The sequence below is a fragment of the Micromonospora luteifusca genome (genome assembly GCF_016907275.1).
In the GTDB taxonomy this organism is placed as follows: domain Bacteria; phylum Actinomycetota; class Actinomycetes; order Mycobacteriales; family Micromonosporaceae; genus Micromonospora; species Micromonospora luteifusca.
In genome coordinates, this window is record NZ_JAFBBP010000001.1 from 5,257,336 (window position 1) to 5,372,678 (window position 115,343).

Here is a 115,343-nt window from a genome sequence, read left to right on the forward strand (position 1 = left end):
GAGCACCGTGCCAGCACAGAGTTCCGCGCTGGCAGCGAGCGCCGTGCCAGCACCGAGTTCCGTGTCGTCGCCGTTCGCGCCCGAGGCGCTGTTGGCGTCCTGCCAGGCCACCTCGCCAGAGGGTGCCGTCCACCCGGCCCAGACGGTCGGTGCGGGGGCCGCCGAGGCGTCCTCCCCGGCAGGGTCGGTCGACTCGCAACCGGCGCCGCCCGGAGGCCTGGGCACCATCGCGACCGGCGTGCTGCCGGTGCGCGCGGCCGGGGCCAACCGGCTGCCTCTCGTCGACGGCCCGCACGGCTGGGCTCCCCGCGGCCCACCCGGGCGCTGAGTCACCGGGACCAACGTCCCGTCGCCGCACCCTGTCGACCTACCCGCTCCGCACCCCGCCGATCCGTGGCCCGCCGTGGCCATCTGGCCGGCTGGGCTTCCCATCGCTTTGCTCTCTCCCCGAGGTGCCGACCATGGAGACCGTCGTCTTCTACCAGTTCGTGACCGAGGTGCCGCAGGCCGCTGCCATCTGGTCGACCCTGTTCCTGCTGGCACTGGGCGTGCTCGCCGCGCTGGTCGCCCGCCCCGAGCGGGACCGGCCCACGGACGATCCGCTCCCGGCCGCGCCGACCGCCCGCGAGTTGGCCGCGGCCGAGGCCGTCGACCTGCGCCGGTACGCCGAGGAGGTAGCCGTCGCCGCGGCCGGGGCGGCCAGGACGGCACGGCGGCGCCGTGAGGCCTGGCTCACCGCCCAGGAGCAGCTGGAACGGGCCTGGGCGGGGTACGACGAGGCGGACACCGCCGCCCGCCGCTTCGCGGGTTCTGCGGCGCTGCCCACCCCGCACACACCCCGGACCCCCGCCGAGTACGCATCCCGGGAGCGCTACCTGCACCGCGCGGCGACGGCGGCGTACTGGCGGGGCGACCTGACCATGGCGCAGCTCGGTGACGTGTTCGGGCACCGACACGGGTGGGATCCCCGACGGCACCCGGTCGAGCAGGAGGCGCTGCTCAGCCGGACGATCCGGGACGCGAGACTGGCCGACTACCAGGCCGCCGCCACCGAGGAGCGGGTCGCCTGGCGGGACGCGGAACTGGCCGCCGAGTCGGCGCGCACCCTCGCCGAGGAGGCGTACGCGGCAGCGGCCCGGTTGCGGCCGAGCCCGGCACCCGCCCGAGGGGCGGCGAGCGGGGCGACTCGTCCCGCCCTCGTGGCACGTTGGCGGCCGGCTCGCGCGGGTTGAGTCCGATCCGTTACGTGAGCCCCGTCACGCCATTCGAAAATCGGACGTCCGGCACGATCGGCTCGATCTGTCCCGTAAATGTGGCCGCGTTGTCGACGCCCTGTCCGGTTGTCGCCCACAGGCGTCGCCGTAACGGGTTGTCCCATCGAGTCACATCATCGGCAATACGCGCAGAAATTGCCGCAGCGAATCGGGTTTACGCAGGTGAACCTTGCTTGGCGCGGTGCGGACAAGGCCAGTAGTGTCGTCCCGTCCGGTGCGGTAATCGATCGCAAGAGGCGACGCCGCGCCGACCCGCTCAATCGTGATCAACGAACCGGGGACCCATCAGTAAGTCCGGGGTGAATCCGCGAGCCACGGCCCGCGGTAGGGCGATCTTCCCGCCCGAATCCGTCAGCTAACCCGGTAGGCGGTGTCGGAAGGAGTTCCCAACTCGTGCAGCACCTTTCCACCCCTCGGTTGTTCCCTCGCCTCCACGGCGCAGCGGTGCCCCCGCTCATTCGTCCAGTGACGGTGAGCTGACCCCCCGGGTCATCGCCTTTCCCGCCCGGCCACGCCGGGCGTTCCCCTGAGCGGTTCACCATCCGCGGACCACGGTCCGTGCGCTGACGCCTGCCCGGATACCGGTCCGGCCGCGGTGTGCCGCTCTCCCCCCCGATCCGTGGAGGACCCGTGAAGCACACCATGCAGCGTCAACTCCGACGCTTCGCCACCCAGCGCCCGTACCAGATCGCCGCCGCCTCCGCCGCGGCCCTCGTGATCGCCACCACCACCGGCGCTCTGCTCACCACCACCGACGACGCTCCGGCCAGCCAGCGCACCGCGACCACGGTCGCCGAGATGCGCAGCGACACCGTCGCCTCCCTCGGCGAGGCACCCGATGCTTCCCCCTCGGCCAGCGCTGCCCCGGCCACCAGCGCCGCGTCTCCCGCCGCCAAGGCCAGCACCAACCCGGACCTGACCCGTAAGCCGGAGCCGCCGAAGCCGCCGGCGACCAAGGTGCTCGACTACGAGTACGAGGCGCAGAACACGTACTACAACTGCGGCCCGGCGGCCACCCGCAACGCGCTCAGCGCCACCGGCATCGACCGCACCCAGGAGGAACTCGGTGCCGAGCTGGGCACCACCGAGATGGGCACCAACTCGGCCGAGGACACCACCCGGGTGCTCAACGCCGAGGTGAAGGGCTCCCCGTACCGGACCCGGATGTTCGCCGGCGCACCCAGCCCGGCGCAGATGGACCGACTCCAGGCCGACGTCGTCAAGGCCATCACCGACGGGCGGGGCGTGGTGGCCAACGTGGTCGGCGACGCCACCGACACCGACGGTGGGTGGCACTCCTACGGCGGCGGGCACTACATCGCCGTCGTGGGTTACAAGGACAACGGCCGGACCGTGCGGATCGCCGACTCGGCGAACCCGGCCGACCCGTCGTACTGGATCACCACGATCGACCTGGCCAACTGGATCACCAGCCGGGGCTACTCCGCCTGACCCAGGCACGCTGACCGCCGCGGGCGCCGTCCCTCACGAGGGGCCGGCGCCCGCGGTGTCTTTCCGAAGCGGTCCGGGGTACGCCGCCATCGACGACTCTCGTCCGGGGCGGTGAACCGTGGCAGACTGCGGCCGTGGTGGATGAATCGGTTGGTCGGGCCGGCCGTCGGCCCGTCCTGCTGCTGCTGCACGGGATGGGGGCGACCGGGGACGTCTGGTTGCCCTGGGCGCCGCTGCTGGAGCAGCACTGGCCCGGGCGGTGGCTGGCACCGGACCTCGCCGGCCACGGCTGGGCGGCGCCGCTGCCGTCGTACTCCTTCGAGGGTTTCGCCCGGCAGATCGCGCAGGGTCTGGCCTCCGACGACCGCGTCGTCGTGCTCGGGCACTCGCTCGGTGGGGTCGTCGGCCTGGCGCTGGCCGCCCGTGCCGCCGGAATACCGGTGGACGCGGTGGTCGGGCTGGGCATCAAGGCGCTCTGGTCACCCGCCGAGCTGGAACGCGCCGCCGACCTGGCCGCGCGTCCGGTGAGCTGGTTCGCCAGCCGTACCGAGGCGGCCCGCCGTTACCTGCGCGTCGCCGGACTGGCCGGTCTGCTCCCGCCGGACCACCCGGTGGTGGACGCCGGGCTGCGTCAGGTCGACGGCCGGTGGCGTCTCGCCATGGATCCGAACGCCTTCGCCGTCGGCGAGCCCAACCTGGCCGCACTACTGGCGGCGATCGACGTGCCGGTGGTGCTGGCGCGCGGTGAACACGACCCGATGGTCACCGACGCTCAGCTCAAGGAGTACGACGTACCGGTCGCCACTCTGCCCGGTCTCGGGCACAACGCGCACGTGGAGGACCCGGCGGCCGTGCTGGCGCTGCTCGACCCGTACCGCTGAGCGGCTATGCCTGTGCGGACGCGGTCAGTTCCTTCGCGGGCATCAGCTCCCGGCGGGCGGCGGTCAGGAAGGCCTCGGCGTACGACTCGGCGGGGAAGTCACCCAGGTAACGCCGGCGGGTCGCCCAGCGCTCCGCGGCCAGCGGGTCGGTGTCCAGCAGCGCGGTCAGCACCTCGTCCACGTTGGACACGTCCCGACGCAGCACGTAACCCGACGCGGCCAGCGGGAAACGCTCGGCGAACTGGTCGCCCTCGTCGCCCATGTCGGTGACCGCGTACGGCTTGCTGGAGTAGAGGTAGTCCGAGATCACCCCGGACACGTCGGAGATCAGCGCGTCCGACCGGTTCACGCACTCGGTCAGGCTCAGCGCCCGGGCGGCCGCGCCGACCACGTGCTGGCGTCCGCTGCGGGCCCGGTCGGCCACGAGCAGCTCGGTCAGCCGGCTGAGCTGGCGGGCCGATGCCGGGTTCTGCGCCGTGTACGGGTGTGCCCGCAGGATCACGGTCGCGCCGCGCGCCAGCAGCCGATGCAGCAGTTCCTCCGCCACCGGCAGCGAGCAGTAGTCGGCGTCGGCGTGGTGCCCGGTCCAGGTCGGGGTGTAGAGCACCGTCGGTTGTCCCAAGCCCCGCGCCGGCTCCGGGCGTACCGCGATCGACTCGACCTGCGGCCGGCCCACCACCACGAACTTCTCTGCCGGGATCTGCACCCCGGCGCGGGCGTACCGGTCGATCGCCGCCGGTCCGGCCACGAAGATCCGGTCGAAGATGCCGGACACCGGGTTGGCGCTCGGCGCCTTGTCGCTGTCGCCGTGGTGCAACTGGACGTGGGTGAGCTGGGTGAAGCGGATGCAGTGGCTGTTCTTCGCCCCGTGGTTGACGTAGAACGCCGCCCGCAGGCTCGGCACCAGTACCTCGTCCATGGCCCGCAGGGTGGGGCAGTAGACCACCGGCGCGTCGGTGGCCGCGGCGATCGGGGCCAGGAACTCCGGCTCGCGCAGCACGACCAGGAACGGCCGGCCGATCCGTTCCAGGTACGGCAGCCACATGGTGACCTGGTATTCCGAGCCGGGCGGCGCGGAGAAGTAGAGCAGGAACTCCGGCTGGTGCCGGCGCAGCGCCCGGGCGACCGGCCCGCCACCGGCTCCTGGCCGGAACCGCCGCCGGGCCAGGTCCAGGGCGACCACACCGGTGCCCGCGCCGACCAATAGGCTGGCGGCCAGCGCCACGCCGGCCGGCAGGGTGAGTGCAGCGGCGATCGCCAGGGCGGCGAGCAGCCCGAGCAGGGCGGTGCCGAGCCGGTCGGCGATCAGCGGCGTCCAGGCGCGCACCGGCAGGTTGGCGGCCCGGATCTCCAGGTTGCCGGCGGTGCGCAGCGGCCCCACCAGCAGCACCAGCCCCAGCAGGACCAGTGCGGTGGCGACAAGCGTGAGGTTGAGCCCGTCGTCCAGCCGCCGGGAGTAACCGACCAGGATCGCGGCGGCGATCAGCGTCGTCTCCGCGACGAGGTCGGCGTTGGGCCGGATCCGTTGCTCGGCGGCGGAGGCGGCCAGCGCGGCGACGGCCAGCGCCAGCCCCCAACCGGTGGCGCCGGTGAGCGCCAGCACGACGAAGGCCAGCACGGCCAATCCGGTGCTGAGGCACCGGGCAGCCAGCTTTCGGACCAGATCGCCGCGCATGTCGCTCCGTTCGTGGTTCCGCAGCCGTCAGCGTCAGTTCGCGGACGCCGCGCTGGCCGGCGCCTCGACCTGACTCGACCCGGACTGGGTCGGCACGCTCGGCGCGGGCCCGTCGCCGGGCGCCCGGCGTACGTCGATCACCTGGCCGGTCAGGTCGGAGATCAGCACGTCCAGTGACGACTGGGCGACTGCCTCCGCGGCGAGCAGGGTGTGCTCCGGCTCCTCGCCGAACGCCCGCGTCCGCATGGGCGTGGCGGTCCGTTCCGGGTTGATGCAGTTGACGCGGACGCCGACGTCGGCCCACTCGTCGGCGAGCGCCTGGGTGAGGTTGACCAGGGCCGCCTTGGTGGCCGAGTAGAGCGCGTAGCGGGCCCGGCCCCGGGTGTAGGAGCTGGACGTGTAGAGCAGCAGTTGACCCTTGGTCTGCTGCAGGTACGGAAGGGCCTGGCGGGCGATGGTCACCGGGCCGACGAAGTTGACCTGGAGCAGCCGGTCCATGGTCTCCTCGTCCATCTCGGCGAGGGCGCCCTTCTCCAGGATGCCGGCGGTGACCACCACGTGGTCGATCCGACCGGTGGCCTCGAAGGCGGTCGTCAACGCGGCCCCGACGTCCTTGGCCCGCTCCACGTGGGTGCCGGTGCTGGAACGGCTGAACGGGAAGACCTGGGCGCCGTAGCGCCGGGCCAGCTCGGTCAACTCGTGGCCGATGCCGTAGCTGCCGCCGAACACCACGATGGTGCGGCCGGTCAGCTCCTCGCTGTAGCTGCGGTGGTCGGTCAGCCGGGGCGCCTGCGCCGCGGCGAGCTGGAAGAGCTTGTCCGCCAGGTGTACGTCGACCGGGTGGGTGACCTTGATGTTCTCGTCCGAACCGTCGATCACCTTGATCGGGGTGCCGGGCAGGTAGCGCAGCACCACGCCGCAGTCGTCGGTGGCGGCGAAGTCCGGGTCGTCCTCGGCGATCCGGTACGCCTCGCGGATCGTGGGGGAGCGGAACGCCTGCGGGGTCTGCCCGCGGCGCAGCCGGGACCGCACCGGGATGTCGGTGATGCAGTCGTTGTCGTCCACCTGGATGATCGTGTCCGCGGACGGAATGGCCACGTCCACGGCGTCGTAGGTCCAGAGCGCGTTGACGCACTCCCGCACGATCCTGCCGCTGAGCAGCGGGCGCACCGCGTCGTGGAAGAGGATGTTGCAGTCCGCCGGGCCGACCGCGTCCAGTGCGATCCGGGTGGTGGCGTTGCGGGTGTCACCGCCCTCGATCACCTTGGTGACCTTGCGCAGACCCGCCTTTTCGACGATCTGCCGGGCGTCGTCGACGTGGCCGGCCGCCATCAGCACGATGATCTCGTCGATCTCCGGGGCGGCCTCGAAGACCGCCAGGGTGTGCTCGATGATCGGCTTGCCGGCGATCTTCAGCAGTTGCTTCGGGATGCCGAGGCCCAACCGGGTCCCGGTGCCTCCGGCCAGAACCACCGCCACCGTCCGTGAGGGCCGCCACGGCACCGAGGTCTCCGCTGTGGCGTCCGGGCCAGTGGTCTGGTCCTGCGTCATTGCCGGATCCTCACTCTCAGCGATGCGTTAACGGAAGGTTCCGCCCGAGCGGCGACGGAATGAACCTTAACGCGCGGACCGCGCCGCCCCAACGCGGGCGACGCGGCCCGTGGTGCCGTGTCGATGCCGGGTGTTCGCCGGCGCCCTACTTGCTGTTCGCGTACGCCTCGTATGCCTGGATGACCTCGTCGGTGGGCCCGTCCATCCGCAGGACGCCCGATTCCAACCAGATCGTTCGTTCGCAGGTGTCCCGTACGGAGGAGAGCTGGTGGCTGACGAGGAACACCGTGCCCGCGCCCTCCCGCAGCTCCCGAACCCGCTGCTCGCTGCGCTTGCGGAAGCCCTTGTCGCCGGTGGCGAGCGCCTCGTCGATGAGCAGCACGTCGTGCTTCTTGGCGGCGGCGATGGAGAACCGCAGCCGGGCCGCCATGCCGGAGGAGTACGTCCGCATCGGCAGGCTGGCGAAGTCGCCCCGCTCGTTGATCCCGGAGAACTCGATGATCCCCGCGGCCTGCTTGGCCACGTCGTCGGGGTGCATGCCCATGGCCAGGCAACCGAGGGTGACGTTGCGCTCGCCGGAGAGGTCGTTGAGCAGGGCGGCGTTCACGCCCAGCAGCGACGGTTGCCCCTGGGTGTGGATCGCGCCCCGGTTGACCGGCAGCAGGCCGGCGATGGCCCGCAGGATGGTGGACTTGCCGGAGCCGTTGCTGCCGATCAGGCCGATGGCCTCGCCCCGGTACGCGGTGAAGGAGACGCCCTTGACCGCGTGCACCTCCCGGACGTTCGGTGCGTTGGTGCGCTTGACCAGGCGGCGCAGCGCGGCGACCGGCGTGGTGCCGCCGGTAGCCCCCTGGTGCACCCGGTAGATGATGTGCGCGTCGTCGACCACCACGGTCGGGATGCGCTCCTGGGTCGAGGTCATTGTCGCGGTGGCCTCGGGGGAGGCCTCGATGTGCTCAACCACGGCCGTACTCCTGTTCGCCGCGCCAGAAGTAGATGAAACCGCCGATTCCGGCGACCAACGCCCACCCGCCGCCGACCAGCCACAGCTGGGTCAGTGACTCGTTGAGCAACGGTGCTTCCTCCATCAGCGTGTACCGCGCGAGCTCGATGTAGACCAGCAACGGGTTGTACTGCACGAGCGTCGTCGCCCAGCCGGGCAGCCGATCGAAGAGGCTGACGCTGTAGAGGACGCCGGAGCCGTACATCCAGGTGCGCAGGACGAACGGCATGACCTGTTTGAGGTCGCTCGCCTTGGAGCCCAGTCGGGCCACCAGCAGCACCACGCCCGCGTTGAACACTGCCTGCAGGATCAGCGCCGGCACCAGCAGCAGCCATTCCGGCGTGATCGGCTCGCCGGTGACCAGGACGATGCCGAGCAGCACCACCATCGAGGCCAGCAGTTGTTGGAACTGGGTCAACGTCGTGGACAGCGGCAGGCTGGCCCGGGGGAAGTGCAGTGCCCGGATCAACCCGAGGTTGCTGCTGATCGACTGGGTGCCGGCCAGGACCGCGCTCTGGGTGAAGTTGAAGATGAACAGCCCGGTGGTCAGGTAGGCGATGAAGTTGGGGATCTCCTTCTGCGCCAGCACCACCCCGAAGATCAGGTAGTAGACCGCCGCGTTGGTCAGCGGGGTCAGCACCTGCCAGAGCTGGCCCAGCTTGGCATTGCTGTAGGAGGCGACCAGCTTGGCGTTGGCGTACGCGGCGATGAAGTGCCGGTAGGCCCACAATTGGCGGCTGTACTCGACGAGGGAGGGTCGCTCACCGGCGACCCGTAGCCCGTGCCGAGCGGCCAGCTGCGCCTGGGTCAGGCCCGTGTCAGGGTCGACCAGCGCGGTGGTGGCCATGGAAATGGCGCTCCGATCTTTCGTGCAGACGGGTGGCTCGCGACGATGGAATCCTAGTGGGAGATGTGCGCGGGGCGCCGCCTCGTCGCTGCGAGGACAGTAGTCCGAAACACGTCGGGACGCAACCGTATCGTCGTTGCGCTACCCTGGGCACTGTGAGCTGCGAGAAGAGTCCCTGGTGACGACTGAGAAGAGGCGTGCCCCGGCCGGTGCGGCGGTGCTCCGTGGCGAGATCACCACGGCCATCCGACGTGCGCTGATGCAGGAACTCGCCGCGGTCGGCTACGGCCGGCTCTCCATCGAGGCAGTGGCTCGCCGCGCCGGCGTCAGCAAGACGGCAATCTACCGACGGTGGAACTCCAAGCTCGACCTGGTGCTGGAGATCGTCGCCGCGGCGGCGCACGGCAAGCTGCCGGCACTGGACACCGGCACCCTGCGCGGCGACCTCGCGCTGCTGTTCCAGGCGGTGGCGCACGCGCTGCGCCATCCGCTGGCGTCGCAGATCATCCCGGACCTGCTGGCCGAGGCGGCCCGCAACCCCACCATCGACGCGACCCTGCGTCAGGTGCTGCACGCCCGCCAACAGGAGATCGGCGGTCGCCTGGTCACCCGCGCCGTGCAGCGCGGTGAGCTGCCCGGCGACACCGACCTGGACGCGGCGATCGACCTCATCGTGGGCCCGCTCTACTGGCGGCTCGCCATCGCCCGCCTCCCGCTCACCGACAGCTACCTCGAAAGCCTGGTCGAATCCGTGGCTGCCGGACTCGGCGCGGACAGCGCCCTGCCCCGCCCTCGGGTCGCCCCGATCTCCGGTTGACCAGGCATCCGACACCCCGCCGCCCGCAGCAGCGGTCCCACTGTCCAATTCCGCTAGGCTGCCCCCTTGACACCCGGCTGTCATCGATCAGACATCCGCTTTCCGCCCCTCAACCCGCCGCCGGACGACAAGGACGCCCCGTGACGCAAGTCGAAGACGCTGCTGTGGCTCCAGCGCCAGCTGACCAGAGGAACGCCCCGAGCGCGGGTGCTCGACCTGGCGGCACCAGCCGGCCCGGACGGGGTCGCGGTCTGATCGGGCGGGTCAACGCCGCGGTGGCGGCGGCGCCCGTCGTGGTCACCGACGCGGCGGTGGTGAGCTTCGCCATCTGGACGCTGCTCTACCACCTCAACCTCGGCCTCGACCTGCGCCCGTCCGTCGTCTTCCTCATCTGGGTCGTCCTGCAGCCGGTCGCCGCGTACGTGGCCTGGAGGCTGCGCCGTCGCGACCCCGTGGCGCGGCGTGCCGACGACGAGGCCGCGGCCGCGCCGACCGAGGCGCCCGTCGACCGCGCGTCGCTGCTGCGTCGTTACGCCCTGCCGGTGGGCGCCGCGGTCGGCGCGGCGCTGTTCGCCGCCCTCGGCAACGGGGCGCTGAGCTGGTGGCTGGCGGCCGGGCTCGGCCTGGTCTCGGTCGTCTCCGCCTGGCTTACCCTGGCCCGCCGCGGCGGCGCGGCCGACACGGTCGCCGCGCCGGCCGTCCAGGCGACCACGCCGGTGCAGGGGTACGTGGTCCTCGTCCTCTCCCTGGCCGCCGCCTACTTCGCCACACTGATCAGCCGGGTGTCGCTCGACGACGTCTTCTACGTCGGCAAGTCCGTCTGGGTCGCCGAGCGTGACAACATCCCGTTCCGGGACTTCCTGTTCACCGAGGGTGTCCTGCCGGGCGGTTCGGCGAACCCGCCGCTGCCCTCCTTCGAGGTGTTCGTCGGGGCGCTGGCCCGCGCCCTGCACGTGCACACGGCGTCGGTGTTGTGGTACCTCCTGCTGCCGGTCCTGGCCGTCTTCACGATCTTCGCGCTGTGGCGGCTCGTGTTGCGGTGGGCTCCGCGGCGCCCGCTGGTCGTGTTCGTCGTCGCGCTGGCCTACATCCTGCTCGTGGCGTACTACGCCGACGCGCTGAACACCTACCACCTGCCCCGGCTGACCCAGGGCAAGAGCGTCTTCGTCCACGCACTCATCCCACTCGCCTGGGTGTACCTCACCGACTACCTGGAGCACCGCTCCCGGCGTGCCCTGATCCTGCTCACGCTGCTCTCCGTGGCGGGTGTCGGCTACACCACCACCGCGGTCATCCTGCTGCCCCTGCTCGGCGCCGCGGTCGGCGTGGTGCTGCTCGCCACCCGGCGACCGCGGCAGGCCGTCCTGTGCTTCGCGGCCGCCTCGGTCTACCCGTTGCTGTCGGGTGCGCTCGTCCAGGTCCTGCGCGGTGGGGTGGAGGAGGCCGCCGCGACGTACTCACCGCTGCTGCCGCTGCGGACCATCTACGAGCTCACGCTCTGGCTCGGTATCCTCGGTGTCATCGGTGGGCTCGCCGTCTGGTGGTCGCCTCTCCTGCTCCGTCGCGGGGCGCCGCAGCAACTCGCCGCCGGCGCCGCGCTGGCGATCACGGTCCTGATGGTCCCCGGCCTGTTGAAGTTCGGCGGTGACCTCAGCGGTCTGACGGCGGTGCTCTGGCGGGTGCCGTGGATCCTGCCCGTGCCGGCGCTCGTCGGTGTTCTCGCGGTCATCCGCCTGCCCGGGCTGGCCCGGACGAGCCGGGTCCTCGCCTTCGCCCTCCCGGTGGTCCTGGTGTTCGCCTTCTACACCCAGGGCGAGCCGATGTGGAAGGGCGACGCGGTCCAGACGGAGCCGACCTGGCGGATGCCGGACAACCGCAAGGCCGCCTCCTTCTGGATCAAGAAGCTGGACCGCCCCGCCGGCCTGGTGCTCGCCCCGTCGTCGGTCATGCGGGCGCTGCCGCAGGTCACCTCGGAGGTCCGGGTGGTGCTGCCTCGCGACCTGTATCTCGTCGACTACGGCTCGGAGACGCCGTTCGCGCAGGACCGGCTGCTGCTCGCGAAGTTCGCCGACGGAGAATTCGTCTCCATCCCCGAGGTCGCCGCGGCCATGGGCAGGGTGGGCGTGGGCATGGTGTGTGCGTGGAAGGGCAACACGGCCGTCGCCGATGCCGCCCCCATCCTGGGACTGGAAGCCTTCGCATCGAGGAAGGCACCTGGCGCCATGGTCTGCTATCGCGCCGTCGCACCCGGCTCGACAACCGGGGGATCCTGAGGCCAGTCGCAGCGGCGAGTTTTTGACCGGTTTGCGGCACGGATACCCGCTCGGTACCTTCGCGCATACTCACGTTAGGGTCGCAGTCATGTCCGTCAGCCTCCGGGTGGCGTGACGTGACGAGCGCCCACCAGGCGCTTCAGTCTCGGCTCCTGGTGTGCGCGAAGACCGAGCCCGGCCCGATACGGAAATCGTAGGGAGCGAACTCGTTTGTTCGGCACGTTCTCAGGTCGCATCGGAGTGGCCGCCAGCGCCGCCCTGCTGGTGCTGGCCTACCTGGTCATGCTCGTCGCAGGTGCCTTCGGCTGGGTCGGCCTGTTCGCCGTCGCCGGGCTGGCAGCCATCCTCGGCGAGTTCGCCGCCGCCCGCTGGTCACCGCCGTCGCAAGTGCTGTTGGACAAGGTGGGCCTGCACTGGTCGTACCGGCAGTTGACCCGCGACCTCGCGGCCGTGTTGCTGGTCGTCGCGGAGGTGCGGCTCAGCGGCGGCGAACTGACCCTGCTGTTGGTGCTGCCAGCCGCGGTGTGGGTCGTGTCGGTCTTCGCCGGGGCGCTCTCCATCATGATCGAGCGTCGTAACCCGCTGTCCGCCATGGTGCGCAACATCGAGCTGGGCCCGCTGAACGCCGCACCCCAGCCGCCAGCCTGGGCGGCGGCGGTCGCCGGTGACCGGATGCCCCTGCTCAATCTGCTGCTGGTGCCGGCCGCCGTGGCCGCCGCGGTGCAGCATCACCCGACCCCGTTCTTCGTCGCCGCCGCGGTGGCGGTCGCGGCGACCGTTGTGGTGGGCGCCATCCTCGCGCTGACCTGGCTGCGCGGCCGGGGCACGGGCGAGGGCCCTCTGCTGCCCGCCGTCCAACGTTGGTTGGACAGCTACCAGCCCGAGGTGGCGCTCTACTTCGCCGGCCCGGCCAAGGACGTCTACCAGGCCAACATGTGGCTCGCCCCGACCGAGGCGCTCCAGCAGCGCGCGGTGGTGCTGCTGCGGAGCCGGGACGCGTTCCTGGAACTGGCCGACACCCGGTTGCCGGTGATCTGCGTACCGACCGGGGTCGACTTCATGAACCTCGAGCTCGGCAGCATCCGGGCGGCGCTCTACTCGGCGAACGTCGGCGCGAACATCCACATGCTCCGCGAGCCGAGCACCAAGCACGTCTTCGTGGGGCACGGCGACAGCGACAAGCAGGCCAGCGTCAACCCTTACAGCAAGGTGTACGACGAGGTCTGGGTCGCCGGGCTGGCCGGCCGGGAGCGTTACGCCCGGGCCGGTGTGGGGGTGCTCGACCAGGACATCGTCGAGATCGGTCGGCCGCAGCTCGCCGGGGTGCACACCTTCGGCGCCGAGTCGGTGGACCGGCCCTTCACCGTGCTCTACGCCCCCACCTGGGAGGGCTGGCTCGACGACGACCCGTACCACACCTCCCTGGTGCTGATGGGTGAGCGGATCGTCAAGGGAATGCTCGCCGCGAACCCCCGGCTGCGCCTGATCTACAAGCCCCACCCGCTCACCGGGTCGCGGTCCAGGGCGGCCAGGGCGGCACACGACCGGATCGTCGCGGCCATCCGCGCCGCCGGCGGCAACCCGAACGCGTCCTCCCTGGACGGCACCGCGCACCTGGTGGTCACCGGCCGTACGCCGGCGTTGTTCGACTGCTTCAACCAGACCGACCTGCTGATCAGCGACGTGTCCAGTGTGGTCTCGGACTTCGTGCAGAGCCAGCGCCCGTACGTGGTGGCCAACCCGGCCGGCCTGTCCGAGGACGACTTCCGCCGTGAGTACCCGACGGCTCGGGCGGCGTACCTGCTCTCCAAGGACTGCGGCGAGCTGGAGAAGATCGTGGCGGTGACCCGGGCCGGCGACGACCCGATGACCGAGGCCCGCCGGGAGTTGAAGACCTACCTGCTCGGTCCCGCCGACGCGAACCCGATGGACCGGTTCCAGGAGGAGATCGACCGGCTCTGCCGCCGCTGAGCAGCCCGCGTACGGCGCTGCGCCCCCCGGCGCACGGATGGTGCTGCGCGCCCGGCCCGACACCTCTCGGGTCGGGCGCGAACGTGTCAGCCCAGCAGGGCGGCCACCGCGTCGGCGGCCGGGGTGTCCGCCGGCAACGCCTGCGCCGCCACCACCGCCGTGACCGGCAGCGGGCCGTACACGTGCGGGAAGAGTTGCCCGCCACGCGACGGCTCCCAGCGCAGCGCGTCGCCCAGCCGCTCCTCCTCCACGCTGAGCAGGGTCAACCCGGTCGCCCCGGCGAAGTGCCGGCGGGCGGTCTCCACCACCTGGTCGGCACCGGAGAGGTGGATGAAACCGGACTCGTGGTCCACGGGTGCGCCGGCGAAAGCGCCGGCGGCGAGGGCAGCGTCCCATTCGGCGCTCGACAGCAGTTTGTAGATCACAGCGGCAGCCTACGGGGGTGCCGTCGGCGCGCTCGCCCGGTTTTCGCCGGTACCGCCGCGCTCGTCGCCCCGCGCCGGGCATGCTCAGGTCAAGGGCCGCGGAGGGATGGGCGATGCAGAGCTACGACGACGACTGGACCGACAGCCAACGTGCGCTGTACGACGAGTGCTACCGGGCTGGCGGCGAGTGGGCCGAAGACCCGGACACGCCGTCCGATGACGTACAGCACGTGATCAACCTGGCCGAGGCAGACGATGACGCCTTCCAGGACGCGGAGATCGACTACCCGCCCCTGGTCGACGCGGTCACCCAGGCCAGTGGGGTCAATGTCACGAGTGTGCCGGCCAGCCACGAGGACCCGGGTTTCCGCGGCTTCACCGACGGCGTCCGGGACGCCACCGCCGACGACACCTTCGGCCTGTAACCGGCCCGTCCCGGTAAGGGGACTCCCGCTTCACGCACGCTTCTGCCACCATTCGCAGAACGGCGCTGCGACGGACGGGGGCACGGGTGCGGATCCTGCTGGTGGAGGACGACCGCCGGGTGGCCGCTGCGCTCTCTTCCGCCCTGACCCGCCGTGGGTACGAGGTCGAGCACGCGGCCACCGTCGCCGCCGCACTCTGCGCTGCCCCGTGCGACCTGGTGCTGCTCGACCTGACCCTGCCTGACGGCGACGGCACCGATCTGTGCCGGGAACTGCGGCGGCGTAGCAGCCACCTCGGCATCATCGCGGTGACCGCGCGGGGCGAGGAACGCGATCGGGTGTTGGGCCTGCGCCTCGGCGCGGACGACTACGTCGTCAAGCCGTTCTCGATGGTGGAGTTGCAGGCCCGGATCGAGGCGGTACTGCGCCGGGCCACGAACGCCGCACCGGAGCGACACCTCATCGAGGCCGGGTCGGTGCACATCGACGTGCCCGCCCGGACGGTGACCGTGGACGGCCGCGCTGTCACGTTGACCCGCAAGGAGTTCGACGTGCTGCTCTCGCTGGCCCGCCAGCCCGGGGTGGCGGTGCCCCGCGACCGCATCCTGCTCGACGCCTGGGGCACCACCTGGGCCGACCGGCACACGGTCGAGGTGCACGTCGGGTCGCTGCGCGGCAAGCTCGGCGACGCCCGCCTGGTGGAGACCGTCCGCGGCGTCGGCTACCGGCTGCGTCATGCGTGAGGGGCTGACATGCGTCGGCGCCTGGTGATCAGCTACCTGCTGCTGATGGTGCTCGTCCTCATCGCGTTGGAGACACCGCTGGCGGCCACCATGGCCAGCCGCGAAACCGAACAGGTCCGTGCGGACCGGCTCGCCGACGCCACCCGGTTCGCCTCGCTGGCCGGGCCGGCGCTACGCGACGGTGGGCCGGGCCCGATCGAGTCGGAGCTGACCAGCTACGACAATCTCTACGGGATCGGCGCCGCGATCGTCGACCGGGATCGGAGCACCCCGGTCGCGTCGCCGCGGTGGCAGCCAGGCCCGGTGACCGCATCGGTTCTGGACATCGCGTTGTCCGGGCAGCAGACCAGCGCCCCCGAGTCGATCTGGCCGTGGACGAACGGCCCGGTGGTCGTGGCGGTGCCGATCAGCGACGGTGGTGAGGTGCTCGGCGCGGTGGTGATCGTGACCCCTTCCGACCCGATCCGCCGGGTGGTCACCGCGTGGTGGCTGCTGCTCGCCCTCGCCGGTCTGCTCGCCGTGCTCGCCTGCGTGCTCACCGCGTTCGGGCTGGCCGGTTGGGTGTTGCGCCCGGTCACCGAGCTGGACGCGGTCACCCACGAGATCGCCGAGGGCGACCGGGGCGCCCGGGTGCAACACAGCCTGGGCCCGCCGGAGTTACGTCGCCTCGCGGCCAGCTTCAACCACATGGCGGACGTGGTCTCCGACGTGATGGACCGGCAGCGCGCCTTCGTCGCGCATGCCAGCCACCAGCTGCGTAATCCGCTCACCGCGCTACGGCTGCGGGTGGAGGAGTTGGGCCCCAGCCTCACCGACCCGGACGGCCGATCCGAGCACCAGTTGGCGTTGGAGGAGACCGACCGGCTCGCGTTGGTGCTCGACGCGCTGCTCACGCTCGCCCGGGCCGAACGGGAGGAGAACGAGCGGGTCACCGTGGACGCCACCGCGGTGGCCGCGTCCCGGGTGGCCGCGTGGGCGCCGCTGGCCCGGCACCGTTCGGTCGCGCTGCGGCTGGCCACGACCGACGCCCCGGCGTACGCACAGACTGTGCCGACCGCCGTCGACCAGGCGCTGGACGCGTTGATCGACAACGCGGTGAAGTTCAGTGGGGCCGGTGGGGCGGTCACGGTGACCGTGGCCCGCCGCGACAACGGGGTGACCCTGGAAGTGCGCGACTCCGGCCCGGGCATGACCGAGAGTCAGCTCGGCCAGGCGACCGAACGGTTCTGGCGGGCGCCGGACGCGCAGAACGTCGACGGCGCGGGGCTCGGCCTGACCATCGCCGCCGTGCTGGTGGACGCGTCCGACGGGCGGCTCACCATGCGCCCGGGGGAGTCGCGCGGACTGATCGCCGCCCTGTGGTTTCCCGCGCCGGAGCTCGACCCCTCGGTGGAGCCCGTGGACGACGAACTGCCGGCCGATCTACTGCCCACGTCGGCGCGTTAACGCCCGGCCGTCAGGGTTTTGCCGCGCGGTACCAGGCGGCGGCCCCGGGGTGCAGCGACAGCGGCGTGGTCGCGATCGCCGAGCGAGGGCTCATCCGCCCCGCCGCGGGATGTGCGACGGCCAGCTCGGCTCGGCGCTCCATCAGCAGCCGGGTCACCTCCCGGACCAACTGCTCCGGCAGGTTGGCCCGGACGATCAGGTAGTTCGGGTCGGCCACCGTGGTCACCGCGTCCACCCCGTACACCGAGCGCGGGATGTCCCGGGAGACGTAGACCTGGCCGTAGCGGGAGCGCAGCGGCTCGGTCCATTCGCTGAGGTCCACGATCCGGGTGGCGCTGCGCCAGGCCAACTCCGTGATGCCCCGCACCGGCAGGCCACCGGAGAAGAAGAACGCGTCGATCCGCCCGGAACGCAGCGCGGCCACCGAGTCGTCCAGCCCGAGCCGCTCACGACGCACCCCGTCGCCGCCGAGGTTGGCGACCTCCAGCAGCCGGCTCGCGGTGATCTCGGTGCCCGATCCGGGGGCGCCGATGGAGACCCGCCGGCCCCGCAGGTCGGCGACCGTCCGGATCGGACCGCCGCCCGTGGTGACCAGGTGCAGCTGATCGTCGTACACCCGGGCGATAGCCTCCACCGACGAACTTTCCGCCGTGGTGGTGGGCAGCACGTCGGCCTGGGTGAAGCCCAGCTCTGCCCCACCGGACTCGATCAGTCGGACGTTCTCCGCGGAGGCGGCGGTGATCACCACGCTGGCCCTGACGTCGGGCAGTTCCCGGTTGAGGATGGCCGCCAGGGACTGTCCGAACGCGTAGTAGACGGCGGTGGGGCTGCCGGTGGCGATCCGGATCGACGTCGGCTCGGTCGGGGCGTCCCGGCAGCCGGCGGTGCTCAGGGTCGCGGTCAGCAGCACCGCCAACAGGACTGCCGTCGCCGGGCGGTGGCGGCCCGGTCGGCTGGACGAGGTACGACTCACGCGGTGCACTGTGCGCTGTCCGACCGGCGCGCGCAAGCTCCTTGGCGGTGGGGTGCCGGGTGCGTGCGGCTTGAGCACCGATCAGCAGGCGGGGCGGGGTGCCGGCGGCACGGCCTCGCCCCACGCCGGCCCCGGCGCTGCCCCGCGCGCCGGCTCCAGCGCCGCGCTGCTCAGGATCCGCGCCCGGTCCGGGCCAGCGGCCACGCTGACCAGGAAGCATCCGGTGCCCGGGCGGAGCCGGGCCGGCACGTCGAGCACGGCAGCGCTGCGGATCAGCACCGCGGCCAGTTCCCGGTCGGTGAACCGCACGCCGAGGATGTGCCGGCGGACGTGCCGTCCGGCGGCCAGCAACGCCGAACGCCAGGCCGCCGCCGCGAGGCGGGACACCGACAGTCGGCGCGCTGGCGAGGCACCGGGAAGCGGCCCGCCGAGCAGCTCGCGCCGCCCCTGCCACCAGCCCGCTTCCAAGATCCGGGCGTACGCGTCCTGGTGCTCCTGGGGCACCCAGAGGCGGTGCAGCTCGTAGCGACGGCGCAGGCCGCCGACGGCCACCTCGTGCGTGACCGGGATGTCCAGCCGGTCGAGCAGCTGCCGCATCCGCTGCGCGGCGTCCTCCCGGTTGAACTCCACCGGTGCGTAGGCCGTGAGTGCCGCGCTCGGCCGGGCGGCGGTCGGCGGCCGTGTGCAGCGCCGCAGGCAGGCGGCCTCGAACGCGTCGCCCAGCGTCAGCCAGTCCAGTGGGGGTGGCGGCGCCGGGGTGCGGGGTCGGTCGAGTAGGGCGGTTTGGCGGACCAACATGGGCTCCTCTGTCGGAGTCGGGGTTCCCCTACCGTGGCCCCTGCCTCGCCGTTACGGAACTGGTCCGGCCCAGCCTTGAGCAAATCTTGCGGCTGCCCCGCCGCTACAGGTCGGTGACCACCAGGTCCACCTGCCGTGCCCGCCCGGGCGCGGTGGCCTGTTCCTCGACGGTGTGCTTCAACTCCCGCAGCGTGCCGACCAGCTCCGCGGCGGTGCGCGGTCGGGCGCCGGCGACGAGCAGGTCACGGACCAGCCGCCCCTTGGTCGCCTTGTTGAAGTGGCTGACCACCGAGCGGACCGGTACGCCGTCGACCTCCCGCTCGTGCAGCACTCGCACGGTGACGGTCCGCTCGGCCAGCTCGCCGCGCGGCGTCCAGGTGGCCGCGTACGCGCCGGAGCGCAGGTCCAGCACCAGGCCCCGGCCGGCAGCGGCGTCCAACACCGGAGCCAGCTCCTTGCGCCAGTACGCCGACAACGCCCCGACGCCCGGCAGGCGAGCGCCGATCGGGCAGCGGTACGGAGGAATCCGGTCGGCCAGTCGGACCGCGCCCCACAGCCCGGAGCTGATCAGGATCGACCGGCGGGCCGTCCGTTGCGCCGCGGCGGGCAACGACGCGAACTCCAGCGCCTCGTAGAGCACGCCGGTGTAGAGCCGCTCGGCGGGCGCGGTGGCGGCCTCCCGCAGGCGGGCGTTGCGGCGCAGCTCGCCCCGCTGACCCTCGCTGAGGCCGAGCGCCGCCCGTGCCGCCGCCTCGTCCGGTCCGGCGCTCAGCACCGTCAGGGCGTCCAGCACCCGCTCCCGGGCCGGGTTCAGCTCGGGCAGCGACAGCCGGTCCGGGGACCAGCGCCGCCCGGTGCCGGCGTCGGCCTTGCCCTCCGAGGGTGGCAGCAGGATGAGCATCAGGTCTCCTCGACGGGCGGAACGCGGCCCGGCCAGCGTACGACCCGCCGTCACCGCCAGGGCCGCACCGGGGTGTCGGGGTGGTACACGCGATAGCCGCCCACCTCCCGCACGGGTGCGGCGTCGGCCCGGTCGGCGAGCAGCCTGCGTAGCCGCCGATCCATCGGGGAGCCGACCTCCACGACGTAGCCCGGTCGCTGGGCGCTCCCGACCTGCCGCCAGTACGGGCGGTAGCGGTTCTGCCCGGGGGACAGATCACCGTCGAGCACCCCGCAGACCACCGTCTCGTCCGTGTTGAAGATCAACCGGTTGCAGGTCCAGTAGTCCCCGTACACCTCGTGGGGACCGTCGGCGCGCAGCGCGGCGGCCAACTCCCGGACCTGGCGTTCCTCGGTCCGCGACGCCGCGGTGCCGGTGGCCGCGAAGAGCACGGTGATCACCAGCGTGGTCGCGGTCAGTGTGGCCAGCACGGCGGTGGACAGCACACCGGTGAGCCGGCCGACCGCGCCGACCGTGCCCCGCCAACAGGCCACCGCCGCCACCCAGAGCGGCCAGAGCACCGCCGGCAGCGACAGTTGCAGCACCGACAGGTACCGGGCGTTGTCCAGTGGGCTGGTCGCGGCGAGCGGGCTGCGGACGTACGACAGCAGGGTCAACGCGGCACCGGCGACCAGCGCGAGCTGCACCACCGGCCCGACCCGCTCCCCGCGTGGTGCCCCGGCCGCGCGACGGTACGCGAGCACCGCGAGTGCCGCGCCGGCCACCAGCAGCACCGGGTACAGCACGCCTGACCACTGTTGCCAGCGTCCGCAGCCGTCCACCGGGCAGAGCCCGTGCGCCAGCGGCACCCCCTCCAGCAGGCCGCCGCGGATCCGGTCGGACCAGGGCGGCTGCGGCCCGGCCTTGGTGCTGACCTGCCGGAACACCGACAGTGAGTCCTCGCCGGGCCCGGCCCGCAGGTTGTCCACGATCATCGGGGCCACGCCGACGACCACTCCCGCCACCAGCAGCAGGCCGGACCAGCCGAGCAGTTCCCGCCGTACCGCCCAGACCAGGGCCAGCCCGGCCACCGCGAGGTACGGCAGGATCAGCCAGTCCGACCAGACGGCCACCCCGACGAGCAGGCCGAACAGGGCGACCGCGAGCCTTCGGCGGCGAATCGTGCCGGCGGCCAGCCCCACGGTGACCAGCAGCATCAGCAGCACCGCCGGCTTCACCTCCGGCCGGCCTCCGACCACGGTGATCTGGTCGCGCACCACCCGCTCTCCTCCGAGCGCGAGCAGACCCACCACGAAGGCGGCGAACCACGGGGTGCAGAGCCGGCGGGTCAGCCGATAGATGAGATAGAGGAAGACCGCGTACAGCGCGAGCATCGGCAGCCGCAGCACCGGCCAGCTCGGCCCAGCCACCGCCACCAGCGGAGCAGCCAGGTACGACTCCAACATGCCCATGTAATGCTGGCCGTAGAGGAAGATTGGGCGTTCCCGGCCCTGCCCGATGTGCAGCGCGGCGAGACCGAAGGTCGCCTCGTCGCTGTTCGACACCGGCACCGTGAAAAGCGTCAGGACCAGCCGGTAGACGACACCGGCGAGCCCGAACAGCAGCGCGACGAGCGCCGGCCGGTCGAGTCGCGGACGCCATCGCCCACGGTGCTGCTCTGGATGCGACACGACCAACGCCCCCGTCGTCGTCCCGACCGGAGTGTTTCACGTTCGGCCGGGCCGCCGAGGCGGATCGGCGCAGCCGGGCCGGCTCGCGTGGCCGTGGCTGTCGACGTGTGGCAGGGTTGGCGCGTGCCACCCACTCCCGCCGGCCAACTGGCCGTTCCGAACCTGCATCGGGCTGCACGGATCGAGGACGCCGTCCACCAGCTCGTTCAGCGCCGGCTGCGGCGCACCGGCTGGCGGGTCAACATCGTCGCGTACACGGGCTACGGCGCGCCGGGGTGGGTGCGCGTGATGTGCCGGGTGCTGCTGGGCCGTCCGGACACCCGCCAGCGGGGCCGGCTGGACAAGGTCCGCGGCTGGCGCAGCTTCACGACGCTGCCCAACAAGCACGTCACGGTGACCATCGAGGCCGGCGGGGTGCGGCACGAGACGCAGGCCGACCGCAGCGGCTTCGTCGACACGCTGGTCGAGGCTGACCTGCCACCGGGCTGGGGCACGGTCCGCCTCAGCGTCCCGGACGCCGATCCGGTCGACGCGCCGGTGCGCATCCTCGACCCCGAGGTCAAGTTCGGCATCATCTCCGACATCGACGACACGGTGATGGTGACCGCGCTGCCCCGGCCGCTGCTCGCCGCATGGAACACGTTCGTGCTCGACGAGCACGCCCGAGCCGCCGTGCCCGGCATGGCGGTGCTCTACGAGCGGCTGGTCACCGCGCACCCCGGCGCTCCGGTCTTCTACCTCTCCACCGGCGCGTGGAACGTGGCGCCCACCCTGACCCGCTTCCTGTCGCGGCACCTCTACCCGGCCGGGCCGCTGCTGCTCACCGACTGGGGCCCGACCGCCGACCGCTGGTTCCGCAGCGGGATGGAACACAAACGGTCCACGCTGGCTCGGCTGTCCCGGGAGTTCCCCGAGGTGCGCTGGTTGCTGGTCGGCGACGACGGCCAGCACGACCAGGAGATCTACCGGGAGTTCGCCGCCGCCCACCCGGAGAACGTCGCCGGAGTGGCGATCCGCCGGCTCTCCCCGACCCAGTCGGTGCTGGCCGGCACCCTGCCCGCCCCGGCGGGCCGCCCGTCGTCGGGGCCGGTGGGGCAGAAGTGGCTCTCCGCGCCGGACGGCGCCGGCCTGTGGCAACTGCTGCGCGACGCCGGCCTGGTCTGACCGGGCGCTGCCGGAGGGTTGCGGGGGAGCGTTACGTTTCCATCCGCCCCGCCTGAGCGGGAGGCGGGAAGCGAGGGTTGATGGTGCGCGTCACGGTGAACGACGAGGAGGCGGACCAGACCGCGCGCCTGCAGGGCGAGCAGATCGTCGCGTACGAGCGGCGTGGGCCCTTCTGGGGACGCTTGGCGCAGTTCGCGGTAGTGGTTGCCCTCGCTGCGGGGCTCGTCGCCTCGACGCTGGTGCTGGACACCGTGAAAAGCTTCTACCCGGGCGTGGGAGTGTTCAAGTCCACCCCTGCCCAACACCCGGCGGAGGCAACAGTCCACGAATGCCGCCGGGTCGGTCCGGTGAGCGGCGATGGGTTCGGCTACTGGTGGCACTGCGCGGTGACGGTGCAGACTCGCGACGGTCGCGAGGTGCGGACCGTGGTCCGACACTCGACCGTCACCCCCGACGACCGGGGCAGGCCGGTCGAGTTCCGCGAGGTCTGCTTCGGCAAGGGCAACACCGATTGCCGGTACGGTCGCCCGGCGTGGCGAATCTGGGCCTTCGCTCTGGCACTGCTGGGCATCCTGCGGACCGGCCTGGTGCTCGGGCTGCTCATGGGCGTCGGGGTTTATCTGCTGAGAACGGTGGTGGGTGTCCCGAGGTACTTCGCCTGGGTCAACCGCCGACGTCACTGATCTGGAGCGTCGGCCGTTCAGCCCTGGCGGAGCCAGACGGCGCCCAGCGGAGGCACCTGGAGGGCCGCGGAGGCCACCATCCCGTGCCAGGGCACGTCCTCGGCGCGTACCTCGCCCAGGTTGCCCACCCCGGACCCGCCGTAGTGGTGGGCGTCGGTGTTGAGCACCTCGGTCCAGGTGCCGCCGGCCGGCAGGCCGATCCGGTAGTCGTGCAGCGGCTGGGCGGAGAAGTTCGCCACGCAGACCAGCGTCGAGCCGTCCGGGGCGATCCGGACGAACGACACGGTGTTGTTGGCGACGTCGTCGCCGGCGATCCACCGGAACCCGGCCGGCTCGGTGTCCTGTGCCCAGAGCGCCGGGGTGTCCCGGTAGACCCGGTTGAGGTCACCGACGAGCCGTTGCACGCCGGCGCGGGCCGGGTCGTGCAGCAGGTACCAGTCGAGGCCGCGTTCCTCGCTCCACTCCCGGTCGTCGGCCAACTCGGAGCCCATGAAGAGCAGCTGCTTGCCCGGGTGCGCCCACATGTACGCCAGCAGCGCCCGTACGTTCGCCAGCCGTTGCCAGGTGTCGCCGGGCATCTTGCCGGCCAGGGAGCCCTTGCCGTGCACCACCTCGTCGTGGCTGATCGGCAGCACGTAGTTCTCGCTCCAGGCGTACGCCAGGGAGAAGGTGAGCTGGTGGTGGTGGTGCTGGCGGTAGATCGGGTCCTTCGAGGTGTAGAGCAGGGTGTCGTGCATCCAGCCCATGTTCCATTTGAACCCGAAGCCCAGCCCGCCCTCGGCGGTGGAGCGGGTGACCCCCGGCCAGGCGGTGGACTCCTCGGCGATCATGACGACGCCGGCGTGGTGCTTGTAGACGGTCGCGTTCACCTCCTGCATGAGCGCGATGGCTTCCAGGTTCTCCCGGCCGCCGTACTTGTTGGGTGCCCACTGGCCGTGCTCGCGGGAGTAGTCCAGGTAGAGCATCGAGGCGACGGCGTCCACCCGCAGCCCGTCGACGTGGAACTGGTCGCACCAGTAGAGCGCATTGGCGACCAGGAAGTTACGCACCTCGTTGCGGCCGAAGTCGAAGACGTACGTGCCCCAGTCGGGGTGCTCGCCCCGGCGCGGGTCGGGGTGCTCGTAGAGCGGGGTGCCGTCGAAGCGGCCCAGCGCCCACTCGTCCTTGGGGAAGTGCGCGGGCACCCAGTCCAGGATCACGCCGACGCCCGCGGCGTGCAGCTGGTCGACGAGGTAGCGGAAGTCGTCCGGGTTGCCGAACCGGGACGTCGGCGCGAAGTAGCCGGTGACCTGATAACCCCAGGAACCGCCGAACGGGTGCTCCATCACGGGGAGGAACTCCACGTGCGTGAAGCCCAACTCCGTGACGTACGCGGTGAGCTGCTCGGCCAGCTCGCGGTAGCCCAGGCCGGGCCGCCACGAGCCGAGGTGCACCTCGTAGACGCTCATCGGCTCCTGGTGCGGCTGCCGCTCGGCTCGCCGGGCCAGCCAGTCCGCGTCGTTCCACCGGTACGTCGAGTGGTGCACCACCGAGGCGGTGGCCGGCGGCACCTCCGCGTACGTGGCGAGGGGGTCGGCCTTGTCCCGCCACTGCCCGTCGGCGCCGAGCACCCGGTACTTGTAGCGGGCCCCGACCCGGGCGTTGGGGACGAACAGTTCCCATACTCCGGTGGAGCCGAGCGACCGCATCGGCCAGCCGTCGTCGGGCGCCCAGCCGGTGAAGTCGCCGATCACCCGGACTCCGCGAGCGTTGGGTGCCCAGACGCTGAACGCGACGCCCTCGTCGAAGACGCGCGCCCCCAGCGCCTCCCACAGCCGCTCGTGGCGGCCCTCGCGGATCAGGTGCAGGTCCAGCTCACCGAGGGTCGGCGGGTAGCGGTACGGGTCGTCGTGCGCGGTGCCGTCGACCTCCACCCGGTAGTCGAGCACGGTGCCCTCGACCTGGGTTTCGAAGACGCCGATGTCGTGCACCCGCTTCATCGGGTGCCGCTCGTCGCCAACGAGCAGCACCACGTCTCCGGCGCCTCTGCGCATCGTGCGGATCGTCGTCGACGTGTCGGTGGGGTGCGCGCCGAGCAGCGCGTGCGGGTCGTGCGTCGCGCCGGTGATCAGCTGGTCCATCGGTCGTCCTTCGGGGCGGCGTCGGTCGGTGCGGAGGCGGACGAGCGGGCGGCACCCGAGCGGGCAGCGGACAACCGGGACGCCACCGTGACCGGGGTCGTCGGCGCGGTACCGCCGGAGAGGTCGTCCGGCACCTCGGCGACGGTGAGGTCCGCCGGCTCGGCGCCCGCCGGCTGCGGCGCGGTCGGCGGGGTCGGGCGGCGCACCGTCAGCACGTGCGCCGGTTGCAGGTACGGGTCGAGCCGCACCGCGTTGCGCTGACCCCAGTCGTAGCTGGTGCCGGTGAGTTCGTCGTGCACGGTGAACCGCTCGTGCCAGTCGAAGCCGAGCGCCGGCATGTCGAGGGTGGTGTTACCCCACTGCACGACGCGCGGGTCGAACGAGCAGATCACGATGACGGTGTTGCCGGTGTCCGGGTCGTGCTTGGACCAGCAGAGCAGCGCCGGGTTGTCGATCTCGTGGAAGCGCAGGTTGCGGAGCTGGTGCAGGGCCGGGTTGTCGCGGCGTACCCGGTTGAGGGTGGCCAGGAACGGAGCCAGCGAGCGGCCCTGCGCCTCGGCGCCGGCCCAGTCGCGGGGGCGCAGCTCGTACTTCTCGTTGTCCAGGTATTCCTCCGCCCCCGGCCGGGCCACGTGCTCGAACAGCTCGAAACCCGCGTACAGGCCCCAGGACGGGGAGAGCAGCGCGGCCAGCACCGCCCGAATCTTGAACATGGGCGGGCCGCCGTGCTGCAACGACTCGTGCAGGATGTCCGGGGTGTTCGGCCAGAAGTTCGGCCGCATGTAGTCGGCCGACGCGATCAGCTCCTCGCAGTACTCCCGCATCTCGGCGGCCGTCGTGCGCCAGGTGAAATAGGTGTACGACTGCGTGAAGCCGATCTTGCCGAGGCCGTGCATGATGGCCGGCCGGGTGAACGCCTCGGCCAGGAACAGCACGTCCGGGTCGACCTTCTTCACCTCGGCGATCAGCCAGTGCCAGAAGTCGAACGGCTTGGTGTGCGGGTTGTCCACGCGGAAGATCCGGATGCCCTCGCCGACCCAGTGCAGCACCACCCGCAGCACCTCGGCCCGGATGCCCTCCGGGTCGTTGTCGAAGTTGACCGGGTAGATGTCCTGGTACTTCTTCGGGGGGTTCTCCGCGTACGCGATGCTGCCGTCGGCCCGGGTGGTGAACCACTCCGGGTGCTCGGTCACCCAGGGGTGGTCCGGCGCACACTGCAACGCCAGATCCATCGCCACCTCCAGCCCCTGCGCCGCCGCCGCGGCGATGAAGGCCCGGAAGTCTGCCGGCGTACCCAGATCGGGGTGGATGGTGTCGTGGCCGCCCTCGGCGGCGCCGATCGCCCACGGCGAGCCCACGTCGTCCGGTCCGGCGGTGAGCGCGTTGTTGCGGCCCTTGCGGTTGACCCGGCCGATCGGGTGGATCGGCGGCAGGTAGAGCACGTCGAAGCCCATCGCGGCCACGCCGGGCAGCCGCTCGGTGGCGGTCGCGAAGGTGCCGGACCGACCGCCCACCGCTCCTTCGGAGCGGGGGAAGAACTCGTACCAGGCCGAGTAGAGGGCCCGCTTGCGGTCCACCCAGATCGAGTACGTGTCACCGACGGTGACCAACTCCCGCACCGGGTGCTCCCAGAGCAGGTCGGCCAGGGCCAGCGCCGGGTCGACTCGCTGCGGCAACGGCAGGTCGGTCTCGACAAGCGCGGTGAGCGCGTCGGCGACCCGGGGCCGGTCGGCGGTCGGGACGAGGTCCCGGGCGGCGGCGAGCACCCGCGCGCCCTCGGCCAGGTCGTTGGCCAGGTCCTCCGGGCCCTGCCCGGCGGCGATCTTCTTCGTCACCGCGTTCTGCCAGGTCAGGTACGGGTCCTGGAACGCCTCGACGGCGAAGGCCCAGGAGCCGACGTCGTCCGGCCGGATGGTGGCGTGCCACCGGTCCTGGCCGGGCTCGCCGGGGCGCATCCGGGTGAACGGCCTGGTGACGCCGTCCGGACCCATCCAGACCACGTTGCAGCCGAGCGCGTCGTGCCCCTCCCGGTAGGCGCGCGCCGACACCGGAATCGGCTCGTCGACCACCGCCTTGGCCGGGTATCGCCCGCACGAGACGACGGGGGAGACGTCTTCGATCGGGAACCGTCCAGTCACCCCGCCAACCTACTGCGCGAGATCCGTTCGCGCGCGGCCAAGCACCCCGGTCCCCCTCGCCCTCCGGGGCCGCGAGTCACGATCCGCGCCGGCTCCGGTCACCGCAGGGGTGGACGGGATCCGCACGGCCCTGGTCCGCTACCACCTGCCGGGCTCGACCCGGCGCGCCGAACCTCGAAGAGTTGCGGGCACGGCTGGACCGCGCCGAGCAGAGCTGATCGGCGCTCCCGGTACCCGGCTGCCGCCCGAGCACCACCGCCGAAATCAGTCTGCACGACGCCTACGCCGGCGACCGGCGGCGCGAAGGCTGGTCACCGTCGTGTGGCGGGCCGCCGATGCTCCCGCCGGCCCGGCCCATTTCGCCGCCACCCTCCCCGTCGCCTGACGGACGTCGCTGTCGCCTGCCGGACGTCGGCGTCGCTGTCGCCTGCCGGACGTCGGCGTCGCTGTCGCCTGATGGACGTCGGCGTCGCCCGATGGGGTTGCGTGACGTCCTGTAGAGCTGCCCCACGCGTGGGGCAGCGCGGCAGTTACCCTCGCCCGGGCGTGCGCCCCGTGAGCGGGGCAGCTCTACAGCGTGGCAGTTACCCTCGCCCGGGCGTGCGCCCCGTGAGCGGGGCAGCTCTACAGCGTGGCAGTTACCCTCGCCCGGGCGTGCGCCCCGTGATCGGGGCAGCTCTACAGCGTGGCAGTTACCCCCGCCCGGGCGTGCGCCCCATGAGCGGGGCAGCTCTACAGCGCGGCAGTTACCCTCGCCCGGGGCGTGCGCCCCATGAGCGGGGCAGCTCTACAGCACCGCGGTTACCCTCGCCCGGACGTGCGCCCCATCAGCGGGGCAGCTCTACAGCGCCGCACCGGGTACCGGGCGTCCGACTGCCGCGTGCTGCTGCCGCGTGCTGTTGCCGAGGTCGCCTGCTGTGTCACCGAGCTTGGCCGGGGGCGTCGTCCGGGGTGGTGGGTGGGTAGCCTCCCGTCCATGGTCGAACGGGTGAGAGTTGCGGTCGTCGGTGTCGGTAACAACACGTCGGCACTGGTGCAGGGAATCGCTCTCCACCGCCAGACCGGGAGCCTGGTGGGCATCCGCAGGCCGGTGATCGACGGCCTCGGAGTGGGTGACATCGACTTCGTTGCGGCGTTCGCCACGTCCGACGAAAAGATCGGCAGGGACCTCACCGAGGCGATCTTCCTGGCGCCCAACAACTTCCCCAGGCTCGACTGCGAACTCCCCAGGGCGAAGGTCCCCGTAACCAAGGGGCTTGTCGATGCGACTGAGGTCGACCGTGTGGCAGCGGCGCTGGCCGAGGCGGAGGTGCTGCTCTACTCGGCGCCGAGTGGCCGGCCGGGGACCGCCCGGGCGTACGCGGAAGCCGCCCACCGAGCAGGTGTCGCATTCATCAACACCACTGCGGACCCGGTAGCCCGTGACCCACAACTGCTGGGCAGGTTCGAAGTGGCCGGGCTGCCGCTGCTCGGCGACGACCTGGCGAGCCAGTTCGGCACCTCGGTGCTTCACGACACGCTGCTGCGGTTGCTGGCAGAGCGGGGCCTCACTCTGGTCAGCTCCTATCAGGTCAATCTGGGCGGCACCGAAGACTTCCGCAACCTGGTCGAGAACCCGAATTCCAAGCACCAGTCCAAGCTCAACGCCCTGTCGGCGGCTGACAAGGTTCAGTTGGCTCCGCTCGGTTACCTGTCGCAGCTCAAGTCGCAAAAGGTGGCGTACCTCAATCTTGAAGCGCAGGGTTGGGGCGAAACAGCGGTGAGCCTCGACGTGAAACTGAAGGTGCATGACCCGAGTGGCGCCGCGGGGGTCAACATCGACCTCATTCGGATGGCGGCCAGCGCGCTACGAAAAGGGCACGGCGGAAGTCTTGCCGAGGCGGCGTCGATGCTCAAATCTCCACCTGGAACGGCGATCTGAGATCGGCGGCAACCGGCACGTCACGCCGACTGCAGGCTAGGCCCACTGGGGGCCAGGCCGACTGAGGGCTAGGCGGTGAGCAGGCGCCGGATCCGCTCGTACTCGGCGGCCATCTCCGGGGTTGCGAGGACGTCGTCGAGGTCGGCCGAGACCTGGAAGTCGACCTCCTCGATTGAGCGGATGGCCAGTTCGTAGAGCTCCCCGCGCCCGTTCTCCTCCAGGTAGGTGGTCCAGTGTTCGAGCGCGGTGATGACCGTCAGGAGCCCCTGGTCCAGGTCACCGTCGGCGAGGATGCCCTCGTCGATCCGCACCAGCTGAACGCGCAGCTCCGTCGCGTCGGCCGTCCGGACGTTCTCGCGGGCGCTGGCCAGCGCCGCCCACCCGTCCTCGTCCAGCTCGTCGTCCGCGACGGTGGCGAGCAGTTCGCCCCGGACCAGCCGGGTGACCGTTTCGAGGCCGAAGACGCGCAGTTGGTCCTCGCCAGCCGCGACGACCAACTGGAGGATCTCCGCTTCGAGTTCGTCGTACCGCATGTCGCCCGTCTCCCTCAGGCCGCGCCGACCGAGCGGTAGACGTCGAGCGTCTGCCGGGCGATGGCATCCCAGGAGAAGTGCTCCACGGCGCGCTGCCGACCAGCCAGGCCGAACCGCGCGGTACGCGCCGGGTCGGCCAGCAGCGTGTTCACCGCAGCCGCCAGGTCGGCGACGAACTTCTCCGGGGCCAGCGGTCGGCCGGACCCGTCGGTGGCCTGCTCGATGGGGACCAGCAGACCTGTCGCACCATCGGCCACCACCTCGGGGATGCCGCCGGTCGCGGTCGCCACCACGGCCGTCTCGCAGGCCATCGCCTCCAGATTGACGATGCCCATCGGCTCGTACACCGACGGGCAGACGAAGACGGTGGCGTGGGTGAGCACCTGGATCACTTCGGGCTTGGGCAGCATCTCCGCCACCCACACCACGCCCGAACGGTTGGCCCGCAGCTCGGCAACCAACTCCTCCACCTCGGCGGCGATGTCCGCGGTGTCCGGGGCGCCGGCGAGCAGCACGAGCTGGGTGTCCGCCGGCAACTCCCGGGCGGCCCGCAGCAGGTAGGGCAGGCCCTTCTGCCGGGTGATCCTTCCCACGTACACGACGCTCGGTCGGGACGCGTCGATGCCGAGCCGATCCAGCACGTCGGTGCCGCCGTCCGGGGCGTACTGAATGGTGTCGATCCCGTTGTAGACCACCCGGACCCGGGACGGGTCGATCTGCGGGTAGGCGGTGAGAACGTCGTTGCGCATCCCCCCGCTGACCGCGATCACCGCGTCGGCTGCCTCCATCGCGGTGCGCTCGATCCAGGAGGAGAGCGCGTAGCCGCCGCCGAGCTGCTCGGCCTTCCACGGCCGCAGCGGCTCCAGGCTGTGCGCGGTCACCACGTGCGGCACCCCGTGCAGCAGCTTCGCGGTGTGGCCGGCGAGGTTCGCGTACCAAGTGTGGCTGTGCACCACGTCGGTGCCCGCCGCGCCGGCGGCAATCTCCAGATCCACGCCCATCGTGCGCAGCGCGGCGTTCGCGCCGGTCAGGCCGGGTGATTCGGCGTACGCGGTGACGCCCGGCTCGGTGCGCGGCAGCCCGAAGCAGTGCACGCGCACGTCGGTGTGGCGGCGCAACTCCCTCGCCAGGTACTCGACGTGCACCCCGGCACCGCCGTAGACCTCCGGTGGGTACTCACGAGTGAGAAGGTCGACGCGCAGGGGGGTGGGTTCCGTCATGACCTCGCACCCTAGTGCAGAAGAGTCCCCGTACGAGTGGTGAAGTCGGACGCGGGTGGATAGCGTCGTGGCATGGCTGCCAAGGTGCTCGCGATTGTCCTGGCGGGTGGTGAGGGCAAGCGCCTGATGCCACTCACCACGGATCGGGCCAAGCCGGCCGTCCCGTTCGGCGGGATGTACCGCATGGTCGATTTCGTCCTCTCCAACCTGGCCAACGCCGGCTTTCTGAAGATCGTCGTGTTGACCCAGTACAAGTCCCACTCGCTCGACCGGCACATCACCAAGACCTGGCGGATGTCCACGCTGCTCGGCAACTACGTCACCCCGGTCCCCGCCCAGCAGCGTCGCGGTCCCTGGTGGTTCGCCGGCTCCGCCGACGCCATCTACCAGAGCTTCAACCTGATCAACGACGAGCAGCCTGACTATGTGATCGTCTTCGGCGCCGACCACATCTACCGGATGGACCCACGGCAGATGGTGGACGACCACATCGCCTCCGGCGCCGGGGTGACCGTCGCCGGCATCCGCCAGCCGCTGTCCATGGCCGACCAGTTCGGCGTCATCGAGGTCGGTGAGGACGGCAAGCGCATTCGCGCGTTCCGCGAGAAGCCGACCGACGCCGTCGGCCTGCCGGACGCACCGGACGAGATCTACGCGTCGATGGGTAACTACGTCTTCACCACGCGTGCACTCTGCGAGGCCGTGGAGCGCGACGCGGAAGACAAGACCAGCAAGCACGACATGGGCGGCAGCATCATCCCGATGTTCGTCGAGCGGGGCGAGGCCAACGTCTACGACTTCCGCGACAACGAGGTTCCGGGCAGCGACGACCGGGACCGCGGCTACTGGCGCGACGTGGGGACGCTCGACTCGTTCTACGACGCGCACATGGATCTGATCAACGTGCACCCCGTGTTCAACCTCTACAACTTCGACTGGCCGATCTACACCGAGCAGCCTCCGTGGCCGCCCGCCAAGTTCGTGCACCAGTGGGGCGAGCGGGTCGGCCGGGCGGTCGGCTCGATGGTCTCCCCGGGGTCGGTGATCTCCGGGTCGCTGGTGGAAAACTCGATCATCTCGCCGAAGGTGCGGGTGCACTCCTGGGCGCACGTCGAGGGCTCGGTGCTGATGGAGGGTGTGGAGATCGGCCGGCACGCGGTCATCCGGCGGGCCATCCTGGACAAGAACGTGTTCGTCCCGGAGGGCGCCGAGATCGGCGTTGACCTGGAGAAGGACCGGCAGCGCTACACCGTCTCCGACAATGGCATCGTGGTGATCGGCAAGGGCCAGAAGGTCGAGCCGTGACCGCCGCGCACTTTCCGAGGAGGTTCCCGCAGTGACCCATCCCCGTGCCGGCCAGCCCGCCGAGCCCGCCGACCTGGTCGACGTGCCGCGTCTGGTGACCGCCTACTACGCCGAGCATCCGGACCCAGCGGACCCGGCGCAGCAGGTCTCCTTCGGCACCTCCGGTCACCGCGGTTCCAGCCTGCGCAACGCGTTCAACTCCGACCACATCCTGGCGGTCACCCAGGCCCTCTGCGACTACCGGCGGGAGCAGGGGCTGGACGGCCCGCTCTTTCTCGCTCGGGACACCCACGCGCTGTCCGCGCCGGCTGCGGTGGACGCGCTGGAGGTGCTCGCCGCCAACGGTGTCAGGGTGTTGGTGGACAGCCGCGACGGTTACACCCCGACTCCGGCGCTGTCGCACGCGATCCTCACGCACAACCGGGGGCGTACCAGCGGGCTCGCCGACGGCATCGTCATCACCCCGTCGCACAACCCGCCCGACGACGGCGGTTTCAAGTACAACCCCACCAACGGCGGGCCTGCCGACACCGACGTGACCCGGTGGATCCAGGACCGGGCCAACGCCATCCTCGCCGCCGGGCTCAAGGAGGTCCGCCGGATCACCTACGCGCGGGCTCGGGCTGCCGACACCACCGGGGAGTACGACTTCCTCGCCCGCTATGTCGACGACCTGCCGGCCGCGATCGACATCGACGCGATCCGCGCTGCCGGGATCCGGATCGGCGCGGACCCGCTGGGCGGGGCGAGCGTGGCGTACTGGGGTGAGATCGCCGAGCGGCACCGACTGGACCTGACCGTGGTCAACCCGACGGTCGACCCGACCTGGCGGTTCATGACCCTGGACGGCGACGGCAAGATCCGGATGGACTGCTCCTCGCCCAACGCGATGGCGTCACTGATCGCCGCTCGCGCCGACTACCAGATCTCCACCGGCAACGACGCGGACGCCGACCGGCACGGCATCGTCACCCCGGACGCCGGCCTGATGAACCCCAACCATTACCTGGCGGTGGCGATCGGTCACCTGTTCCGCACCCGTACCGAATGGGGTCCGTCCGCTGCGGTGGGAAAGACCCTGGTCTCCTCGTCGATGATCGACCGGGTCGCCGCGGACCTGGGCCGGCCGCTGTTGGAGGTGCCGGTCGGGTTCAAGTGGTTCGTACCCGGTCTGCTGGACGGCGCCGTCGGCTTCGGTGGCGAGGAGAGCGCGGGGGCGTCGTTCCTGCGTCGCGACGGTTCCACCTGGACCACCGACAAGGACGGCCTGCTGCTCTGCCTGCTCGCCGCCGAGATTCTGGCCACCACCGGGCGCAGCCCGAGCGAGCACTGGGCCGAGTTGGCCGAGAGGTTCGGCGCGCCCGCGTACGCCCGGATCGATGCCCCGGCCACCCGGGAGCAGAAGGCCGTGCTCGCCAAGCTTTCCCCGGAGCAGGTCACCGCCACCGAACTCGCCGGTGAGCCGATCACCGCGACGTTGACCACCGCGCCCGGCAACGGCGCACCGATCGGCGGCCTGAAGGTCAGCACCGAGTCTGGCTGGTTCGCCGCGAGGCCCTCCGGCACCGAGGACGTCTACAAGATCTACGCCGAGTCCTTCCAAGGCCCCGACCACCTCAAGAAGATCCAAGAAGAAGCCAAAAACCTGGTAGACCAAGCCCTAACAAACCCCTAACCACCCCCCCAACCCCCCAACCCCCCACCCCACCCCCGGGGACCCCGCGTTGATCATGAGGTTATTGCCACGACACGCCGCGGCGGATGGCAATAACCTCATGATCAACGCGGCCGGGAAGAGCCGGGGGCGCGGTGGGTGGGGTGGGGTGGGGTGGGCAGGGTGGGGGGGTTAGCAGGGTGGGGGTAGTTCGTGTTGGGCTCGGCGTAGGAGTTCTTTGGGGAGCAGTTCGCTGAGCTGGTCGGGTAGGAACGGCAGGTCGAGCAGGCTCATCTTCAACTGGTTGCGTTCCTGGTAACGCAGTGGGTCCAGGCGGACCACCAGGCCGGCGTTGCGGCGGTAGCTGATGTCCACGGCCCCCTCGGTCGCCGCGTCGCGGAACACCAGACCGTCCATCTCCACCACGACCGCCGACGACTCGGGCTGCAGCTCCAGCCGGATCTTCTCGTCCGCGGAGAGCACCACCGACCGGGAGATGCCGGCCATCGGCGCCGACGGAGTGATCACCACGGAGTCCGCCGCTGGGGAGATCAGTGGGCCCCCGGCGGCGTAGCTGTACGCCGTCGAGCCGATCGGGGTGCTGACCACCACTGCGTCGCAGCGGTAGTAGCCGTACTGCTGGCCGTCGATGGCGAGGGTGAGGTTGACGAAGCCGGAGCCGGGCTGGCGGACCAGCGCGATGTCGTTGAACGCCACGACGTCGTCACCGCAGACGTCACATTCGAGGCAGGCGTGCGACTCGATGGTGAAGTCCTTCGACAGCAACCGGCTCAACGCCTCGGGCAGCTCCGGCGGCTCGATCTCGACGAGAAAACCCAGACGACCCAGGTGTACGCCAAGGACCGGCTTCGGGTCCAGGACGGCGGAGCGCAGCGCACCCAGCATGGTGCCGTCGCCGCCGATGCTGATCAACGCGTCGGCGCGGATGGCGACCTGTTTCGCCGGCACCGATTCGACGCAGGACGGCACGCGGTGTCGGTCCTCTTCACGCACGATCAACGTCTTGTGGTGGCGCTTCGCCCACCGTTCGATGATCCCGACCACCTCGGTGACATCCCGGGTGGGGTGCAGCACCAGACCCAGCCCCGACACCCGTACAGCTCACCACATTGGCGTCGGACGCGTCTGGCGTACGGGGCAGGCCGCCGGCCGAGGGCGGCCTGACCTGCCGGTTCCGGAGGGTCTTGCCGCCCTGTGCGCCGGACTGCTAGCTTGCCCCTCGCCGACCGTTAGCGTGCACGGCACATCGGGGGCCGGCGCGGGGCCGGGGCCCTCTTTCGCCGAGGAGATCCTGTGAAAACGCCCCCCGGGGTCGCACCCTCACGCCTGTACGTGCTCGATGGCTTGCGACTGGTCGCGGCCCTGCTCGTCGTGGGCTTCCATCTCACGGTCTTCGGTGAGGCCTGGGGAGGGCCGGACGGCGCGGCCTTGCCGACGCTCAGCATCTACACCCAGTTCGGGTGGCTCGGGGTCTACCTGTTCTTCCTGATCAGCGGTTTCGTGATCTGTATGAGCGCGGAGGGGCGCGGCCTGGGGCAGTTCGCGGCCGCCCGGATCATCCGGCTTTATCCCGCGTACTGGTTCGGGGTGCTCGCCACCACCGCGGTGCTCGCCCTGTGGCCGGTGGTCCGTGAGCCGAAGCGCCCGGGCGACGTGCTGACCAACCTCACCATGTTCAACGACCTCATGGGAGTGGGCGCGGTCGACTCCGTCTACTGGACCCTCGCCCACGAGTTGCGCTTCTACCTCCTCTTCGGTCTCTTCGTGCTGGTCCGCGGGTACACCCCGCGGCGGGTGCTGCTCTTCGCCGCGGGGTGGCTGATCGCCAGCCTGTTCGCGTACCACTCGATCCCGATGCTCACCGACCTCCTGGTGCCCCGCAGCGCGGCCTGCTTCGTCGGCGGCATGGCTCTGTTCCTGATCTACCGCCACGGCTCTGACATCTACCTCTGGGGACTGGTGGGCGCGTCCTGGCTCGTCGCGCTCCAGATGATCGGCACCGTCGACCCGTACGCCCCGTCCCGGACCGTGCTGTCGTCGACGCAGATCAGCATGGTCGAGGCGGCGATTGTCACGTTCTTCTACCTGCTCATGGCCGTAGTGGCCACCCGTCGTATCACGGTCAGCTGGCGCTGGCTGACCACCGCCGGAGCGCTGACCTACCCGCTCTACCTGCTGCACGAGTACATCGGCTGGGTGATGATCCACTACATGCACCCGGCGCTCCCGGCCTGGCTGACCGGGCTCACCGTGGTGGTGATCCTCCTGGTCGCCTCGTGGCTTGTGAACCGGTTCGTCGAGAAGCCGGTCTCCGGCTGGTTGAAGCGCCGCTTCGTCGCGGCCCGGAACTCGGCGTACCTGCGTAAGTCGCCGAGTGACAGGCCGTCCAGCCCGCATCTGGCTCCGTCCGCCCCGGCAAAGGCTCCGGCACCGCCACCGGCAGCTCCGGCACCGGCACCAGCACCAGCCACTCCGGCACCGGCACCTGCCACTCCGGCACCGGCACCTGCCACTCCGGCTCCGGCACCAGCAGCTCCGGCTCCGGCACCAGCTCTGGCATCGGCGATGGCGGCCCCCGGCCCGACGCCCGCGATGCGGACGCCGTCGTCGATCGATGGTCCGACCATGATCCTGCCCCAGGTCACCGCCAACTCCACCGACTGATCCGGGCAGGTACCCCGGACCCGCGGCCCGGGGTACCTGCCGCGCGGACGCTAGGGCCGGACCCGACCACCAACCCCGAGGTGGGTCAGCGAGCGGGCGACCAGGTCATCGCGGGCCGCCGGAGGCAGGCCCTCCAGCCCGAAGCCCAGGTACACCGTGTCGCCGGTGACCACCACCGAGCCCTCCTCGAACGCCTGCTGGCTGCGCGACCAGTCGTTGGCGTTGCCACCGGACCCGGCCGGTGGCCCGGCCACCGTCCAGCCGCCCAGGTCGGCCGACCCGAACGAGGTCTCCGCCACGGTCGAACCGTCGACCAGCACCCGGGCGTCGTCCAGGAAGACGCCGAGACCCTGCGTGGACCAGTCCGAGGCGTACGTGATCGAGACCTCGACCTGCTTGCCGGCGTAGCTGGACAGGTCGACCGCGAACTCCTTCCAGCCGTTCGACGTCCCGGTCGCGGCGTTCCAACTGCCGGTGCTTCCGGTGGGGGAGCAGCCCGCACCCTGGTAGTGGGTGAGGAACGGGTGCAGCTCGTCCCAACCGCTGGTGCAGCTCTCGCCGGTGACCGTGCTGGTCTTGCCGTTGGTGTCCGGCAAGGTCGTCCAGTTGTCGCTGCCCACCTCGTGCGCCTCGACGAAGAGGAAGTCCCAGTTCTGCTCGATCTCGTACGAGGTGAAGAAGCGCAGCTCACCACTGCTCGCCCCGGTGAGGTCCACCGTGCGGGTCAGCCGCTTGTACGACTCGTCGGCCTGCCCGCTGTGCAGGTACCACTCACCCGTACGCGGATCGAACGGCGCGCCGCCCGGCCGCGTCCAGCCCACCGGAGCGGAGCTGGCGAACTGTGGGAACTCGTCCGGTGGCAGGAAGCTCGACGTGGTCAGGAACGACGCGGTGTGCGTCTGGTTCTCCGCCGACCCGGGCGCGTTGAGTTGCCCGCTGAAGCCGGTGAACGGGGCGGCGGTCCCGGCGACCGGGTACGACTCCCCCTCCGGGGCGGTTCCGCCGTCGCTGACGTAGGTGTGCGCGCCCAGCCAGTACTGCTGGAAGTCGTTCAACAACGGCAGGCAGCTCAGGGCCTCGGCGTCGGTGCACTCCGGCGGCGCGTCCGGGTTGTAGACGTACGACCCGTTGGCGCCCTGCGCGTACAGCGCGTACTGGCCGCTGACCAGCAGCTTGCCACCCTCGTTCAGGTAGTCCCGCACGGCCAGCTCGGTGTCCAGCGCCGCCCTGGCCGTGGTGCCGGGCACCTGGCCGGGGGAGCGCAGGATCACGTCGTCACCGGTTTCCCAGACCACCGCCTTGTAGTGCGACAGCACGCCGAGCGGGTGTGGCGCCTTGCGGCCCATCGCGTCGAAGTCGTACACGTCGCTGCTGCGCCCGGCGGCGCTCAGCGACGCGGCGACCTCGTCGGCGTACTTCGCGGTGGTGCCGGTCTGCGCCGGGCTGAGGCCGGTGACGTCCTCCATCGCGAGGACCAGCACGTCACCGCCGATGTCGTTGTGCACCCGGTAGGTGAAGTGTTCACTGGCGACCACCCCGGCACGCGGTTTGTTGCCGGTGAACCAGACCTCGACCCGGTCACCCGGCTTCGTGCCGGTGACCGTGCCGCGCAGTTCGGCGTAGTAGTCGTCGTGCGTGTCGCCGTACCGCTCGCCGCCGCGCCACTCGCGGACCGCGACGGTCTTCGGGCGCCCGCCGTTGACCAGGTAGTGCATCCGTACGTTCTTCAGCGAACGACGGGTGATCGAGGCGACCTGCTGGGTGCGCCCGTACGAGGTGTCGAACGTGTCCACCTCGAAATCCGGGGTGCTCCGACCGACGACCGACACCGGTTCGTCCGGGTCCGCCGCCGACTTCGCCACGGCCAGCGCGAACGGCAGGTTCTTGCTCACCTCGCCGGCGATGAGGGCCTCGTCGTCGGGGAAGATGAAGCCGCTGACGCAGTCCTCCGGGCGCCACTCGTCGTCCGGGTCGACCGCCGAGGCTGCTTCGCAGGTGGACATTTCCGGGGTGAAGCCCAACGTGCCGTACTTGACGGTGGCGTGGCTGTCGGTGTCGCCGTTGGTGGTGTACAGCTCGGCGGAGATGTCCGGGTCGTAGCCGGGCACCGCGGGGTGCGCGTCGTCACCGGCCATCGCCTCGTAGATGACGTCGTCCGGGGTGGGGGTGCTCACCTGCCAGCCGACGCCGTAGAGCAGCAACTCGGCCGCCGAGTGGTAGTTGACGAAGAACTCGAAGCCGACCCGCTTGAAGAGCCGGTCCAGGGCGACGGTCTCCGGCTCCGAGTTGGGGCCGGGGCCACGGTAGGTCTCGCTGTTCGGTTCGGGTGACGAGCCCTCGTTGTCGTAACCCCACTTGTAGCTGAAGTTGCGGTTGAGGTCGACGCCGTCGCCCGAGGTGATCTGCCCGTCGCCGTTGTTGTCGCGCAGGTTCTTGCGCCAGAGCCGGTTGCCGGGGGTGAAGGTGTGGTCGTAGCCGTCCGGGTTGGCGACCGGCAGGAACCACAGCTCGGTCGTGTCCAGAAGACGGGTGATCTCTCGGTCGGTGCCGTAGCTGTCCAGCACGTGGTGCATCAGCCGGCGGGTCATCTCCGGCGTGATCCACTCGCGGGCGTGCTGCGTACCGGCGTACAGCACCGCGGGTCGTTTCCCGTCCGCTACGCTCCGCGCGTTCTTGGTGACCTTCACGGCGAGGATCGGCTGGCCGTGCTGGCTGCGGCCGACAGTCTCCACCTTGGTCAGCTTCGGATAACGGGCGGCGGTGGCGTTCAACTCGTCCCGGAGGCCGCCCGGCTCACCGTAGGGGCGGAACGCCGTCCAGCCGGCCGCGGCCTGCTCCCGCAGCGCCTGCGACGCGTCCTTGCCGTGCACCTTCTTCACCGACAGCGGGACGCCCTTGTCGGTCAACCGCTTGGCCTGCCGGCGGCTGAGCACCGTCTCGACCGCCGTGCGGCCGGACGAGTCCATCTTCGCGTCGTGGCCGAGGTCGACCCCCGCCGCGCGCAGTTGATCCCGCTGTTTCGCGTCGACCGTGCCGACGTACACCTCCAGGCCGTCGCGTGCGCCCGGGTCGGACGGTGGCTTCGCGCTTGCCGGCGGGGTTATCGCCAGTGCGCCGAGCAGGGTGACCACGCTGGCGATCGCCAGTCGTCTCGGTCTCATCGCGCCTCCTTGGGTGAAGGACCTGTAGGCGCGAGCCTTCGGTGCGGGCTGACCGATGTCAATCAGTCGATGGGTGCGCGGTGGCTGACCGTGTCGATATCGCTGCCCACGGCGACGGCCGGGGCATGGTTGGCCGACGCGCCGCGAAGGCGCGGTATGCCACACGAGGGATAGTTGCTCTTCGCTATTCGCATTTAATCGTATACCCGGAAAAAGCCGACAAATGACACGTACGCTCGCTCGTGTCCGCCGTAGCCCGACGGAGCCAGGTGAGGGAAGGTTCGATGCGTCCGATTCGCAGTGTGGCCCAGCAAAGCACCGCCGCTGCCGGGCGGTGCAGAGCCTGATGCTCGTGTCGACGCACCGCCCCGGACGCGTGGTCGCGGCGGTCGCCCGTTTCCTGGATCTTCTCTGGTCCAGTGGCACGCGGGCCCGCAGGGCTGTACGAGGACTGGCGTCCGCTAGCCGGTTCGCCGCCCGGGGGGACAACTTCACCTTCGACCCGGACGGCGTCTACACCTACGAGACGATCGAGGTCGGCCGCAACGTCGACCTGGGTCACCGTCCGGTCATCATGGCTGCTCGATCCCGGATCCGTATAGGTGACAACGTCATGTTCGGGCCCGAGGTCACCATCCGCGGCGGCAACCACCGGATCGACCAGGTCGGCGCGCCCATGATCGCCGTTGGGAAGCGCCCCTCTGATGAGGCCCTCGATCGGGGGGTCACGATCGGCGACGACGTGTGGGTGGGCACCCGAGCCGTCATCCTGCACGGCGTGACGATCGGCCGGGGCGCGGTGATCGGGGCGGGCTCCGTGGTGACCCGTCCGGTGCCGCCGTACGCGGTGGCCGCCGGCAACCCGGCCCGACTGATCCGCCTGCGCTGGCCGGTAGAGACGATCATCTCTCACGAGCAGCAGCTCTATTCGCCCGAACAGCGGCTCACCCCGGCAGAGTTGGCGGCGTTGGCGGACCTCGCGGGGTCCGAGACACGGCCTACCTCAGCCGTAGCGGCCCGTCGCTGATCGTCGAGCCCGGCGCCTGGTCGACCGGCCACGCCGTCGATCGGTATTCTTGCGATGACGATGCGTGACAGTCGTTGAGGAAGGTCGTTGGACCGGATGACCAATCCACGGGGCCGTGAAGGCGGAACGAATGCGACTACTCATCACCGGTGGTGCCGGCTTCATCGGTTCCAACCTCGTCCGTGCCGCGACTCTGCATCGCACCGTCACCGACATTCGGATCCTCGATGATCTGGTAACGGGTCGGATGAGCAACCTCGACGGTCTCGACGTGGAGACGATCCCGGGTTCGATGCTCGACGACGAGGCACTGGACCGGGCGATGACCGACCGGGATGCGGTAGTGCACCTGGCGGCGCTGCCCAGCGTGCCGCGTTCGTTGCGCGATCCGATCGCCTCACACCACGCAAACGCCACCGGCACGCTTCGGGTGCTGGAAGCCGCTCGCCGGCACGACGTGGGCTACGTCGTCGTCGCGTCCTCCTCGTCGGTCTACGGCGCCAATCCGGTGCTGCCGAAGACCGAGCTGGCCTGGACCCGCCCGCTCAGTCCATACGCGGTGAGCAAACTGGCCACCGAGGCCTACGCCTTGGCGTACCAGGCATCCTTCGGTCTGCCCACCCTCGCCTTCCGATTCTTCAACGTGTACGGCCCGGCCCAGCGGCACGATCACGGCTACGCGGCTGTCATCCCCCGCTTCGTCGACGCGGCACTGCGCGGTGAGCCCATCGAGCTCCACGGAGATGGTCGGCAGTCGCGCGACTTCACCTACGTCGAAACGGTCTGTGCGGTGCTACTCGACGCGGTGGAGCGCTCGGTCTCCCATCCACAGCCGGTCAATCTCGCCTTCGGCGCTCGAGCGGAGTTGCTCACGGTGGTGTCCGAGCTGGAGCAGATCATCGGCCGTCCGATCGCGCGGCGCCACGTGGCGCCGCGCGGCGGGGACGTCCGACACTCCGAGGCCGACAACAGGCTGCTGCGCTCGCTCTTCCCGGACGTGGTGCCAACTCCCCGGATGAACGGATTGCGGGCGACCGTGGAGTGGTTCGAGACGCATGTGTTGAAGCAGCGGGCCTGATGGTCGATCGGCCTCCAGCGGTCGGGGCGGGTCCGTCCGTCCTGGTCGGCAAGGCCGGCGGCGCTTCCGCGGCAACCACGTCGGAGGCGCGGACCGCTACAGCGGGACCGGGATCACGTGACGGCGACCAGTCGGTGGCGCGGCGGTCCCGTGGTCGCGCGCTGGTCACCGGCATCGCCTCATCGCTGGCGGGCAAGGCCGTCGGCCTGGCCGCGCCACTGCTGATCACCCCAGTGGCCTTCCGCTATCTCGGCGCCGAGCGGTACGGCATGTGGATGGCGATCTCCTCATTGACCGCGATGGCGCTGTTTGCCGACTTCGGGCTCGGTAACGGCCTGCTCACGCGGCTTTCTCGGTTGTATGCCACCGGCGAAGGACGCGCGGCTGCCCGGGAGATAGCGAGTGCGTACGCCCTGCTCGGTACGTTGTCCGTGGCGCTACTACTGGTGTTGTTGGTGACCGTCCGGCTGGTCCCCTGGCCGACGTTACTGAACGTCGAGGACCCGGCGGTGGCCCGGGACGCCCGAGCGGTGGTGTTGCTCTGCTTCGGTGCCTTCCTGGTCAACATCCCGCTGGCCCTCATTCAGCGGGTGCAGTACGCCCACCAACAGGTCGCCCAAAGTAACCTCTGGCAAGCTGTTGGAAGTATTGCTTCCGCTGGCCTGGTGGTGACCGCCGTCGCCGCGCACGCCAGTCCGCCGTTGGTGATTGCGGCTGCGGTGCTCGCCGTGCCCTTGGTGAACCTCGCCAACTCAATCTGCTACTTCGGCTGGCAGGACCCCAGCCTTCGACCACGCGTCAGAGACGTGCGTGCTCCGGTAGCGCGTGGACTGCTCCGGTTGGGGGCCCGGTTCTTCGCGCTCTCCTTGTTGAGTTCCGTCGCCCTCAACATCGACGGCTTCCTGGTCGGCCGGGTGCTCGGCCTGCATGCGGCTGCGAACTACGCAGTGATACTGCGGATGTTCGCGGTGCTGGCCCTGTTCGTGACCCTGGTGAACCTGCCGCTGTGGCCGGCGAACGGCGAGGCGCTTGCTCGGGGAGATGTGGCCTGGGTGCGGCGCAGCACCAGACGGATGGCCTGCCTGTCTGCGGCGGCGGTAACTCTGCCTGCCCTGTGCCTTGTCCTGACCGGCAACGATATTTTGCGGATCTGGGTACGTTCGGACGACCTCGAACGGATGCCGGCTTCGCTGTTCGGCGCGCTTGCCGCGTGGTCGTTCCTCGTCGCTGTGGCGGCACCACTCTTCATGGTGCAGAACAGCGTCGGGCTGCTGAGGCCGCAGTTCGTCGGATGGGGAGCCTGCCTGGCCGTCGCCGTACCGCTGAAGATCTTTCTGGCGACGAGGGTGGGCCTGTCCGGTGTGGCGATCGCCGCGGCGATGTCGTACGGGATCACCGTGCTTCCAGCCGCCGTCGTCGGGTACCGCAGGGCACTGGCCGCCGTTCCAACGAACGAGTCAAGTCCTTTCCGGATGGAGCGTGATGACAAGTACACTCCGCGGCATCTTCGCCGCCCTGCGTGACCGACGAGCAGCGGCCCGCAATCCAGAAGAGTTTGCGCGTTCGATTGGCGTAAATCTGCGTGGACGAGTGCGTTTCTACGGCATCGACCGGAGCATGTTCGGTTCGGAGCCCTGGATGGTCACTCTGGGCGACAACGTTTATGTGACGGCAGGAGTTCAATTCGTCACCCATGACGGGGGCACCCTCATCCTGCGAAAGGAGCATCCCGATCTTGAGTGGACCGCGCCCATCAGTGTCGGCGACGACGTCTACATCGGCGTGCGGACGATCATCCTTCCCGGTGTGCGGATCGGTAATCGGTGCGTCATCGGGGCCGGCTCGGTGGTCACCCGTGACATCCCGGCTAACAGCGTGGCCGCAGGTGTGCCGGCCAGGGTGGTCCGCAGCATGGACGAGTACCTCGCGATGATGAAAGCCAAGTCGCTTGGTTGCGGTCACCTGCCGGCGCAGGAGAAGGCCGAAGTCATTCGCCAGATATACGGTGTTGCTGGGCTTGACGGGCTGCCTAACGGTCGGCGATAACGGCTTCGCGACCAGTCACGAAATTGCTCACCTCGGTGGCACGGAACTGGTAGTCGAATTTCCACGCTCCTTCACGGGACCGGCGACTCATCCACCGCCACTGCTCGTCATCCAGGGCCAGTGCGCGTTCGATCCCGTTCCGGACGTCGTCCGGCCCCGGTCCGCTGAGCACGATGCCCTCCCGGCCGTCGGTGATGTAACGAGCAAGGTCGCTGGTGTGGTTCAGGATTACGGGGCATCCGGCGGCCAGGCTTTCGGGCACCTTCGACGGGAAGCCGGCCTCGGCGTAACCTCCCCGAGGGCGAACCAGCACCGAGAAGTGCGCCGCGCCCAGCTCGGCGAGGATTCGGTAGCGCGGTACGCGGCCGAGGAAGGTGATCTGGTCGCCGAACTCCGCCACCGCGCCGCCCTCCAGGTCGGACAGGGAGGTTGCCTGTGCCCGCGTCATTCCGGCGATGGTCAGGTGCACCCGCTGACGGTCGGGCGGCGAGAGCCGGCGAATGCCCGCCAGGATCACGCCGAGTGGGTCCTTGGCACCGGCCGTACCGGCGTACAGCAGCCGAAGGCCGTCCCGAATAGGTGGTGGTGCGGGCGGCCCGTAGTCAGCGCAGTCGACCTGCGGAGGTACGACCAAGACCGGTTTGCCGCGCCGTGCGTAGTGGCGCTCAAGTGCCGTGGAGATGGCGATGATCCGGTCTGCCAGCCGGGCAGCCAGGAACGAGTGCCACCGATGCCGGATGAAATAGGGCGTCAGGCGCCCATGGCGGAACTGCGCGGAGTCGTGTCGTTCGACGACATCCACCGTCAGCGGGCATTGCAGTGTCGAGCGCAGCACCGCCCACGTGGTCAGATTCCACAGTCCTACCGGGAGATAGACGCCATGCAGGTCGCCCCGTCGTATGCCCGCTCGTCGCAGTGCCGCCAGCACTCGAAGGGCCCGGCCCTGCCGGTGCACCCACCGACGAATCTGGTTTCCCCCACCCCGCGAGAGCGTGATCAGTTGCAGGCCGGGTGGCAGTTGGGGAGCCGGATCGGGTCGGCTCCCATCGTTCGGCCAGTCGTTGACGACCAGGGTCGGAGTGCCCGGGGGGGTCGCGGAGCGAGCCAGCTGGAGCATCCGATTCGACATCGCATCACCGTGTGGGAACCGGAAGGCCGCGATGACCAACAGGCGGGGCGTGGTTGCGCCGGGGGGAGCGATGGGTTGAGCCTGAAACGCGACGGTCTCCTGTCTCTCCATGCCATCCATCCCTTTTTGAGGGTGTCCTAGGGCATTAGAGGCTAATGCCGGTGTTACTGTACGCACTCATATTGTTGCTGCGGATCAGGGCGCGCCGCCGGTACTCCGTAGGTCGACGTTGGGGTGCGAGCGTGAAGTCATCCAATCTGAGCATCGGCCAGAACGGCCCGAACCGGCCGCCAGTGCGATCCCGTCCCGTGGTCGTGCAGCATTCGGCAGGTAGGCCAGGAGCGAACGGCCCACTGACCGCAGTGGAGCGGGTGCTGGCCTCCCCGCTCGCCGAGCGGTACGAGTTCGTCCGGATGCACCAGGTCGGGGGCAACGGCGCTCTCAACACCTCCTTGCTGCGGGAGTGGATCCCGCTCCTGCGCAGGGTGCGTCCTGACGTCGTGCATGTGCGTGGACTACAGAACGAGGGCTTCCACGCAGTGCTGGCCGCCCGGATGGCGGGCTGTCCGCGCATCCTGGTGACGGTGCACGGCACCGTGCGCGATCTACGGCATGTCGGCCCCTCCTGGCGGCGCCGGCTGTTGGTTCACGGTGCCGAACCAGCCACTCTCCGGATGGCCAGTCATGTCGCCACCGTGTGCGAGTACGCGGCCGGCCGGGATTTCGTGCGTCAGCAGGCCGAAAAGTTCGTAGGCGTGATTCCCAACGGGGTGCCCGTGCCGGCCGATCCGAGCGCCGCCCGGAGTCGGGCGCGCGCCGCGCTCGGCATGGCCGAAGACGACGTGGTGATGATCACCGTGGCGCGTCTGACCTGGGACAAGGGCTTCAGGGTACTGGCGGACGCGCTGTGCCGGCTGCCTCCGCAGGTCGGTCGCCGGGTCCTGCTGATCGCCGGCGACGGGCCGGACCGGTCAGGAATCGCAGCCGCTCTGGCGCGGGTCGGTGGTACCGAGGTTCGACTGCTCGGCAACCGACTCGACGTGCCGGATCTGCTGTCGGCGGCGGATGTCTTCGTGTTCCCCACCCTGCACGAGAACCTGTCCAACGCCCTGTTGGAGGCGATGGCGCACGCCCTGCCCGTTGTGGCGTCCGCCGTCGGTGGCAACGTCGAGGTGCTGCGTTCCGGTGGTGGTCGACTGGTGCCGGCGGGGGACGCGGGCGAGTTGGCTGCGGCGCTGTGGCCCCTGCTTGCTGATGCTGGGGAGCGGCGGCACATGGGTCAGACGGGCTACAAGGTGGTGCACGACGGCTACAGCCTCCAGGTCATGCTCGGCGCACTCGACGGCGTCTACCGGCGAATGCTGGAAGGAGAGGCGTGACCTCCGAGTCATTTCCCCGGGTCCTGCTGCTGGGGTTCACAGTCGACGACGAACTGTTCAACACAGTCGTGGAGCGGGACGTGGTCATGCCCACCCAGACTCATACGTTCGCCTGGGGGCTGGTCAAGAGCATCCGTGCCGCGGGTTGCCCGGTGCATCTGGTGTCAGCGGCTCCTGCCTCGACCTTCCCTCGGAATCGCAAGATCTTGTTCCGCCCCGGGCGGTTCCAGCAGGACGGTGTGCAGGGCGACCTACTGGGCTTCGTCAATCTGCTCGGCGTCAAACACCTCACACGGTTCCTTTCCGCTGTGCGGTCGGGCCGACGTGCGCTGCGCCGGCAGGGGAGCGATGTACTGCTGATCCACGGCGTACACACGCCGTTCCTGTGGTTCGGCGTCCTGGCCGCGCGGCGACGGTGGGTGCGAGTGGTGCCCGTGCTGACGGATCCCCCAGGGGTCGCCCTTCCCACCGACGGTCGAATCGTGCGCGGGCTGCGCCGCCTGGATCGTGCGCTGGTGCGCTCGGCGCTGCGTCGATCTTCCGGTGTCGTGGTCCTCACCGCGGCGCTTGCCGATGACTTCGCACCCTCGGTGCCTCGTCTGGTCATGGAGGGCATTTTCAACCCGCCTTCCGTCGACCCGTCCACATCGACCGCGATCGGGTCCGTCGACGCGGCCAGCGAGGCGTCGCCGAGCAGTGCAAAGATCGGTCCCACTCGTGCCCTGGTGTACGCCGGAGGCCTCACACGGGCCTATGGGGTCGATCGGCTGGTTGAGGCGTTCCGTGGCTTGACGGCGCCCGACCTGCGCCTGTTCCTGTTCGGACGGGGCGAGTTGGAGGATTGGCTGGAGACGCAGGCGAAGTCGGACCCCAGGGTCGTTCCTCCCGAACTGCTCAACCGCGACGCGTTGGTCAAGCGGCTCGCCCGCGCGGCGCTCCTGGTGAACCCGCGGCCGGTCGGCCAGTCGTTCGTACGCTACTCGTTTCCATCCAAGATCATTGAGTACCTCTCCACCGGGGTTCCGGTGGTGACCACGAGGCTGCCTGGCATTCCCCCCGACTATGAGCGGTACCTTCTCTTCGCTGACTCGGACACTGTCGAGGGTCTGCGTGAAGCGATGTTGCGCGCCCTCGCCCTGCCTCCCGAGGCGAGCCGGGCACTCGGCGCCGCCGGGGCCGCCTTCGTGCGGGAGACGCGCGGGCCTGCGGCCCAGGGACAACGAATTCGGTCCTTCCTGGCCGGGTTGACGACCATCTCACCCGACCAGGATGACGTGCGGGCGCAGCAGCGCAAGCTACCGCGGCATGAGGTAGGGCGGCGCTGAACCGTTACGTGTCCGGCGGTGCAGCGCCGACCCAAGGTAGAGGACCAGCAGCGTGGCGAGACCGATAACCGCCGGCCGGGACATGCCGATCTGATTGTTCGCCGGTATGTACGCGACGAGCAGGCACATCTGGACGAAGATCAGCGTCGGCAGGATCCGGCCCGAGAGGTTCACCTCACGCCAGAGCCGGGCGAAGAACCAACCCAGGAGGCCCATGAAGAGCACCGTGCCCGGGAAGGTGAGGTCCGACGCGAGCCACGGATAGAGCGTCGACCAGTACAAGCCTGCCGGCCAACCGGTCCGTTCCTCGGTGCGTGCCGGATAGGCCGGGTGGCGGTCGGTGTCGATGTCCAGGTACTGACTCGCGTACGAGGTGACCGCCGGAGTGCTACCCAGGCCGTATGACCACGCGAAGGGCGTCTCAAGGTTGTACGCGAGGCCGAGGTAACCGTGGGTGGGATAAATGACGATTGCGGCCACACCGGTGGCGAGATGCTCACCGACAACCCGCTCCACAGTCGGATTGGCTCGCACGCGGTCGTGTGTCCCAAACTGCTCTGTCCGATCGGCCTGGCTACTGATCATGTACGAGCAGAAGAGCACGACGACCAACGCGACCATCACCTTCGCGCCCCGGTGCGTCGCCTTTCGGCGGGTAAGGTCGCGATCACGTGAGGACACGATGAGCAACCCGGCCGCAATCATCAGCACGAAGTCGCCCAGGCCTTTGAGCGTGCCGATGTAGAGGAAGAAAAGACTGTAGACCGCCATGCCGGTGAGCCCGACGAGCCGCAGGCCACTCGACAGACGTCGCCAGTACACAACAAGCAGCGGTACGAGCGCGGTACCCAGCGCACCGAGCAGGGTCAGCAACTGGATGGCCGGATTCGTCCGCCCGCTGTCCTGCTGCGCCTGGTAGACGAGGAACTTGTTGACGTACGCCGCAGCCGGGTCCTGCAGGCTGGCGAGGATGCTGCCCGGGCTGGTTGCGCCGTACTCCAGGAGGAGGCTCAGACCAAGGGCGACGTAGTAGACACCGCTGGCGAGAACGAGCCGGCGAACCCTTCGGACGTCGGTGGACCGCGGCGCACCGACCTGCGGGCCAGGTTCCCGGCGATAGATCTGCACGGCGTAGCCGACGGCGAACGCACCGGTGGCGGCGAACACGAACAGGCAGAGCTGGCCCGGGTTCGGGACCTGTTCCGCCATGGCACCCGTCCAGAAGACGCCGAAGGTGCCGAGCATCCAGGCGCCAGCCAGTAGCAGTGGCAGCCAGGCCCTGAGCGCACGGTGGAAGGGAGCCGGACGGCGATCGACCGCTCGCGGTGACGTCGGCTGGGGCGCGAGTCGACGTGCGTGGAGGCCTGGTGTTGTCATCGTCATCCGACCGGTGCTCCCGCATCAATGCCTGCTCCGCCGGGCGACTCCCGGTGGTGGTCGTTCCGCTCGTCCCCGCCACACGGACCGTTTGCCGCGCGCCGTCGCGGGCAACGTGGCCACTTCTCCTGGCGTTGACTTCACGCCTTGGGCGGGACCGGGCCAAGCTGGCCGCAGCTTGTTATAGCAAGGATCGATGGGGGGATTTGCGTGTTTCCTGAAACGACTCCGACGGAATGACCAGTCGGAGGGTTCAACAGTGGACCGCCCTGTACGAAGCCCCACGCTGCGGGGCTTCGTACCCGTTTCACCGTTTCCGGAGTGTCTTCGGCTCGTTGCCCGAGTTGTGACAGCCGCCCCGTGACCGAACGTGCGGCTGCCGCGATCCGCCCAGACGAGACGGGGAGCAAACAGTGACTTTCTCGACCACCGGACGCCGCGTGCTGATCACCGGCGGTACGGGTTCCTTCGGCCAGACCATGGTGCGCCGGCTCCTCGACCGTGGAGCCGGGGAGGTCCGGGTGCTGAGCCGGGACGAGGCCAAGCAGGACGGCATGCGTCGGCTGCTCGGTGACGAGCGGGTTCGCTACTACGTCGGGGACGTTCGCGACTACGACTCGGTGCTCAAGGCCAGCCGGGGCATCGACTACGTGTTCCACGCCGCCGCCCTCAAGCAGGTGCCGTCCTGTGAGTTCTTCCCGTTGGAGGCCGTCCGGACCAACGTGCTGGGCAGCGCCAACGTCATCGAGGCCGCCGAGCGCAACGGCGTCGGATCGGTCGTGGTGCTCAGCACCGACAAGGCCGTCTACCCGGTGAACGCGATGGGCATGAGCAAGGCGCTGATGGAGAAGGTGGCCCAGGCGCACGCCCGGAACAACCCGAACAGCGCCACCACGGTCTCCTGCGTCCGGTACGGCAATGTCATGTACTCGCGTGGGTCGGTGATCCCGCTCTTCATCGAGCAGATCAAGGCTGGCCGGGCGCCCACCGTGACCGACGCGGGGATGACCCGGTTCCTGATGTCGCTCGCCGACTCGGTCGAGCTGGTCGAGCATGCCTTCCACCACGCGCGGCCCGGCGACATTTTCATCCGCAAGGCCGCCGCCTGCACCGTCGGCGACCTGGCCGAAGCGGTGTGCCACCTCTTCGACGTGCCCGCCAAGCTCGACGTGATCGGTGTGCGGCACGGGGAGAAGCAGGCCGAGACACTGGCCAGCAGGGAGGAGCTCGCCCAGGCCGAGGACTTCGGCGACTTCCTCCGGGTGCCGCTCGACGCCCGTGATCTCAACTACGCGCTCTACGTCTCCGAGGGCGACCTCGGTGGCGGGCCGACCGAGGACTTCAACTCGGCGAACGCGCCGCAACTCGGCGTACCCGAGATCATCAAGTTGCTGAAGGGTTTGCCCGAGGTACGCGCCGAGCTGGCGCTGCGGGACCCGGTGTTGGCGTGCTGAGGTTCGCCGTCACCGGTGCCGGGGGCTTCCTCGGCTGGCACGTCCGGGTGCTGCTGCGCGCTCTGGGTTGGCCGGAACCGGTCGTGGTGACCCGCGACGACCTCACCGATCCCGGCGTGGTCGCGGCGAAGGTGGCCGGGGTCGACCGGGTGCTGCACCTGGCCGGCGTCAACCGGGGTGAGCCAGCCGATGTCGCCGCCGGCAACGTGCAGCTCGCCGCGCAACTCGCCGAGGGTTTCAGGCACTGCGCGAACCCGCCGGCGCGGGTGGTCTACGCCAACTCGGTGCAGGCCGGCAACGGCACCCCGTACGGCGACGCCAAGGCCACCGCTGCGCGGGTCCTGGCCGGCACTGGCATCGACCTCGACGACGTGTTGCTGCCGAATCTCTACGGCGAGCACGGCCGTCCCTACTACAACTCGGCGGCGGCGACGTTCTGCCGGGTGCTCGCCGAGGGCGGCCGGCCGGAGGTGCACGCCGATCGTGAGCTGAGCCTCGTGCACGTCACCGACGCGGCTGCCCGGCTCATCGGCGTTGCCGCCGGCGGGTCGTGGGATCCGGCCATGCCGCCGCTGCGGATCGGTGTGCAGGGGTTGGCCAGCCGGCTCGCGGCCATGGCCGCGACGTACCGGACCGGGGAGATCCCGTCGTTGCTCGACCGGCACGATGTGCGCCTGTTCAACACCTACCGGTCGCACTGCTTCCCGGCGCACTACCCGCTCGCGCTGCCGCGCCGGGCCGACGCCCGCGGTGAGCTGGTCGAGACGGTCAAGGCGCACGGCGGCGCCGGGCAGACGTTCTGCTCCACCACCCGCCCCGGCATCACCCGTGGTGAGCACTTCCACCTGGCGAAGGTGGAGCGGTTCGTGGTGCTGCGCGGGACGGCCGAGATCAGTCTGCGCCGGGTCGATGATGCCGAGGTATTGCGGTTCGCGGTCACCGGCGACGAGCCGGTGCTCGTGGACATGCCCACCATGTGGGTGCACAAGCTGGTCAACACCGGCTCGGACGAGCTGCTGACGATGTTCTGGACCAACGAGCTGTTCGACCCGGACCGGCCGGACACCTGGCCCGAGCCGGTGGAGGCGACGCGGACAGCGCCGGTGGCGGTCGGCGCGTGAAGGTTGGTCTGATCAGCCAGTGGTACCCCCCGGAGGGAGCGTTCATCCCCGGGAACCTCGCGCACGGGCTCGCCGAGCGCGGACATCAGGTGCGGGTGCTCACCACCTTCCCGAGCTATCCGCACGGCCGCGTGTATCCCGGCTGGCGGCAGCGGTGGGGGCATCGGGAGACCGACGGATCGGTGGCGGTCCGGCGGGTCCCGGCCTACCCGAGTCACGACGCCTCCGCGCTCCGGCGGGCGGTGAGCCACCTCTCCTTCGGTGCCAGCAGCGCGCTGGCCGGGGTGCGGTGGCTCGCCGACGTCGACGTCACGTACGTCTACCACCCGCCGCCCACGGCCGCCGCCGCCGCGGCACTGCTGCGCGCTACCCGGCGGACACCGGTCGTGCTGCACGTACAGGACCTGTGGCCGGATTCGGTGACGCATTCCGGCATGGCACCCACCGGCCGGGTCGGTCGCACGCTGGAGCGGGCCGTCGGGGCGCTGATGCGGGGGACGTACCGGTTGGCCGACACGATCGTGGTGATCTCGCCGACCATGGCCGAGCAGGTCGTGGCCCGTGGCGCCGACCCGGACCGGATTCGGGTGGTCTGGAACTGGACCGACGACGCGCTGTTCCGTCCGGTGCCGGTCACCGCCGAGGCCCGTGCGGTGCTGGGTCATCGGGGGCGTTGCACCGTGATGTTCGCCGGCAACCTGGGGCTGTTGCAGGGCCTCGACACCGCCATCCGTGCGGCGGCCGCCGCCCGGGACCGGATGGACCTGGTGCTGGTCGGTTCCGGTGCGGGCGAGGACGCTGCCCGTCGGCTCGCGGCCGACCTGGGCGCCGACAACGTGCGGTTCATCGGTCGACACCCGCCGGAGAAGATGGCGGAGCTGTCCGCGGCGGCGGACTGGCAACTGGTGTGCCTGCGTGACCTGCCCGCCCTGCGGGCCGCCGTCCCGTCGAAGCTGCAGGCCGCGTTGGCCTGCGGGGTGCCGGTGATCGCCGCGGCGGGTGGCGACACCGCGGCCCTCGTCCAGTCGGCCGAGTTCGGTCTCGTCTGCCCGCCGGAGGACTGGCCGACGCTCGCCGACAGGTTCGTGACGGCGGCCGCCGTGCCCGCCGACGTTCGACGCGACATGGGTCGTCGGGCCCGACACGTCTACCAGGAGCGGATGTCGCTGCGGGTGGGCGTCGACCAGTTCGAGGACATCCTGACCAAGGTCGCTGCGCAGAGAGGACGGGCATGACCAGGATCATGACGGTGGTCGGCACTCGACCGGAGATCATCCGGCTGTCCCGGGTGCTCGCCCGGCTCGACGACACGGTGGACCACGTCCTGGTCCACACCGGGCAGAACTGGGACCCGACGCTGTCCGAGGTGTTCTTCACCGAGCTGCGGCTGCGCCAGCCGGACCGGTTCCTGGAGGTCGACACCTCCTCGCTCGGCCGGGTCCTCGGCGGCGTGCTGGTCGGCATGGAGCAGGCGATCGCCGAGCTGCGCCCGGACGCGCTGCTGGTGCTCGGCGACACCAACAGCTGCATCGCCGCGCTGATGGCGCGGCGCATGCGCGTGCCGGTCTACCACATGGAGGCCGGAAACCGCTGCTTCGACCTGAACGTTCCGGAGGAGACCAACCGCCGGCTGGTCGACCACGTTGCGGACTTCAACCTGGTGTACACCGAACACGCCCGGCGCAACCTGCTCGCCGAGGGTCTGCACCCGCGCCGGATCCTGCACACTGGCTCACCGATGCGCGAGGTGCTGGAGCACTACCGGGCGCCGATCGCCAGCTCGAGAATCCTGAGCCGGTTGGAGCTTGACCGGGGCGGCTACTTCCTGGTCAGCGCACACCGTGAGGAGAACGTGGACCGCCCCGACCGGCTCCGCAAGCTGCTGGACTGCCTGGTCGCGGTACGCGACCGCTGGAGCCTCCCGGTGCTGGTCTCCACCCACCCGCGCACCCGTAAACGGCTGGAGGCGCTGGCCCCGGACGCCACCGCGTTGGACGGCATCGCCTTCCACGAGCCGTTCGGTCTGCTCGACTACGTGCACCTGCAGACCAGGGCGTACTGCACCCTGTCCGACAGCGGGACGATCAGCGAGGAGTCCGCCATCCTCGGCTTTCCCGCGGTGACACTGCGCGAGTCGATCGAACGCCCGGAGGCACTCGACGCGGGCGGCATCATCATGACCGGCCTCGACCCGCAGGGCGTGGTCGAGGCCGTCGAGGTGACCGTCGCCCAGGTCGCCGCGCAGGGCGTGCCCTGCCCGGTCGACTACCGGGTGCCGGACACCTCCCGGCGGGTCGTCGACTTCATCCTCTCCACCGTCCGCCGGCACCACGACTGGGCGGGCATCCGCCGCTGAACGTCGACGACAAACGGGGCCGGCCACCGCGAACTGCGGTGGCCGGCCCTCCGGTCGTTCGTCAGTGCGACTGCAGCGGTACGCCCAGCGGGCCGTTCACCACCGGACCGGTCGGCTGGGTGCAGAGCAGAGCGAGCTGCTCGACGACCTTCGCCGGCTCGGCGTACGGGTCCAGCCCGCTCACCTCCATCGGGTCCAGCGCCGGCACCGCCACGTGCGACACCAGCGGATGGAACGGCCGGGCGTCGATCTCGCCGGCGCCGAGCAGGTCCTCATGGAGTTTCTCGCCCGGGCGCAGCCCGGTGTAGACGATCGGGACGTTGCTAGCCGCGTGCTCGGCCATCTGCCGGGCCAGGTCGGCGATCCGCACCGGCTCGCCCATGTCCAGCACCAGAGCCTCCCCGTCCTGGCCGATCTCCGCGGCCTGGAGCACCAGGTGGACGGCCTCCTGGACGGTCATCAGGTAGCGGGTCACCTCCGGGTGGGTGACCGTCAGGGGCTTCCCGGCCTCGATCTGCCGTTGGAACGCCGTCACCACCGAGCCGCGGCTACTCAACACGTTGCCGAACCGGACGCTGAGGAACGTCCCCGGAAAGCGCGACGCGGCGTGCGCGGTCAGCAGTTCGGTGATCCGCTTGGAGTAGCCGAGGGCGCTGATCGGGTTGGCCGCCTTGTCCGTGGAGATGTTCACGAACTTGGCCACGTCCTGGCAGGCGTCCAGCACCGACAGGGTGCCCCAGACGTTCGTCTTGACCGCCTCACCGGGGTGCCGCTGGAGCAGGGTCAGGTGCTTGAGCGCCGCCGCGTGGAAGATGACGTCCGGGCGGCGTTCTCGGATGATCCGGCGGATGCCCTCGTCGTCGCGCAGGTCGGCGAGGATCAGGTCCGGGCCGTCGAGCAGGGCACGCCCGGCCAGCGACATCTGGAGGCTGTGCAGGGCCGACTCGTCGCGGTCCAGCATCATCATCTCGCCCGGGTCGGCCTTCATGACCTGTCGGCAGAGCTCCGAGCCGATCGAGCCGCCGGCGCCGGTGATCAGAACCCGCAGGCCGGTCAGGCTGTTGGTGCTCAGCGGCAGGTCCGCGACGACCTGGCGGCGTCCGAGCAGGTCACTGATCTGCACGTCGCGGACGTCGGTGACGGTGATCCGGTGGTCCACCAGGTCCCGTACGGGCGGCAGCACCTTGAAGGCGGCGCCCGTCTCGAGGGTCGCCTCGCGGATCTGACGGATGAGGGCGGCGTCGGCGTTGGCGACCGAGAAGATCACGGTGCTGGCGCCGGAGCGGCGGACGGCGCTGCCGACGTCGTTCCGACCGCCCAGCACCCGTACGCCGCCCACGCGCAGGTTGTGCTTCTCCGGATCGTCGTCGAGCGCGCCGACCGGCAGGTACCGTCCGCGTGGGTCGCCGAGCATCGCCCGCAGCAGCCCCTGACCGGCGTCGCCCATGCCGAACAGCAGCACCGGTGTCGCCGACCGGACGTCGGGGCGCATGGCGAGATCGTGGCGGTGCCGGTACGCGAACCGTGCGGCGAGCATGAACAGCATGGCTAGGGCACCACCGATGAGTGGGGTGCTGGCGGGTACCGGTCGGTCGGCGAGCAGCAGCAGGCTCACCGTCACGAGGCTCGCGGTCGTGATCGCCGTACCGGCCACGCCCTGCACCTCCTGCAGGCTCCCGATGGGGTGCCGGCCCGAGCGGAGCCGCCGCAGCGGCACCAACGCGGCGTGCAGGACCGCCGTGAAGGCGCCGAGGGTCACCGCCCGGATCAGTTGGTTCTCGGTGAGGGCGAACTCATAGCGCGCCCAGGTGGCCACCAGGGCCCCAATAATCCAGGCCGCACCGTCCGTGCCGAGGAGCGCAGCGGTCCGAGGCACCGCTCTCCGTCGTGCTCCGACCTTTTCCGCGCATCGTTCTTTTCCGATGTGCCACGGCATGTATGTTCCTCGTCCCAATCGTTCGGCCGCCAGCACGGGCGGCGGCACTTTCGCACCTTGTGTAGTGATACCTCCTATTTGCTGATCAGTGGTCTGTTTCGCGTTTCGCCCCGCTGGTCGGTTCGTTCAGACCTGGCGGTCGACGGGACGGGACATCCGGGCGAAGTGGGCGAAGCCACCGGTCGTCCCGGCCCCGGAAACGGTGCGAATCCGGTAGCAGCGGGTGGCCGGAACGACCTCGGTCAGTGCGGCGGCGAGACCCGGGCCGGTGACCTCCGCGGGCAGACGCAGGGCCGCGCCGACGACACGGACGCTCGTCGCGCCGGCCTCCGACCTGACTCGAAGATCACCGAAGCCGTACGCCGAGTGGTGCGCCACGAACGACGGCCAGTCCAGCAGGCGGACGTGGGGATTGGGAGCGGACCCGTCGGGGGTGACCTCGGTCCACTGTGCGTACGTCTCGTCGGCGAAGCCGCGACGCTCGTAGAGGCGACGCGCCCCCGGGTTCCGCACCGACACGTCCAGAGCGAGCTCGGTGCACCCGAGCCGACGGGCCAGGTCGCACCCGTCGTCGAGCAGCAGCCCGCCCCATCCCCGCCCCCGCTGGTCGGCGGCGACCGCGATCCCGTTGAGGAAGAGTCGCCCGCCCAGAACCCGCCAGTCGGCGACCGCACGTACCCCGGACGAGTCGCGGACGCAGCGGAGCATCACCGTTCGAAGGCTGCGGGGCGGGCTGACGGCGGCGGCGAGGTAGGCGGAAAAGTTGGCCGCGTGAACCGGCGTCAAGCCCGCGCACTCGGCGGGTATGGACTGGCGGAGCAGCTCCACGATGCCGTCGAGGTGCGGATCGGTCGGCTCGTCAACGGTGACGATGGCGGTCCGCGTCACCAGGACGGTCACGTCAGCATCCGCTCCCGGTCGAGGTCCAGCATCTGCGCCGACGGGTCCTTGGCGACGCCGGCGCCGGTGAGGACCGTACGGATGGTGCGGGCGATGATCTGCAGCTCCAGCCAGAGCGACCAGTTCGTGACGTAGACGACGTCCAGCTCGAGCCGCTCGTTCCAGGCCAGCCCGTTGCGCCCGTGGATCTGCGCCAGACCGGTGATCCCCGGTGGCACCTCGAACCGCAGTCGCTCGCGGTCGGTGTACCACGGGTCGTAGCGCGGCAGCAGTGGGCGCGGACCGACCAGGCTGAGCTCACCCTTCAGCACGTTGACCAACTGGGGAAGCTCGTCGATGCTCGCCCGCCGCAGCAGCAGACCGATGCCCTTGCATCGCTGTCCGTCCGGCAGGAGCACACCGTCCGCGTCGCGTTCGTCGGTCATCGTCCGCAGCTTGTAGACCGTGAAGGGGCGGCCCGCCCGGCCGGTCCGTTGCTGGCTGAACACGACCGGTTTGCCCAGTCGCAGACGGATCAGGATCGCGGCCACCGCCAGCACCGGGGACAGCAGGACCAGGACGGTCAGGCTGACGACGATGTCGATAAGCCGTTTGATCCGGCGTTGGGTGTCGGCGCTCATGTGACACCCGCCCGGTATGCGGGGAAGTAACCGCTGGACGCCAGGTCCTCGGTCGACCTGCCCAGTTGTTTCGCCCGGGCGGCGACCAACTCCCGGTACCGCTCGGGGGCGATCACCGCCGCGCCCGTCCAGAACGGGGTACGGGCACCCCCGAAGGAGCGCTTGAACTGGAAGAGCCCGTCCTCGGCACGGACGCCGCCACCGAGGTGGACCAGCCGGCACCCCTGCTGCGTGGCCCACTCCAGGATGCTCCAGACCAGCAGGTTGTTGGCGCCGTCGCGGGCGGCCAGCGGATCGGACCCGGCCAGGTGGTAGTGGGCCCGGTCCCGGTGCCGCAGCACGAGGGCGGCGGCCACCACGCTGGCGTCCGGGTCGCGGACCTCGGCGATGCACAGCGCCTTGTCCAGCCCGGCGGCCAGTTGGCGGTAGTAGCGGTCGGGGAACAGATACCAGAGCTGGCTGCCCAGCCGAGCCATGGTGGACTCGTAGAGCCGACGGAACGGGGCGCCGGGCAACAGGTCCTCCTGCTCGACGGGCCGGACGGTGCTGGTCAGGCCCTTGCTGCGGGCCTTGCGGATGGCGGTACGGGACCGCCCCTGCATGCCGTCCCACACCTGATCCGGTCCCTGCGACACGTCGACGGTGACGGTGTCCGCCCGGCGGGTCAACGCGACGGTCCCGAGCCCCCGCACCGCCTCGACCGAGGCGGCATCCAGCGGCGAGAAGCGGAGGAAGAGCGCGACGACAGCGGACTCGCGCCAGTGGGCGACGGCACGGGACCAGAAACGGGCCAGGTCCGCCGGGGTGCACGCGGCGTCGACATGCAGGCCGGAGTAGCCGTACGGGCTGGTGGCGTCGGCGTCGGTGTCGCCTACCGGCCGCAGTACGTGCGGCAGCATCAGCCGGTCGGCCTCGTGGATGGTCTGCCAGTTGCCCGAGTCGGTCTCGGCGGCGGCCCGGCCGTAGCCGGCGGTGAAGTAGACGTCGGGACAGGCGACGTCGAGGGCAGCGTGGGACCCGGGTCCGGTCACCGTGAATCCGTCGCTCACCGGCTGCACAGGAATTCGCCGATGGCCTGACGGACCCGCTCGCCGGCGTGGTCGCTCATCCCGGAGCCGCTGGGCAGGGTGAGGCCGTTGGCGAAGAGCCGCTCCGCGGCTCCGGTGAGCACCGCCTCCGCCCCGGCGTGCACCGGCTGCAGGTGCATCGGCTTCCACACCGGACGCGTCTCGATGTCCTGCGCGGCGAGGTGGGCGGCCAGCTCGGCGGGCCACCACCCGGACGCCTCCGGCTCCACCACAATCGTGGTCAGCCAGCAGTTGGCGCCCGGATCACCGTCGGCGAGCAGCCGGACCCCGGGCACGGCGGCGAAGAGCTTGGCGTACTGGTCGCGTAACTCGCGGCGACGGCGGATCATGCCGTCCAGCCGACAAAGCTGCGCCCGCCCGATCGCCGCCAACACGTTGCTCAGCCGGTAGTTGTAGCCGATTTCCGTGTGTTCGTAGTGGGCGACGGGTTGCCGCGCCTGGGTCGCCAGGTAGCGGGCACGGGCTGCGAGTTCGGCGTCGTCGGTGAGCAGCATGCCACCGCCCGACGTGGTCATGATCTTGTTGCCGTTGAAGGACAGCACGCCGGCCCGGCCGAACGATCCGGCGGCCCGGCCGGAGCGGGTGGCGCCGAGGGACTCGGCGGCGTCCTCGATGACCGGATGACCGGCCCGCGCGCAGATGGGCAGCAGACGCTCGTAGTCGGCGCAGACGCCGAACATGTCCACCGGCAGGACCGCCGCGACCCGTCGGCCCTCGGTGTCGAGCCGTTCCAGCAGCGGCTCGAGCAGGTCCACGTCGATGTTGCCGGTCGTCGGATCGCAGTCGACGAAGATCGGCTCGGCGCCGGTGTAGACGGCCGCGTTGGCGGTGGCCGCGAAGGTCAGGGTCGGCATGACGACGACCTGCCCGGGGCCGGCGCCGACCGCCAGCAGCGCCAGGTGCAGCGCGGCCGTCCCGGAACTGGTGGCCACCGCGTACGCCGTGCCGATCCGTTCGGCCAGCTCGGCTTCGAAGGCGTCGACGTCCGGCCCCAGTGGCGCGACCCAGCCGGAGCGGATGGCCGCCAGGGCGTACGCCTCCTCGAGCGGGCCGACGTCGGGCGGAGAGAGGTGAACCTTGCTCATGCTCGGATGACTCCCGCTGTCGCCGGGTCAAACTGACAAACCGGTTGTACCACCAGGATCACTCCTGTACGTGCTTCTTGGTACTTTCGAGTGAATTTAAGGAGATATCGCTCTTCCGGGCGCTGGTCCTGTAGAGGGGCCCTCGCGTCTTGCCCCGGCAATGGCGGTTAAATGCTGCCTGTCGTGCCCACTGGTGGGCTTAACGCGCGAAGGGAGCTGCGGGTGCTGCACCTGAGGGTGATCGCTCCGGTGGACCGGTCTTCGGAGGTGGTCGACCTACTGGCCGCTGAGGCGGGGGTGACCCATCTGGCCGTGCTGCCCGGTGCGGCCCGGCAACCGCAGGGCGACCTGATCCTGTGCGACGTGGTCCGCGAGAGCGCCGACCGCGTTCTGCGGAGCCTGCAGCAGCTCGGGGTGGAGGCGCGCGGCGGTATCGCCGCTGAGGACGTCGAGCTGACCATCTCCGCGTCGGCCGACCGGGCCGCGGAAGAGGCTCCGGGCAGTGGCGCCGACGCGGTGGTCTGGGACGAGATCGCGGCGAAGACCGGCGAACAGACCGAACTGTCCGGCACCTACCTGGTGTTGATCGTCGTGGCCACCATGATCGCCGGTATCGGTGTGCTGTTGGACCAGCCGATCCTCATCGTCGGGGCGATGGTGGTCGGACCGGAGTTCGGCCCGCTCGCCGCGCTCTGTGTGGCGCTGTGGCGCCGCCGACTCGACGTGATCGGCAGGTCCGTGCAGGCACTCGCCGTCGGCTTCCTGGCGGCCATGGTGGCGACCGTGCTGAGCACCTGGGCGCTGAACGCCGCCGGTCTGGTGACCAAGGAGATGCTGCTCGCCGACCGACCGCTCACCGACTTCATCTGGCGGCCGGACGCGCTGTCCTGGGTGGTGGGCCTGCTCGCCGGCGTTGCCGGCATGCTCTCCCTGACGTCGAAGAAGTCGGGCAGCCTGGTCGGGGTGCTCATCTCGGTGACCACGGTGCCGGCCGCGGCGAACGTGGCCGTGGCGGTTGCCTACGGAGTGTGGGACGAGGCGGGCGGCTCGGCACTCCAGCTCGTGATCAACCTGGGTGCGATCGTCGTCGCCGGACTGCTCACGCTCCTGGTGCAGCAGGCCTGGTGGTGGAATCTGGCTCGCCGGACCCGGCGTCGAGCAGCCGGGTGAGCAGGGTGCGCAACGGAATGGACTCGCCGTCGCGGCCACCCGCCCCGATGACCAGCGGTGCCGGGCTGGCCTGCGGGTCGGCGCCGAACAGTCGGGCCCGCAGACCGCCCGGCACGGTCAGCAGGTGGAACCGGCCGTCCACGTCCACCGCCCGCGTCTCGGCCCGGTCGACGTACCAGCCCTTCAGCCGGGTGCGGTAGCGTCCGCGCCCGTCGTAGCCTCGCGCGACCAGCCGGGTTGTCCGCAGGCCGCGCCGGGTCGCCTCGGCCACGAACCAGGCCACCAGCTCCGCCGCCTGCGCCTGCTCGACAGCCCGCTGCCGGGCAGCCGCGTAGGCGTGCGCCCGCACCGCCTGCCGCTGCTGATCCCGCCACTCCCGGCCGTCCCGCTCACTCACGACTTCGACGGTACGCGAGCCGACTCAGTCGAGTACGGCCCGGAGAGTGTGCTGGGCGATGCCGGCCATCACCGGGTTCGTCTCGATGTAGTACGGCAGCGCGTTGATCGCCTGGACCAGGGCCCACCCGCGCCCCCGCTCCCACATCGCGTCGTCCACGCCGAGCGCCCGCCGGTACGTCTCCCGCGCCTCGGCGTCCAGCAGGTTCCATGCCGGCATCAGGTCCACCGCCGGATCACCCACGTTGACCGTTTCCAGGTCGATGACCGCGGCCAACCGGCCGTCGCGGACCAGCAGGTTGCCCGGCATCAGGTCGGCGTGGACCCACACGGCGGCGTCGTGCCCGGGGGTGTCCCGACAGCGGTCCCACACCTCGGCCAGCCGGCCGGTGTCGGTCAAGCCGCCACTGAGGGCGAGTGCCGACCGGACTCCGGCGTCCTGGGCAACCAGCGGGCCACCCCGGCCGAACCCGGGCCAGGCCCGACCGCCGGTGTCGATGCCGCGCAGGGCGGTCACGACGCCGGCGAGATCGCGGGCGAAGGTGTCCGGGTCGCCGATCCGGTCGAGCTGGGCGGTCTCCCCGGGGATGAACCGGTACGCCGTCCACGGCCCCGCATACCCCGCACCCGGCTCGCCGAGGCCAAGCGGCTCGGGCACCGCGACCGGCAGATGCGCGGTGAGCAGCTCGGCGTACTCCTGCTCCCGCCGCAGTTCGGCGTGCAGCTCGGGATCCGTCGGTAGCAGCGGAAACCGCAGCACGATCTCCGTGCCGAGCCGGAACAGGGCGTTCACGGTGCCGGTCGAGGCGAGCGGGCGCACCGGCAACGCCCGCCACTGCGGAAACTGCTCGGCCACCAGCGCGGCGACCACGTTCGCGCTGACGTCCACCTGGTCGGTATGCATCCGCATCGCGAGATCATTACCCAGAGCCCCATCGGCACGCGAGCCGATTTTCCCACCCGCTGCCGACCTCCCGCCGCAGCCTGACGCGGTCGCGGACGTGGTTGGGATGGCTGGCTGGCGGTGGGGGCTGAAGGCGCTTCGGTGGTCGGCCTTGCCCCACTCATGGGGCAGCTCGACAGCGCCGCAGAAGGGCCCGCCGAGTCGGTCATCGCGCGTCCGGGGCCCGGGAGGCGCCAAGGATGACCGCCCCTCAGGGGGATCCCCGGCGCCTCCTCGCGCCACCTGACGGATCAGGCCAATCCGGCTCGGCGCAGGGCCTCCGCCATTGCGTCGTTGGCGGGCGCGGGCGCGCCCTGCCGCTGCTGCCCGCCCCGTCCGCCGCGACCGCCGGACCCACCCTGACCGCCGGACCCGCCCTGGCCACCGGAACCGCCCTGGCCGCCGCTGCGACCGCCGGAACCGCCCCGACCGGCGGACCCGCCACGACCGTCTTGCCCACCGCGTCCGCCCTGCGGTCCGCGCTGCGCCGGGCCGCCGCGCCCCTCCTGGTTCGTCCGACCACCACCACCGGTGGCGGCCGGCTCGTCCTCCAAGCGCAGGGTCAGCGAGATGCGCTTACGCGGTACGTCCACGTCGAGCACCCTGACCTTGACGACGTCCCCGGACTTGACCACCTCGCGGGGGTCCTTCACGAAGGTGCGGGACATCGCCGAGACGTGCACCAGACCGTCCTGATGCACGCCGACATCGACGAACGCGCCGAACGCGGCCACGTTGGTGACGACACCCTCGAGCACCATGCCCGGAACCAGATCACTGATCTTCTCCACCCCCTCGACGAAGGTGGCGGTGCGGAACTCCGGGCGAGGATCACGGCCCGGCTTCTCCAACTCGGCGAGGATGTCGGTGACGGTGGGCAGGCCGAACCGGTCGTCGACGAAGTCGGTGGCCCGCAGCCCGCGCAGGATCCCACTCTTACCGATCACCGAGCGCAGGTCCTGCCCTGTGCTGGTGAGGATCCGGCGCACCACCGGGTAGGCCTCGGGGTGCACGCTGGAGGAATCCAACGGGTCGTCGCCGTCGGGGATGCGCAGGAAGCCGGCGCACTGCTCGAATGCCTTCGGCCCGAGCCGCGCCACCTTCTTCAACTCGGTACGCGACCGGAACGGCCCGTTGGCATCCCGGTGCAACACGATGTTCTCGGCCAGCCCTGCGCCGATCCCGGAGACCCGGGTCAGCAGCGGCGCGGAGGCGGTGTTGACGTCGACTCCGACCGCGTTGACGCAGTCCTCCACGACCGCGTCCAGCGACCGGGACAGCTTCACCTCGGAAAGGTCGTGCTGGTACTGCCCGACCCCGATCGATCGCGGGTCGATCTTGACCAGCTCGGCGAGCGGGTCCTGGAGCCGCCGGGCGATGGAGACCGCGCCGCGCAGCGACACGTCCATCCCGGGCAGTTCCTGCGAGGCGTACGCGGAGGCGGAGTAGACCGACGCCCCGGCCTCGGAGACCATCACCTTGGTCAGGTTGAGCTGCGGGTGTCGCGCGATCAGGTCACCGGCCAGCTTGTCGGTCTCCCGCGAGGCGGTGCCGTTGCCGATCGCGATCAGCTCCACCCCGTGGGCTCCGGCCAACCGGGCCAGGGTCTCGACCGACGCGTCCCACTGCCGGCGCGGCTCGTGCGGGTAGATGGTGTCGGTGGCGAGCACCTTGCCGGTGGCGTCCACCACGGCCACCTTCACGCCGGTCCGCAGGCCCGGGTCCAGCCCCATCGTCGGCCGGGTGCCGGCCGGTGCGGCCAGCAGCAGGTCACGCAGGTTGGTGGCGAAGACGCGTACCGCCTCCTCCTCGGCCGCCTGCCACAACCGCATCCGCAGGTCCGCGCCGAGGTGGATGAGAATCCGGGTACGCCACGCCCAGCGGACCGTATCGGCCAGCCAACGGTCGGCCGGACGACCCGCGTCGGACACCCCGAACCGGCCGGCGATGGCCGCCTCGTACCGGCTGGGACCGGTGGGCACGGCGTCGGCCTCGCCAGCCTCCTCCGGCTCCATGGTCAGGTCGAGCACGCCCTCCTTCTCGCCCCGGAACATGGCCAGGATCCGGTGCGAGGGCAGCTTCGGGTACGGCTCGGAGAAGTCGAAGTAGTCGGCGAACTTGGCGCCGGCGGTCTCCTGACCGTCGCGTACCCGGGAAACCAGACGCCCCCGCGACCACATCTGCTCGCGCAGCGTGCCGATCAGGTCGGCGTCCTCCGCGAAGGTCTCGATCAGGATCGCCCGCGCGCCTTCCAGCGCGGCCGCGGCGTCGGCGACACCCTTCTCGGCGTCCACGAAGCCGGCGGCAATGGCCCGCGGGTCCTGGCTGGGGTCGGCCAGCAGCGTCTCGGCCAACGGCGCCAACCCGGCCTCGCGGGCGATCTGCGCACGCGTCCGCCGCTTCGGCTTGTACGGCAGGTAGATGTCCTCCAGCCGGGACTTCGAGTCGGCGGCCATGATCTGCGCTTCCAGAGCCTCGTCCAACTTGCCCTGGCCGCGGATCGACTCCAGCACCGCGGCTCGCCGTTCGTCCAACTCGCGCAGATAGCGCAGCCGCTCCTCCAGCGTGCGCAGCTGGGTGTCGTCGAGCAGGCCGGTGGCCTCCTTGCGGTAACGGGCGATGAACGGCACGGTGGCGCCGCCGTCGAGCAGCTCCACGGCCGCCCGCACCTGACGCTCGGCCACGCCGAGCTCGTCGGCGATCCGCTGATGAACAGACTGGGTCACGATCTCGATCCGCCTTCGGGAGTGGGTACCGCCCTGCATTGTGCCGGTCGGCACCGGCCGTTGTCGCCGCGCCCGGCCGGGACGACCCCGGGACGGCCCCGCCGAGGCTGCGCTAGCGTGGCGATCATGGAAACACCTGCGGAGCCGCGCGCCCGCCGGCTCTTCGGCGGCAGCGCCCGCGCCCTCGGCGACCTCGCCGCCAACCCGTTCCGCGCCGACCGGGACCGGATCGTGGGCTCGCCGTTCTTCGCCCGCCTCGGCGGTGTCACCCAGGTGATCAGCCCGGTCGGTTCCGGTCTGCTGGTGCACAACCGGCTCACCCACAGCCTGAAGGTCGCCCAGGTCGCTCGGTCGATCGCCGAGCGGCTGACGACCGACGCGCTGTCGCGCGACCTGCTGAACAAGCTTGGCGGCTGCGACCCCGACGTGGTGGAGGCCGCCGCGCTCGCCCATGACCTCGGCCACCCACCCTTCGGGCACCTGGGGGAACGGGTGCTGGACCGGCTGGCCCGCCAGCGCCTGGGCCTCACCGACGGTTTCGAGGGCAACGCCCAGTCGTACCGGATCGTCACCAGCACCGAGATCCGGGGCGCCGCCACCACCGGGTTGGACCTCACCGCGGCGGTCCGCGCGGCGATGCTGAAGTACCCGTGGACCCGGCTGGACCACCCCGACCCGCACCCACGCACGATGAACCCGCCGCCGCGCGGAGCCACCCCGCCGCCGGACGACCCCGAGAGCGGCTCGTCGAAGTTCGGCGCGTACCGCACCGAGCTGGACGACCTGCGGCAGGCTCGGGAGCCGTTCGCGGGTCGCATCCCGGACTGGCAGCAGACCGTGGAGGCGTCCGTGATGGACACCGCCGACGACATCGCGTACGCCATCCACGACGTGGAGGACTTCTACCGGGTCGGTGTGCTCCAACAGGGGTCGGTCTCCGCCGAGCTGATGGCCTGGCAGCGCGAGAGCGGGCAACTCCGGGCGATCACCGACGCGGCGCTGGCCACCGCGGCCCGGCGACCCGGGGCGGCGATCGAGCGGCTGCGTCGGCAACTGCACCGCAAGGACGCCTGGATCGCCGACGACGACGCCTTCGCCGCGGCCGTCGAGCACGTCCGCGAGGAGCTGGTCGACGGGCTGCTGGCGATGCCGTTCGACGGCTCGATCGAGGCCGAGCAGTACGTGGCGCGGTTCTCCGCCCGCTGGTCCACCCGCTTCGTCGAGGCGATCACGGTGACCGATCAGCCCTCGGTGCGCTCCGGTCACGTGCTGCTCGGCTGCGCGCAGTGGCACGAGGTCCAGGTGCTCAAGTTCGTCCACCACCGGTTCGTGCTGGCCCGGCCGGATCTCGCCCTGCACCAGCGTGGTCAGGCCCGGCTGCTGGGCACCCTGGTCGAGGCGCTCTGGGAGTGGCTGCTCGACCCGGAGGAGGAGTCGCGGCTGCCCCGCCGACTGCACGACCTGGTCGAGTTGGCCGAGGCGGAGCTGCACCCGCGTACCCCGGACCGGATCGGTCGAGCCCGGGGTCGGGCCATCGTGGATTTCGTCGCGCAGCTCACCGACGGTCAGGCGGTGGCCATGCTGGACGCGCTCTCCGGCCGGTCCGGTGCCCTCTGGACCGACGCCTTCGTGCTCTGACCTCAGGCGAGCCTGCTCCGGCCTGGCTCAGGCGACGGCCTGCCACCAGCCGTCGACGGCGGGCGGGTCGTCGACCACCACCCGCTCGCCGGGATGGGGCACGGCGAGCCGCACGTCGCGGGCCTTCGCCTCGGCCCAGAGCCGGTCGACCGGCTCGGACCAGTCGTGCAGGGCCAGGTTGAACGTCGCCCAGTGCACCGGGACGAACAGCCCGCCCCGCAGATCGAGGTGGGCGCTGACCGCCTCCTCGGGGAACATGTGGATCGTCGGCCAGGCCCGGTCGTACGCGCCGATCTGCATCAGCGTCACGTCGAACGGCCCGTGCTCGGCGCCGATCGCCGCGTACCCGTCGAAGTAACCGGAGTCGCCGGTGTAGAAGACCGTGCGGCGGGCCCCGGCCACCACCCACGAACTCCAGAGCGTGCCGTCGCGGCGCAGCCCCCGGCCGGAGAAGTGCTGGGCGGCGGTCGCGGTGATCTCCAGCCCGGCGACCTGGTGCGACTCGGACCAGTCCAGCTCGATGATCCGCTCGGCCGGCACGCCCCAGCGGTCCAGGTGCGCGCCCACACCGAGTGGCACCAGGAACGGCGCGGACTGCCCGGCGAGCAGCGCCTGCACGGTGGCCATGTCCAGGTGGTCGTAGTGGTCGTGTGAGATCAGGATGGCGTCCAGCGGGGGCAACTCGTCGATGCCCACCGGCGGCTCGTGCAGCCGGCGCGGGCCGACCAGAGCCGAGGGGGAGCACCGCTCGCTCCACACCGGGTCGAGCAGCACCCGCCGGCCCTCGATCTCGATCAGCGTCGAGGCGTGGCCGTACCAGACGATGTTGAGCTCGTCGGCGGTGTCGGCGGCATCCGGCGCGCCGGCACGACCGGGCAGCGCGGATGCGCTGGGGCGCAGCAGCGGCACGGGCGCGGTCGGGCGCCGCTTCTGCTTGCCGAAGATCAGCTCGCGGAGCAGGTTGCGGCCCGGCTCGGCGACCATCGTGCGGGTACCGGCCTGGTTGTGGAAGGTGCCCTCGCGGAACTGGGGCGAACGGGCCGCCCGTTCGGCCCGGGCCCCGCTGAGCCGGCCACCGAGCGCCGCCGGGACATCCCGGGCAACCCAGGCCAGGCCGGCCAGCGCGGCCAGCCCGGCCGCACCCCGCATCCGCCGCCCGAGCGACCGTTCGACGTCCGTGCTCTGCGCTCGCGCCATTGCCGTCCCTCCGACGTGTCCGCCCTACACGGTAGTCACCCGAGCCGACCCGTGCTTGGGCGGTCGCCACGCCGGGTCGGTCGCGCCAACGGCAACCGACCCGGGGACGGGTTCAGGGCGTGCCCTAGCCGCCGTTGCTGGGGCGCCGGGCGCTGATCCGGAACGTCTTGCCCACGCCCGCGATGCGGTCCACCGCGGCCAGGAACTTGGGGCCCATGACGGCCCGGGCCTGCACCGCCGGGTGGGTGGCGCCGAAGTCCTCCGGGTTGGCCTGCCCGTCGGCGAAGAGCGCGTAGGTGAGCACCGCCGCGCCGGACCGGTCGAAGATCACGCCAGCCTCGTGCCGGGCGTCGCCATACCAACCGGCCTTCGTGGCGATCCGCGCCCGCTCATCGGAGGACATGGTGCGCCGAATGCCGTCGGTGAAGGCCACCGGGGAGCGCAGCAGGCCCAGCATGTACGTCGTCGAGGCGGGGGAGAGCAGGGTGCCGCCGACCAGGGCCCGCAGCAGGTCGTGCGTCTCCCGGGCAGTGCTGGTGCCGAGGAAGTACCGGTTCGGGTTGGCGACCAGTTGGACCTGGGTGTTCGGGAAGCCCTTGGCGACCAGGATGGCGTTGATCTCGGCGGCCGGGCAGACCAGCCCGCACAGCCGCACCGACGTGTCGTCGGAGACCGTCAGGAAGGTGGCCAGCACGTGCCCGAGGGTCACACTGCTCGGGTACGCGCCGTCCAGACTGAAGATGCCGTCACCGCCGGGCACCACGATCTCCGCGGTCACCTCGACCCGCTGGTCCAGGGTGAGCAGCCCCCGGTCGACCTTGTCGAGCACCGCCGTCGCGACCGCGATCTTGTTGACGCTGTACGCCTCGATCCGTCGGTCCGCGTCGGCGGCCACCGCGACCACCGGCGTGCCTGCCGGGTCGGCCACGCTGACGTACGCCTGCCAGTTGCCGCCGGCCTCGGCGCTGTGCCTGGTGAAGACGCTGGCGACCCGCCGGGCGGCCCGGGCGGGGGTGGTCGGTGCGGCCTCGGTCGTCTCGGCGGCGCTCGCCGGGGCGGCAGCGCCCAGCACCGTGCCGGCGGTGGCCACCGTGCCCAACCCGAGCGCGGACCTGCGGTTCAGCCGGATAGTCAACTGTCTCCCCCATCGTGGTGTGCCCGAGCGCTTGCTGGCCCACCACCCTAGGCGAGTTGATCGATGCATGATGCCCCCCGAACCGTCCCGATCAGTCCCGAACAGTTCAGCCGAGCCGTCGGCGGAGTGCGGCGTCCGTCCACTGAGGCCCACCGACCGCATCAACGGCCCGACCAACACGTCGTAGACCCCCGGCAGTACGGTGAAACCGGCTCGCAGCACCACGTTGAGCCGGCCACGTGAGCGCTCATGTACGGCGGCACGGTCAGCACGTCGACGTCGGCGCACTCGGCGCGTACCTCGGCCAGGGTCGTGGTGGCGCGGGCCGCGAGGACCAGGCGGTCGCCGCGCTCGACGAACGCCTGGGCTGTCGCCCGGCCGACCCCACTGCTCGCGCCAACGATCACGACCACCCGACTCACGGCACCGGCTGCACTCGTGACTGCGGGGCTCGCAACCCCGGCTCACTCCTCGCACTCATGGGACCGGCTGCATTCGTGACTGCGGGGCTCGCAACCCCGGCTCACTCCTCGCACTCATGGTTCGAGCACGACCTTGATGCAGCCGTCCTCCTTCTTCTGGAACATCTCGTACGCCTGCGGCGCCCGAGCCAACGGCAACCGATGGGTACGCAGGTCCTCCACACCCAGCGGGTCATCGTCGCCGGCGAGCAGCGGCAGGATCTCGTCGGTCCACCGGCGCACGTGACACTGCCCCATCCGCAGCTGGATACCCCGGTCGAACATCTCCATCAGCGGCATCGGGTCCGCCTCGCCGCCGTACACACCGGACAGCGACACCGTGCCGCCACGACGAACCGACTTGAGCGCGGCGTGCAGGACGGACAGCCGGTCCACGCCCGCCCGGTCGGTCATCGTCTGGGCCAGCTTGTCCGGCAACAGCCCGGCGGCGGTCTGAGCCAACTTCCCCGCCGGCGAACCGTGCGCCTCCATCCCGACGGCGTCGATCACCGCGTCCGGGCCGCGCCCGTCGACCAGGTCGATCAGCGCACCCGGCACGTCCGACAGTTCGCGGACGTCGAGCACCTCGATGCCGTGCCGGCGGGCCAGTTCCAGACGCTCCGGCACCAGATCCAGCCCGATCACCCGGCCGGCACCGAGATGGCGGCCGATCCGGGCGCAGAACTGCCCGACCGGGCCCAGCCCGAACACGGCCAGGGTGCCGCCGGGCGGGGTGTCCGCGTACGCCACCGCCTGCCAGGCGGTGGGCAGGATGTCGGAGAGGTAGAGGTAACGCTCGTCAGCGCCGGTCTGCGGGATCTTGATCGGCCCGAAGTGGGCCTGCGGGACGCGCAGGTACTCGGCCTGCCCGCCCGGCACCGAGCCGTAGAGCGAGGTGTAGCCGAACAGCGCAGCGCCCTTGCCCTCACCGGTGACCTGGGTCGTCTCGCACTGCGCGTACAGCTGACGCTGGCACATCCAGCAGCTGCCGCAGGCGATGTTGAACGGCACCACCACCCGATCGCCCGGCTTGAGCCCGGTCACCTCCGACCCGACCTCCTCGACGATGCCCATCGGCTCGTGGCCCAGGACGTCACCGGGCTTCAGGTACGGCCCGAGCACCTCGTACAGGTGCAGGTCGGACCCACAGATCGCAGTCGACGTGATCCGCACGATCGCGTCGGTCGGCTCCTCGATCCGGGGATCCGGCACCTCCTCGACCCGTACGTCCCGCTTGCCCTGCCAGGTCAACGCCTTCATGTCCTCGTCCCCTCTCGATGCCGTCTCGGGAGACTGCTACCCGGGCTCGGGCGCTTGAACCGGGTCGTCGTCTTGCGGTCGTGGTGCGGTGTCGGATCTGGCCTTTCGGGTTCGTCGGTGGTTGCGGTTGGGGCTGGGGGCGACCGTCCCCGGCTCCGGGCGGTCAGGCTTGAATCCCTGCGCCGGGAACGGTCGCCCCCAGCCCCGTGGGGGGTCGCCGCTCGTACGTGCCGCGCTCGACTGAAGGACTTACGCCCTATGCGCCTTTTGTCGACACAGCTGCCGGAGACCACCACCCAATCCGGCGGCGCTGGCCATGATCGACTCCAGGTCGCCGACATGGCGCTATCCCAACGACCAGACACCGCCACATCGGCGATCTGGAGTCGATCATGCACTCGGTAAGCCCGGACCGGGCCAGCCTGGATCGACTGAAGGACTTACGCCCAATGCGCCTTTTGTCGACGCAGCTGCCGGAGACCACCACCCAATCCGGCGGCGCTGGCCATGATCGACTCCAGGTCGCCGACATGGCGCTATCCCAACGACCAGACACCGCCACATCGGCGATCTGGAGTCGATCATGCATTCGACCGGCCTGGACCGGGTCAGCCTGGTCGGGCCGGGCCGCGCTGGGCTGGGCCTGGACTTCGCCAGCAATTCGACGATCGGAAGCTACCGCCGTACCGCAGAAGGACCGCAACTCACGGACGATCCGTGACCAAGGTCAGGGCTGGGGCGACCGTCCCCGGCGCAGGGATCAAGCCTGACCGCCCGGAGCCGGGGACGGTCGCCCCAGCCCGCACTGCAACTGCAACCGCAACCTGAGACCGCCGACCGCCGACCGCCGACCGCCGAGATGGCCGAGATCGTCGACAGCCGAAATCGCCGCACGCCCAACGCCAGACCGCCGTACCCCAGGAAGGTGCGGGGTACGGCGGTCTGGATGGTGCGGCGGATCTCAGGAGCCGGGGGTGTTGCCGGCTCCCTTGGCGGTGGCCGCGAGGTAGTCGCGGTTGAGGCGGCCGATGGTGTTCAGCGGGATGCCCTTCGGGCAGGCCGGGGTGCATTCGCCGGCGTTGGTGCAGCCGCCGAAGCCGGCCTCGTCGTGCGCGTCGACCATGCCGATCACCCGGGTGTACCGCTCCGGCTGGCCCTGGGGCAGGAGCGAGAGCTGGGTGAGTTTGGCGGCGGTGAAGAGCATGCCGGAGCCGTTCGGGCAGGCCGCCACGCAGGCGCCGCAGCCGATGCAGGCCGCCGCCTCGAAAGCGGCGTCCGCGTTGGCCTTGGCCACCGGGGTGGAGTGCGCCTCGGGCGCGCTGCCGGTCGGCGCGGTGACGTAACCACCGGCGGCGATGATCTTGTCGAAGGCGTTCCGGTTGACGACCAGGTCCTTGACGACCGGGAAGGCGCTGGCCCGCCACGGTTCGATGTCGATCGTCTCGCCGTCCTTGAACTGCCGCATGTGCAGCTGGCACGCCGTGGTGCCACGCTGCGGCCCGTGGGCGTCACCGTTGATCATCAGGCCGCACATGCCGCAGATGCCCTCGCGACAGTCGTGGTCGAACGCCACCGGGTCCTCGCCGGCGAGGATCAGCCGCTCGTTGAGTACGTCGAGCATCTCCAGGAACGACATGTCCGGGGACACGTCGTCGACCGGGTAGGTCACCATCCGACCCTTGTCCTCAGGGCCCTTCTGGCGCCAGATGCGCAGGGTCAGGTTCACTTGTAGCTCCGCTGCGTGGGGTGGACGTATTCGAACTTCAGGTCTTCCTTGTGCAGCACCGAGGGCTCACCGGTGGCGGTGAACTCCCAGGCCGCCACGTACGCGAACCGGTCGTCGTCGCGCTGCGCCTCACCGTCGGGGGTCTGGTGCTCGGCCCGGAAGTGGCCGCCGCAGGACTCCTCGCGGTGCAGGGCGTCGATGCACATCAGCTCGGCCAGTTCGAAGAAGTCGGCGACCCGGCCAGCCTTTTCCAGCGACTGGTTGAGTTCCTCGCCGGTGCCGGACACCTTGACCCGCTCCCAGAACGACTCGCGCAGGGCGCGGATCTCGTCAATCGCCTTGCGCAGCCCGGCCTCGCTGCGTTCCATGCCGCAGTGCTCCCACATGATCTGGCCCAGCTCGCGGTGGAACGAGTCCACGGTCCGGTCGCCGTTGATCGCGAGTAGCCGCTGGACGCGTTCCTCGACGTCGGTGCGGGCCTCGACCGCCGCCGGGTGGCTGGCGTCGACCTTCTCCAACGGGCCCGAGGCCAGGTAGTTGGCGATGGTGGTGGGCAGCACGAAGTAGCCGTCGGCGAGGCCCTGCATCAGCGCCGAGGCGCCGAGCCGGTTCGCGCCGTGGTCGGAGAAGTTCGCCTCGCCGATCACGAACAGGCCGGGGATGCTCGACTGGAGGTCGTAGTCGACCCACAGGCCACCCATCGTGTAGTGCACGGCGGGGTAGATGCGCATCGGCACCTCGTACGGGTCCTCGCCGGTGATCCGCTCGTACATCTCGAAGAGGTTGCCGTACTTGGCCTCGATGGCCTTGCGGCCGAGCCGGCCGATCGCGTCGGCGAAGTCGAGGTAGACGCCGAGCTTGGTCGGCCCGACGCCCCGACCTTCGTCGCAGACGTTCTTCGCGGCGCGGGACGCGATGTCGCGGGGGACCAGGTTGCCGAAGGAGGGGTAGATCCGCTCCAGGTAGTAGTCCCGCTCGTCTTCCGGAATGTCCTTCGGGCTGCGGTCGTCGCCCTTGGTCTTCGGCACCCAGACCCGGCCGTCGTTGCGCAGCGACTCGCTCATCAGGGTCAGCTTCGACTGGTGGTCGCCGGAGACCGGGATGCAGGTCGGGTGGATCTGCGTGTAGCAGGGGTTGGCGAAGTACGCGCCCTTGCGGTGTGCGCGCCAGGTGGCGGTGACGTTGCAGCCCTTGGCGTTGGTGGAGAGGTAGAAGACGTTGCCGTAGCCGCCGGAGGCGAGCACCACGGCGTCGGCCATCTCGGTGCTGATCTCGCCGGTGACCAGGTCCCGGACGACGATGCCCCGGGCCTTGCCGTCGACGAGGACCAGCTCCAGCATCTCGTGCCGGGCGTTCATCTCCACGTTGCCCAGGCCGATCTGCCGCTCCAGCGCCTGGTACGCGCCGAGCAGCAACTGCTGGCCCGTCTGGCCCCGGGCGTAGAAGGTGCGCTGCACCTGGGCGCCACCGAAGGAGCGGGTGTCCAGCAGGCCGCCGTATTCGCGGGCGAACGGCACACCCTGGGCGACGCACTGGTCGATGATGTTGACCGACACTTCGGCGAGCCGGTGCACGTTCGACTCGCGGGAGCGGAAGTCGCCGCCCTTGACGGTGTCGTAGAACAGCCGGTGCACGGAGTCGCCGTCGTTGCGGTAGTTCTTCGCCGCGTTGATGCCGCCCTGCGCCGCGATGGAGTGTGCCCGGCGTGGGCTGTCCTGGTAGCAGTAGGACTTGACGTGATAGCCCTGCTCGGCCAGGGTCGCCGCGGCCGAACCGCCGGCCAAGCCGGTGCCCACCACGATCACCGTCATCTTGCGGCGGTTGGCGGGGTTGACCAGCTTGGCCTCGAAGCGTCGGGTGTCCCAGCGCTTCTCGATCGGGCCGGCGGGAGCCTTGGTGTCGGCGATCGGGTCGCCCTCGGCGAAGAGTTCCATGTCAGGACACCAATCCGGTGAGTACGGCGAACGGGACCACCAGGTACCCGGCGCAGAGCAGCACGGCGAAGATCAGCGCTGCGGTGCGCGCCCTGCGCTCGCCGCGCGGCGTCTGCTGGCCGAGGCTGCGGAACGCGCTGAACGCACCGTGGCGCAGGTGGAAGCCGACCGCGAGGATGGCGAGCGTGTAGAAGAGCGTGACGTACCAGCGCTCGGGCGCGAAGTCGGCGACGACGTTGCCGTACGGCTTGCTGGCGTTGCCGACCGGGTTCAGCGTGCCGGTGGTGAGGTCCAGGAGGTGGTAGATCACGAAGAGCAGGATGATCACTCCACCCCAGCGCATCGTGCGGGCGGCGTAGCTGCCGTTGACCTTCTTGCGGTGGGCGTACTTGACCGGGCGGGCCGCGCGGGCACGCCGGGCCAGCACGGTGGCGGCCACGATGTGGGCGACGACTGCCACCACCAACCCGGTCCGCAGGATCCACAGGAACCAGACGCCGGGCAGCAGCGGCTTGCCGATGTCACGCAGCCAGTGCGCGTAGTGGTCGAACGAGGTTTCCCCCGTGAACACCTTCAGGTTTCCGAGCATGTGCGCGATGAGGAACAGCGCCAGCATGATGCCCGTCACCGCCATGACGGCCTTGAGGCCGACGTTCGAGCGGATGGGCGACCGAGTTTTCGTGATTACCACAGGACCGACGCTAGGAGTACTTCGATCAGTCGTCCAATGCATCAAACTCGTAGTGTTGATAGCCGTAAGCTATTTAGATGCAGCTCCATCAGCTCCGGTACTTCGTCGCGGTGGCCGAAGTACGACATTTCACCCAAGCCGCCGACCTCGTCGGCATAACTCAGCCTTCTCTCAGTAAGCAAATTCACGCTCTGGAGGCCGACCTCGGGGCACCGCTGTTCGAGCGGCTAAGGGGCAACATCGCACTCACCGCGGCGGGCGAGGTGCTGCTGCCCTTGGCCACCCGGATCCTCGCCGACGTGGAGACCGCGACCCGCGAGGTGCAGGAATTGGTCGGGCTGCGGCGGGGGCGGGTCCGCCTCGGGGCCACCCCGAGCCTGGCGACCTCGCTCGCCCCGCCGGTGCTGCGCCGGTTCCGCGACGCGCACCCCACCGTCGACCTGCGCGTCGAGGAGAGCGGATCCCAGGACCTGGTGCGCGACCTGCTCCGCGGCGACCTCGACCTGGCTTTGATCATCATGCCGGCCCAGGGTGCCGACCCAGGTCTGCGCGTCGACCCGATCCTGCGGGAGAGCCTGGTGGTGGCCTCGGTGGGGGAGGTGCCGACCGCGTCGGCGGCGGGGGAGCTGCACATCACCGACCTGCGCGACCAGCCGATGGTCATGTTCCGCGAGGGCTACGACCTGCGCGACGCCACGATCCAGGCGTGCCGCGAGGCGGGCTTCGAGCCGACCTTCGCGGTGGACGGCGGCGAGATGGACGCGGTGCTCAGCTTCGTCGAGGCGGGGCTCGGTATCGCGCTGGTGCCGGGCATCGTGCTGGCCCGCCGACCGGGCGTGCGGATCACCCCCCTCGCCCCGCCCGGGGTGCGGCGGACCATCGCGGTGGCGCGTCGGCGCGACGTGGTGCCGACTCATGCCGGTCGGGAACTCCGGCGGATCCTGCTCGACTACATACAGTCGGCGATCGACCGAGACGACCTACCACCGGGTGTGGATCCGCTCTGATCCCACTGCCCGCCGGGGCGCGGCCCGGCCCCGGTCAGCGGCCCTCGGCGTCGTCCATCGCGCGGTAGATCCGCTGCTCAGAGACGGGGTACGGGGTGCCGAGCGCCTGGGCGAAGACGTTCACCCGCAACTCCTCGATCATCCAGCGGATCTGCCGTACGGCCGCCTCCTGCCGGCGTGCCGGCGGCAGGTTGGCGAGCAGGTCGGCGTACTCCTTCTGCACCACGGCGACCCGGTCCTGCTGCTGGCGGTCGCGCTGCGGGTTGCCGCCGAGGCGGTCCAGCCGGCGTTCGATGGCGGTGAGGTAGCGCAGCAGGTCGGGCAGCCGGGCGTACCCGGTCTCGGTGATGAAACCCGCGTGCACCAGCCCGGCGAGCTGGTTGCGGATGTCGGCCAGTGCGGCCACCACGGCGAGGTTGCGGGTGGCGCCGAGCCGCTGCTCCACGGTGTACGCGGCGGCGAGGACCTTGCGTACCCGGTCCATCACCTCGACGACGGTGTCGACCAGGTCGGCGCGGACCTTGTCGCGCAGGGCCGCGAACCCGTCGGCGTCCCACGCCGGTCCACCGGCGGCACCGATGAGCCGGTCGATGGCCGCGCCCGCCGCGTCCTCGATCATCTCCTGCACGCCGCCGTGCGGGTTGCGGCTCAGCGCCAGCTTCGCCTCGTTGGTCAGCCGCCCCTGCAGGATCCGCGCCGGGGACGGCACGGTGAGCCGCAGCAGCCGGCGGGTGCCGGCCCAGTGCGACGCCTCCGCCTCGGCGGGGGAGTCGAACACCTTCACGCCCACCGTGGCGCCCTCGTCGACCAGCGCCGGGTACGCGGTCACCGCGTAGCCGGCGCGGACCTGCTCGATCGTCCGTGGCAGGGTGCCGATGCTCCACTCGCGCAGCCCGGTACGGGCCACCTCCGGCGCGGCGGCCGCCACCACCTGGCGTACCTCCTGGCGGAGTTGACGTTGCAGGGCCGGCAGGTCCTTGCCCTCGGCGACCGGCTTGTCGTCGTCGCCGAGCACTCGGAAGGTGACCCGCAGGTGGGCGGGGAGCTTGCCCGGCTCCCAGGCGGCGCGCGGCACGGTCACACCGGTCATCCGGCGCAGTTCCCGGGTGAGCGCGTCCAACAGCGACTCCTCCCCGGGCTTGATCGCCGCGAGGGCGGCCCGGGCGTAGTCGGGCACCGGTACGAAGTTGCGGCGTACCGCCTTGGGCAGCGAGCGGATCAGCGCGATCACCGTCTCCTCGCGCAGTCCCGGCACCTGCCAGTCGAAGCTCTCCGCCGGCACCTGGTTGAGCAGCGGCAGCGGGATGTCCACGGTGACGCCGTCGGTCGGTGTGCCCGGTTCGAAGCGGTAGGTGAGCGGCAGGCTCACCCCGTCGGCCTGCCACTCGTCCGGGTAGTCGTCCTCGTCGACCCCCGGCCGGCCGTCGTTGATCAGCAGGTCGCGGGTGAAGGTGAGCAGGTCGGGCCGTTCCCGGCGGGTCGTCTTCCACCAGCTGTCGAAGTGCCGGCCGGAGGACACGTCGGCCGGGATCCGTTGGTCGTAGAAGCCGAAGATGGTCTCGTCGTCGACCAGGATGTCCCGTCGTCGGGCCCGGCTCTCCAACTCCTCGATCTCGGCGAGCAACCGCTTGTTGTCCGACCAGAACTGGTGATGGGTCTGCCAGTCGCCCTCGACGAGGGCGTGCCGGATGAAGAGTTCCCGGCTCAGCGTCGGATCGATCCGCCCAAAGTTGACCTTCCGGGAGGTGACCAGCGGGACGCCGTACAGGGTGACCTTCTCGAAGGCCATCACCGCGGCCTGCTTCTTCTCCCAGTGCGGCTCGCTGTAGCTGCGCTTGACCAGGTGCTGCGCGAGCGGCTCGACCCACTCCGGTTCGACCCGGCCGGCGATCCGGCCCCAGAGCCGGGAGGTCTCCACCAACTCGGCGGCCATCACCCAGCGCGGCGGCTTCTTGAACAGCGCGGAGCCGGGGAAGAGGGCGAACTTCGCGCCCCGCGCGCCCAGGTACTCGTGTTTCTGCGCGTCCTTCAGGCCGATGTGGGACAGCAGGCCGGGCAGCAGCGACTGGTGCACCTTCGGGGTGTCGATCTCCTCCGGCAGGTCCGCGCCGCCCCGGCGGCTCTCGCCCCGGCCGGCGTCCGCGTCGCCCGAGGTGTCGCGCGCCGGCCGCCCGCCGCGCCGGTCCCCGTCGGCCGGGGTACGCAGCACCTGACGCAGTTGACTGACGATGTCCTGCCACTCGCGGATCCGCAGGTAGTTCAGGTACTCCGCCTTGCACATCCGGCGGAACGCGCTGGAGGAGAGCGTCCGCTGCTGCTCCCGCAGGTAGCGCCAGAGGTTGAGGAAGGCGACGAAGTCCGATTCCTTGTCGGCGAACCGGGCGTGCGCCTGGTCGGCCTGGGCCTGCTTCTCGGCCGGCCGCTCCCGTGGGTCCTGGATGGAGAGCGCGGCGGCGATCACCAGCACCTCGGTGGCGCAGCCGTTGCGTTCGCCCTCGACGACCATCCGGGCCAGTCGCGGGTCGACCGGCAACTGGGCCAGGCGCCGGCCCAGCGCGGTGAGCCGTTTCGCCGGGTCGGCCTCGGTCGGGTCCAATGCGCCCAACTCGTGCAGCAGGTTGACGCCGTCGGTGATGTTGCGCCGGTCCGGTGGGTCGATGAACGGGAACGCGGCGAGGTCGCCCAGCCCGATCGCGGTCATCTGCAGGATGACCGACGCCAGGTTGGTCCGCAGGATCTCCGGGTCGGTGAACTCGGGTCGGGAGAGGAAGTCCTGCTCGTCATAGAGGCGGATGCAGATACCGTCCGAGGTGCGGCCGCAGCGGCCCTTGCGCTGGTTGGCCGACGCCTGGGAGATGGGCTCGATCGGCAGCCGCTGCACCTTGAGTCGGCTGGAGTAGCGGGAGATGCGGGCGGTACCCGGGTCCACCACGTACTTGATGCCGGGCACGGTCAGCGAGGTCTCCGCGACGTTGGTGGCGAGCACCACCCGGCGTGAGCTGTGCGCGGCGAAGACCCGGTGCTGCTCGGCGCTGGAGAGTCGCGCGTACAGCGGCAGGATCTCGGTGCCGAGCAACGAGCGCTTCGTCTGCACCAGCTTGCCGAGCGCGTCCGCGGTGTCCCGGATCTCCCGCTCACCGCTGAGGAAGACCAGGATGTCGCCGGGGCCCTCGGCGGCCAACTCCTCGACGGCGTCGCCGATCGCCTGGATCTGGTCGCGGACGGTCTCCTCGTCGCCCTCGCCGTCCTCCTCGCCCTCCGCCAGTTCGAGCAGCGGCCGGTAGCGCACCTCCACCGGGTAGGTCCGCCCCGACACCTCGACCACCGGTGCGGGTACGCCCTCCGGCTCGTCGGCCGTGGGTGGGCCGGCGAAGTGCCGGGCGAACCGGTCGGTCTCGATGGTCGCCGACGTGATGATCACCTTGAGGTCGGGTCGCCGGGGCAGCAGCTCCCGTAGGTACCCGAGGATGAAGTCGATGTTGAGGCTGCGTTCGTGCGCCTCGTCGATGATCAGCGTGTCGTACTGGCGCAGCATCCGGTCGGTCTGCAACTCGGCCAGCAGGATGCCGTCGGTCATCAGCTTCACCAGGCTGCGCTCGCTGACCTGATCGGTGAAGCGCACCTTGTAGCCGACCACGTCACCCAACTCGGTGCCCAACTCGTCGGCGATCCGGTCGGCCACCGTCCGGGCCGCCAACCGCCGAGGCTGGGTGTGCCCGATCAGGCCGTGCACCCCCCGCCCCAGCTCCAGGCAGATCTTGGGCAGCTGGGTGGTCTTGCCCGAACCGGTCTCGCCCGCCACGATCACCACCTGGTGATCACGGATGGCGGCGGCGATGTCGTCCTTGCGCTCACTGACCGGCAACCCCGCCGGGTACGTGATCACGGGCACCGCGGCCCGCCGGGTGGCCAGGCGCTGTTCGGCCCGTTCGACCTCGGCGGTGATCTCGGTCAACGCCGACTCCCGGCGCTGCGGGTCGCGCAGCTTCCGGGCACCGTCCAGGCGCCGCTGAAGCCGACGCTGGTCGCGGAACATCAGAGAGGAGAGACGGCGGTGCAACTCGCGAACCGGGTCGGTCGCGGCGGAGGCGGTTGGATTCTGCATGTCGTGCCCAAGGATAGGCAGCCCGGCGGCGGACCGCCCCCGGGTTATCGCGCGGCCGGCCCTTCGACGCCCGGGCAGGGGGATCTAGAGTTGGCGGCCGACGTCGAGTGCTGGGGGCCGGGATGACGATGCGGGACACCGACCGGGCGTTGGTGCAGGCCGCCACAGCGGTCTCCAAACTGCGTTGCCGCAGCCAGAGGCACACCGTCGCGTCGGCCGCCCGGACCGCCGACGGGCGGGTCTTCACGGGCGTGAACGTCCACCACGTCGCCGGAGGTTCCTGCGCCGAACTTGTCGTGATCGGCACCGCCGCGACGCAGGGCGTGGCGGACCTGGAGACGATCGTCACGGTGACCGACCGGGGGCGCGAGGTCGCCGCGCCGTGTGACCCCTGCCAACAGGTGCTGCGGGACCACTTCCCGTCACTGCGGGTGATCGTCGGCGAGATGGACGCCCTGCGGGTGGTCGAGATCGGGGAGTTGCCCGGCTGACGTCAGTCGCCGGTCGCCGCCTCCAGCATCGACGGGGGCATCGGGACACCCTCGAACCGCACGTTGCCCTCCGGCACCATCCAGCTCATCACCTGGACGGCCAGCCGACCGGCACGCACCGCCGGGTCGTTGTGATACAGCTCGCGGGCCGCCTCCGGGTCCACCGAGAGCACCACGAAACCGCGCAGCCGCTCGTCGTCGGCACGCAGGAACGGGCCGGCCGCGAGCACGAGGCCCTGCTCCACCAGACCCGCCTGATGGGCCAGGTGGGCGTCCTGCAACCGGTCGACGGCGTCGAGCGGCAGCTCCGGGACGTCCGCCGGCCGGACCAGGAGTACGACCGTGTGCTGGTCGAAGCGCATGTCCCCACCCTAGGCGCGCTGCCCGCCGCGTGCGGGCGTCCGCCCTGGTCAGCTCCTCCGGGATCGACGAGTGCAAGTTAGGCGACCCTCAGCGGGTCGGCTAAGGTAAGGCGAACCTAAGCGCGAACGTGCAGGAGACTCGTGACCACCCTCGCCACCCGGCCGACCCCGGCCCGCAGTCGGTCCGGCACCCGCACCGGTCGCCGGGTGGCCGTCACCGTCGGGGCCGCACTGGTGCTGCTGCTCGCCGTGCTGGCCAGCTTCGCGCTCGGCAGCCGGCAACTCGGCGTCGACCAGGTCTGGCACGCGCTCGTCGCCCCGGACGGCGGCGATGCGAGCACCATCGTCCGCGAGCTGCGGATGCCGCGTACCGCGCTCGGTCTCGCCGTCGGTCTCGCCCTCGCCGTAGCTGGTGTGTTGTTCCAGGCGCTCACCCGCAACCCCCTCGCCGAGCCCCGCATCCTCGGCATCAGCGCAGGCGCGTCGTTCGGTGTGGTGCTCGCCATCTCCGTGTTCGGCATCGGCACGCTCGCCGGGTACGTCTGGTTCGGCATCGCCGGGGCCCTCATCGCCGGGCTGCTGGTCTTCGCCATCGCCACCCGAGCCCGCGAGGGCGCCAGCCCGGTGACCCTCGCGCTGGTCGGCGCGGCGCTCGACGCCAGCCTGGCCTCCGGGGTGTACGCGCTGCTCAGCATCGACGCCCGCACCTTCGAGGAGTACCGGTTCTGGGTGGTCGGCGGGCTGGCCGGCCGCGACCTGTCGGTCACCGCGCAGGTGTTGCCCTTCGTCCTCGCCGGGCTCGTGCTGGCCGCCCTGGTGGCCCGGGGCCTGGACGCGCTGGCGCTCGGCGACGACGTGGCCCGCGGCCTCGGCCACCGGATCGGCCTGGTCCGCCTCGGGGGCGGCCTCGCCGCTGTGCTGCTGACCGGTGCGGCGGTGGCGGCGGCCGGGCCGGTCGCCTTCGTCGGACTGGCCGTGCCGCACCTGGCGCGTGCCCTGGTCGGCGCGGACCACCGCTGGACCCTCGCCGTCTCCGCCCTGCTCGGACCGGCGCTCCTGCTCGGCGCCGACGTCGTCGGCCGGCTCGTCGCCCCGCCCGGCGAGATACCCGCCGGGATCGTCACCGCCCTGATCGGTGCGCCGCTGCTGGCCGTCCTCGTCCGCCGAGCCCGGGTGGTGACCGCGTGACCACCGCACACCGTCCCTCCGACCCGGCTGGTCCCTCCGACCCGGCTGGTCTGTCCGACGTTGCTGGTTCGTCCGGCGCGGCTGGCTTGTCCGGCGCGGCTGGCTTGTCCGGCGCTGCTGGTTCGTCCGGCGCGGCTGGCTTGTCCGGTGCTGCTGGTTCGTCGGCCTCGGTGCCTACCGCCTCGTCTGGCGGCGGCCAGGCCCCGCTGCCCGGCCAGGCCCCGCTGCCCGGCCAGGCCCCGCTGCCCGGCCGGTCGCTGCTGCGCATCGGCCCGGTCAGCCTGCTGATCCGACGCCGCGCCGTGCTGGTGGCCGCCGCGCTGACCGTGCTGCTCGTCCTGGCCGTCGTGCTCAGCCTCTCGCTGGGCACCCCGTACGTCGCTCCGGCCGACGTGCTGCGCGCCCTCTCCGGTGCCGGCACCCCGTACGACCTGGTTGTCTTTGATCTTCGGTTGCCGCGGGTCGTGTTGGCGGCGGCGGCCGGTGCGGCCTTCGGCGTGGCCGGCACGCTGATCCAGAGTGTGGCCCGCAACCCGCTCGCCAGCCCGGACGTCATCGGCATCACCCAGGGTGCCGGCCTCGCCGCCACCGTGGCCCTGACCAGCGGAATGGCCGCCGTGCTGGTGGCACCCACCGCACTGGTGGGCGGGCTGCTCGCGGCGGTGCTGCTGTTCGCCCTCGGCGCCCGGCACGGGCTGGCGGCACAGCGGTTCGTGCTCGCCGGCGTGGCGGTCGCCTTCGCCTTCCGGGCGCTCACCGAGGTGGTCATGCTCACCGCCGACCCGATCGACGGGCTGCGTGCGCAGATCTGGCTGATCGGCACCCTGGCCGGCAAGGGCTGGACCGAGGCCGCCTGGATCGCCGGCACCCTGCTGGTGCTGCTGCCGGTGTTGGCCTGGGCCGGTTGGGCGCTGAACAGCACCGCCCTGGACGACGACACCGCCCGAGGCGTCGGGCTGCGGCCGGTGGCCCGCCGAATCGGTCTGGCCGGCACCGGCGTCCTCGTCGCCGCGATGGTCACCGCCCAGGTCGGCGCCGTCGACTTCGTGGCGCTGGTCGCCCCCCAGGTGGCCCGTCGGTTGGTACGGACCGAACGGCCACCGCTGGTCTGCTCGGCGCTGCTCGGCGCTCTGCTGCTGGTGCTCGCGGACCTGGCCGGCCGACGGCTGCTCGCACCCACCCAACTGCCCGCCGGCGTACTGACCGCCGCGATCGGCGGCCCGTACCTGATCTTCCTGCTGCTGCGCGGCCGGCGGCGGTCGTCGTGACGCCTTCAAGGAGTTCTGTGATGCTCTCCACCCGCGACCTGGTCGCCGGCTACGACGAGCGGACCGTGCTCGACGGTCTCGACCTGGACCTGCCGACCGACGCGTTCACCGTGATCGTCGGGCCGAACGCGTGCGGCAAGTCCACCCTGCTGCGCACGATGGCCCGGCTGCTCACCCCGCGCCGGGGCACGGTGCTGCTGGACGGCACCTCGATCCGCGACCTGCCGACCCGGGAGGTCGCCCGCCGGCTCGGCGTCCTGCCGCAGAGCCCGCTGGTGCCCGAGGGCGTCACCGTGGCAGACCTGGTCGGCCGCGGCCGGCAGCCCTACCAGCGGTGGTGGCGGCAGTGGTCATCGGAGGACGGCACGGCGGTGGACCAGGCGATGGCCCTGGCCGACGTGACCGACCTGGCCGACCGACCGGTGGACAGCCTCTCCGGCGGTCAGCGGCAGCGGGTGTGGATCGCGATGACGCTCGCCCAGGACACCGACGCCCTGCTGCTGGACGAGCCGACCACCTTCCTCGACCTGGCCCACCAGGTGGAGGTGCTGGACCTCCTGCACCGACTGCGCGTCGAGCGGGGCCGCACCGTCGTCGCCGTGCTGCACGATCTGAACCAGGCCGCCCGCTACGCCGACCACCTGGTCGCGATGCGCGACGGTGCCGTGGTGGCCGCCGGACCACCGCGGGAGATCCTCACCGCCGACCTGGTCCGCGACGTCTTCGGACTGGCCTGCGTCGTCGTGCCCTGCCCGGTGACCGGCGCGCCGCTGGTGGTGCCCGCGTACACGGGGGGCAACTCCGCCCCGGCTGCCGCCCCGGTTGCCGTTGCTGGTGGCTCGGCTGGCGCTGGTGGCCCGGCTGCCGTGGGTGACTCCGACTCGTCGACGGCGTCCGTGCCGGACGCCCGACCCGCCACCGGTGACGCGGCCACCCCGCTCACCGGCTCGTACCCCTCGAAAGGACTCTGATGCGTCGTCTCGTCGCCGCTCTCGCCGCGGCCGTCGCCCTCGGCGTCGGCCTCACCGCCTGCGGTGAGAGCGACCCGGTCGCCGGCTCCACCACCGGGGAGACCCGGGAGATCACCCACGCCATGGGCACCACCAAGGTCCCGGCGGAGCCCAAGCGCGTCGTCGTGCTCGACACCGACAAGATCGACACCGCGCTCTCGCTGGGCGTCACGCCCGTCGGCGCCGCCACCGCCGGTGAGGCCAAGAGCTGGCCGACCTACTTCGGCGCGGACAAGCTCGCCGGCATCAAGGAGGTCGGGGTGCTCGCCGAACCCGACCTGGAGGCGATCAACGCCCTGAAGCCGGACCTCATCCTCGGCAGCAAGTTCCGCCAGGAGAAGTTCTACGACGAGCTTGCCGCCATCGCGCCGACCGTGTTCACCGACAAGGTGGGCATCACCTGGAAGGAGAACTTCCTCCTCGACGGCAAGGCGCTCGGCCGCGAGCAGCAGGCCAAGGACCTGCTCGGCGCGTACGAGAAGCGGGCCAAGGACTTCGGCGCCACCCTCGGCGACGCCGCCGCACGCAAGGTGTCGATCGTGCGGTTCCTGCCCGGCAACATCCGGGTGTACGGCCCGGACTCCTTCTCCGGCATCGTCATCGGCGACACCGGGCTGGGTCGCCCCGAGCGGCAGCTCCTCGCCAACAAGGAGGACAAGCGCTTCGACCTGGTCAGCCCCGAGCGGATCAACGAGGTCGACGGTGACGTCATCTTCGTGACCGCGTACGGCGACAAGGCCGCCGCCGAGCAGACCAAGGTAGCCGGCGGGACCCTCTGGAAGGGCCTCAGCGCCGTCAAGGCCGGCAAGGCGTACCCCGTTGCCGACGAGGTCTGGATGACCGGCATCGGTGTCGGCGCCGCCAACAAGATCCTCGACGACCTGAGCAAGTACCTCCCGGCCGCCTGACAAGCCCCCGCCGCGCCTGCCCGCGCGCGTGCGCTGCGTGCCGGGACATGATCGCGCTCGATCCAGGAAGTAGTGGCTTCCCTCGATGGGGAGGCCACTACTTCCATGTTCGAGCGCGATCACCGACTGGGGGGCGGTCTCTGGAGCGCGATGCCGCTTGGGACGGTCGTCGCTGGAGCGCGACGGTCGCTTGAAGGGTGATCATTGGCGTGAGGGCGAGTGCGATCGGGCTCGTAGGGCGGCCCTGACCTCGACGAGGAAGCCGTCGAAGTCATCCCGGAGGCGCTTGGCGGTCACGTGCAGGACGATCCACTCGCCACCGAGCAGTCGGTTGAGCCGTCGGCGGTCCCGATGGAGTTGCTCGGGGTCGTTGTGCCAGAGCCCGTCATATTCCACCGCGACCTTGAGTTCCGGCCAGGCCAGGTCAAGCCGGGCCACGAACCGGCCCTGGTCGGCTACGACCCACTGCGTTTGGGGCCTGGGCAGGCCGGCGAGCACCAGTCGCACCCGTGTGCGGGACTCCTGGGGTGACTCGGCGCCCGCATCGGCCAGGTCGACCGCACGGAGCAGGGACCGCCAGCCCCGCCGACCGGCCCGGCTCAACGCGTACTCGCGTAAGGCGGACACGTCGGTGTGACGGCTGGCCAGCATGGTGTCGATGACGACCACCGCTTCGACCACGTCGAGCCAACGGGCGAGATCCCAGCAGGTCCGCGCCGGGCTGGTCACCCTGAGCCCTGCCTTGTGCAGCGTGTCGCCGGCATCGACCTCCCCGTGGTGGATCCGAAGGCCGGTGGCAGGCCCGATCCGGGTGCCGCTGGAGACCAGTATGTCGACCGGGTCGCTCGGAGCGGGCGTCGTGCTGCCGTAGAACGCCGCCGCCGAGCGCCCCGCGATGGCCGCTCCGGGTGGGATCAACCAGCGACCGACGGCGGCGCACCTGATCCTGTGTGTGATTCTGACCTGGGCATCGGCGTAGACGTCCCGGAAGAGCGGCTGCCACGCGGAGCTGCGCAGGTCGTTACGGGTCAGCAGACCGCGCGAGATGGCGATCGAGCCACGGAAGACTCGACCGCGCAACTGCGGCGGCCGTCGAGGAGCTTTCGGCATGCGCTCCAGGCTGACCGATCACCCCGGCGCCACGCCGCCCCTGTGGATAACCGCCGACCAGGCTGCGCCGCCGGTACACACCGTTGTCCCCATGATCGCGCTCGAACATGGATGTAGTGGCCTCCCGAGAAGGCGAGGCCACTACATCCTGGATCAAGCGTGATCTTGCCCGGCACCCAGACGGACGGACGGGCGCGGCAGGCGGGGTGGTGCGGGGGCAGTGGGGGTTGTCGGGGGTGGTTAGGCGGCGGTGGACCAGATGGCGCGGAAGGCGGCGGCTTCGCCGGACAGCCAGCGTTCGATCTGGTCGGGCTTGGCGTCGTTGGGCATGCGGTGGGCCTGGCCGCGACGGATGTCGACCAGGATCGGCTCGGCGTGCGGTAGGACCGCGTCCATGTGTCGGGCCATCAGGTGCAGGGTGGCGAGCACCGACTCCTCGCTCGGTGGGGTCTCGTCGAAGTGCAGGCGGATCGCTTCGGCGCGGCCGTCGGCGTGGCGTACGCCGAAGTGGGGGTTGATCTTGACCGGTAGGTCACCCAGCATCGCCAGGGCATCGCGGGTCTGGGCGAGGTCGACGGCTGCCGGATCGCCGAGGGAGTGCAGCCAGGCCGTGGCGCCGGGGACGAGCGCCTGGTAGAGCGGGCGCCATCGTGGCTTGACCACGTCGACCACCCCGGTCAGGTGCGTGCCGCCGGTGTGGAAGGCGATGTCGGCCTTGAGCGCCTTGACGAACTGGCCGTGCGGGTTGAAGCCGGACCTACTGGCGCGCTGCTTGCGCAGCCCGCCCACGAAGGTCGCCTTGGTGGGGCCGGTGCGGTCGACGTAGCGGGTGAAACCGAGCAGTGTGGCGTAGGGGGTGAGGGGCGTGGAGGCGGGCACTGTCACGAGCGTCCTCCCAGGTCAGGAACTCGATTAGTACATACATTCTAATCGACGGGTCTGACATCGCCCAGCGAATCTGGGGTCCGGAGATGTGCGGTTTCCGGAGGGCCTGAGCTGCCGGCCGGCGATCACTCGGCCGGCATTCACTCGGCCGGCACTCACTCCGTGGGTCGAGGTTGTCGTCCGCGCCTCGGCGGTGTCGTCCGAGGCGTACGGCCGGTGTCGGGCGACGGTCGGGGCGGGTCCAGGGTCGTCAGGGCGGCGGTCAGGCGGTCGATGCCGAACGCGAAGGCCTCGTCGAGGTCGCCGCCGAGGTTGAAGGCGCCCGCCAGTTCCATGCTGATGAAGCCGTTTGCCCAGGCGGTGAGCATGCGCGCGGCCGACAGGGCGTGCTCGGGGCCGGCGAGTTCCGCGGCGAGGCGCAGGGCGGGGGCGCTCGCTCGGGTGAGGAGGTCGAGGCTGGGCCTGGTGTCTGCGGGGCCGGTGGCGAAGATCAGGTGGTAGCCCGCAGGTTGGGCGTGGGCGAACGCGCGGAAGGCGTGAGCCAGCTCGGCGAGGTCTCGGCCCGGATCGCCGCTGCCGGCTACGGCGCTGAGCTGCTCGCCGAGGTCGTGCACGGCTGCTTCGGTGACGAGCCGGATGAGGTCGTCGCGGTTGCGGACCCGTTTGTACAGCGAGGGGGCGCGGACGCCGACCCGCTGGGCGACCGCCTGCATGGTCAGGCCCGGAAGCCCTTCGGACTCCAGGATCTGGCGGGCGGCCGCGACGATGTCGGCGAGGGACGTCCGGTCTGGAGTCGGCATGCGGCGTTCCTTCCGGGGTGGCGACGTTCGTCACCCATCATAGCTATGGTCCTTAGGCATCATGGCTATGTATCGTAGCTATCAGAGAACGACATCACCTCGGAGGAAGCCATGAAGCTCGGGCCGCACCTGCACCGCATCGGCAACGACATCGTCGCCGCGTACCTCGTCGAGACCGACGAGGGCGTGACCGTCGTGGACGCCGGCCTCGCCGGTCACTGGCCGGAGCTGCTGGCGGAGCTGTCCGCCATGGGTCGCTCGCTCGCCGACGTCCGAGGTCTGATCCTCACCCACGGCGACACCGACCACATCGGCTTCGCCGAGCGGCTCCGGCGCGACCACGGCGTACCGGTCTACGTGCACGAGGCGGACGCCGCCCGAGCCCGCGGCGAGGTCAAGTCCAAGGCGCCCTTCGGGACCTTCAAGGTGGGTGCCGTTGCCAGCTTCTTGATGTACGCGAGCCGCAAGGGTGGGCTGCGCACGACCTACCTCAGCGAGGTGATCACCGTGCGGGACGGTCAGGTGCTCGACCTGCCCGGCGCTCCGCGCGTCATCGGGATGCCCGGCCACTCGCCGGGCAGTATCGCCGTGCACGTGCCGATCGCCGACGCCGTGTTCGTCGGCGACGCGCTCACCACCCGACACGTGCTGACCGGCCGGTCGGGCCCGCAGCCGGCGCCGTTCACCGACGACCAGGCCCTGGCACTCGCCTCGCTGGCCCGCATCGAGGACCTGCGGGCGACGTGGATCCTCCCCGGCCACGGCACCCCCTGGAACGAGGGTGCCGCTGAGGCGGTGCGCCGGATCAAGGCTGCCGCCCAGGTTGGGTGATGGCGGGCGTCAGAGCTGGCCGACGTCCGTGATCCGGACGACCGCGGCGCCGACCTCGTCGGAGGCCACCAGGTCGATCTCGGCGCTGATGCCCCAGTCGTGGTCGCCGTTGGGGTCGTCGAAGCTCTGCCGGACGGTCCACCGCTCCCGTCCCTGCTCGATCATGAGCAGTGCCGGCCCGCGGGCGTCCGGCCCGACGCCGATCGAGTCGTACTCCTCGAAGTACGGCGTCAAGGCGTCGGCCCACGCGTCGTAGTCCCAGCCGTCCTCGGCGTCCAACTCGGCGAGCAGGTCCCAGCGGCGCAGCGCGGCCAGCTCCACTCGGCGGAACAGCGCGTTGCGCACCAGGACCCGGAAAGCCCGCGCGTTGCGGGTCACCGCGGGCGGCCGGTCGGTCAGGGCGGCGTGCGCCTGGGCGACCTCGGCCACGTCGGACGGGTTGCGCAGCCGCTCCCACTCGTCGATGAGGCTGGAATCGACCTGGCGGACCAGCTCACCCAGCCACTCGATGAGGTCGATCAGCTCCTCGGTCTTGGCGTCCTCGGGCACGGTCTGCCGCAGCGTCTTGTACGCGTCGGCCAGGTAGCGCAGGACGAGGCCCTCCGAGCGGGTCAGTCCGTAGAACTGCACGTACTCGGTGAAGGTCATGGCCCGCTCGTACATGTCGCGGACGACGGCCTTGGGGGAGAGCTGGTGGTCGGCGACCCAGGGGTGGCCCTGCCGGTACATCTCGTACGCGGCCTCCAACAACTCCGCGAGGGGCTTCGGGTGGGTCACCTCGTCGAGCAGTTCGAGGCGTGCCTCGTACTCGATGCCCTCTGCCTTCATCGCGGCGACCGCCTCGCCGCGCGCCTTGAACTGCTGCGCGGACAGGATTTGCCGGGGGTCGTCGAGGATCGACTCGACCACGCTCAGCACGTCGAGCGCGTACGACGGGGACTCCGCGTCGAGCAGCTCGATCGTGGCCAGGGCCAGAGGCGAGAGCGGCTGGTTGAGGGCGAAGTCGAGCTGGAGGTCGACGGTGAGCCGGATCCGTCGGCCGGTCTCGTCCGGCTCGGGCAGCTCCTCGACCACCCCGCCGGCGCGCAGCGCCCGGTAGATGGCGATGGCCCGGCGGATGTGCCGGCGCTGGGCAGCGGGCTCCTCGTGGTTGTCGGTGAGCAGATGCCGCATCGCGGTGAAGGCGTCACCGGGCCGGCCGATGACGTTGAGCAGCATCGAGTGGCTGACCTGGAAGCTGGAGGTCAGCGGCTCCGGCTCGGCATCGACCAACCGGTCGAAGGTGGGCTGGCCCCAGCCGATCGAACCCTCCGGCGGCTTCTTGCGGACCACCTTGCGGCGCTTCTTCGGGTCGTCGCCGGCCTTGGCGAGGGCCTTCTCGTTGTCGATGACGTGCTCGGGGGCCTGCACCACGACCCGACCGATGGTGTCGTAACCGGCCCGCCCGGCCCGCCCGGCGATCTGGTGGAACTCCCGGTTCTTGAGCAGCCGGGTACGGACCCCGTCGTACTTGGACAGGCCGGTGAACAGCACGGTGCGGATCGGCACGTTGATGCCGACGCCGAGGGTGTCGGTGCCGCAGATGACCTTCAGGAGGCCGGCCTGGGCGAGGGTTTCGACCAGTCGGCGGTACTTGGGCAGCATGCCGGCGTGGTGCACGCCGATGCCGTGCCGGACCAGCCGGGACAGCGTCTTGCCGAAGCCGGACGTGAACCGGAAACCACCGATCGCCTCGGCGATCATGTCCTTCTCGGCGCGGCTGGAGACGTTGACGCTCATCAGCGCCTGGGCGCGTTCCAGCGCGGCGGCCTGGGTGAAGTGCACCACGTACACCGGGGCCTGCTTGGTCTCCAGCAGTTCCTCGAGCGTCTCGTGCATCGGCGTCATCGCGTACGAGAAGATCAGCGGAACCGGCCGCTCCGCCGAGCGCACGACGGCGGTCGGCCGCCCGGTACGCCGGGTCAGGTCGTCGACGAACCGGGTCGTGTCCCCCAGGGTGGCGGACATCAGGATGAACTGGGCCTGCGGCAGCTCGATGATCGGCACCTGCCAGGCCCAACCCCGGTCGGGTTCGGCGTAGAAGTGGAACTCGTCCATGACCACCTGACCGACGTCGGCCTTCGCGCCCTCGCGCAGCGCCAGGTTGGCCAGGATCTCCGCGGTGCAGCAGATGATCGGGGCATCGGCGTTGACGCTGGCGTCACCGGTGAGCATGCCGACGTTCTCGGCGCCGAAGACCTCGCAGAGAGCGAAGAACTTCTCCGACACCAGCGCCTTGATCGGCGCGGTGTAGAAGGTCGTCCGGCTGTCTGCGAGGGCCGCGAAGTGCGCGGCGATCGCCACCAGGCTCTTACCCGAGCCGGTGGGTGTGTTCATGATCAGGTTGGCGCCGGAGACGATCTCGATGACCGCCTCCTCCTGATGGGGGTAGAGGTCGAGGCCGCGCTCCTTCGCCCAACTGGCGAACGCGTCGAAGAGGGTGTCGGGGTCGGCGCTTGTCGGCAGCGCGGCGGTGAGCGTCATAGCCTGTCCATGGTGCCTGGATCATGCCCCCGCGCGCCAACCCGGCCGCCGCCGGACTCCCGATCGGGTGTCCCGGACCGCCATCCGGCCGGACCGGACGCCCCGCCGGACCGCTGTCCGGGTGTCCCGGACGCCGCGCTGGTCACCGTCGGCGGTAGAGCAGGTCGACGACCGGACGGCCGGCCGTGATCGCCCGCCGCTCGAACTTCGTCACCGGGCGGTGCGCCGGACGCGGCGCGAAGCCGCCGTACGCGTCCACCAGCCCCGGGTCCGCCTCCAGGGTCTCCCGCATCGCCTCGGCGTACTCGGCCCAGTCGGTCGCGCAGTGCAGCGTGCCGCCGGGCCGCAACCGGGACCGCAGCAGCGCCACGTGCCCCGGCTGGATGATCCGCCGCTTGTGGTGCCGGGCCTTCGGCCACGGGTCTGGAAAGAACACGTGCACAGCGTCCAGCGAATCTTCGGGCAAGCCGCTGACCAGGGACAACGCGTCGCCCTGGCCCACCCGCACATTCCTCAGGCCGTGCCGGTCCACCAGGTCGAGCAGGTTGGCGATTCCCGGCGTGTGCACCTCGACCGCCAGATAATCTCGATCCGGGTCGGCAGCAGCCATCGCCGCGGTGCTGTCGCCCATGCCCGAACCGATCTCCAACACCACCGGCGCCCGGCGACCGAACAGGTCGGCCAGGTCGACGGGCACGACCGGTCCGTCCGGCACATCCAGGCCGTACGCGGGCCAGAGCCGGTTCAGCGCGTCGGTCTGCCGGTCGCTCATCCGACCCCGTCGGGGGTGGAACGTGCGGATCGTCCAGCTCGCGGGCGGGACGGCGGGGTCATGGTCGATGGCGGTCACAGCGACCCGAGCGTACGCGACGCCGCCAGCGAATCGGATGTGATGTGCGACCGGAAATGAGAGGATCCAACTGGTACGGCAGGTCGGTTGCTCCACTGCCCGACTCGGCCGCACGGCGTCGAGAGGGGGCATCGTGACAGTGACCCGCAGCGGCGTGATCCTGTCGGTGGTGACCATGCTCACCGTTCCCCTGCTGGCCGCCGCCCCCGCGTTTGCCGCGCCGGTGGCAGCGTTGCCATCCGGCGGTGTCGTGCGTTCGACGCCCGGCACCCTTGAGCACGTCGTTGCCGCGCCCGCGCCGCAGCCCGAAGGTCCCCCCGGTGGCACGGCGCCCCAACCGGCGCCGCCCGTGGACGTCTTCGTCGAGGTGAGCCCCAGCACGGTGCAGCCCGGCTATCTGGTCGGGATCCGGGCCAGTTGTCGGGACAACTTGGTGGGCGCCACCGTCGTCTCCGACGCTTTCGGCGCGGTCGGGGTGCAGCCGCAGCGCGGGGTGCTCACCGCCGCGCCGATGGTGCGCGAACGCACGCGTCCCGGCAATTACCGGGTCAAGCTGGAGTGCCGCGACGGCGAGACCGCGTCAACCATGCTCCAGGTGGTCAAGAAGATCCCGGCCCAGCCCAGTCGTGGTCCGGCCACCGGCTTCGGTGGGGGCGCCGGCGGGATGACCGACAACCTGCTGCTGCCCGGCGGCGCGGCGCTGACCATCACCGGGTTGATCGTCGCCGTGGTGGCGCTGCGCCGGCCACGTCCCGTCCGTGGCGCTGCGCGGCACTGAACCCGTCATGGAGATCTTCCGCCCGTCGCCGCCGGCCGGTTCCCGCCAGCCCCGCCCGTCCCGCTCCTCGCCTCCGCCTGGTGCTCGCCCGCCCGCTGGTGCCCGCCCGCCGGTCTCCGATCGCCCACGGATGGACGACCGCTGGTCGCCGGACGACCGCCCGCCGGCGGACGACCGCTGGTCGCCGGACGACCGCCCACCGGCGGACGACCGCTGGTCGCCGGACGACCGGCCGCGGGTCTCCGAGCGCCCGGCGGTGGCTGCTCGCCCGCCGACCGCCGTGACGCCTCGGCGTAGCCGTCCGCCCGGCCGCAGCCCCTGGTCGGTGCCGCTGGCCGTGGTGCTGGTGCTGGCCGGGGTCTTCGCGACCGGGGCGGGGCTGGGTCGCTCGGTCGGCCCGTTCGACCTGGCCCCGGCCGGCGGTGACCGGCCGGCCCGCAGCGAGTCGGTCGGGTTGTCGGCGAGCCGGCCGGTGCGCCTCTCGGTCCCGGCGATCAAGGTCAGCGCGCCGGTGGCGCCCGTCGGGCAGGCACGGGACGGCTCGATCGCCGTACCGCCGCTGGAACGGCACAACGAGACCGGCTGGTATGACCGTGGGCCGACGCCGGGTGAGCCTGGCCCGGCGGTGATCGTCGGGCACGTGGACACCAAGACCGGCCCGTCGGTCTTCTACGACCTGGGCAAGCTGCACCCCGGCGACCTGATCGAAGTGGCCCGGGCGGACGAGTCGGTGGTGGTGTTCCGGGTCGACACCGTCGAGCACTTCCCGAAGGACCAACTACCCGCCGAGCGGATCTACGGCCACGACGGGCCGCCCGGGCTGCGGCTGATCACCTGCGGCGGGCAGTTCATCGGTGGCCGCACCGGCTACGCCGACAACGTCATCGCCTTCGCCACCCTGCAGTCCTCCCGCAAACCCTGACGCGACCACGCCCGGCCGTCGAGCCCGCCCGGCCGTCGAGCCCGCCCGGCCGTCGAGCCCGCCCGACCGTCGACCCCGCCCGACCGTCGACCCCGCATGATCCACACGGTGTCGGCGATGTGGGGGTGTCCCGCCGACTCGGACACCCCGATGTCGCCGATCTGGAGTGGATCAACCGGCGGAGTCCGCAGGCCCGGCGTCAGCTCAGGAAGTCCAGGAGTTGCCGGAGGGTCTGCTCCGGCGCCTCTTCCGGAATGAAGTGCCCCACCGGGACCGGCTCGCCGCGCACGTCATCGGCCCACTCCCGCCAGATCGCGAGCGGGTCGTCGTAGAGCTTCGCGACCTGGCCGTGTTGACTCCAGAGGAACAGCACCGGGCAGGCGATCTTCCGGTGACCTCGATCCGCCTCGTCCTGCTGGTAGTCCAACGTCGCGGCCGCGCGGAACTCCTCGCAGATCGCGTGGACCGTCGCGGGGTCGCTGAACTGCCTGACGTACGCCGCCCGCACCTCGGGCGGGAAGGCGTCCTTCACCTCGGGCCAGGTGTCGAGCATGAAGTCGACGAGCACCGCGGGAGCCGCGTCGATGAACCGTTCGGGCACCGGCGCCGGCGCCGCCAGGAAGGACCAGACCCAGTAGGAGAGGCTGAACGTCTTGTCGGCGCGGTTGTAGACGTCGCCGATGGGAACGACGTCCATGACGGCGAGCCGGGTGACAGCGTCGGGTTCGTCCAGCGCGAGACGGTACGCGCAGCGGGCTCCGCGGTCGTGGCCGACGAGTCGGAACTGCTCGTGGCCCAGACTCCGCATCACCTCGACCTGGTCGCGGGCGATGGCTCGCATGCTGTACGGCTCGTGATCCGCGGTGCTCGGCGGTGTGCCGCTGTCGCCCCAGCCGCGCAGGTCGGTGGCGACGACTGTGAAGTTCTCGGCAAGCTGTGGCGCGATGTGATGCCACATGAGATGCGTCTCGGGGATGCCGTGCAGGAGCAGAACGGGAGGCCCGCTTCCGCCGCGGCGTCCGTGGATCGTCGCGCCGGAGGTGTCGATGTCGAATTCCTCGAACCCGTCGAACATGGCCGGAAATCCCCTCGCAACGCCCCGGGACGGCCGGTGCCACGGCTCGTCACGGCAGGGGCGACCGGTGGCCGGCTACCGCACTGGCCATCCCGAAGCTATCAGCGGAGAAGTCGGGATTGAACCGATTCCCGCCATTGGCCGCGGTGCGGGATCCTCGACCCTGGAGACACCGGCTAGGGCTGGGGCACGTGCAGCGCCACCTCGAACTCCAGGAGGCTGGCACCGCTGGAGACCGGGGGACGTGGCTTCTCGCCGGGGGCGGTCGCGTGGGCCGCGCGCGACGGGCCGGCGGCCCACGCCTGGTACGCCTCCTCGCTCTCCCACTTCGTGTACACGAAGTAGCGGGTCTCTCCGGCCACCGGACGGAGCAGTTCGAAGCCGAGGAAGCCGGGGGAGTTTTCCACCGTGCCGGCTCGGGCGGCGAACCGCTTCTCCAACTCCGCGCCGCTGCCGGGTGGGACCTCGATTGCGTTGATCTTCACGACTGCCATCTGCCCACCCTAGCCACCCTGCACCGCACCAGAACGACAGAGCGGGTTCAGAACGCCTCGACCACCGGCACCAGTTCCGCGTCGACCACGATCGGCGCATGGTCGGAGGGGCCTTTGCCCTTACGGGCCTCCCGGTCCACGTACGCCGACTTGACCGTCCGAGCGAACGGCGCGGACGCGTACACCAGGTCGATTCGCATGCCCTTGTTCTGGTGGAACATCCCGGCCCGGTAGTCCCAGTAGGTGAAGGGGTGTGGCCCCTTCATCGGGGTGGGTACGACGTCGCTGAGGCCCAGGTCGCGCAGCGCGGCGAGGGCCGCCCGCTCGGCGGGGGTGACGTGCGTGGAGTGGGTGAAGACCGCCGGGTCCCAGACGTCGGCGTCGGTCGGGGCGACGTTGAAGTCGCCGCAGACCGCCAGCGGGATTCCGCCGGCCAGCTCCGCGTCCAACGCGTCGCGCAGCGCTGCGAACCAGGCCAACTTGTACGCGTAGTGCGGGTCTTCCGGCGTCCGCCCGTTGGGCACGTACACCGACCAGACCCGCACCCCGCCGCAGGTGGCGGAGATGGCGCGGGCCTCCGGGTCGGGGAAGCCGGGCTCCCCCGCGAACCCGACCCGGACGTCGTCCAGCCCGACCCGGGACAGGATGGCGACGCCGTTCCACCGGCCGTCGCTGTGGCTGGCCACGGTGTAGCCCAGCGCGCCCACCTCGCTCACCGGGAAGGCGCCGTCCGGGCATTTCGTCTCTTGCAGGCAGACGACGTCCGGCCCGGTGTCGGCCAGCCACTCCAGCAGTCGGGGGAGGCGGGCCTTCACCGAGTTGACGTTCCAGGTCGCCAGGCGCATGCCCCCAGCCTGCCGCATCCGTCCCCGGTACGCCCGGTCAGCTGCCCGGGGTGTCGCCGGGTCGCGTCTGTTCGGCCAGGAACCGCTCCAGCTCCGCGCCGAGTTCGTCGGCCGTGGGCAGCGGCCCGGCGTCCGGGGCGAGCAGACTCTTCTCGCCCCGACCTCGGGCGAACGCGTCGTACTGCTCCTCCAGGGCCTGGACCAGGGCTGCGGCGTCCTCGGTCTGGGCGACCTGGCGGTCGATCTCCACCCGCACCACCTCGGCGGCCGAGCGCAGCCCGTCGCCGGGCAACAGCAGCCCGGTGCTGCGTGACACCGAGCTGAGCAGCACCTCGGCGGCGGCCGGGTACTCGGTCTGCGCCACGTAGTGCGGCACGTGGGCGGCGAAGCCCAGCGCGTCGCGGCCCTGCTCGCCGAGGCGGAACTCCAACAGGTGACCGACGCTTCCGGGCACCTGGACGCGTTGCAGCCAGGGCTCGTACCCGCCGATCAGTTCGGGACGGGTCGCGTGCGCGGTCACCCCGGTCGGCCGGGTGTGCGGCACCGCCATCGGGATCGAGTTGAGCCCCACGGTGAGCCGAACGTCCAGGCGGGCGGCCAGCCCGGCGACGGCGGCCACGAATCGCTCCCACTGCAGGTCCGGCTCGGGGCCGGTGAGCAGCAGGAACGAGGTTTCGTCGTCGTCCTGTAGGAGGTGCAGCTCCAGCTTGGGCGCGTCGACGCTCTCCCAGTGGTCCTCGACGAAGGTCATCACCGGTCGTCGTGACCGGTAGTCGAAGAGCTGGTCGACGTCGAAGGTGGCGATCGGCCGTCCCTCCAGCGAGGTGAGCAGCTGCTCGCGCGCCAGCCGGCTGGCGTTGCCGGCGTCCACGAACCCGGTGAGGGCCTGGATCAGGACCGGTTGCCCGAGGTCGGGCAGATCTTCGGTGAGCTGGTAGAGCTCGTGTGGGTCGAGCACCGGTGCGGACCTCCCTGAAATGTGCCTGCCGGGTGCCGTCGCGACGGAGGGCACCCGTTCGGGCAACGTACCCGCCATCCTGGTGCATTCCTGCGTCGGGCGATCCGTCGCCCGGGGGATGGGTGTGACCGGACCAATCACCCGATTGCGCCGCCAGGCCGGTCCGGTCCACCAGTCGGCGGAGGGTCGAGTCAGCCTAAAGGCCGAGTTTGTCGATCATGTGATGGCTGGTGGACAAATGCCCTTCGTTGTCGGCGTCCGTCCCGGTCCGCGTGCGACGCCAGCTTGATCCGGTACGCGAGGTACGTTCCTCGGGTGCGTCGACCGGCCCAGGTCGTCCACCAGCATGGGCCCGATCTGTGGCGAGCGCCACGTGATCACCGTGCGTGATCAGGGTTTGCCCCTGCCTAGCCTCGGTTGATGCGTGACGACGGCACCCTCGACGACCCGTATGCCCCGAGCAGCCCGACCGCCGATACGGAGGATGGCACCTCAGCCGAACGGACAACCGCCGCGAGTCGGCTCCGGGCGTACGTCCGGGACCTGACCGGTCGACGCCGGGCCCACCTGGCGCTGGCCACCGGTGTGGTCTGCTGCCTCGGTCTGGCCGCCGTCGCGCAGGTCTGCGACGAGAAGCCCGGTGCGGCGAACCGAGGTGGCCCGCTCGCCAGCTCCGAGCTGGCGCAGCGCGCCGAGCAGCAGAGCGCCGCCTCCCGTGGTCTCGATCGTGCCGCTGCCCCGACCATGTCCGCTGCCGCCCCGTCGGCTCCGGCGACCCCCGGCGACCCGGACACCACTGCGGCGGCCCGCAAGGCCGCCCCGGCCCGCCCGACCGACCCGGCGCCCGTCGCCGGGCTGGACGAGGACCAGATGGAGAACGCCGAGGCGATCGTCCGCGCGGGCCGCAAGATGGGGGTGCCCCGCCGCGGCCTGGTGATCGCGGTCGCCACCGCCATGCAGGAGAGCAACCTCTACAACGTGGCCAGTGGCGTGCTGCCCGAGTCACAGGACTACCCGCACCAGGGCGTCGGCTGGGACCACGACTCCGTCGGGTTGTTCCAGCAGCGTTCCAGCAGCGGCTGGGGCCCGGTGGGTCGGTTGATGGACCCGGAGTTCGCCACGCGGCAGTTCCTCAGCGCGCTGGAGAAGGTGCCCGGTTGGGAACACATGCGGCTCACCGACGCCGCCCAGGCGGTGCAGGTCTCCGCGTACCCCGAGTACTACCAGCAGCACGAGTGGCGGGCCACCAGGGTCGTCGACGCCATCGTGCCGGCGGGGCGGTAACGTACCGCCCACTATGGACGGTCAGGGTTGAGGCTGTCGCATCCCGGGTACATGTGTTGCGGGTTCGGGGTACACATGAACAGAGGGATCATCGACAGGAGGACGCCATGTCACTGATGCAGCGAATCACCACGTTCCTGAGATCACCAAAGGGGCAGCAGCTGGTCGAGCGAGGTCGTCGGGAGATGGCCAAGCCCGGCAACCAGCAGAAGCTCAAGGGGTTGGCGGCCCGGCTGTCCAACCGCCGCCGCTGACACGCTTCATCGGCCACCCTGTCCGCCGTTCCCACCCTGGGGAGACCCGGTGAACGACACCCCACCCGCCCCCGCTCCCCAACCGTCCGCCAACCCGCCAGCCGGGCCGACGGACGCCCCCGAGGGTCCGCCGGCCCGGCTCTGGGACCGGATGCGCGACGACCCGCAGTACGCCCCGGAGCACCTCGCCCTGGAGGCGGTGCGCCGACTCGGGCCGGAAGCCGTGCAGTGGGCCGGCCGGGCCCGATCCGAGCAGCCCGGGGTGTCGGCCGACGTCCTGGCCGACCAGGCGGCCCGTAAGTTCATCAACCTGGCCCGTCTGTCCGGCGCGGTCTCCGGAGCGGCCGGGCTGCCCGGCGCCGTGATCGACGTGGGCGTGCTGGCCTGGACCCAGGCACGGATGGTGCTGCACATCGCCGCCGCGTACGACGTCGACCCGCTGCACAGTGACCGGGCCACCGACCTGCTGGTGCTCCAGCGAGTGCACAAGGTCGCCGAGAGCGCCCGACTGGCGCTCGGCGTGGCTGCCGGCCGGGAACGCGCCGACGCGCTCTTCGGCCTGGGCGGCCAGCGCCCGCTCGGTCGGGTGATGCTGCAACTCGGCGTGCGGCTGGCCCAGATGGCCGGTGTCCGGGCCGCCAAGCGGATCGTCGCCAAGATCGTCCCGGGCGCGGCCATCGTGCTCGGCACCTGGGCCAACTCGTCGGCTACGAAGGACCTCGCGCAACGTTCCCGGGCGCTCTACCGCGCACGAGGCACCGCCGTCCCGGAGCCCCGCCAACCCTGACGGCCCTCTGCGGGACGGTCAGTTGGCCAGGCCGGAGGCGCGCCAGGTCACCTCGGCGATCCGGCCCTGGCCGGTGGCGTTGGGGTGGAACCAGTCCAACGGGTTGAGCAGGTCCAGGGTGAACCGGACCTTGTGCACCGCGCCGCCGTCGTGCCGGCAGCGTGAGCCGTACGCCCGGCAGGCCGCCACCAACTCGGCGTTGTACGCGTCGATCCGGTCCCGGACGGCGGCCCGGCGCGCCCGGTCGGCGGGCGCCGTCGAGATCGCCTCGGCCAGCAGGGCCGGGCAGATGCCCCGTCGCCACACGCGTACCGCCCGTGCGTCGTCGTGCCCGACCTCCCAGAGCCGGTACAGGTCGGGAATGCTCACCACCAGCACCCGGGCCTTCGGTCGGCCGGTCCGTAACACCCGGAGGCCCCGGTCCACGTCGGCCCGGAACTGGGCCACCGGCGTCATCGCGTCCACCCCGCCCCGGCAGACGTCGTTGGCGCCGATCAGCACCGTGACGTAGTCGGGGCGGTCGCGTACCGCTGCCTTGGCCTGACCCTCCAGGGCGTCCGCGCGGGCGCCGGAGCGGGCGTGGTTGTACGTGCGGTCGCGGATGGCCGAATTCTGTTCGAGTAGCCGCCGGTAGTGGCTCTGCACCCGCAGGCCGTCCCCGGTCGACCAGGAGTTGCGCTCGCAGGCGGTGAGCACCAGGCAGGAGGCGAAGCCGGTGCTGATCGAGTCGCCGAGCGCGGCGATGCCGCCCGGCCCGCTCGACGGCGGGTTGCTCTTGGTGGGGCGGGGTGTCGCGGAGGTGCCTCCCTCGCAGGCCAGCGCGACCAGCGCCGCGAGACAGGCCAGGGCGGTGACCCACCGTCGAGGCATGACATCCCCCGTTCCGCAGCACAGAGCGACAGCGCGGTAACTCTATGCGTAGGACCAGGTTTACCGGGAAGTTGCTGTCGGGTATGCGGCAGAGCGTCGGTGGCAGCGCCAGAAGGATGCTTTAATCCCGCCACGGCGCCGGTTGGCCGTGCAGCCACCAGTGCAGCGCCCGGGTGATCCGGGGCAGCACCAGATAGGTCATCAGCGGGGTCAGGCAGAGCGTCATCAGCAGCACCCGCGCCGCCAACGGCACTGCGGCGAGAAAATGACTGGTCAGCAGGGTGGCGCTGAGGCTCAGCGGAAAGAACGCCAGCCAGATCGTCACCGCCTGCTTCCACCTCGGCGGCGACGCGGGCGCAACCGGCTCCACCGAGTGCTCCAGCGGCGGGTCGAACCAGCCCTCGATCCCGGTCCGCCGCTCGACCCGGGTGTGCTCGACGATGCCCTGCGCCGAACTGAGCCACCAGTGCCGCTGCGGCGACTCCTCCCATCGGCGCAGCGTCTCGGCGTCGGCGAAGCGGTAGAGCATGTGCCACTCCGCCGAGCCGGGGCCGCTCTGCACCCACCCGGCGCCGAGGAACCCGGGGAACGCCTCGGCCAGCGCGGTGCCGGCCCGCATCCAGGCCACCATCTCGCTCGCCCGGCCCGGATCGACACGGCGGGCGATGGCGACGGTCACCGGCACGGCGAGGGTCATTGACATGGGCCCATCCTGCGGTCGGCGGGGCCGCGGCGCGAACGGATGTGCCACAGCACACCGGCGCACCGCAGCGTGGGAGCGCCCGGTGCCGGTTAACGCCGCCGATCGGGGGTAGGTCGGAGTTATGACGAGATCGCAACCCCGGCGCGCCCGTGGCACGGTCGGCCACGCGAACAGCGCGCTGAACCTCCGGCTCACCCTCGCCGGCTTCGGGTTGGTGATCATGGTGATCTTCGCGGTGCTGGCGTTCTGGGCCGGCATCGCCTGGCTCGGCGTACTCTGTGCGATCTTCGCTGTGGTCGCCGTGGTCGACCTGGTCGTGATCCAGCGCCGCCGCGCCGCCCGCCGCCGCGAGGAGCCGGGCGTACGACACTCGTTGTTCGAGTGACAGGAGGACGAGATGCCCCACATCGCCACCACCAACCCCGCCACCGGACAGGTGCTCAAGACCTTCGAGGCGATGTCCACCGAGCAACTCGACGGTGCCATCGAGCGCACCGACCTCGCCTACCGGCAGCTGCGGGAGACCACCGTCGACCAGCGGGCCCGGTGGATGAACGCCGCGGCCGACCTGCTCGACGCCGAGCGCGACGAGATCGCCCGGATCATGACCACGGAGATGGGCAAGACGTACGTCGCGGCGCAGGCCGAGGTGACCAAGTGCGCCACCGCCGCCCGCTTCTACGCCGACAAGGCACCGGCGTTCCTCGCCGACGAACCGGCCGACGCGGCCGCCGTGAAGGCGATCCAGGCGTTCATCCGCTACCAGCCGATCGGTGTCGTGCTCGCGGTGATGCCGTGGAACTTCCCGCTCTGGCAGGTGATGCGCTTCGCCGCACCGGCCCTGATGGCCGGCAACACCGGTCTGCTCAAGCACGCCTCGAACGTGCCGCAGACCGCGCTGCTGCTGGAGGACGTGTTTCGCCGGGCAGGCTTCCCCGAGGGGGCCTTCACCGCCGTGCTGGTCGGCTCGGAGGCCGTCGAACGGATCCTCGGCGACCCGCGCGTACGCGCCGCGACACTCACCGGCAGCGAGCCCGCCGGTCGATCCATCGCGCAGATCGCCGGGCGTGAGCTGAAGAAGACCGTCCTCGAACTCGGCGGCAGCGACCCCTTCGTGGTGATGCCCTCGGCCGACCTGGACCGGGCCGCCGAGGTGGCCACCACCGCCCGCTGTCAGAACAACGGCCAGTCCTGCATCGCCGCGAAACGGTTCATCGTGCACACCGACGTCTTCGACGCCTTCGCCGAGAAGTTCGCCGCGAACATGGCCGCGCTGCGCGTCGGTGACCCGATGGACCCGAACACCGACGTCGGGCCGCTGGCCAGTGAGCGTGGCCGCGACGAGGTGCACGCCCAGGTCCGCGACGCGGTGGACAACGGCGCGACCGTGCTCTGCGGAGGAGAGTTGCCGACCGGCGACGGCTGGTTCTACCCGCCGAGCGTCGTCACCGACCTCACCCCGCAGATGCGGATGTGGGCCGAGGAGGTCTTCGGCCCGGTCGCCGGACTGTTCCGGGTGTCGTCGTACGAGGAGGCGATCGAGGTCGCCAACGGCACCAGTTTCGGGCTCGGCTCGAACGCCTGGACACGGGACCCGGCCGAGCAGGAGCGCTTCGCCACCGACCTGGACGCGGGCAACGTCTTCATCAACGGGATGACCACGTCCTATCCGGAGTTGCCGTTCGGCGGTGTGAAGAACTCCGGCTACGGACGGGAGTTGTCGGCGCTGGGCATGCGGGAGTTCTGCAACACCAAGACGGTCTGGGTGGGGGAGGGCGTCGCCTCGGCCGGCGCGGGCGCGCACGCGGAGTAGTTCGGGTCGCGGCACGCGTCAGCCGCTGCCGTCGTGGGTAGGAAGTGTGCCCATGACGCTGTTCGGTTTTCACGCCTCACATGAGCAGATCGGTCCACGCGCCCTGTTGGAGGCGGTGAAACACGCCGAGCGGGCCGGCTTCGACGCCGCCATGTGCTCTGACCATTTCTCCCCGTGGAGTGCCCGCCAGGGTGAGTCCGGCTTCGCCTGGTCCTGGCTGGGCTCGGCGCTGCAGGCCACCGGTATGCCGTTCGGCGTGGTCAACGCACCCGGACAGCGGTACCACCCGGCGATCATCGCGCAGGCGATCGGCACCCTAGGCGCGATGTACCCGGGCCGGTTCTGGGCGGCGCTGGGCACCGGCGAGGCCAGCAACGAGCACATCACCGGCGACCCGTGGCCGCGCAAGGACGTACGCGCCGCCCGGCTGCGTGAGTGCGTCGACGTGATCCGGGCGCTGCTGGCCGGCGAGGAGGTCAGCCACGACGGCCTGGTCCGGGTGGACCGGGCCCGGCTGTGGACCCGCCCCGAGGAGCCGCCCGCGCTGGTCGGCGCCGCCGTCAGCGTGGCGACCGCCCGCTGGTGCGCCGAGTGGGCCGATGGGTTGATCACCGTGAACGCCCCCGTGGCGCACCTGCGCGAGATGATCGACGCCTACCGGGACGCCGGCGGGCGCGGGCCGCTGCACCTGCAGGTGCACGTCTCCTGGGCGCCGGAGCAGGCGCAGGCCGAGGCGCTCGCGTACGACCAGTGGCGCAGCAACGTCTTCGCCCCGCCGGTCTGCTGGGACCTGGAGACCGCCGAGCACTTCGACGTGGTCTCCGCCGACGTGCCGGCGCAGCGGGTCGCCGAGGTGGTGAACGTCTCGGCAGACCTGGGCCGGCACGTCGGCTGGCTGGAGGAGTACGTGGAACTCGGCTTCGACCAGATCGCCCTGCACCACGTCGGGAAGGAGCAGCGCGGCTTCATCGACGCGTTCGGCGCCGAGGTGCTGCCGAAGCTGCGGCCCACCGGCTGATCGAGGAGCGGATCGGCGGACCCCTAGGCTCGTACCCCATGGAGAGCCTGTTTCCGGTCGTCGTCTTCCTGGCGATCGCCACCCTGGGCGCCGCGCTGGCCCGCCGGCTCGGTCTGCTCGCGCCGATCGTGCTGGTCGTCCTGGGCCTGGCGCTCTCCTTCGTGCCGGGCATTCCGCACGTCGAGCTCGACCCGGAGTTGGTGCTGGTCGGCATCCTGCCGCCGCTGCTCTACGTCGCCGCGCTGGAAACCTCGGTGCCGGCGTTCAAGAACAACATCCGGCCCATCCTGCTGCTCGCGGTCGGCCTGGTGCTGTTCACCGCGTTCGTGGTCGGGTTGGTGCTGCACCTGCTGCTGCCGCACGTGCCGTTCGCGATCTGCCTGGCCCTCGGCGCGGTGGTGGCCCCGCCGGACGCGGTGGCCGCCACCGCGGTCGCGCGCCGGGTCGGGCTGCCCCGCCGGGTGGTCACCATCCTGGAGGGCGAGAGCCTGGTCAACGACGCCACCGCGCTGGTGTTGCTGCGGGTCGCCACCATGGCCACCGCCGGCTTGGCGGTCGGCGCCGTCAACGTGACCGTCGAGGTGCTGCGGGCCACCGGCGGGGGCATCCTGATCGGCGCGCTCGGCGCGCTGGTCTTCGGCTTCCTGCATCGGCGGATCACCGACCCGGTGCTGGACAACGCGTTGTCGTTGATCATCCCGTTCGCGGTGGTGTTCGCCGCCGAGGCGGTGCACTCCTCCGGGGTGGTCGCGGTGGTCGTCACCGGTCTGGTGCTCGGCCACAAACTGCCGCAACTGTTGTCGGCAGCGTCCCGTCTGCAGATCGGCGCGTTCTGGCGGCTGGTCCGTTTCCTGCTGGAGGGGTTGGTCTTCCTGCTGGTCGGGCTCCAACTGCGGGAGGTGCTGCGCGACCTCGACGAACCGGCCGGCTCGCTCATCCTGATCACCTTCGCGGTGCTTGCCACCGTCTTCCTGACCCGGTTCATCTGGCTCTTCCCGGCCACCTACCTGGCCCGGTTGGTTCCCCGGGTCCGCCGCCGGGACGCCCAGCCGTCACCGAAGTTCCCGATCATCATCGGCTGGGCCGGGATGCGGGGCGTGGTGACTCTGGCCGCGGCGCTGGCCCTGCCGCTGACCCTGCCCGAGGACGAGTCGTACCCCCGGGCGCTGTTCATCTGGCTGGCCTTCGCGGTGATCGTGGTCACCCTGGTTGGTCAGGGTGCGACGCTGCCGTTGGTCGCCCGTCGGTTGAAGCTGCCCCAGGACGACCCGGTGCAGGACGCGTTGTCGGCGGCCGGGGTGCAGCAACAGGCCAGCCGGGCCGCCCAGGAGCGCCTCGACAAGCTGGCAGACAGCGCACCCGAGGCGGTTGTGGGCCGGCTGCGCCGTGCCCTGGAGGATCGCAACAACCTGGCCTGGGAACGGCTCGGCGGCACCGAGCGGGAGACGCCGTCGCAGGCGTACGGTCGGTTACGACAAGAGATGATCGACGCCGAGCGGGAGGTGTTCCGGGCTGCCCGGGACTCCGGTCGGATCCCCGAGGAGGTGTTGGTGCAGGCCTATCGTGACCTGGACCTGGAGGAGTCGTTGCTGCGGGAGGTCGAGAAGTGAGCTGTCAGCACCTGACCGAGGCTGGTGCGGTCCAACCCAGCACCACCGAGGAATGCCCCGACTGCGTCGCCATCGGCAACCCCGACTGGGTGCACCTGCGAGGCTGCCTGAGCTGCGGGCACGTCGGTTGCTGCGACTCGTCGCCGTTGCAGCACGCGACGAAGCACTTCGAGTCCACCGGCCATCCGGTGATCCGCTCGGTCCAGCCGGGCGAGACCTGGCGGTGGTGTTACGTCGACGAGGAGATCGGCTGACCGCTGGCTGACCCTCGCGATGACGGGTTGGCGGCGCGGCTGGCCAGGGCACGTCGGGTGAGCGGTGGCACGGCCAGACCGGTGACGGCGAGCAAACTGGCCAGGACCAGCCAGCCGACCGGGCCGCCGTCGAGGATCAGCCAGGTCAAGAGCGCCGGCCCGGCCGCACGGGCCAGCCCGGCGAGCAGCCCGTCCACCCCCTGGTAGACGCCGATGGCATCCGGGGCGGCGAGGTCGTAGGCCAGTGCCGCCCCGGCCCCGGCGTGCCACAGGTCCCCGACGGTGTATATCACGGTCGCGACCAGCAGCAGGCCGATCGCCGCCGGGGTGGGCACCGCGCTGGTCGCAGCCCAGAGCAGCATCCCGGCCGCGAGCACCAGTCCGGCCCGGCGCATCGTCGCCGCCGCCGGCAGCGCGTGCCGGGCACCACGACTCAGCCGTACCGCGAGCAGCACGGTGAGCAATGTGTTGACCAGGAGTACGGCGGACACCGTCACCGGTGGCGCATCGGTGCGGGTCACCACCCACAGCGGCAGTACCAGCGTCAGCGCCACCCAGTGCAGGGAGAGCACCGCCGAGGCCCCGGCGACCGCGAGGAACCAGCCGTCACGTAACACCCGACCGGGTTTCGGCCGGACGGGCCGCCGAACTGGCGGAAACGACGGCAGTCGCATGATCAGCGCCGCCGAGACCAGATAGGTCGTGACGTTGCCGACCAGGAGCAACCGGTACGCCCACCCGGTGTCCGCCGCCAGCGCGAACGCGGCCAGCCCCGCGCCGACCGCCACGCCCAGGTTGGCCACCGCGCGCAGGGTGGCGAACGCGTGCACCCGGCCCTCGGGGCCCCCGACCGCGGCGACCAACGCGGCCCGGACCGCCAGGTTGCCGGAGACCAGCAGCGCGTCCAGTGTGGCCACCAGCAGGAACAGGGGGAACGAGCCAACCAGCAGGTACGCGGCGGCGACGACCGCCTGCGCCAGTTGAAGGACCGCCCGCAGGGTCCGTGGATCACGTCGATCGGCGAGCCCGCCGAGCGGCACACTGGCGGTGAGCCCGACCAGGCCGGCGATGGTGAGCCCCAACCCCACCTCGGTCGGGCTCAGCCCGACGACGCGGGTGAGGTAGAGCGCCGCGCCGGTCACCCACAGCCCGAGGCCGACGGTGTTGGCGAGCGTGGCCAGCGACAGGGTGCGCAGCCGACCGGGCGGCGGCAGCGGCGACCATCGGCCGGGAAACGTCGCCTCGGTACGCATGCCTCGACCCTAGGTTCGGGCGCGCGTACTCGATGCCCCAGGTGGTGAGCCGCCCGTCACAGGCGAGGGCTGGTCGACCGGCCTCCCGCCGGATTCGGCTGGCGCCCGTGTCGACGTCACTGGCGGTCGCGCTGCGGCGTGACGGCAGGCCGGCCGGAGTGGGCGACGAGGCGTTCGGTGGCGAGGCAGGAGACGAGACAGCGTTCCTTGGCGTCGCCGTTCAGTCGGGCGGTCCAGTCGGTGAGGCCGCCGTCGCCTATCTCCAGGCCGCCGCCGAGGACGGTGATCCGTAGGGCGCAGCCGGTGTAGTAGCCCCGGCCGCGCGTACGCTCCGGCTCGTCCACGAGCGGCACCGGGCCGCCGTCCAGTGCCGGTCGGACGGTATCGACCAGTCGCTCCCGGATGACCTTGTCGTCGAGGACCGTGACGTGCAGTTGGGGCGCGGCCGTCGGTGCCAGTTCGGCGAGGACGGTCCGCCAGTAGGTGAGGTGCCGGATCAGCAGCCGCGCCGGTGTGACACCCGAGCCAGCGTCCCGGGCGCTGGACACCAGGGCGAAGAGCCGGAAGTGCGCCGACACTTCTGGGCCGAAGTCCTGCGCCCGCAGCACCCGGTGGGCGGCGGCAAGGTGGACCTCGCCACGTCGGCGGCGACGCAGGGCCGCCTCGATCGCGAGGGCGTTGGTGGGATCGCTCAGCACCTCGCTGGCGCGCATGGTGGTGACGATCCTGTTCTGACTGACCGGTGCGGCCGATGAGCAGGTGCCCATGGGTACGACCGGGGACAGTTCCACTCCGGAGACGTCGGCGGGCAGGAGTTGCCACATTCGCGCTTCGACCTGGGCGAGCGCGCGCGGGTCGACGTGGGCCGGGCGGACGAAGCGATCCTCGCGCCAGCGGCGAACCACGTCGGCGGGGCGGACGGTGGCTGCACGGTCACGCGCCACGGTCAGCAGCAGGGTGCGCAGATCTGCGCTGGGTAGGCCGGCCAGCGCGTCCCTCGTCCCCGCGGGCATCGCCGCCCACACCCGACGCTCCGCGCCGGTCAGTTCGCCACGATCCATGGCCGTCACCATGGCCCATGCGGCGGGTCGGGTCCACGTGTTTTGGTGGGGGTCGGACCTCAGGGTGCGCCGTCGGAGCCGCTGGTGAAGCCGGCGTCGTACGCCCGGCCATCATCCCCGCCGTACCCCTTGCCGCGCAGGCTGCCGCGGTGCTGGCGGCGCTGGGCGTGCCCGCTCTCCCGGATCGCCTGTCGGGCCCGGCGCATCGCCTCGTCGGGTCCGTCGGACGGGGTACGACGCCGCCGCAGCACGAAGATCAGCAACCCGGTGAGCAGCAGGGCGCCGCCCCCGAGCAAGATCCACGCCGCTCCATCCACGCCTGCGATGGTAGGTGGGTGGGTCCACCCGAGCCGGTGGCCTCCACTGCCGGAGGCCACCGGCCTGACGAGCGTCGGTCAGGAGAGGGCGCAGGCCCCACCGTTGACGGTGATCAGCCCTGGGTTGGGGTTGGCGCCGCCGGTGGTCGTCGCGTTGAAGCCGAACGTCACCGTGCCGCCGGGTGTGATCCGCGCGTTGTGCGACTCGTTGCGTGCGGTCACCGTCGAACCGGCCTGGGTGACCTTCGCCAGCCACGCCTCGCGTACCCGCTGGTCGCCGGTGAACGCGAACCGCACGCTCCAGCCGTTGACGGTCGTGGCACCGGTGTTGCGGATGGTCAGCTGGGCGGTGAACCCGGTGCCGCCCTGCCAGGCGCCGTAGTTGCTGTACTTCACCGCGCAGGTGGTGGCGGGCACCGCGCCGGCGTCACCCTGGTCGGCCAGGAACGAGGAGATCCAGGCCAGTGCCGAGTTCCAGTTGATCGCCACCTCGTTGGTCGAGTACGAGTTGATGTCGTCGACGTAGCAGAACATCGGCTTGCAGCCCGCGAGCAGTTGTGCCACGAACGGGTCCTGCAGGGCAGCGTTCGGGCCGCCGGCGAGGGAGCCGGCGGGCGGGCGGGGCAGGTTCGGGTCGAGCTGGTGGCCGAAGATCCGGCTGTGCTGGTTCTGGGCGGCGTGCTCGCCCCAGCCCGTGACGTACGAGATGTTCAGCGCGTTACGGCCGAAGATGTAATCCATCGCCTGCACGGCCCCGTCCCGGTAGGCGGGGTTGCGGGTCAGGTCGAAGGCGGTGGCCAGCACGACCGCGTTGTTGATGACGTTGCTGTTGCCACCCCAGAAGTAGCTGTTGGCGTCCCCGGGCATCGGCAGCCCGTACGCCTGCCGGCGCAGCTCGGCGAGGTACGCGTCGGCGGCGGCGGTGACCGAGGCGCGGACCCGGGCCAGATCGGCGGCGGGCAGCGCGTTCGGCACGGTGGCCAGGTCGAGGCGGCCCAGCGCGGCAACGCTCTGCCAGCCGAAGCCACGTGGGTCGAACACGTTCCCGGTGTGGTGCGGCGAGGCGGTCAGGTCGGCCAGGTAGTTCTGCGCACCGGTGGTCAGGTACAGCTCGGCCGCCGCCCAGTAGAACTCGTCGGTGACTCCGGTGTCGTCGTACGCGCCGCCGCCGGTGCCGTCGGTCGGGCTGGCGTACACCGCCGGGTGGGCCTTGGCCGCTGCGTAGGCCGTCTTCGCGGCCGTGCCGCAGCGGGTCGCGAACGCCGCGTCGTAGGGGGCGAAGAGCCGGGCGCACTGGGCGGCGGTGGCGGCCAGGTTGAGAGTGGCCGCGGTCGACGGTGGGTGCAGCTCGCGCGGCTGCGGGTCGTCCTGCGGGGCGAGCGGCAGGCCGGTCCAGTTCTGGTCGTGGATCTTGTGGTGGACCATGCCGGCGAGGGGCTTGCCGGCCGGCACCTGCATGCGCAGCAGGAACTCCAGCTCCCAGCGGGCCTCGTCGAGGATGTCCGGCACCCCGTTGTCGCGCTCGGGCACCCGCAGCGTGCCGTCGGCGAGTTCCGCGCCGCCGTTGGCGGTGGCCGCCGTCCTGGTCCGCTCGAACGTGTTCAACAGCTGGTAGGTGGCGATGCCGCCGTTGACCACGTACTTGCCGTGATCGCCGGCGTCGTACCAGCCGCCGCGCACGTCGAGGGAGTAGTCGCAGACACCCGGCTGGCAGGGCACGTTGGTGTCGCCCTGGTTGGGTGCCACGCCGAGGTGGCCGGCGGGGCGCGCGTACTCGTCGCCGATCAGGTCGCCGTCGATGGCGATGCCGCTGCGCTGGGCGTAGAAGAACTGCAACGAGTCGGAGCGCAGTTGGTCGTAGACAGCGCCGGAGATGTCGAACGGGTGGCTGGTCTCGCCGTCGACGGTGAGGGTCAGCCCGGTGCCGGGGGTGCGGTAGCTGGAGAAGTCGACGGTCTGCACGTTCTGCCCGGAGGCGGCGTCGACGCCACGTGCCGTGGTGGTGCCACTGGCCACGACGGTGCCGGCGGCCGAGCGAAGCTGCCAGGGCAGCGCCTCGGTGGCGTCGGTGACGACGGTGGCGTTCTTCGGGCCGCCGGGCAGATAACCGACCTGGTTGACGCGCACCCGTGGCCCGGTGTCCGGCTCGTACGGCTCAGGTGGTTCACCGCCGCGCAGCGAGACGTCGTCCAGGCAGATGGTCTGCGCCTGGGCGGCACCGCCGACCTGGAAGATCAGCTGGGCGTTGGGGTTGTCTTCCGGGACGGTGAAGGTCTGCTCGACCCGCTGGATGGTGCCGGTCGCGGTGGCGTCCACGGCCGCGTAGGTGGTGTAGGGGGCGCTGCCGAGCTGCAACACGGCCTTGACCGCGGTGCCGGGAGTGGCGGAGACGGCGAAGCCGAGGGTGTATTCGGCGCCGGCGATCAGCGGCACGCCGTCCTGGCCGATGCCGGCGTCCCACGGGTTGGCCAGCCCGCCCGCGACTGTGGTGCAGAGTTGGCCGTCGGTGACCGCCAGCGCGCCGGTGCCGAAGGAGAACCAGGGGCTAACTCCGGCGCTGAAGTCGCCGTTGTCGATCTGCTCGGGGGCGTCCGGTGGCGGGTCGGCATGGGCCGCGCCGGCGCCGGCGCCGGTGAGGGCCAGGGTTGTCGCCGCGGCCAGCAGGAGGCGGCGTCGGGATGGCGTCACGGGGAGTCCTTCCGGGACGGGAAGTGGGACGGCGGGGTGGCCGAACCTGGGAGCGCTCCCAGGTACCGGCTCGATGTTTCCAGCGCCGGTTCGCCATGTCAATTGATCTGGCTGGATGGGTTCTGGCATCCGACGAGGGTCGCCGACTCCCGAGTGGGCACCGACGCGCGGACGCAGAGGACGTGAGATTGGCCGCGCGACTCGCCGTCGTCCTGATCTCCTAGAGACAACTGCGCCCTTCGCCTGGCAGGCTGCCTCCCATGACCCTGAAGCTGCGTTCCGTGGGAACGAGCGACCGTGGGCTGATCCGCAGCGGAAACCAGGACGCCCTGCACGCCGGCAACTGGCTCGTCGCCGTCGCCGACGGCATGGGCGGGATGGCCGCCGGTGACCTGGCCAGCGCCCTCACCATCGACGCGGTCGCCCCGCTGGACGTGGAGACCCCCGAGGATGCCCTGGTGGCCGCGCTCGAAGGGGGCATCGCGTTGGCCACCTCCAGGATCCGCCAGGCGGTCGCCGAGGATCCCGAGCGCCAGGGCATGGGCACCACACTGACCGCCCTGCTCTTCGCCCGGACTGGCAGTTGCCTGGCCCTCGCGCACGTCGGCGACTCCCGGGCCTACCTGTTCCGCGAGGGCGTGCTCAAGCAGGTCACCCGGGACGACACGTTCGTCCAGATGCTGGTGGACCAGGGCGTGATAACCCCCGACCAGGCAAGTAGTCACCCGCGCCGAGCAGTCGTCACCCAGGCACTGCAGGGCGACGAGGTCACGCCGTCGTACTCGACGATGGTGCCCCGGGCCGGCGACCGGTGGCTGCTGTGCAGCGATGGCCTCTCCAACGTCGTCCGCCCGGACACCCTCACCGAGGTGCTGACCGACTACCCGGACCCGGCCGCCTGTACGGGCAAGCTGATAGACCTGGCACTGCACGCCGGCGCACCGGACAACGTCACCGTGGTGGTGGCCGACGTTCTGGAGGAGTAGGCCGGCGCTCAGCGTCGGCGTGGCGCGGCGTGCCGGGTGGGCGTCGCCGTTCCCGGATCCTCCGGCCACGGGTGCCGGGGATAGCGCCCGCGCAACTCGGCGCGGACCTGCGGGTAGCCGGTACGCCAGAACGACTCCAGGTCAGCGGTGACCGCCACCGGCCGGCCCGCGGGGGAGAGCAGGTGCAGCAGCACCGGCGCGCGCCCGCCGCCGACGCGGGGGGCCGCCGACCAGCCGAACGTCTCCTGAAGCTTCACGGCGAGCACCGGCGCGGCCGGGTCGGTGTAGTCCAGCCGGACCCGAGAACCGCTCGGCACCTCGATCCGCTCCGGGGCCAGCTCGTCCAGGCGGGCGGCCTGCGCCCAGGGCAGCAGCCGGCGCAGCGCCGACGTGACGTCCACCCGGGCCAGGTCGGCCCGGCGCCGGCCGGCGGCCAACTCCGGGCCCAGCCAGGTCGGTGCGGCCTCGAACAACGCCTCGTCGCCGACATCCGGCCACGGCGAGCCCAGGTGGTGCCGGAGGAACGCGAGCCGCTCGCGCAGTGCCCGCGCCGCCGGCGTCCAGGTCAGCAGCCCCAGCCCCTCCTGGCGAAGACCGGTCAGCAACGCTGCCGCCACCTCCGCCCGGTCCGGCCGGTCCAGCCGCCGTTGGAACAGCTCGATCGCGCCCAGCCGGGTCACCTCCCGCGCCACCACGTCACCGTCGGACCAGCCGACCTCGCGGCTCGTGCGCAGCAGCGGGCCGGCCGCCTCCCGGGCCGTCGCCTCGTCCACCGGCGAGGCCCGGCGGATCCGGGCCGACGGCGCGCCGGGCTTGCGGTCCGCGACGGCCACCGCCAGCCAGTCGGACCCGGCCAGGCCCGACCCGGCCGCCAGCTCCGCGGCGGTGCCGCCGGTCATCAGGTACGCCGATCCGCCCGGCCGTCGCACCCGCGCCAACCGTTCCGGGTACGCGAGACCGACGAGCAGCCCGGCGGCGAGATCGTCGCTCAGCCCACCCGAGCCGACCCGGCCCCCGGTCTCCGGGCCGCCCCCTCGGTCGGCGCGGCTGCCTTCGGCGCGGCTGCCTCCGGGTCGGCCGGCGGGCGGGGAGCCGGCGGGCAACGCCGCGCGCAGACGGCGTACCTCGGTGCGCCAGCGGGCGGTCGCGCCCGCGTCGACGCCGGTGCGCAGCCGACGCCAACCGGCGACCAGGTCGTCTCCGGGGCCGGCCGCGCTCTCCTCGGCGAGCAGGGCGACCACCTCGGCGGCCCGGTCGGCGCCGACCCGACCGGCGCCGTCGAGCAGCGCCCGGGCCAACCGTGGGTGCGCGCCGGCGGCGGCGATCGCCCGGCCTCGTGGGGTGATCCGACCGTCGGTGTCGACCGCGCCCAGGGTTTGCAGGGTGTCCCGGGCCACCGTCATCGCGGGGGCGGGTGGCACGTCGGGCAGCGCGAGCCCGACACCGTCCGGCCGGCCCCAGGCAGCCAGCTCCAGCGCGAAGCCGGTCAGGTCGGCGGTGGCGACCTCCGGCTCGGCCCGGGCGGGTAGCCGCTCGTGGGTCGCCGCGGACCAGCAGCGATAGACGTAGCCGGGGGCCTCCCGGCCGGCCCGGCCAGCCCGCTGGGTGGCGGCGGCCCGGGAGACCGGCACGGTGACGAGCGCACCCAGCCCGCGGGCCAGGTCGATGCGGGGCACCCGGGACAGCCCGGCGTCCACCACGACCCGTACGCCCGGGACGGTCAGGCTGGTCTCGGCCAGCGCGGTGGCCAGCACCACCCGCCGTCGATCAGCGGGACGCAGAGCAGCGTCCTGCTCGGTGCCGCGTTGACGGCCGTGCAGCGGCAGCAGCGCCACGGTGTCCCGCAGGTCGGCCAGCCGGCCGGTGACCGCCGCGATCTCGCCGGCCCCGGGCAGGAAGACCAGCACGTCGCCGTCGTGCTCGCGCAGCGCCCGGCGGACGGTGGCGGCCACGTGGTCGAGCAGGGCCCGGTCCACCGGCCCGGCCCCGGGCGGGGCGATCGGGCGGGCCGGCGGTGCCCAGATCCGCCGCACCGGGTGCAGCGCCGAGTCGGCCCGCACCACCGGGGCCGGGGTCGACCCGCCGAGCAGCGCGGCGAACCGGTCGGTGTCCGGGGTTGCCGACATCGCCAGCAGCCACAGGTCCGGTCGGAGGGTGGCCCGGGCCTCCACGGTGAAGGCCAACGCGAGGTCGGCGTCGAGTTGACGTTCGTGGACCTCGTCGAGCAGCACGGCGCCGGTGCCGGGCAGCTCCGGGTCGTGGTGCAGCCGCCGGACCAGCAGGCCGGTGGTGACCACCTCCACCCGCGTCGTCGGGCCGACCCGGCGCTCCCCGCGGACCGCGTAGCCGACGCGTTCGCCGACCCGCTCGCCGAGCAGCTCGGCCATTCGCCGTGCGGCGGCGCGGGCCGCCACCCGGCGGGGTTGGGCGATCACCACCCGACCGGTCACCCGGTCGGCCACGGCCAGCGGTGCGAGAGTGGTCTTGCCGGTGCCCGGCGGGGCGACCAGGACGCCGGCCCCGGCCGCGTCGAGCGCCGCGATCAGCGCCGGCAGCACCGGGCGTACCGGCAGGTCCAGGGTTACGTCGGAGAGCACGGCCCAGTCTCGCACCGCCGTGGGTGCCTCAGTGGCGACGGACCTCGCCGACGCCGAGCACGAAGGCCCGCCAGGCCGCCGGGCCGAAGGCGAGCACCGGGCCGGAGCGGTCCTTGCTGTCCCGGACAGCGACCTGACCGTCGGATGTCGCGACCTCCACGCAGTTGCCGTTGCCACTGCTGCGCGTGCTGGTGCGCCAGTCCGCTCGGGTCGGGTCGTACGCCGTCATCCCCGTAAACCTCTCGTCTGCGTCGGCGTGCCGCCGAAGCGGTCACGCAAAGTTACGAGAAGCCTGCTCAAGACGGGTCAACGACGCCGCTGGATCGAGCGCCATCCGGCATAGCTCCTCGTGCAGAAGGCTATACCCGAGCACATGATCGGCTTCCTCCAGCGCCAGTCCCATCGTGAGGTTATCCAGGTAAACCACGGAGGCGTCGGCGGCATCGGCGAAGTTGAGGATCACGTACGGGGTGCTCATCGCGGGATGCCCACCAACCGCGAATGGAAGTACCTGGATTGTCACGTTCGGTA

The 115,343-nt window shown here is 71.1% G+C and carries 99 protein-coding genes and 1 riboswitch (2 of these 100 only partly in view); of the genes, 47 read left to right on the top strand and 52 right to left on the bottom strand.

The window, feature by feature from the left end; translation table 11 throughout:
* From JOD64_RS24050 to JOD64_RS24065, 4 genes are all read left to right on the top strand, one after another.
* Positions 1–328, top strand: the 3' portion of a protein-coding gene (locus JOD64_RS24050) for a hypothetical protein (RefSeq protein ID WP_204946378.1). It extends 131 nt beyond the left edge of the window; 328 of the gene's 459 nt are visible here — the last part of the coding sequence; its start codon lies beyond the left edge, outside the window; the stop codon is at positions 326–328.
* A 133-nt stretch (positions 329–461) separates the two neighbouring features.
* Positions 462–1,232: a hypothetical protein gene (locus JOD64_RS24055; RefSeq protein ID WP_204944293.1), complete on the top strand. Its 771-nt coding sequence runs from the start codon at positions 462–464 to the stop codon at positions 1,230–1,232.
* A gap of 285 nt (positions 1,233–1,517) precedes the next feature.
* A riboswitch (cyclic di-AMP (ydaO/yuaA leader) is annotated at positions 1,518–1,659 on the top strand.
* 245 nt (positions 1,660–1,904) lie between these two features.
* The gene (locus JOD64_RS24060) at positions 1,905–2,726 is read left to right on the top strand and encodes a C39 family peptidase (protein WP_307813601.1); all 822 of its coding nucleotides are present in this window, start codon (positions 1,905–1,907) and stop codon (positions 2,724–2,726) included.
* A 134-nt stretch (positions 2,727–2,860) separates the two neighbouring features.
* Positions 2,861–3,607 carry an alpha/beta fold hydrolase gene (locus tag JOD64_RS24065; protein WP_204944294.1) on the top strand — a complete coding sequence of 249 codons (747 nt, stop codon included), beginning with the start codon at positions 2,861–2,863 and terminating at the stop codon, positions 3,605–3,607.
* 4 nt (positions 3,608–3,611) lie between these two features.
* Here JOD64_RS24065 and JOD64_RS24070 read toward each other — a convergent pair whose 3' ends face one another.
* The 4 genes from JOD64_RS24070 to JOD64_RS24085 form a co-directional block, all read right to left on the bottom strand.
* Entirely contained in the window at positions 3,612–5,282 is a 1,671-nt protein-coding gene (locus tag JOD64_RS24070; RefSeq protein WP_204944295.1) for a CDP-glycerol glycerophosphotransferase family protein, read from the bottom strand.
* Between the two features lie 33 nt (positions 5,283–5,315).
* Complete coding sequence (locus JOD64_RS24075; protein WP_204944296.1) at positions 5,316–6,833, bottom strand: bifunctional cytidylyltransferase/SDR family oxidoreductase; 1,518 nt, start codon at positions 6,831–6,833, stop codon at positions 5,316–5,318.
* A 145-nt stretch (positions 6,834–6,978) separates the two neighbouring features.
* Positions 6,979–7,755 (bottom strand): ABC transporter ATP-binding protein, encoded by a 777-nt coding sequence (locus JOD64_RS24080; RefSeq protein WP_204946222.1) that lies wholly within the window; start codon positions 7,753–7,755, stop codon positions 6,979–6,981.
* A 34-nt stretch (positions 7,756–7,789) separates the two neighbouring features.
* Positions 7,790–8,683 carry an ABC transporter permease gene (locus tag JOD64_RS24085; RefSeq protein ID WP_204944297.1) on the bottom strand — a complete coding sequence of 298 codons (894 nt, stop codon included), beginning with the start codon at positions 8,681–8,683 and terminating at the stop codon, positions 7,790–7,792.
* A 217-nt stretch (positions 8,684–8,900) separates the two neighbouring features.
* Between JOD64_RS24085 and JOD64_RS24090 the strand changes: the two genes are divergently transcribed.
* From JOD64_RS24090 to JOD64_RS24100, 3 genes are all read left to right on the top strand, one after another.
* Complete coding sequence (locus JOD64_RS24090; protein ID WP_204946223.1) at positions 8,901–9,500, top strand: TetR/AcrR family transcriptional regulator; 600 nt, start codon at positions 8,901–8,903, stop codon at positions 9,498–9,500.
* Positions 9,501–9,640: 140 nt separating this feature from the next.
* Positions 9,641–11,773 (top strand): DUF6077 domain-containing protein, encoded by a 2,133-nt coding sequence (locus JOD64_RS24095; RefSeq protein ID WP_204944298.1) that lies wholly within the window; start codon positions 9,641–9,643, stop codon positions 11,771–11,773.
* Between the two features lie 210 nt (positions 11,774–11,983).
* A complete protein-coding gene (locus JOD64_RS24100) occupies positions 11,984–13,744 on the top strand; it encodes a CDP-glycerol glycerophosphotransferase family protein (RefSeq protein ID WP_372434186.1) in 1,761 nt (586 codons plus the stop codon).
* An 86-nt stretch (positions 13,745–13,830) separates the two neighbouring features.
* Here the strand turns inward: JOD64_RS24100 and JOD64_RS24105 are convergent, their stop codons facing one another.
* On the bottom strand, positions 13,831–14,169 hold the full coding sequence (locus JOD64_RS24105) for a DUF952 domain-containing protein (protein ID WP_204944300.1): 339 nt from the start codon (positions 14,167–14,169) through the stop codon (positions 13,831–13,833).
* A 113-nt stretch (positions 14,170–14,282) separates the two neighbouring features.
* Here JOD64_RS24105 and JOD64_RS24110 point away from each other — a divergent pair, with 113 nt between their 5' ends.
* From JOD64_RS24110 to JOD64_RS24120, 3 genes are all read left to right on the top strand, one after another.
* Positions 14,283–14,594: a hypothetical protein gene (locus tag JOD64_RS24110; RefSeq protein WP_204944301.1), complete on the top strand. Its 312-nt coding sequence runs from the start codon at positions 14,283–14,285 to the stop codon at positions 14,592–14,594.
* A gap of 86 nt (positions 14,595–14,680) precedes the next feature.
* Positions 14,681–15,337, top strand: a complete 657-nt coding sequence (locus JOD64_RS24115) for a response regulator transcription factor (protein ID WP_204944302.1) — start codon at positions 14,681–14,683, stop codon at positions 15,335–15,337.
* A gap of 9 nt (positions 15,338–15,346) precedes the next feature.
* Complete coding sequence (locus JOD64_RS24120; protein ID WP_204944304.1) at positions 15,347–16,783, top strand: sensor histidine kinase; 1,437 nt, start codon at positions 15,347–15,349, stop codon at positions 16,781–16,783.
* Positions 16,784–16,793: 10 nt separating this feature from the next.
* On the opposite strand, the gene JOD64_RS24125 is transcribed toward JOD64_RS24120, so the two are convergent.
* The 4 genes from JOD64_RS24125 to JOD64_RS24140 all read right to left on the bottom strand — a co-directional run bounded on the left by JOD64_RS24125 (position 16,794) and on the right by JOD64_RS24140 (position 21,125).
* Entirely contained in the window at positions 16,794–17,756 is a 963-nt protein-coding gene (locus tag JOD64_RS24125) for a TAXI family TRAP transporter solute-binding subunit (RefSeq protein ID WP_372434187.1), read from the bottom strand.
* 81 nt (positions 17,757–17,837) lie between these two features.
* On the bottom strand, positions 17,838–18,551 hold the full coding sequence (locus JOD64_RS24130) for a hypothetical protein (protein WP_204946225.1): 714 nt from the start codon (positions 18,549–18,551) through the stop codon (positions 17,838–17,840).
* Between the two features lie 106 nt (positions 18,552–18,657).
* The gene (yaaA, locus tag JOD64_RS24135) at positions 18,658–19,455 is read right to left on the bottom strand and encodes a peroxide stress protein YaaA (RefSeq protein WP_204944306.1); all 798 of its coding nucleotides are present in this window, start codon (positions 19,453–19,455) and stop codon (positions 18,658–18,660) included.
* 50 nt (positions 19,456–19,505) lie between these two features.
* Positions 19,506–21,125, bottom strand: a complete 1,620-nt coding sequence (locus JOD64_RS24140; protein WP_204944308.1) for an ArnT family glycosyltransferase — start codon at positions 21,123–21,125, stop codon at positions 19,506–19,508.
* Between the two features lie 123 nt (positions 21,126–21,248).
* Here JOD64_RS24140 and JOD64_RS24145 point away from each other — a divergent pair, with 123 nt between their 5' ends.
* Positions 21,249–22,289 (top strand): App1 family protein phosphatidate phosphatase, encoded by a 1,041-nt coding sequence (locus tag JOD64_RS24145; protein WP_204944310.1) that lies wholly within the window; start codon positions 21,249–21,251, stop codon positions 22,287–22,289.
* Between the two features lie 80 nt (positions 22,290–22,369).
* Entirely contained in the window at positions 22,370–22,972 is a 603-nt protein-coding gene (locus tag JOD64_RS24150; RefSeq protein WP_204944312.1) for a DUF6346 domain-containing protein, read from the top strand.
* 17 nt (positions 22,973–22,989) lie between these two features.
* Here JOD64_RS24150 and glgB read toward each other — a convergent pair whose 3' ends face one another.
* The gene (gene glgB, locus JOD64_RS24155) at positions 22,990–25,092 is read right to left on the bottom strand and encodes a 1,4-alpha-glucan branching protein GlgB (RefSeq protein ID WP_204944313.1); all 2,103 of its coding nucleotides are present in this window, start codon (positions 25,090–25,092) and stop codon (positions 22,990–22,992) included.
* Entirely contained in the window at positions 25,080–27,230 is a 2,151-nt protein-coding gene (locus JOD64_RS24160; protein ID WP_307813603.1) for an alpha-1,4-glucan--maltose-1-phosphate maltosyltransferase, read from the bottom strand. Before JOD64_RS24160 ends, glgB begins: the two co-directional genes overlap by 13 nt.
* 976 nt (positions 27,231–28,206) lie before the next feature.
* Between JOD64_RS24160 and JOD64_RS24165 the strand changes: the two genes are divergently transcribed.
* Positions 28,207–29,151: an inositol-3-phosphate synthase gene (locus JOD64_RS24165; RefSeq protein ID WP_204944315.1), complete on the top strand. Its 945-nt coding sequence runs from the start codon at positions 28,207–28,209 to the stop codon at positions 29,149–29,151.
* A gap of 68 nt (positions 29,152–29,219) precedes the next feature.
* Here JOD64_RS24165 and JOD64_RS24170 read toward each other — a convergent pair whose 3' ends face one another.
* Both JOD64_RS24170 and glgA read right to left on the bottom strand, forming a co-directional pair.
* Entirely contained in the window at positions 29,220–29,684 is a 465-nt protein-coding gene (locus tag JOD64_RS24170; protein ID WP_204944316.1) for a hypothetical protein, read from the bottom strand.
* A 14-nt stretch (positions 29,685–29,698) separates the two neighbouring features.
* Positions 29,699–30,904 carry a glycogen synthase gene (gene glgA, locus JOD64_RS24175; RefSeq protein WP_239559634.1) on the bottom strand — a complete coding sequence of 402 codons (1,206 nt, stop codon included), beginning with the start codon at positions 30,902–30,904 and terminating at the stop codon, positions 29,699–29,701.
* Between the two features lie 72 nt (positions 30,905–30,976).
* Here glgA and glgC point away from each other — a divergent pair, with 72 nt between their 5' ends.
* On the top strand, positions 30,977–32,209 hold the full coding sequence (gene glgC, locus JOD64_RS24180; protein ID WP_204944318.1) for a glucose-1-phosphate adenylyltransferase: 1,233 nt from the start codon (positions 30,977–30,979) through the stop codon (positions 32,207–32,209).
* Between the two features lie 31 nt (positions 32,210–32,240).
* Positions 32,241–33,884 (top strand): phosphoglucomutase (alpha-D-glucose-1,6-bisphosphate-dependent), encoded by a 1,644-nt coding sequence (gene pgm / locus JOD64_RS24185; RefSeq protein ID WP_204944320.1) that lies wholly within the window; start codon positions 32,241–32,243, stop codon positions 33,882–33,884.
* Between the two features lie 171 nt (positions 33,885–34,055).
* On the opposite strand, the gene JOD64_RS24190 is transcribed toward pgm, so the two are convergent.
* Positions 34,056–34,967 (bottom strand): NAD(+)/NADH kinase, encoded by a 912-nt coding sequence (locus JOD64_RS24190; RefSeq protein WP_239561631.1) that lies wholly within the window; start codon positions 34,965–34,967, stop codon positions 34,056–34,058.
* A gap of 210 nt (positions 34,968–35,177) precedes the next feature.
* On the opposite strand from JOD64_RS24190, the gene JOD64_RS24195 reads away from it, so the two are divergent.
* Positions 35,178–36,548, top strand: coding sequence for an acyltransferase family protein (locus tag JOD64_RS24195; RefSeq protein WP_204944323.1), 1,371 nt, complete (start codon positions 35,178–35,180; stop codon positions 36,546–36,548).
* Positions 36,549–36,598: 50 nt separating this feature from the next.
* Here the strand turns inward: JOD64_RS24195 and JOD64_RS24200 are convergent, their stop codons facing one another.
* A complete protein-coding gene (locus JOD64_RS24200; protein WP_204944324.1) occupies positions 36,599–39,709 on the bottom strand; it encodes a M14 family metallopeptidase in 3,111 nt (1,036 codons plus the stop codon).
* A 346-nt stretch (positions 39,710–40,055) separates the two neighbouring features.
* On the opposite strand from JOD64_RS24200, the gene JOD64_RS33560 reads away from it, so the two are divergent.
* From JOD64_RS33560 to JOD64_RS24220, 4 genes are all read left to right on the top strand, one after another.
* Complete coding sequence (locus JOD64_RS33560; RefSeq protein WP_204944325.1) at positions 40,056–40,736, top strand: acyltransferase; 681 nt, start codon at positions 40,056–40,058, stop codon at positions 40,734–40,736.
* Between the two features lie 130 nt (positions 40,737–40,866).
* Positions 40,867–41,814: an NAD-dependent epimerase/dehydratase family protein gene (locus JOD64_RS24210; protein WP_204944327.1), complete on the top strand. Its 948-nt coding sequence runs from the start codon at positions 40,867–40,869 to the stop codon at positions 41,812–41,814.
* A gap of 134 nt (positions 41,815–41,948) precedes the next feature.
* The gene (locus tag JOD64_RS24215; RefSeq protein WP_204944329.1) at positions 41,949–43,337 is read left to right on the top strand and encodes a lipopolysaccharide biosynthesis protein; all 1,389 of its coding nucleotides are present in this window, start codon (positions 41,949–41,951) and stop codon (positions 43,335–43,337) included.
* On the top strand, positions 43,297–43,860 hold the full coding sequence (locus tag JOD64_RS24220) for a DapH/DapD/GlmU-related protein (RefSeq protein WP_204944330.1): 564 nt from the start codon (positions 43,297–43,299) through the stop codon (positions 43,858–43,860). Before JOD64_RS24215 ends, JOD64_RS24220 begins: the two co-directional genes overlap by 41 nt.
* On the opposite strand, the gene JOD64_RS24225 is transcribed toward JOD64_RS24220, so the two are convergent.
* The gene (locus tag JOD64_RS24225; protein WP_204944331.1) at positions 43,844–44,989 is read right to left on the bottom strand and encodes a glycosyltransferase; all 1,146 of its coding nucleotides are present in this window, start codon (positions 44,987–44,989) and stop codon (positions 43,844–43,846) included. The genes JOD64_RS24220 and JOD64_RS24225 overlap by 17 nt on opposite strands.
* A gap of 242 nt (positions 44,990–45,231) precedes the next feature.
* On the opposite strand from JOD64_RS24225, the gene JOD64_RS24230 reads away from it, so the two are divergent.
* On the top strand, positions 45,232–46,368 hold the full coding sequence (locus tag JOD64_RS24230) for a glycosyltransferase family 4 protein (RefSeq protein ID WP_204944332.1): 1,137 nt from the start codon (positions 45,232–45,234) through the stop codon (positions 46,366–46,368).
* An 86-nt stretch (positions 46,369–46,454) separates the two neighbouring features.
* Positions 46,455–47,693, top strand: coding sequence for a glycosyltransferase (locus tag JOD64_RS24235; protein ID WP_239561634.1), 1,239 nt, complete (start codon positions 46,455–46,457; stop codon positions 47,691–47,693).
* On the opposite strand, the gene JOD64_RS24240 is transcribed toward JOD64_RS24235, so the two are convergent.
* Entirely contained in the window at positions 47,664–48,938 is a 1,275-nt protein-coding gene (locus JOD64_RS24240) for a hypothetical protein (protein ID WP_204944334.1), read from the bottom strand. The genes JOD64_RS24235 and JOD64_RS24240 overlap by 30 nt on opposite strands.
* 545 nt (positions 48,939–49,483) lie before the next feature.
* Here JOD64_RS24240 and JOD64_RS24245 point away from each other — a divergent pair.
* The 4 genes from JOD64_RS24245 to wecB are packed head-to-tail and all read left to right on the top strand — an operon-like array spanning position 49,484 to position 54,001.
* Positions 49,484–50,524: an SDR family NAD(P)-dependent oxidoreductase gene (locus JOD64_RS24245; protein ID WP_204944335.1), complete on the top strand. Its 1,041-nt coding sequence runs from the start codon at positions 49,484–49,486 to the stop codon at positions 50,522–50,524.
* Entirely contained in the window at positions 50,518–51,645 is a 1,128-nt protein-coding gene (locus JOD64_RS24250; RefSeq protein WP_204944336.1) for a polysaccharide biosynthesis C-terminal domain-containing protein, read from the top strand. Before JOD64_RS24245 ends, JOD64_RS24250 begins: the two co-directional genes overlap by 7 nt.
* Complete coding sequence (locus JOD64_RS24255; RefSeq protein ID WP_204944337.1) at positions 51,642–52,880, top strand: glycosyltransferase family 4 protein; 1,239 nt, start codon at positions 51,642–51,644, stop codon at positions 52,878–52,880. Before JOD64_RS24250 ends, JOD64_RS24255 begins: the two co-directional genes overlap by 4 nt.
* A complete protein-coding gene (wecB, locus tag JOD64_RS24260; protein WP_204944338.1) occupies positions 52,877–54,001 on the top strand; it encodes a non-hydrolyzing UDP-N-acetylglucosamine 2-epimerase in 1,125 nt (374 codons plus the stop codon). Before JOD64_RS24255 ends, wecB begins: the two co-directional genes overlap by 4 nt.
* A gap of 61 nt (positions 54,002–54,062) precedes the next feature.
* Here the strand turns inward: wecB and JOD64_RS24265 are convergent, their stop codons facing one another.
* The 5 genes from JOD64_RS24265 to JOD64_RS24285 form a co-directional block, all read right to left on the bottom strand.
* Positions 54,063–55,937 (bottom strand): polysaccharide biosynthesis protein, encoded by a 1,875-nt coding sequence (locus JOD64_RS24265; RefSeq protein WP_204944339.1) that lies wholly within the window; start codon positions 55,935–55,937, stop codon positions 54,063–54,065.
* A 126-nt stretch (positions 55,938–56,063) separates the two neighbouring features.
* The gene (locus tag JOD64_RS24270; protein WP_204944340.1) at positions 56,064–56,837 is read right to left on the bottom strand and encodes a GNAT family N-acetyltransferase; all 774 of its coding nucleotides are present in this window, start codon (positions 56,835–56,837) and stop codon (positions 56,064–56,066) included.
* Positions 56,834–57,457, bottom strand: a complete 624-nt coding sequence (locus tag JOD64_RS24275; protein WP_204944341.1) for a sugar transferase — start codon at positions 57,455–57,457, stop codon at positions 56,834–56,836. The genes JOD64_RS24270 and JOD64_RS24275 overlap by 4 nt, the downstream gene beginning before the upstream one ends.
* The gene (locus JOD64_RS33840; protein ID WP_204944342.1) at positions 57,454–58,488 is read right to left on the bottom strand and encodes a GNAT family N-acetyltransferase; all 1,035 of its coding nucleotides are present in this window, start codon (positions 58,486–58,488) and stop codon (positions 57,454–57,456) included. Before JOD64_RS33840 ends, JOD64_RS24275 begins: the two co-directional genes overlap by 4 nt.
* A gap of 14 nt (positions 58,489–58,502) precedes the next feature.
* Positions 58,503–59,630, bottom strand: coding sequence for a DegT/DnrJ/EryC1/StrS family aminotransferase (locus tag JOD64_RS24285; protein WP_204944343.1), 1,128 nt, complete (start codon positions 59,628–59,630; stop codon positions 58,503–58,505).
* Between the two features lie 222 nt (positions 59,631–59,852).
* On the opposite strand from JOD64_RS24285, the gene JOD64_RS24290 reads away from it, so the two are divergent.
* Positions 59,853–60,800 (top strand): DUF389 domain-containing protein, encoded by a 948-nt coding sequence (locus tag JOD64_RS24290; protein ID WP_204944344.1) that lies wholly within the window; start codon positions 59,853–59,855, stop codon positions 60,798–60,800.
* On the opposite strand, the gene JOD64_RS24295 is transcribed toward JOD64_RS24290, so the two are convergent.
* From JOD64_RS24295 to JOD64_RS24305, 3 genes are all read right to left on the bottom strand, one after another.
* Positions 60,730–61,197, bottom strand: coding sequence for a hypothetical protein (locus JOD64_RS24295; RefSeq protein ID WP_204944345.1), 468 nt, complete (start codon positions 61,195–61,197; stop codon positions 60,730–60,732). The genes JOD64_RS24290 and JOD64_RS24295 overlap by 71 nt on opposite strands.
* Positions 61,198–61,221: 24 nt before the next feature.
* Positions 61,222–62,106, bottom strand: coding sequence for an aminoglycoside phosphotransferase family protein (locus JOD64_RS24300; RefSeq protein ID WP_239559637.1), 885 nt, complete (start codon positions 62,104–62,106; stop codon positions 61,222–61,224).
* A 284-nt stretch (positions 62,107–62,390) separates the two neighbouring features.
* Entirely contained in the window at positions 62,391–64,865 is a 2,475-nt protein-coding gene (locus JOD64_RS24305; protein WP_204944346.1) for a Tex family protein, read from the bottom strand.
* Positions 64,866–64,991: 126 nt separating this feature from the next.
* Here JOD64_RS24305 and JOD64_RS24310 point away from each other — a divergent pair, with 126 nt between their 5' ends.
* Positions 64,992–66,503 (top strand): deoxyguanosinetriphosphate triphosphohydrolase family protein, encoded by a 1,512-nt coding sequence (locus JOD64_RS24310; protein WP_204944347.1) that lies wholly within the window; start codon positions 64,992–64,994, stop codon positions 66,501–66,503.
* Between the two features lie 27 nt (positions 66,504–66,530).
* On the opposite strand, the gene JOD64_RS24315 is transcribed toward JOD64_RS24310, so the two are convergent.
* From JOD64_RS24315 to JOD64_RS24330, 4 genes are all read right to left on the bottom strand, one after another.
* The gene (locus tag JOD64_RS24315; RefSeq protein ID WP_204946228.1) at positions 66,531–67,652 is read right to left on the bottom strand and encodes an MBL fold metallo-hydrolase; all 1,122 of its coding nucleotides are present in this window, start codon (positions 67,650–67,652) and stop codon (positions 66,531–66,533) included.
* 172 nt (positions 67,653–67,824) lie between these two features.
* Positions 67,825–68,835, bottom strand: coding sequence for a serine hydrolase (locus JOD64_RS24320; RefSeq protein ID WP_204944348.1), 1,011 nt, complete (start codon positions 68,833–68,835; stop codon positions 67,825–67,827).
* Positions 68,836–68,996: 161 nt separating this feature from the next.
* On the bottom strand, positions 68,997–69,248 hold the full coding sequence (locus tag JOD64_RS33565; RefSeq protein WP_307813607.1) for an SDR family NAD(P)-dependent oxidoreductase: 252 nt from the start codon (positions 69,246–69,248) through the stop codon (positions 68,997–68,999).
* Between the two features lie 123 nt (positions 69,249–69,371).
* Entirely contained in the window at positions 69,372–70,556 is a 1,185-nt protein-coding gene (locus JOD64_RS24330; RefSeq protein ID WP_204944350.1) for a zinc-dependent alcohol dehydrogenase, read from the bottom strand.
* Between the two features lie 583 nt (positions 70,557–71,139).
* On the opposite strand from JOD64_RS24330, the gene JOD64_RS24335 reads away from it, so the two are divergent.
* Positions 71,140–71,277 (top strand): hypothetical protein, encoded by a 138-nt coding sequence (locus tag JOD64_RS24335; RefSeq protein WP_204944351.1) that lies wholly within the window; start codon positions 71,140–71,142, stop codon positions 71,275–71,277.
* Between the two features lie 240 nt (positions 71,278–71,517).
* Here the strand turns inward: JOD64_RS24335 and JOD64_RS24340 are convergent, their stop codons facing one another.
* Genes JOD64_RS24340 through JOD64_RS24350 form a run of 3 tightly spaced genes read right to left on the bottom strand, consistent with a single transcriptional unit; the run spans position 71,518 to position 74,901 of the window.
* Complete coding sequence (locus JOD64_RS24340; protein ID WP_110562008.1) at positions 71,518–72,282, bottom strand: succinate dehydrogenase/fumarate reductase iron-sulfur subunit; 765 nt, start codon at positions 72,280–72,282, stop codon at positions 71,518–71,520.
* Positions 72,279–74,216 carry a fumarate reductase/succinate dehydrogenase flavoprotein subunit gene (locus JOD64_RS24345; protein WP_204944352.1) on the bottom strand — a complete coding sequence of 646 codons (1,938 nt, stop codon included), beginning with the start codon at positions 74,214–74,216 and terminating at the stop codon, positions 72,279–72,281. The genes JOD64_RS24340 and JOD64_RS24345 overlap by 4 nt, the downstream gene beginning before the upstream one ends.
* A gap of 1 nt (position 74,217) precedes the next feature.
* On the bottom strand, positions 74,218–74,901 hold the full coding sequence (locus JOD64_RS24350; RefSeq protein WP_307813982.1) for a succinate dehydrogenase cytochrome b subunit: 684 nt from the start codon (positions 74,899–74,901) through the stop codon (positions 74,218–74,220).
* Between the two features lie 83 nt (positions 74,902–74,984).
* Between JOD64_RS24350 and JOD64_RS24355 the strand changes: the two genes are divergently transcribed.
* Positions 74,985–75,914 (top strand): LysR family transcriptional regulator, encoded by a 930-nt coding sequence (locus JOD64_RS24355; protein WP_204944354.1) that lies wholly within the window; start codon positions 74,985–74,987, stop codon positions 75,912–75,914.
* 34 nt (positions 75,915–75,948) lie between these two features.
* Here the strand turns inward: JOD64_RS24355 and hrpA are convergent, their stop codons facing one another.
* Positions 75,949–80,019, bottom strand: a complete 4,071-nt coding sequence (gene hrpA / locus JOD64_RS24360) for an ATP-dependent RNA helicase HrpA (RefSeq protein WP_204944355.1) — start codon at positions 80,017–80,019, stop codon at positions 75,949–75,951.
* Between the two features lie 122 nt (positions 80,020–80,141).
* Between hrpA and JOD64_RS24365 the strand changes: the two genes are divergently transcribed.
* Positions 80,142–80,510, top strand: a complete 369-nt coding sequence (locus tag JOD64_RS24365) for a cytidine/deoxycytidylate deaminase family protein (RefSeq protein WP_204944356.1) — start codon at positions 80,142–80,144, stop codon at positions 80,508–80,510.
* A 2-nt stretch (positions 80,511–80,512) separates the two neighbouring features.
* On the opposite strand, the gene JOD64_RS24370 is transcribed toward JOD64_RS24365, so the two are convergent.
* Positions 80,513–80,872, bottom strand: coding sequence for a YciI family protein (locus tag JOD64_RS24370; protein ID WP_204944357.1), 360 nt, complete (start codon positions 80,870–80,872; stop codon positions 80,513–80,515).
* A 141-nt stretch (positions 80,873–81,013) separates the two neighbouring features.
* Between JOD64_RS24370 and JOD64_RS24375 the strand changes: the two genes are divergently transcribed.
* Genes JOD64_RS24375 through JOD64_RS24390 form a run of 4 tightly spaced genes read left to right on the top strand, consistent with a single transcriptional unit; the run spans position 81,014 to position 85,246 of the window.
* The gene (locus JOD64_RS24375; RefSeq protein WP_204944358.1) at positions 81,014–82,060 is read left to right on the top strand and encodes a FecCD family ABC transporter permease; all 1,047 of its coding nucleotides are present in this window, start codon (positions 81,014–81,016) and stop codon (positions 82,058–82,060) included.
* On the top strand, positions 82,057–83,328 hold the full coding sequence (locus JOD64_RS24380) for a FecCD family ABC transporter permease (protein WP_307813609.1): 1,272 nt from the start codon (positions 82,057–82,059) through the stop codon (positions 83,326–83,328). The genes JOD64_RS24375 and JOD64_RS24380 overlap by 4 nt, the downstream gene beginning before the upstream one ends.
* 20 nt (positions 83,329–83,348) lie before the next feature.
* Positions 83,349–84,299, top strand: coding sequence for an ABC transporter ATP-binding protein (locus JOD64_RS24385; protein WP_204944359.1), 951 nt, complete (start codon positions 83,349–83,351; stop codon positions 84,297–84,299).
* Entirely contained in the window at positions 84,299–85,246 is a 948-nt protein-coding gene (locus JOD64_RS24390) for an ABC transporter substrate-binding protein (protein WP_204944360.1), read from the top strand. Before JOD64_RS24385 ends, JOD64_RS24390 begins: the two co-directional genes overlap by 1 nt.
* Positions 85,247–85,447: 201 nt before the next feature.
* On the opposite strand, the gene JOD64_RS24395 is transcribed toward JOD64_RS24390, so the two are convergent.
* From JOD64_RS24395 to JOD64_RS24405, 3 genes are all read right to left on the bottom strand, one after another.
* On the bottom strand, positions 85,448–86,356 hold the full coding sequence (locus JOD64_RS24395) for a putative endonuclease domain-containing protein (protein ID WP_204944361.1): 909 nt from the start codon (positions 86,354–86,356) through the stop codon (positions 85,448–85,450).
* 240 nt (positions 86,357–86,596) lie between these two features.
* A complete protein-coding gene (locus JOD64_RS24400; RefSeq protein ID WP_204944362.1) occupies positions 86,597–87,241 on the bottom strand; it encodes a hypothetical protein in 645 nt (214 codons plus the stop codon).
* Between the two features lie 155 nt (positions 87,242–87,396).
* Positions 87,397–88,041 carry a TetR/AcrR family transcriptional regulator gene (locus JOD64_RS24405; protein WP_204944363.1) on the bottom strand — a complete coding sequence of 215 codons (645 nt, stop codon included), beginning with the start codon at positions 88,039–88,041 and terminating at the stop codon, positions 87,397–87,399.
* Between the two features lie 111 nt (positions 88,042–88,152).
* Here JOD64_RS24405 and JOD64_RS24410 point away from each other — a divergent pair, with 111 nt between their 5' ends.
* Positions 88,153–88,872, top strand: a complete 720-nt coding sequence (locus tag JOD64_RS24410; RefSeq protein ID WP_204944364.1) for an MBL fold metallo-hydrolase — start codon at positions 88,153–88,155, stop codon at positions 88,870–88,872.
* A 9-nt stretch (positions 88,873–88,881) separates the two neighbouring features.
* Here JOD64_RS24410 and JOD64_RS24415 read toward each other — a convergent pair whose 3' ends face one another.
* Together JOD64_RS24415 and trmB are read right to left on the bottom strand one after the other, a co-directional pair.
* Entirely contained in the window at positions 88,882–91,395 is a 2,514-nt protein-coding gene (locus JOD64_RS24415) for a DEAD/DEAH box helicase (protein ID WP_204944365.1), read from the bottom strand.
* 142 nt (positions 91,396–91,537) lie between these two features.
* Positions 91,538–92,167 (bottom strand): tRNA (guanosine(46)-N7)-methyltransferase TrmB, encoded by a 630-nt coding sequence (gene trmB, locus JOD64_RS24420; protein ID WP_239561647.1) that lies wholly within the window; start codon positions 92,165–92,167, stop codon positions 91,538–91,540.
* 208 nt (positions 92,168–92,375) lie between these two features.
* Here trmB and JOD64_RS24425 point away from each other — a divergent pair, with 208 nt between their 5' ends.
* Together JOD64_RS24425 and JOD64_RS24430 are read left to right on the top strand one after the other, a co-directional pair.
* Positions 92,376–93,023: a hypothetical protein gene (locus tag JOD64_RS24425; protein WP_204946230.1), complete on the top strand. Its 648-nt coding sequence runs from the start codon at positions 92,376–92,378 to the stop codon at positions 93,021–93,023.
* 130 nt (positions 93,024–93,153) lie between these two features.
* Positions 93,154–93,945 carry a class F sortase gene (locus JOD64_RS24430; RefSeq protein WP_204944367.1) on the top strand — a complete coding sequence of 264 codons (792 nt, stop codon included), beginning with the start codon at positions 93,154–93,156 and terminating at the stop codon, positions 93,943–93,945.
* 199 nt (positions 93,946–94,144) lie between these two features.
* Here JOD64_RS24430 and JOD64_RS24435 read toward each other — a convergent pair whose 3' ends face one another.
* The 4 genes from JOD64_RS24435 to JOD64_RS24450 form a co-directional block, all read right to left on the bottom strand.
* A complete protein-coding gene (locus tag JOD64_RS24435) occupies positions 94,145–95,020 on the bottom strand; it encodes an alpha/beta fold hydrolase (RefSeq protein ID WP_204944368.1) in 876 nt (291 codons plus the stop codon).
* Between the two features lie 176 nt (positions 95,021–95,196).
* Positions 95,197–95,514 (bottom strand): antibiotic biosynthesis monooxygenase family protein, encoded by a 318-nt coding sequence (locus JOD64_RS24440; protein ID WP_204944369.1) that lies wholly within the window; start codon positions 95,512–95,514, stop codon positions 95,197–95,199.
* Positions 95,515–95,561: 47 nt separating this feature from the next.
* Entirely contained in the window at positions 95,562–96,359 is a 798-nt protein-coding gene (locus JOD64_RS24445; protein WP_204944370.1) for an exodeoxyribonuclease III, read from the bottom strand.
* 37 nt (positions 96,360–96,396) lie between these two features.
* Positions 96,397–97,317, bottom strand: coding sequence for a proteasome assembly chaperone family protein (locus JOD64_RS24450; protein ID WP_204944371.1), 921 nt, complete (start codon positions 97,315–97,317; stop codon positions 96,397–96,399).
* Between the two features lie 420 nt (positions 97,318–97,737).
* On the opposite strand from JOD64_RS24450, the gene JOD64_RS24455 reads away from it, so the two are divergent.
* The 3 genes from JOD64_RS24455 (at position 97,738) to JOD64_RS24465 (ending at position 99,642) form a co-directional block, all read left to right on the top strand.
* Positions 97,738–98,601, top strand: a complete 864-nt coding sequence (locus JOD64_RS24455; protein ID WP_204944372.1) for a peptidase M23 — start codon at positions 97,738–97,740, stop codon at positions 98,599–98,601.
* Between the two features lie 107 nt (positions 98,602–98,708).
* Positions 98,709–98,855, top strand: coding sequence for a hypothetical protein (locus tag JOD64_RS24460; RefSeq protein ID WP_167457721.1), 147 nt, complete (start codon positions 98,709–98,711; stop codon positions 98,853–98,855).
* 49 nt (positions 98,856–98,904) lie between these two features.
* Complete coding sequence (locus JOD64_RS24465; RefSeq protein ID WP_204944373.1) at positions 98,905–99,642, top strand: EcsC family protein; 738 nt, start codon at positions 98,905–98,907, stop codon at positions 99,640–99,642.
* A gap of 18 nt (positions 99,643–99,660) precedes the next feature.
* Here the strand turns inward: JOD64_RS24465 and JOD64_RS24470 are convergent, their stop codons facing one another.
* The gene (locus JOD64_RS24470; RefSeq protein WP_204944374.1) at positions 99,661–100,512 is read right to left on the bottom strand and encodes a GDSL-type esterase/lipase family protein; all 852 of its coding nucleotides are present in this window, start codon (positions 100,510–100,512) and stop codon (positions 99,661–99,663) included.
* Between the two features lie 121 nt (positions 100,513–100,633).
* Positions 100,634–101,215 carry an antibiotic biosynthesis monooxygenase gene (locus tag JOD64_RS24475; protein ID WP_204944375.1) on the bottom strand — a complete coding sequence of 194 codons (582 nt, stop codon included), beginning with the start codon at positions 101,213–101,215 and terminating at the stop codon, positions 100,634–100,636.
* A 121-nt stretch (positions 101,216–101,336) separates the two neighbouring features.
* Here JOD64_RS24475 and JOD64_RS24480 point away from each other — a divergent pair, with 121 nt between their 5' ends.
* The 5 genes from JOD64_RS24480 to JOD64_RS24500 are packed head-to-tail and all read left to right on the top strand — an operon-like array spanning position 101,337 to position 105,910.
* Positions 101,337–101,600, top strand: coding sequence for a DUF6343 family protein (locus JOD64_RS24480; protein ID WP_204944376.1), 264 nt, complete (start codon positions 101,337–101,339; stop codon positions 101,598–101,600).
* Between the two features lie 12 nt (positions 101,601–101,612).
* Entirely contained in the window at positions 101,613–103,028 is a 1,416-nt protein-coding gene (locus JOD64_RS24485; RefSeq protein WP_204944377.1) for an NADP-dependent succinic semialdehyde dehydrogenase, read from the top strand.
* A 52-nt stretch (positions 103,029–103,080) separates the two neighbouring features.
* Positions 103,081–104,046, top strand: a complete 966-nt coding sequence (locus JOD64_RS24490; protein WP_204944378.1) for a TIGR03885 family FMN-dependent LLM class oxidoreductase — start codon at positions 103,081–103,083, stop codon at positions 104,044–104,046.
* A 38-nt stretch (positions 104,047–104,084) separates the two neighbouring features.
* Positions 104,085–105,656, top strand: coding sequence for a Na+/H+ antiporter (locus JOD64_RS24495; RefSeq protein ID WP_204944379.1), 1,572 nt, complete (start codon positions 104,085–104,087; stop codon positions 105,654–105,656).
* Positions 105,653–105,910: a UBP-type zinc finger domain-containing protein gene (locus JOD64_RS24500; RefSeq protein WP_204944380.1), complete on the top strand. Its 258-nt coding sequence runs from the start codon at positions 105,653–105,655 to the stop codon at positions 105,908–105,910. Before JOD64_RS24495 ends, JOD64_RS24500 begins: the two co-directional genes overlap by 4 nt.
* On the opposite strand, the gene JOD64_RS24505 is transcribed toward JOD64_RS24500, so the two are convergent.
* The 4 genes from JOD64_RS24505 to JOD64_RS24520 all read right to left on the bottom strand — a co-directional run bounded on the left by JOD64_RS24505 (position 105,886) and on the right by JOD64_RS24520 (position 111,229).
* Positions 105,886–107,163 (bottom strand): MFS transporter, encoded by a 1,278-nt coding sequence (locus tag JOD64_RS24505; RefSeq protein WP_204944381.1) that lies wholly within the window; start codon positions 107,161–107,163, stop codon positions 105,886–105,888. The two genes, JOD64_RS24500 and JOD64_RS24505, sit on opposite strands and share 25 nt — an antisense overlap.
* 116 nt (positions 107,164–107,279) lie before the next feature.
* Positions 107,280–108,224 carry a hypothetical protein gene (locus tag JOD64_RS24510; protein ID WP_204944382.1) on the bottom strand — a complete coding sequence of 315 codons (945 nt, stop codon included), beginning with the start codon at positions 108,222–108,224 and terminating at the stop codon, positions 107,280–107,282.
* 59 nt (positions 108,225–108,283) lie between these two features.
* Positions 108,284–108,541, bottom strand: coding sequence for an LPXTG cell wall anchor domain-containing protein (locus JOD64_RS24515; protein WP_204944383.1), 258 nt, complete (start codon positions 108,539–108,541; stop codon positions 108,284–108,286).
* 78 nt (positions 108,542–108,619) lie between these two features.
* Complete coding sequence (locus JOD64_RS24520; RefSeq protein WP_204944384.1) at positions 108,620–111,229, bottom strand: glycoside hydrolase family 9 protein; 2,610 nt, start codon at positions 111,227–111,229, stop codon at positions 108,620–108,622.
* A 260-nt stretch (positions 111,230–111,489) separates the two neighbouring features.
* On the opposite strand from JOD64_RS24520, the gene JOD64_RS24525 reads away from it, so the two are divergent.
* Positions 111,490–112,215 carry a PP2C family protein-serine/threonine phosphatase gene (locus tag JOD64_RS24525; protein ID WP_204944385.1) on the top strand — a complete coding sequence of 242 codons (726 nt, stop codon included), beginning with the start codon at positions 111,490–111,492 and terminating at the stop codon, positions 112,213–112,215.
* A gap of 8 nt (positions 112,216–112,223) precedes the next feature.
* On the opposite strand, the gene hrpB is transcribed toward JOD64_RS24525, so the two are convergent.
* The 3 genes in view from hrpB to JOD64_RS24540 are tightly spaced (at most 42 nt apart) and all read right to left on the bottom strand, a layout consistent with a single transcriptional unit that may run on beyond the window.
* Complete coding sequence (gene hrpB, locus JOD64_RS24530) at positions 112,224–114,812, bottom strand: ATP-dependent helicase HrpB (protein WP_204946231.1); 2,589 nt, start codon at positions 114,810–114,812, stop codon at positions 112,224–112,226.
* A gap of 28 nt (positions 114,813–114,840) precedes the next feature.
* Positions 114,841–115,041 (bottom strand): DUF397 domain-containing protein, encoded by a 201-nt coding sequence (locus tag JOD64_RS24535; protein ID WP_204944386.1) that lies wholly within the window; start codon positions 115,039–115,041, stop codon positions 114,841–114,843.
* 42 nt (positions 115,042–115,083) lie between these two features.
* Positions 115,084–115,343 carry the 3' end of a helix-turn-helix domain-containing protein gene (locus JOD64_RS24540; protein ID WP_307813984.1) on the bottom strand. Its footprint extends 565 nt past the window's final position, so only the last 260 of its 825 coding nucleotides appear in the window; its start codon lies off the right edge, out of view — the gene reads right to left on this strand; it ends in the stop codon at positions 115,084–115,086.

Bases quoted from the DNA above. Each gene is read 5' to 3' on its own strand.
- JOD64_RS24055 (WP_204944293.1), top strand. From the start codon at position 462: ATGGAGACCGTCGTCTTCTACCAGTTCGTGACCGAGGTGCCGCAGGCC.
- JOD64_RS24070 (WP_204944295.1), bottom strand. From the start codon at position 5,282: ATGCGCGGCGATCTGGTCCGAAAGCTGGCTGCCCGGTGCCTCAGCACC.
- JOD64_RS24075 (WP_204944296.1), bottom strand. From the start codon at position 6,833: ATGACGCAGGACCAGACCACTGGCCCGGACGCCACAGCGGAGACCTCG.
- JOD64_RS24080 (WP_204946222.1), bottom strand. From the start codon at position 7,755: ATGACCTCGACCCAGGAGCGCATCCCGACCGTGGTGGTCGACGACGCG.
- JOD64_RS24085 (WP_204944297.1), bottom strand. From the start codon at position 8,683: ATGGCCACCACCGCGCTGGTCGACCCTGACACGGGCCTGACCCAGGCG.
- JOD64_RS24110 (WP_204944301.1), top strand. From the start codon at position 14,283: ATGCAGAGCTACGACGACGACTGGACCGACAGCCAACGTGCGCTGTAC.
- JOD64_RS24120 (WP_204944304.1), top strand. From the start codon at position 15,347: ATGCGTCGGCGCCTGGTGATCAGCTACCTGCTGCTGATGGTGCTCGTC.
- yaaA (WP_204944306.1), bottom strand. From the start codon at position 19,455: ATGCTCATCCTGCTGCCACCCTCGGAGGGCAAGGCCGACGCCGGCACC.
- JOD64_RS24150 (WP_204944312.1), top strand. From the start codon at position 22,370: ATGGTGCGCGTCACGGTGAACGACGAGGAGGCGGACCAGACCGCGCGC.
- glgB (WP_204944313.1), bottom strand. From the start codon at position 25,092: ATGGACCAGCTGATCACCGGCGCGACGCACGACCCGCACGCGCTGCTC.
- JOD64_RS24165 (WP_204944315.1), top strand. From the start codon at position 28,207: ATGGTCGAACGGGTGAGAGTTGCGGTCGTCGGTGTCGGTAACAACACG.
- JOD64_RS24170 (WP_204944316.1), bottom strand. From the start codon at position 29,684: ATGCGGTACGACGAACTCGAAGCGGAGATCCTCCAGTTGGTCGTCGCG.
- glgA (WP_239559634.1), bottom strand. From the start codon at position 30,904: ATGACGGAACCCACCCCCCTGCGCGTCGACCTTCTCACTCGTGAGTAC.
- glgC (WP_204944318.1), top strand. From the start codon at position 30,977: ATGGCTGCCAAGGTGCTCGCGATTGTCCTGGCGGGTGGTGAGGGCAAG.
- JOD64_RS24200 (WP_204944324.1), bottom strand. From the start codon at position 39,709: ATGAGACCGAGACGACTGGCGATCGCCAGCGTGGTCACCCTGCTCGGC.
- JOD64_RS33560 (WP_204944325.1), top strand. From the start codon at position 40,056: ATGCTCGTGTCGACGCACCGCCCCGGACGCGTGGTCGCGGCGGTCGCC.
- JOD64_RS24210 (WP_204944327.1), top strand. From the start codon at position 40,867: ATGCGACTACTCATCACCGGTGGTGCCGGCTTCATCGGTTCCAACCTC.
- JOD64_RS24220 (WP_204944330.1), top strand. From the start codon at position 43,297: ATGACAAGTACACTCCGCGGCATCTTCGCCGCCCTGCGTGACCGACGA.
- JOD64_RS24225 (WP_204944331.1), bottom strand. From the start codon at position 44,989: ATGTCGAATCGGATGCTCCAGCTGGCTCGCTCCGCGACCCCCCCGGGC.
- JOD64_RS24235 (WP_239561634.1), top strand. From the start codon at position 46,455: ATGCCCACCCAGACTCATACGTTCGCCTGGGGGCTGGTCAAGAGCATC.
- JOD64_RS24240 (WP_204944334.1), bottom strand. From the start codon at position 48,938: ATGCTCGGCACCTTCGGCGTCTTCTGGACGGGTGCCATGGCGGAACAG.
- wecB (WP_204944338.1), top strand. From the start codon at position 52,877: ATGACCAGGATCATGACGGTGGTCGGCACTCGACCGGAGATCATCCGG.
- JOD64_RS24265 (WP_204944339.1), bottom strand. From the start codon at position 55,937: ATGCCGTGGCACATCGGAAAAGAACGATGCGCGGAAAAGGTCGGAGCA.
- JOD64_RS24275 (WP_204944341.1), bottom strand. From the start codon at position 57,457: ATGAGCGCCGACACCCAACGCCGGATCAAACGGCTTATCGACATCGTC.
- JOD64_RS24285 (WP_204944343.1), bottom strand. From the start codon at position 59,630: ATGAGCAAGGTTCACCTCTCTCCGCCCGACGTCGGCCCGCTCGAGGAG.
- JOD64_RS24300 (WP_239559637.1), bottom strand. From the start codon at position 62,106: ATGCGGATGCATACCGACCAGGTGGACGTCAGCGCGAACGTGGTCGCC.
- JOD64_RS24310 (WP_204944347.1), top strand. From the start codon at position 64,992: ATGGAAACACCTGCGGAGCCGCGCGCCCGCCGGCTCTTCGGCGGCAGC.
- JOD64_RS24315 (WP_204946228.1), bottom strand. From the start codon at position 67,652: ATGCGGGGTGCGGCCGGGCTGGCCGCGCTGGCCGGCCTGGCCTGGGTT.
- JOD64_RS24330 (WP_204944350.1), bottom strand. From the start codon at position 70,556: ATGAAGGCGTTGACCTGGCAGGGCAAGCGGGACGTACGGGTCGAGGAG.
- JOD64_RS24335 (WP_204944351.1), top strand. From the start codon at position 71,140: ATGCATTCGACCGGCCTGGACCGGGTCAGCCTGGTCGGGCCGGGCCGC.
- JOD64_RS24345 (WP_204944352.1), bottom strand. From the start codon at position 74,216: ATGGAACTCTTCGCCGAGGGCGACCCGATCGCCGACACCAAGGCTCCC.
- JOD64_RS24355 (WP_204944354.1), top strand. From the start codon at position 74,985: ATGCAGCTCCATCAGCTCCGGTACTTCGTCGCGGTGGCCGAAGTACGA.
- hrpA (WP_204944355.1), bottom strand. From the start codon at position 80,019: ATGCAGAATCCAACCGCCTCCGCCGCGACCGACCCGGTTCGCGAGTTG.
- JOD64_RS24365 (WP_204944356.1), top strand. From the start codon at position 80,142: ATGACGATGCGGGACACCGACCGGGCGTTGGTGCAGGCCGCCACAGCG.
- JOD64_RS24370 (WP_204944357.1), bottom strand. From the start codon at position 80,872: ATGCGCTTCGACCAGCACACGGTCGTACTCCTGGTCCGGCCGGCGGAC.
- JOD64_RS24385 (WP_204944359.1), top strand. From the start codon at position 83,349: ATGCTCTCCACCCGCGACCTGGTCGCCGGCTACGACGAGCGGACCGTG.
- JOD64_RS24390 (WP_204944360.1), top strand. From the start codon at position 84,299: ATGCGTCGTCTCGTCGCCGCTCTCGCCGCGGCCGTCGCCCTCGGCGTC.
- JOD64_RS24395 (WP_204944361.1), bottom strand. From the start codon at position 86,356: ATGCCGAAAGCTCCTCGACGGCCGCCGCAGTTGCGCGGTCGAGTCTTC.
- JOD64_RS24405 (WP_204944363.1), bottom strand. From the start codon at position 88,041: ATGCCGACTCCAGACCGGACGTCCCTCGCCGACATCGTCGCGGCCGCC.
- JOD64_RS24410 (WP_204944364.1), top strand. From the start codon at position 88,153: ATGAAGCTCGGGCCGCACCTGCACCGCATCGGCAACGACATCGTCGCC.
- JOD64_RS24415 (WP_204944365.1), bottom strand. From the start codon at position 91,395: ATGACGCTCACCGCCGCGCTGCCGACAAGCGCCGACCCCGACACCCTC.
- trmB (WP_239561647.1), bottom strand. From the start codon at position 92,167: ATGAGCGACCGGCAGACCGACGCGCTGAACCGGCTCTGGCCCGCGTAC.
- JOD64_RS24430 (WP_204944367.1), top strand. From the start codon at position 93,154: ATGGACGACCGCTGGTCGCCGGACGACCGCCCGCCGGCGGACGACCGC.
- JOD64_RS24435 (WP_204944368.1), bottom strand. From the start codon at position 95,020: ATGTTCGACGGGTTCGAGGAATTCGACATCGACACCTCCGGCGCGACG.
- JOD64_RS24440 (WP_204944369.1), bottom strand. From the start codon at position 95,514: ATGGCAGTCGTGAAGATCAACGCAATCGAGGTCCCACCCGGCAGCGGC.
- JOD64_RS24445 (WP_204944370.1), bottom strand. From the start codon at position 96,359: ATGCGCCTGGCGACCTGGAACGTCAACTCGGTGAAGGCCCGCCTCCCC.
- JOD64_RS24455 (WP_204944372.1), top strand. From the start codon at position 97,738: ATGCGTGACGACGGCACCCTCGACGACCCGTATGCCCCGAGCAGCCCG.
- JOD64_RS24460 (WP_167457721.1), top strand. From the start codon at position 98,709: ATGTCACTGATGCAGCGAATCACCACGTTCCTGAGATCACCAAAGGGG.
- JOD64_RS24470 (WP_204944374.1), bottom strand. From the start codon at position 100,512: ATGCCTCGACGGTGGGTCACCGCCCTGGCCTGTCTCGCGGCGCTGGTC.
- JOD64_RS24475 (WP_204944375.1), bottom strand. From the start codon at position 101,215: ATGTCAATGACCCTCGCCGTGCCGGTGACCGTCGCCATCGCCCGCCGT.
- JOD64_RS24480 (WP_204944376.1), top strand. From the start codon at position 101,337: ATGACGAGATCGCAACCCCGGCGCGCCCGTGGCACGGTCGGCCACGCG.
- JOD64_RS24485 (WP_204944377.1), top strand. From the start codon at position 101,613: ATGCCCCACATCGCCACCACCAACCCCGCCACCGGACAGGTGCTCAAG.
- JOD64_RS24490 (WP_204944378.1), top strand. From the start codon at position 103,081: ATGACGCTGTTCGGTTTTCACGCCTCACATGAGCAGATCGGTCCACGC.
- JOD64_RS24495 (WP_204944379.1), top strand. From the start codon at position 104,085: ATGGAGAGCCTGTTTCCGGTCGTCGTCTTCCTGGCGATCGCCACCCTG.
- JOD64_RS24505 (WP_204944381.1), bottom strand. From the start codon at position 107,163: ATGCGTACCGAGGCGACGTTTCCCGGCCGATGGTCGCCGCTGCCGCCG.
- JOD64_RS24510 (WP_204944382.1), bottom strand. From the start codon at position 108,224: ATGGATCGTGGCGAACTGACCGGCGCGGAGCGTCGGGTGTGGGCGGCG.
- JOD64_RS24525 (WP_204944385.1), top strand. From the start codon at position 111,490: ATGACCCTGAAGCTGCGTTCCGTGGGAACGAGCGACCGTGGGCTGATC.
- JOD64_RS24535 (WP_204944386.1), bottom strand. From the start codon at position 115,041: ATGACGGCGTACGACCCGACCCGAGCGGACTGGCGCACCAGCACGCGC.